General features: G+C 73.7%; 111 protein-coding genes and 1 pseudogene (1 of these 112 only partly in view). 64 read left to right on the top strand and 48 right to left on the bottom strand.

Translation table 11 applies throughout. From position 1 onward, the window contains the following. Positions 1–223: 223 nt before the first annotated feature. From ACIPSC_RS17870 to ACIPSC_RS17790, 17 genes and pseudogenes are all read right to left on the bottom strand, one after another. The gene (locus tag ACIPSC_RS17870; protein ID WP_238863651.1) at positions 224–2,743 is read right to left on the bottom strand and encodes an ATP-dependent Clp protease ATP-binding subunit; all 2,520 of its coding nucleotides are present in this window, start codon (positions 2,741–2,743) and stop codon (positions 224–226) included. A 719-nt stretch (positions 2,744–3,462) separates the two neighbouring features. After that, positions 3,463–3,813, bottom strand: coding sequence for an Lsr2 family protein (locus tag ACIPSC_RS17865; RefSeq protein WP_400826652.1), 351 nt, complete (start codon positions 3,811–3,813; stop codon positions 3,463–3,465). Between the two features lie 92 nt (positions 3,814–3,905). Continuing rightward, positions 3,906–4,442 (bottom strand): amino-acid N-acetyltransferase, encoded by a 537-nt coding sequence (locus ACIPSC_RS17860; protein WP_400826650.1) that lies wholly within the window; start codon positions 4,440–4,442, stop codon positions 3,906–3,908. Between the two features lie 9 nt (positions 4,443–4,451). Beyond that, on the bottom strand, positions 4,452–4,889 hold the full coding sequence (locus tag ACIPSC_RS17855) for a BlaI/MecI/CopY family transcriptional regulator (protein WP_313764359.1): 438 nt from the start codon (positions 4,887–4,889) through the stop codon (positions 4,452–4,454). A 120-nt stretch (positions 4,890–5,009) separates the two neighbouring features. Continuing rightward, entirely contained in the window at positions 5,010–5,132 is a 123-nt protein-coding gene (locus ACIPSC_RS17850) for a hypothetical protein (RefSeq protein ID WP_400826648.1), read from the bottom strand. A 4-nt stretch (positions 5,133–5,136) separates the two neighbouring features. After that, the gene (gene lysX, locus ACIPSC_RS17845; RefSeq protein WP_400826647.1) at positions 5,137–6,693 is read right to left on the bottom strand and encodes a bifunctional lysylphosphatidylglycerol synthetase/lysine--tRNA ligase LysX; all 1,557 of its coding nucleotides are present in this window, start codon (positions 6,691–6,693) and stop codon (positions 5,137–5,139) included. A 166-nt stretch (positions 6,694–6,859) separates the two neighbouring features. Then, complete coding sequence (locus tag ACIPSC_RS17840; RefSeq protein WP_400826646.1) at positions 6,860–7,600, bottom strand: hypothetical protein; 741 nt, start codon at positions 7,598–7,600, stop codon at positions 6,860–6,862. 115 nt (positions 7,601–7,715) lie between these two features. Further along, positions 7,716–8,582, bottom strand: a pseudogene (locus tag ACIPSC_RS17835) (ABC transporter permease); the annotation flags it as partial. 96 nt (positions 8,583–8,678) lie between these two features. Then, positions 8,679–9,215, bottom strand: coding sequence for a hypothetical protein (locus ACIPSC_RS17830; RefSeq protein ID WP_400826645.1), 537 nt, complete (start codon positions 9,213–9,215; stop codon positions 8,679–8,681). A 144-nt stretch (positions 9,216–9,359) separates the two neighbouring features. Then, positions 9,360–10,145: a type III pantothenate kinase gene (locus ACIPSC_RS17825; protein WP_238863656.1), complete on the bottom strand. Its 786-nt coding sequence runs from the start codon at positions 10,143–10,145 to the stop codon at positions 9,360–9,362. Positions 10,146–10,180: 35 nt separating this feature from the next. Continuing rightward, positions 10,181–11,140: a carboxylating nicotinate-nucleotide diphosphorylase gene (gene nadC / locus ACIPSC_RS17820; protein WP_400826644.1), complete on the bottom strand. Its 960-nt coding sequence runs from the start codon at positions 11,138–11,140 to the stop codon at positions 10,181–10,183. Positions 11,141–11,144: 4 nt separating this feature from the next. After that, entirely contained in the window at positions 11,145–12,818 is a 1,674-nt protein-coding gene (locus tag ACIPSC_RS17815) for an L-aspartate oxidase (protein ID WP_400826642.1), read from the bottom strand. 17 nt (positions 12,819–12,835) lie between these two features. Further along, positions 12,836–13,282 (bottom strand): aspartate 1-decarboxylase, encoded by a 447-nt coding sequence (panD, locus tag ACIPSC_RS17810; protein WP_400826640.1) that lies wholly within the window; start codon positions 13,280–13,282, stop codon positions 12,836–12,838. A gap of 121 nt (positions 13,283–13,403) precedes the next feature. Then, positions 13,404–14,309 carry a pantoate--beta-alanine ligase gene (gene panC / locus ACIPSC_RS17805; protein ID WP_400826639.1) on the bottom strand — a complete coding sequence of 302 codons (906 nt, stop codon included), beginning with the start codon at positions 14,307–14,309 and terminating at the stop codon, positions 13,404–13,406. Next, positions 14,309–15,259, bottom strand: a complete 951-nt coding sequence (locus ACIPSC_RS17800; protein WP_400826637.1) for a Rossmann-like and DUF2520 domain-containing protein — start codon at positions 15,257–15,259, stop codon at positions 14,309–14,311. The genes panC and ACIPSC_RS17800 overlap by 1 nt, the downstream gene beginning before the upstream one ends. A gap of 140 nt (positions 15,260–15,399) precedes the next feature. After that, complete coding sequence (locus tag ACIPSC_RS17795; RefSeq protein ID WP_400826636.1) at positions 15,400–16,089, bottom strand: response regulator; 690 nt, start codon at positions 16,087–16,089, stop codon at positions 15,400–15,402. 44 nt (positions 16,090–16,133) lie between these two features. Then, entirely contained in the window at positions 16,134–17,321 is a 1,188-nt protein-coding gene (locus tag ACIPSC_RS17790; protein ID WP_400826837.1) for a sensor histidine kinase, read from the bottom strand. A gap of 192 nt (positions 17,322–17,513) precedes the next feature. On the opposite strand from ACIPSC_RS17790, the gene ACIPSC_RS17785 reads away from it, so the two are divergent. Together ACIPSC_RS17785 and ACIPSC_RS17780 are read left to right on the top strand one after the other, a co-directional pair. Next, entirely contained in the window at positions 17,514–18,503 is a 990-nt protein-coding gene (locus ACIPSC_RS17785; RefSeq protein WP_400826634.1) for an SAM-dependent methyltransferase, read from the top strand. Continuing rightward, complete coding sequence (locus ACIPSC_RS17780) at positions 18,500–19,669, top strand: NADH-quinone oxidoreductase subunit D (protein ID WP_400826633.1); 1,170 nt, start codon at positions 18,500–18,502, stop codon at positions 19,667–19,669. The genes ACIPSC_RS17785 and ACIPSC_RS17780 overlap by 4 nt, the downstream gene beginning before the upstream one ends. Positions 19,670–19,703: 34 nt before the next feature. Here the strand turns inward: ACIPSC_RS17780 and ACIPSC_RS17775 are convergent, their stop codons facing one another. Next, positions 19,704–20,516: a hypothetical protein gene (locus ACIPSC_RS17775; RefSeq protein WP_400826835.1), complete on the bottom strand. Its 813-nt coding sequence runs from the start codon at positions 20,514–20,516 to the stop codon at positions 19,704–19,706. A 257-nt stretch (positions 20,517–20,773) separates the two neighbouring features. On the opposite strand from ACIPSC_RS17775, the gene ACIPSC_RS17770 reads away from it, so the two are divergent. From ACIPSC_RS17770 to ACIPSC_RS17730, 9 genes are all read left to right on the top strand, one after another. Further along, positions 20,774–21,187 (top strand): hypothetical protein, encoded by a 414-nt coding sequence (locus tag ACIPSC_RS17770; protein WP_400826631.1) that lies wholly within the window; start codon positions 20,774–20,776, stop codon positions 21,185–21,187. 160 nt (positions 21,188–21,347) lie between these two features. Continuing rightward, positions 21,348–24,350, top strand: a complete 3,003-nt coding sequence (locus tag ACIPSC_RS17765; protein WP_400826630.1) for a toxin glutamine deamidase domain-containing protein — start codon at positions 21,348–21,350, stop codon at positions 24,348–24,350. A 226-nt stretch (positions 24,351–24,576) separates the two neighbouring features. Further along, the gene (locus ACIPSC_RS17760) at positions 24,577–25,911 is read left to right on the top strand and encodes an SUKH-4 family immunity protein (RefSeq protein WP_400826629.1); all 1,335 of its coding nucleotides are present in this window, start codon (positions 24,577–24,579) and stop codon (positions 25,909–25,911) included. A 221-nt stretch (positions 25,912–26,132) separates the two neighbouring features. After that, the gene (locus ACIPSC_RS17755; RefSeq protein ID WP_400826628.1) at positions 26,133–26,999 is read left to right on the top strand and encodes a glycerophosphodiester phosphodiesterase; all 867 of its coding nucleotides are present in this window, start codon (positions 26,133–26,135) and stop codon (positions 26,997–26,999) included. Between the two features lie 137 nt (positions 27,000–27,136). Next, complete coding sequence (locus ACIPSC_RS17750; RefSeq protein ID WP_400826627.1) at positions 27,137–28,099, top strand: Ppx/GppA family phosphatase; 963 nt, start codon at positions 27,137–27,139, stop codon at positions 28,097–28,099. Between the two features lie 857 nt (positions 28,100–28,956). Beyond that, complete coding sequence (locus tag ACIPSC_RS17745; RefSeq protein ID WP_400826833.1) at positions 28,957–29,760, top strand: sugar phosphate isomerase/epimerase family protein; 804 nt, start codon at positions 28,957–28,959, stop codon at positions 29,758–29,760. A gap of 28 nt (positions 29,761–29,788) precedes the next feature. Continuing rightward, positions 29,789–30,568: a class I SAM-dependent methyltransferase gene (locus tag ACIPSC_RS17740; RefSeq protein ID WP_400826626.1), complete on the top strand. Its 780-nt coding sequence runs from the start codon at positions 29,789–29,791 to the stop codon at positions 30,566–30,568. 119 nt (positions 30,569–30,687) lie between these two features. Further along, a complete protein-coding gene (gene ilvD, locus ACIPSC_RS17735) occupies positions 30,688–32,532 on the top strand; it encodes a dihydroxy-acid dehydratase (RefSeq protein ID WP_400826625.1) in 1,845 nt (614 codons plus the stop codon). A 169-nt stretch (positions 32,533–32,701) separates the two neighbouring features. Next, the gene (locus ACIPSC_RS17730; protein ID WP_400826624.1) at positions 32,702–33,229 is read left to right on the top strand and encodes a hypothetical protein; all 528 of its coding nucleotides are present in this window, start codon (positions 32,702–32,704) and stop codon (positions 33,227–33,229) included. A 1-nt stretch (position 33,230) separates the two neighbouring features. Here the strand turns inward: ACIPSC_RS17730 and ACIPSC_RS17725 are convergent, their stop codons facing one another. Together ACIPSC_RS17725 and ACIPSC_RS17720 are read right to left on the bottom strand one after the other, a co-directional pair. Beyond that, complete coding sequence (locus ACIPSC_RS17725; protein ID WP_400826622.1) at positions 33,231–34,562, bottom strand: hypothetical protein; 1,332 nt, start codon at positions 34,560–34,562, stop codon at positions 33,231–33,233. A 124-nt stretch (positions 34,563–34,686) separates the two neighbouring features. Then, a complete protein-coding gene (locus ACIPSC_RS17720; protein WP_400826621.1) occupies positions 34,687–35,121 on the bottom strand; it encodes a hypothetical protein in 435 nt (144 codons plus the stop codon). Between the two features lie 234 nt (positions 35,122–35,355). Between ACIPSC_RS17720 and proC the strand changes: the two genes are divergently transcribed. The 3 genes from proC (at position 35,356) to ACIPSC_RS17705 (ending at position 38,245) form a co-directional block, all read left to right on the top strand. Continuing rightward, positions 35,356–36,183 (top strand): pyrroline-5-carboxylate reductase, encoded by an 828-nt coding sequence (proC, locus tag ACIPSC_RS17715; protein ID WP_313764335.1) that lies wholly within the window; start codon positions 35,356–35,358, stop codon positions 36,181–36,183. Positions 36,184–36,192: 9 nt separating this feature from the next. Further along, on the top strand, positions 36,193–36,846 hold the full coding sequence (locus ACIPSC_RS17710) for an HAD family hydrolase (RefSeq protein WP_400826619.1): 654 nt from the start codon (positions 36,193–36,195) through the stop codon (positions 36,844–36,846). Positions 36,847–37,015: 169 nt separating this feature from the next. Further along, the gene (locus ACIPSC_RS17705) at positions 37,016–38,245 is read left to right on the top strand and encodes an MFS transporter (protein WP_400826617.1); all 1,230 of its coding nucleotides are present in this window, start codon (positions 37,016–37,018) and stop codon (positions 38,243–38,245) included. 75 nt (positions 38,246–38,320) lie between these two features. Here ACIPSC_RS17705 and ACIPSC_RS17700 read toward each other — a convergent pair whose 3' ends face one another. Further along, complete coding sequence (locus tag ACIPSC_RS17700) at positions 38,321–38,800, bottom strand: MarR family transcriptional regulator (protein WP_400826615.1); 480 nt, start codon at positions 38,798–38,800, stop codon at positions 38,321–38,323. Between the two features lie 101 nt (positions 38,801–38,901). Between ACIPSC_RS17700 and ACIPSC_RS17695 the strand changes: the two genes are divergently transcribed. The 6 genes from ACIPSC_RS17695 to ACIPSC_RS17670 all read left to right on the top strand — a co-directional run bounded on the left by ACIPSC_RS17695 (position 38,902) and on the right by ACIPSC_RS17670 (position 43,689). Next, positions 38,902–39,267 (top strand): HGxxPAAW family protein, encoded by a 366-nt coding sequence (locus tag ACIPSC_RS17695; RefSeq protein ID WP_400826614.1) that lies wholly within the window; start codon positions 38,902–38,904, stop codon positions 39,265–39,267. 113 nt (positions 39,268–39,380) lie between these two features. Continuing rightward, positions 39,381–40,577: an acetoin utilization protein AcuC gene (locus ACIPSC_RS17690; protein ID WP_400826613.1), complete on the top strand. Its 1,197-nt coding sequence runs from the start codon at positions 39,381–39,383 to the stop codon at positions 40,575–40,577. Positions 40,578–40,826: 249 nt separating this feature from the next. Beyond that, the gene (locus ACIPSC_RS17685) at positions 40,827–41,036 is read left to right on the top strand and encodes a helix-turn-helix domain-containing protein (protein WP_148644250.1); all 210 of its coding nucleotides are present in this window, start codon (positions 40,827–40,829) and stop codon (positions 41,034–41,036) included. A 188-nt stretch (positions 41,037–41,224) separates the two neighbouring features. Continuing rightward, complete coding sequence (locus ACIPSC_RS17680; protein WP_003948845.1) at positions 41,225–41,323, top strand: 30S ribosomal protein bS22; 99 nt, start codon at positions 41,225–41,227, stop codon at positions 41,321–41,323. A 232-nt stretch (positions 41,324–41,555) separates the two neighbouring features. After that, positions 41,556–42,671: an NAD-dependent epimerase/dehydratase family protein gene (locus ACIPSC_RS17675; protein ID WP_400826612.1), complete on the top strand. Its 1,116-nt coding sequence runs from the start codon at positions 41,556–41,558 to the stop codon at positions 42,669–42,671. A gap of 7 nt (positions 42,672–42,678) precedes the next feature. Then, positions 42,679–43,689, top strand: coding sequence for a lysophospholipid acyltransferase family protein (locus ACIPSC_RS17670; RefSeq protein WP_400826611.1), 1,011 nt, complete (start codon positions 42,679–42,681; stop codon positions 43,687–43,689). A gap of 114 nt (positions 43,690–43,803) precedes the next feature. Here ACIPSC_RS17670 and ACIPSC_RS17665 read toward each other — a convergent pair whose 3' ends face one another. The 3 genes from ACIPSC_RS17665 to ACIPSC_RS17655 form a co-directional block, all read right to left on the bottom strand. Then, positions 43,804–45,126: a DUF5667 domain-containing protein gene (locus ACIPSC_RS17665; protein WP_400826609.1), complete on the bottom strand. Its 1,323-nt coding sequence runs from the start codon at positions 45,124–45,126 to the stop codon at positions 43,804–43,806. Positions 45,127–45,427: 301 nt separating this feature from the next. After that, positions 45,428–46,210 (bottom strand): ECF subfamily RNA polymerase sigma factor, BldN family, encoded by a 783-nt coding sequence (locus ACIPSC_RS17660; protein ID WP_400826832.1) that lies wholly within the window; start codon positions 46,208–46,210, stop codon positions 45,428–45,430. 644 nt (positions 46,211–46,854) lie between these two features. After that, on the bottom strand, positions 46,855–47,883 hold the full coding sequence (locus ACIPSC_RS17655) for an HAD family hydrolase (RefSeq protein ID WP_400826608.1): 1,029 nt from the start codon (positions 47,881–47,883) through the stop codon (positions 46,855–46,857). Positions 47,884–48,024: 141 nt separating this feature from the next. Here ACIPSC_RS17655 and ACIPSC_RS17650 point away from each other — a divergent pair, with 141 nt between their 5' ends. The 7 genes from ACIPSC_RS17650 (at position 48,025) to hemB (ending at position 55,613) form a co-directional block, all read left to right on the top strand. Further along, entirely contained in the window at positions 48,025–48,309 is a 285-nt protein-coding gene (locus tag ACIPSC_RS17650; RefSeq protein ID WP_238863686.1) for a glutaredoxin family protein, read from the top strand. A gap of 209 nt (positions 48,310–48,518) precedes the next feature. Further along, complete coding sequence (locus tag ACIPSC_RS17645; RefSeq protein WP_400826606.1) at positions 48,519–49,466, top strand: exonuclease domain-containing protein; 948 nt, start codon at positions 48,519–48,521, stop codon at positions 49,464–49,466. Between the two features lie 101 nt (positions 49,467–49,567). After that, positions 49,568–50,464, top strand: a complete 897-nt coding sequence (locus ACIPSC_RS17640) for a redox-sensing transcriptional repressor Rex (RefSeq protein ID WP_400826605.1) — start codon at positions 49,568–49,570, stop codon at positions 50,462–50,464. 31 nt (positions 50,465–50,495) lie between these two features. After that, positions 50,496–51,830, top strand: coding sequence for a glutamyl-tRNA reductase (locus ACIPSC_RS17635; RefSeq protein ID WP_400826604.1), 1,335 nt, complete (start codon positions 50,496–50,498; stop codon positions 51,828–51,830). Positions 51,831–51,871: 41 nt separating this feature from the next. Beyond that, positions 51,872–52,882 carry a hydroxymethylbilane synthase gene (gene hemC / locus ACIPSC_RS17630; RefSeq protein ID WP_400826602.1) on the top strand — a complete coding sequence of 337 codons (1,011 nt, stop codon included), beginning with the start codon at positions 51,872–51,874 and terminating at the stop codon, positions 52,880–52,882. Next, positions 52,879–54,546, top strand: a complete 1,668-nt coding sequence (locus ACIPSC_RS17625; protein WP_400826601.1) for a uroporphyrinogen-III synthase — start codon at positions 52,879–52,881, stop codon at positions 54,544–54,546. The genes hemC and ACIPSC_RS17625 overlap by 4 nt, the downstream gene beginning before the upstream one ends. Positions 54,547–54,632: 86 nt before the next feature. Next, complete coding sequence (hemB, locus tag ACIPSC_RS17620) at positions 54,633–55,613, top strand: porphobilinogen synthase (protein ID WP_400826599.1); 981 nt, start codon at positions 54,633–54,635, stop codon at positions 55,611–55,613. Between the two features lie 268 nt (positions 55,614–55,881). On the opposite strand, the gene ACIPSC_RS17615 is transcribed toward hemB, so the two are convergent. The 3 genes from ACIPSC_RS17615 to ACIPSC_RS17605 form a co-directional block, all read right to left on the bottom strand. Beyond that, entirely contained in the window at positions 55,882–56,139 is a 258-nt protein-coding gene (locus ACIPSC_RS17615; protein ID WP_238863692.1) for a hypothetical protein, read from the bottom strand. Between the two features lie 221 nt (positions 56,140–56,360). Then, positions 56,361–56,705, bottom strand: coding sequence for a rodlet layer protein (locus ACIPSC_RS17610; protein WP_400826597.1), 345 nt, complete (start codon positions 56,703–56,705; stop codon positions 56,361–56,363). A gap of 76 nt (positions 56,706–56,781) precedes the next feature. Further along, the gene (locus ACIPSC_RS17605; protein ID WP_313764319.1) at positions 56,782–57,126 is read right to left on the bottom strand and encodes a rodlet layer protein; all 345 of its coding nucleotides are present in this window, start codon (positions 57,124–57,126) and stop codon (positions 56,782–56,784) included. A gap of 300 nt (positions 57,127–57,426) precedes the next feature. Between ACIPSC_RS17605 and ACIPSC_RS17600 the strand changes: the two genes are divergently transcribed. Beyond that, complete coding sequence (locus ACIPSC_RS17600) at positions 57,427–58,083, top strand: hypothetical protein (protein ID WP_400826596.1); 657 nt, start codon at positions 57,427–57,429, stop codon at positions 58,081–58,083. A 96-nt stretch (positions 58,084–58,179) separates the two neighbouring features. Here ACIPSC_RS17600 and ACIPSC_RS17595 read toward each other — a convergent pair whose 3' ends face one another. The 4 genes from ACIPSC_RS17595 to ACIPSC_RS17580 form a co-directional block, all read right to left on the bottom strand. After that, positions 58,180–58,551 (bottom strand): hypothetical protein, encoded by a 372-nt coding sequence (locus ACIPSC_RS17595; RefSeq protein ID WP_400826595.1) that lies wholly within the window; start codon positions 58,549–58,551, stop codon positions 58,180–58,182. A 131-nt stretch (positions 58,552–58,682) separates the two neighbouring features. Continuing rightward, on the bottom strand, positions 58,683–58,955 hold the full coding sequence (locus ACIPSC_RS17590) for a chaplin (RefSeq protein WP_400826594.1): 273 nt from the start codon (positions 58,953–58,955) through the stop codon (positions 58,683–58,685). Positions 58,956–59,065: 110 nt separating this feature from the next. Further along, positions 59,066–59,308, bottom strand: a complete 243-nt coding sequence (locus ACIPSC_RS17585; protein WP_313764315.1) for a chaplin — start codon at positions 59,306–59,308, stop codon at positions 59,066–59,068. A 313-nt stretch (positions 59,309–59,621) separates the two neighbouring features. Further along, the gene (locus ACIPSC_RS17580) at positions 59,622–59,873 is read right to left on the bottom strand and encodes a chaplin (RefSeq protein ID WP_238863699.1); all 252 of its coding nucleotides are present in this window, start codon (positions 59,871–59,873) and stop codon (positions 59,622–59,624) included. Positions 59,874–60,152: 279 nt separating this feature from the next. Between ACIPSC_RS17580 and ACIPSC_RS17575 the strand changes: the two genes are divergently transcribed. The 5 genes from ACIPSC_RS17575 (at position 60,153) to ACIPSC_RS17555 (ending at position 64,412) form a co-directional block, all read left to right on the top strand. Further along, a complete protein-coding gene (locus ACIPSC_RS17575) occupies positions 60,153–60,392 on the top strand; it encodes a chaplin (RefSeq protein WP_313764313.1) in 240 nt (79 codons plus the stop codon). Between the two features lie 333 nt (positions 60,393–60,725). Next, on the top strand, positions 60,726–60,875 hold the full coding sequence (locus tag ACIPSC_RS17570; protein ID WP_400826592.1) for a hypothetical protein: 150 nt from the start codon (positions 60,726–60,728) through the stop codon (positions 60,873–60,875). Positions 60,876–61,043: 168 nt separating this feature from the next. Further along, positions 61,044–62,417, top strand: a complete 1,374-nt coding sequence (locus tag ACIPSC_RS17565) for an ATP-grasp domain-containing protein (RefSeq protein WP_400826590.1) — start codon at positions 61,044–61,046, stop codon at positions 62,415–62,417. A 93-nt stretch (positions 62,418–62,510) separates the two neighbouring features. Further along, positions 62,511–63,782: a hypothetical protein gene (locus ACIPSC_RS17560; RefSeq protein ID WP_400826588.1), complete on the top strand. Its 1,272-nt coding sequence runs from the start codon at positions 62,511–62,513 to the stop codon at positions 63,780–63,782. Positions 63,783–63,923: 141 nt separating this feature from the next. Then, a complete protein-coding gene (locus ACIPSC_RS17555) occupies positions 63,924–64,412 on the top strand; it encodes a MarR family winged helix-turn-helix transcriptional regulator (protein WP_400826587.1) in 489 nt (162 codons plus the stop codon). A 100-nt stretch (positions 64,413–64,512) separates the two neighbouring features. Here the strand turns inward: ACIPSC_RS17555 and ACIPSC_RS17550 are convergent, their stop codons facing one another. Further along, complete coding sequence (locus tag ACIPSC_RS17550; RefSeq protein WP_238863704.1) at positions 64,513–65,142, bottom strand: hypothetical protein; 630 nt, start codon at positions 65,140–65,142, stop codon at positions 64,513–64,515. Positions 65,143–65,445: 303 nt separating this feature from the next. Here ACIPSC_RS17550 and hemL point away from each other — a divergent pair, with 303 nt between their 5' ends. From hemL to ACIPSC_RS17515, 7 genes are all read left to right on the top strand, one after another. Then, positions 65,446–66,774 (top strand): glutamate-1-semialdehyde 2,1-aminomutase, encoded by a 1,329-nt coding sequence (gene hemL / locus ACIPSC_RS17545; protein WP_400826586.1) that lies wholly within the window; start codon positions 65,446–65,448, stop codon positions 66,772–66,774. A 90-nt stretch (positions 66,775–66,864) separates the two neighbouring features. After that, positions 66,865–67,512, top strand: coding sequence for a histidine phosphatase family protein (locus tag ACIPSC_RS17540; protein WP_400826831.1), 648 nt, complete (start codon positions 66,865–66,867; stop codon positions 67,510–67,512). Between the two features lie 215 nt (positions 67,513–67,727). After that, positions 67,728–68,345 (top strand): TlpA family protein disulfide reductase, encoded by a 618-nt coding sequence (locus ACIPSC_RS17535; protein WP_400826585.1) that lies wholly within the window; start codon positions 67,728–67,730, stop codon positions 68,343–68,345. Continuing rightward, positions 68,342–69,115 (top strand): cytochrome c biogenesis CcdA family protein, encoded by a 774-nt coding sequence (locus tag ACIPSC_RS17530; protein ID WP_400826584.1) that lies wholly within the window; start codon positions 68,342–68,344, stop codon positions 69,113–69,115. Before ACIPSC_RS17535 ends, ACIPSC_RS17530 begins: the two co-directional genes overlap by 4 nt. A gap of 3 nt (positions 69,116–69,118) precedes the next feature. Beyond that, on the top strand, positions 69,119–70,876 hold the full coding sequence (locus tag ACIPSC_RS17525; protein WP_400826582.1) for a cytochrome c biogenesis protein ResB: 1,758 nt from the start codon (positions 69,119–69,121) through the stop codon (positions 70,874–70,876). A gap of 3 nt (positions 70,877–70,879) precedes the next feature. Next, positions 70,880–72,016: a c-type cytochrome biogenesis protein CcsB gene (ccsB, locus tag ACIPSC_RS17520; protein WP_400826581.1), complete on the top strand. Its 1,137-nt coding sequence runs from the start codon at positions 70,880–70,882 to the stop codon at positions 72,014–72,016. Positions 72,017–72,163: 147 nt separating this feature from the next. Then, complete coding sequence (locus ACIPSC_RS17515) at positions 72,164–72,550, top strand: hypothetical protein (RefSeq protein ID WP_395295688.1); 387 nt, start codon at positions 72,164–72,166, stop codon at positions 72,548–72,550. 22 nt (positions 72,551–72,572) lie between these two features. Here the strand turns inward: ACIPSC_RS17515 and ACIPSC_RS17510 are convergent, their stop codons facing one another. Next, positions 72,573–73,613: a ScbA/BarX family gamma-butyrolactone biosynthesis protein gene (locus ACIPSC_RS17510; protein WP_400826580.1), complete on the bottom strand. Its 1,041-nt coding sequence runs from the start codon at positions 73,611–73,613 to the stop codon at positions 72,573–72,575. Between the two features lie 349 nt (positions 73,614–73,962). Between ACIPSC_RS17510 and ACIPSC_RS17505 the strand changes: the two genes are divergently transcribed. Beyond that, positions 73,963–74,562, top strand: coding sequence for a ScbR family autoregulator-binding transcription factor (locus tag ACIPSC_RS17505; RefSeq protein WP_400826578.1), 600 nt, complete (start codon positions 73,963–73,965; stop codon positions 74,560–74,562). A gap of 110 nt (positions 74,563–74,672) precedes the next feature. On the opposite strand, the gene ACIPSC_RS17500 is transcribed toward ACIPSC_RS17505, so the two are convergent. The 4 genes from ACIPSC_RS17500 to ACIPSC_RS17485 form a co-directional block, all read right to left on the bottom strand. After that, positions 74,673–75,341: a ScbR family autoregulator-binding transcription factor gene (locus ACIPSC_RS17500; protein WP_400826576.1), complete on the bottom strand. Its 669-nt coding sequence runs from the start codon at positions 75,339–75,341 to the stop codon at positions 74,673–74,675. A 205-nt stretch (positions 75,342–75,546) separates the two neighbouring features. Continuing rightward, complete coding sequence (locus tag ACIPSC_RS17495) at positions 75,547–75,759, bottom strand: acyl-CoA carboxylase subunit epsilon (RefSeq protein ID WP_238863713.1); 213 nt, start codon at positions 75,757–75,759, stop codon at positions 75,547–75,549. Between the two features lie 55 nt (positions 75,760–75,814). Continuing rightward, entirely contained in the window at positions 75,815–77,416 is a 1,602-nt protein-coding gene (locus ACIPSC_RS17490; RefSeq protein WP_400826574.1) for an acyl-CoA carboxylase subunit beta, read from the bottom strand. Between the two features lie 437 nt (positions 77,417–77,853). Next, positions 77,854–78,258 carry a PLD nuclease N-terminal domain-containing protein gene (locus tag ACIPSC_RS17485; RefSeq protein ID WP_400826572.1) on the bottom strand — a complete coding sequence of 135 codons (405 nt, stop codon included), beginning with the start codon at positions 78,256–78,258 and terminating at the stop codon, positions 77,854–77,856. Between the two features lie 109 nt (positions 78,259–78,367). On the opposite strand from ACIPSC_RS17485, the gene ACIPSC_RS17480 reads away from it, so the two are divergent. After that, complete coding sequence (locus ACIPSC_RS17480) at positions 78,368–79,825, top strand: menaquinone biosynthesis decarboxylase (protein ID WP_400826570.1); 1,458 nt, start codon at positions 78,368–78,370, stop codon at positions 79,823–79,825. Then, the gene (mqnP, locus tag ACIPSC_RS17475; protein WP_400826829.1) at positions 79,822–80,730 is read left to right on the top strand and encodes a menaquinone biosynthesis prenyltransferase MqnP; all 909 of its coding nucleotides are present in this window, start codon (positions 79,822–79,824) and stop codon (positions 80,728–80,730) included. The genes ACIPSC_RS17480 and mqnP overlap by 4 nt, the downstream gene beginning before the upstream one ends. Positions 80,731–80,744: 14 nt before the next feature. Here mqnP and ACIPSC_RS17470 read toward each other — a convergent pair whose 3' ends face one another. Both ACIPSC_RS17470 and ACIPSC_RS17465 read right to left on the bottom strand, forming a co-directional pair. After that, positions 80,745–80,960 (bottom strand): DUF4287 domain-containing protein, encoded by a 216-nt coding sequence (locus ACIPSC_RS17470; protein ID WP_400826569.1) that lies wholly within the window; start codon positions 80,958–80,960, stop codon positions 80,745–80,747. Positions 80,961–81,011: 51 nt separating this feature from the next. Then, positions 81,012–81,653 carry a DUF998 domain-containing protein gene (locus ACIPSC_RS17465; protein ID WP_400826567.1) on the bottom strand — a complete coding sequence of 214 codons (642 nt, stop codon included), beginning with the start codon at positions 81,651–81,653 and terminating at the stop codon, positions 81,012–81,014. Between the two features lie 169 nt (positions 81,654–81,822). Between ACIPSC_RS17465 and ACIPSC_RS17460 the strand changes: the two genes are divergently transcribed. Both ACIPSC_RS17460 and ACIPSC_RS17455 read left to right on the top strand, forming a co-directional pair. Then, positions 81,823–82,668, top strand: coding sequence for a Scr1 family TA system antitoxin-like transcriptional regulator (locus ACIPSC_RS17460; RefSeq protein WP_400826566.1), 846 nt, complete (start codon positions 81,823–81,825; stop codon positions 82,666–82,668). After that, the gene (locus tag ACIPSC_RS17455) at positions 82,643–82,840 is read left to right on the top strand and encodes a DUF397 domain-containing protein (RefSeq protein ID WP_400826564.1); all 198 of its coding nucleotides are present in this window, start codon (positions 82,643–82,645) and stop codon (positions 82,838–82,840) included. Before ACIPSC_RS17460 ends, ACIPSC_RS17455 begins: the two co-directional genes overlap by 26 nt. Before the next feature lie 7 nt (positions 82,841–82,847). Here ACIPSC_RS17455 and cpt read toward each other — a convergent pair whose 3' ends face one another. Next, positions 82,848–83,381 (bottom strand): chloramphenicol phosphotransferase CPT, encoded by a 534-nt coding sequence (gene cpt, locus ACIPSC_RS17450; RefSeq protein ID WP_400826563.1) that lies wholly within the window; start codon positions 83,379–83,381, stop codon positions 82,848–82,850. Positions 83,382–83,456: 75 nt separating this feature from the next. On the opposite strand from cpt, the gene ACIPSC_RS17445 reads away from it, so the two are divergent. The 3 genes from ACIPSC_RS17445 to ACIPSC_RS17435 all read left to right on the top strand — a co-directional run bounded on the left by ACIPSC_RS17445 (position 83,457) and on the right by ACIPSC_RS17435 (position 85,698). Beyond that, positions 83,457–83,936 (top strand): diadenosine tetraphosphate hydrolase, encoded by a 480-nt coding sequence (locus ACIPSC_RS17445; protein WP_400826561.1) that lies wholly within the window; start codon positions 83,457–83,459, stop codon positions 83,934–83,936. Between the two features lie 181 nt (positions 83,937–84,117). Next, positions 84,118–84,969, top strand: coding sequence for a hypothetical protein (locus ACIPSC_RS17440; RefSeq protein WP_400826560.1), 852 nt, complete (start codon positions 84,118–84,120; stop codon positions 84,967–84,969). 99 nt (positions 84,970–85,068) lie between these two features. After that, positions 85,069–85,698, top strand: coding sequence for a DJ-1/PfpI family protein (locus tag ACIPSC_RS17435; RefSeq protein ID WP_400826558.1), 630 nt, complete (start codon positions 85,069–85,071; stop codon positions 85,696–85,698). 6 nt (positions 85,699–85,704) lie between these two features. Here the strand turns inward: ACIPSC_RS17435 and ACIPSC_RS17430 are convergent, their stop codons facing one another. Both ACIPSC_RS17430 and gcvH read right to left on the bottom strand, forming a co-directional pair. After that, entirely contained in the window at positions 85,705–86,196 is a 492-nt protein-coding gene (locus tag ACIPSC_RS17430; protein ID WP_400826556.1) for a GNAT family N-acetyltransferase, read from the bottom strand. 81 nt (positions 86,197–86,277) lie between these two features. Further along, a complete protein-coding gene (gene gcvH / locus ACIPSC_RS17425) occupies positions 86,278–86,664 on the bottom strand; it encodes a glycine cleavage system protein GcvH (protein ID WP_400826554.1) in 387 nt (128 codons plus the stop codon). Between the two features lie 189 nt (positions 86,665–86,853). Here gcvH and ACIPSC_RS17420 point away from each other — a divergent pair, with 189 nt between their 5' ends. Together ACIPSC_RS17420 and ACIPSC_RS17415 are read left to right on the top strand one after the other, a co-directional pair. Then, positions 86,854–87,738, top strand: a complete 885-nt coding sequence (locus ACIPSC_RS17420; RefSeq protein ID WP_400826552.1) for a RimK family alpha-L-glutamate ligase — start codon at positions 86,854–86,856, stop codon at positions 87,736–87,738. Between the two features lie 48 nt (positions 87,739–87,786). Further along, positions 87,787–88,155, top strand: coding sequence for a VOC family protein (locus ACIPSC_RS17415; RefSeq protein ID WP_400826551.1), 369 nt, complete (start codon positions 87,787–87,789; stop codon positions 88,153–88,155). Between the two features lie 108 nt (positions 88,156–88,263). Here ACIPSC_RS17415 and ACIPSC_RS17410 read toward each other — a convergent pair whose 3' ends face one another. The 3 genes from ACIPSC_RS17410 to ACIPSC_RS17400 form a co-directional block, all read right to left on the bottom strand. After that, on the bottom strand, positions 88,264–90,390 hold the full coding sequence (locus tag ACIPSC_RS17410) for an LPXTG cell wall anchor domain-containing protein (RefSeq protein ID WP_400826549.1): 2,127 nt from the start codon (positions 90,388–90,390) through the stop codon (positions 88,264–88,266). A 244-nt stretch (positions 90,391–90,634) separates the two neighbouring features. After that, a complete protein-coding gene (locus tag ACIPSC_RS17405) occupies positions 90,635–91,345 on the bottom strand; it encodes an MOSC domain-containing protein (protein ID WP_400826547.1) in 711 nt (236 codons plus the stop codon). A gap of 146 nt (positions 91,346–91,491) precedes the next feature. Beyond that, the gene (locus tag ACIPSC_RS17400; RefSeq protein WP_400826546.1) at positions 91,492–92,235 is read right to left on the bottom strand and encodes a cyclase family protein; all 744 of its coding nucleotides are present in this window, start codon (positions 92,233–92,235) and stop codon (positions 91,492–91,494) included. Between the two features lie 88 nt (positions 92,236–92,323). Between ACIPSC_RS17400 and ACIPSC_RS17395 the strand changes: the two genes are divergently transcribed. The 6 genes from ACIPSC_RS17395 (at position 92,324) to ACIPSC_RS17370 (ending at position 98,382) form a co-directional block, all read left to right on the top strand. After that, positions 92,324–92,980, top strand: a complete 657-nt coding sequence (locus tag ACIPSC_RS17395) for a UbiX family flavin prenyltransferase (RefSeq protein ID WP_400826544.1) — start codon at positions 92,324–92,326, stop codon at positions 92,978–92,980. Positions 92,981–93,109: 129 nt separating this feature from the next. Continuing rightward, positions 93,110–93,571 carry an Lrp/AsnC family transcriptional regulator gene (locus ACIPSC_RS17390; protein WP_238863735.1) on the top strand — a complete coding sequence of 154 codons (462 nt, stop codon included), beginning with the start codon at positions 93,110–93,112 and terminating at the stop codon, positions 93,569–93,571. A 5-nt stretch (positions 93,572–93,576) separates the two neighbouring features. After that, positions 93,577–94,539, top strand: a complete 963-nt coding sequence (locus tag ACIPSC_RS17385) for a threonine/serine dehydratase (RefSeq protein ID WP_400826542.1) — start codon at positions 93,577–93,579, stop codon at positions 94,537–94,539. A gap of 62 nt (positions 94,540–94,601) precedes the next feature. Continuing rightward, positions 94,602–95,765 (top strand): aminofutalosine synthase MqnE, encoded by a 1,164-nt coding sequence (mqnE, locus tag ACIPSC_RS17380; protein WP_400826541.1) that lies wholly within the window; start codon positions 94,602–94,604, stop codon positions 95,763–95,765. A gap of 147 nt (positions 95,766–95,912) precedes the next feature. Beyond that, entirely contained in the window at positions 95,913–97,229 is a 1,317-nt protein-coding gene (locus ACIPSC_RS17375) for a L,D-transpeptidase family protein (protein ID WP_400826539.1), read from the top strand. 208 nt (positions 97,230–97,437) lie between these two features. After that, on the top strand, positions 97,438–98,382 hold the full coding sequence (locus ACIPSC_RS17370; protein WP_400826538.1) for a beta-ketoacyl-ACP synthase III: 945 nt from the start codon (positions 97,438–97,440) through the stop codon (positions 98,380–98,382). Positions 98,383–98,654: 272 nt separating this feature from the next. Here ACIPSC_RS17370 and ACIPSC_RS17365 read toward each other — a convergent pair whose 3' ends face one another. Next, positions 98,655–99,302: a TetR family transcriptional regulator gene (locus ACIPSC_RS17365; RefSeq protein WP_313764275.1), complete on the bottom strand. Its 648-nt coding sequence runs from the start codon at positions 99,300–99,302 to the stop codon at positions 98,655–98,657. Between the two features lie 431 nt (positions 99,303–99,733). Between ACIPSC_RS17365 and ACIPSC_RS17360 the strand changes: the two genes are divergently transcribed. Beyond that, positions 99,734–102,130 carry a PQQ-binding-like beta-propeller repeat protein gene (locus ACIPSC_RS17360; RefSeq protein ID WP_400826536.1) on the top strand — a complete coding sequence of 799 codons (2,397 nt, stop codon included), beginning with the start codon at positions 99,734–99,736 and terminating at the stop codon, positions 102,128–102,130. A gap of 125 nt (positions 102,131–102,255) precedes the next feature. Here the strand turns inward: ACIPSC_RS17360 and galE are convergent, their stop codons facing one another. Then, a complete protein-coding gene (gene galE, locus ACIPSC_RS17355; protein ID WP_400826535.1) occupies positions 102,256–103,242 on the bottom strand; it encodes a UDP-glucose 4-epimerase GalE in 987 nt (328 codons plus the stop codon). Between the two features lie 192 nt (positions 103,243–103,434). Here galE and ACIPSC_RS17350 point away from each other — a divergent pair, with 192 nt between their 5' ends. Beyond that, positions 103,435–104,514, top strand: coding sequence for a S1C family serine protease (locus tag ACIPSC_RS17350; protein ID WP_400826828.1), 1,080 nt, complete (start codon positions 103,435–103,437; stop codon positions 104,512–104,514). A gap of 188 nt (positions 104,515–104,702) precedes the next feature. Here ACIPSC_RS17350 and ACIPSC_RS17345 read toward each other — a convergent pair whose 3' ends face one another. Next, a complete protein-coding gene (locus ACIPSC_RS17345; RefSeq protein WP_400826827.1) occupies positions 104,703–105,842 on the bottom strand; it encodes a sensor histidine kinase in 1,140 nt (379 codons plus the stop codon). 416 nt (positions 105,843–106,258) lie between these two features. Here ACIPSC_RS17345 and ACIPSC_RS17340 point away from each other — a divergent pair, with 416 nt between their 5' ends. The 6 genes in view from ACIPSC_RS17340 to ACIPSC_RS17315 are tightly spaced (at most 2 nt apart) and all read left to right on the top strand, a layout consistent with a single transcriptional unit that may run on beyond the window. Beyond that, a complete protein-coding gene (locus ACIPSC_RS17340; RefSeq protein WP_400826534.1) occupies positions 106,259–106,675 on the top strand; it encodes an NADH-quinone oxidoreductase subunit A in 417 nt (138 codons plus the stop codon). Then, positions 106,666–107,307 (top strand): NADH-quinone oxidoreductase subunit B, encoded by a 642-nt coding sequence (locus ACIPSC_RS17335; RefSeq protein ID WP_238863743.1) that lies wholly within the window; start codon positions 106,666–106,668, stop codon positions 107,305–107,307. Before ACIPSC_RS17340 ends, ACIPSC_RS17335 begins: the two co-directional genes overlap by 10 nt. After that, a complete protein-coding gene (locus tag ACIPSC_RS17330; RefSeq protein WP_400826532.1) occupies positions 107,304–108,545 on the top strand; it encodes an NADH-quinone oxidoreductase subunit C in 1,242 nt (413 codons plus the stop codon). The genes ACIPSC_RS17335 and ACIPSC_RS17330 overlap by 4 nt, the downstream gene beginning before the upstream one ends. 2 nt (positions 108,546–108,547) lie before the next feature. Next, entirely contained in the window at positions 108,548–109,501 is a 954-nt protein-coding gene (gene nuoH, locus ACIPSC_RS17325; protein WP_400826826.1) for an NADH-quinone oxidoreductase subunit NuoH, read from the top strand. Further along, positions 109,498–110,067 carry a NuoI/complex I 23 kDa subunit family protein gene (locus tag ACIPSC_RS17320; RefSeq protein WP_400826531.1) on the top strand — a complete coding sequence of 190 codons (570 nt, stop codon included), beginning with the start codon at positions 109,498–109,500 and terminating at the stop codon, positions 110,065–110,067. The genes nuoH and ACIPSC_RS17320 overlap by 4 nt, the downstream gene beginning before the upstream one ends. Beyond that, positions 110,064–110,845, top strand: the 5' portion of a protein-coding gene (locus tag ACIPSC_RS17315; protein WP_400826530.1) for an NADH-quinone oxidoreductase subunit J. Its footprint extends 13 nt past the window's final position; the window shows 782 of its 795 coding nt (coding positions 1–782); its start codon is at positions 110,064–110,066; its stop codon lies beyond the right edge, outside the window. The genes ACIPSC_RS17320 and ACIPSC_RS17315 overlap by 4 nt, the downstream gene beginning before the upstream one ends.

Genomic DNA, 110,845 nt, shown 5'->3' with positions numbered 1-110,845 from the left:
CAGCGCTATGCTCCGCGACCCTCTATCAGATGATGAGTCGTCAACAACATTGTCATTAATGATGACAGTTGAGTCGATCGTGTTCGCACGAGCCCCTGAGGGGGCCTCCGACCTGCGGCTTCGTGGGCAGGATCACAGGTTTTGCGACGTCACGTAAAACGTTCTGAGCCCCCGGCGCGAACGCCGGGGGCTCAGAACGTTTGCTGTTGTCTGTTAAATGTTGCTACTTCGTCAGGTCCGGACCGGACGAGGCGACAGCAGCCGGAGTGTCCGCGACCGCGGACTTCTCCTCGCCGCGGAAGGTGAAGGTGGCCTCCTTGCCCTCACCCTCGACATCGACGACCACGATGTGGCCGGCCCGCAGCTCGCCGAAGAGGATCTTCTCGGAGAGGTGGTCCTCGATCTCGCGCTGGATGGTGCGGCGCAGCGGACGGGCACCCAGGATCGGGTCGTAGCCGCGCTTGGCCAGCAGCTTCTTGGCCTCGACGCTGAGCTCCAGGCCCATGTCCTTGTCCTTGAGCCGCTCGTCCACCTTGGCGATCATCAGGTCGACGATCTGGATGATGTCGTCCTCGGACAGCTGGTGGAAGACCACGATGTCGTCGACGCGGTTCAGGAACTCGGGGCGGAAGTGCTGCTTGAGCTCCTCGCCGACCTTCGCCTTCATCCGCTCGTACCCGGTCTGGGTGTCGCCCTGGGCCGCGAAGCCCAGGTTGAAGCCCTTGGAGATGTCCCGGGTGCCGAGGTTGGTCGTCATGATGATGACGGTGTTCTTGAAGTCGACCACGCGGCCCTGGGAGTCGGTCAGGCGACCGTCCTCCAGGATCTGCAGCAGCGAGTTGAAGATGTCCGGGTGGGCCTTCTCGACCTCGTCGAAGAGGACGACCGAGAACGGCTTGCGGCGGACCTTCTCGGTCAGCTGGCCGCCCTCCTCGTAGCCCACGTAGCCGGGGGGCGAACCGAAGAGCCGGGAGACGGTGTGCTTCTCGGAGAACTCGGACATGTCGAGCGCGATCAGCGCGTCCTCGTCGCCGAAGAGGAACTCGGCCAGCGTCTTGGACAGCTCGGTCTTACCGACACCGGACGGGCCGGCGAAGATGAACGAGCCGCCGGGGCGCTTCGGGTCCTTGAGGCCCGCACGGGTGCGCCGGATGGCCTGGGAGAGCGCCTTGATGGCGTCCTTCTGGCCGATGACGCGCTTGTGCAGCTCGTCCTCCATGCGCAGCAGGCGGGAGGTCTCCTCCTCGGTCAGCTTGAAGACCGGGATGCCGGTGGCGGTGGCCAGGACCTCGGCGATGAGCTCCTCGTTGACCTCCGCGACGACGTCCATGTCGCCGGCCTTCCACTCCTTCTCGCGCTTGGCCTTGGCCTGCAGGAGCTGCTTCTCGTCGTCGCGCAGGGACGCGGCCTTCTCGAAGTCCTGCGCGTCGATCGCGCTCTCCTTCTCGCGGCGCACGTCGGCGATCTTCTCGTCGAACTCGCGCAGGTCCGGCGGCGCGGTCATCCGGCGGATGCGCATCCGGGAGCCGGCCTCGTCGATCAGGTCGATCGCCTTGTCCGGGAGGAAGCGGTCGGAGATGTACCGGTCGGCCAGGGTGGCGGCGGCGACCAGGGCGGAGTCCGTGATGGAGACCCGGTGGTGGGCCTCGTAGCGGTCGCGCAGGCCCTTGAGGATCTCGATGGTGTGCGGCAGCGAGGGCTCCGCGACCTGGATCGGCTGGAAGCGGCGCTCCAGCGCGGCGTCCTTCTCCAGGTGCTTGCGGTACTCGTCCAGGGTGGTGGCACCGATGGTCTGCAGCTCGCCGCGGGCCAGCATCGGCTTCAGGATGCTGGCGGCGTCGATGGCGCCCTCGGCGGCGCCCGCGCCGACCAGGGTGTGCAGCTCGTCGATGAACAGGATGATGTCGCCGCGGGTGCGGATCTCCTTGAGCACCTTCTTCAGGCGCTCCTCGAAGTCACCGCGGTAGCGCGAGCCGGCCACCAGGGCGCCGAGGTCCAGCGTGTAGAGCTGCTTGTCCTTGAGCGTCTCCGGGACCTCGCCCTTGACGATCGCCTGGGCCAGGCCCTCGACCACGGCGGTCTTGCCGACGCCGGGCTCACCGATCAGCACGGGGTTGTTCTTGGTGCGGCGGGACAGCACCTGCATGACCCGCTCGATCTCCTTCTCGCGCCCGATCACCGGGTCGAGCTTCGCCTCGCGGGCGGCCTGCGTGAGGTTGCGGCCGAACTGGTCCAGGACCAGCGAGGTGGACGGGGTGCCCTCGGCGGGCCCGCCGGCCGTGGCCGACTCCTTGCCGCCACCGGTCTGGTAGCCGGAGAGCAGCTGGATGACCTGCTGGCGCACCCGGTTGAGGTCGGCGCCCAGCTTCACCAGGACCTGGGCGGCGACGCCCTCGCCCTCGCGGATCAGGCCGAGCAGGATGTGCTCGGTGCCGATGTAGTTGTGGCCGAGCTGCAGGGCCTCCCGGAGCGACAGCTCCAGGACCTTCTTCGCCCGGGGGGTGAAGGGAATGTGACCGGACGGGGCCTGCTGGCCCTGGCCGATGATCTCCTCGACCTGCTGGCGAACGGCCTCAAGAGAAATCCCGAGGCTCTCCAGGGCCTTAGCGGCGACACCCTCACCCTCGTGGATCAGACCCAGGAGGATGTGCTCGGTGCCGATGTAGTTGTGGTTGAGCATCCGGGCTTCTTCCTGAGCCAGGACGACAACCCGCCGCGCGCGGTCGGTGAACCTCTCGAACATCGTTTATCGCTCCTCAGAGCGGTCGGGCAGTTCGGGGTCGGTCCCCGCCCTGTCCTTCCGCATGCTAGTCCCGCTCAGCGGCGCGGCCCACGGATTCACTCCCCGGTACGGGAGCGAGATGCTGCGCGACCAGCCGACACCAATCCCAACCTGATGCTGGGAGACGGTGTTCCCACAGGTGGGCCGGATGCACCAGATACCGCTACGCCATCGGCGAACAACGCCGGCCTCGGCGGATCCGGGCGGCCTGCGGTCGGTCGCACGTACTGCCCCGGTCGGGGTGGTCCGACCCCGTCCACCTGCATTCATACCCGGTATCGGGGCGGTTCTCGCGCAGTTTCCGCGGTGGCGGTGTTCGCCTGGCGAGAAGTCGGCCGGCGGTGACGGCGGTTCAGCTGCGGCCGTTGCGGCCGTTGCGGTCGGTAGGCCGTACCGGTGGTGTCGGCGTTACCGCTCCGCCCCTACAGCGTTGCACAGCTCGTGATTGTTCCGCCGCCCGAGCCGCTGCCCCGGCCGCTGCCCCGTCCGACGGCCGAGCCGCTGCCCGGGCCGACGGCCGCAGCCGCGCCCGGCGGGGCACCCCCGCCCGGGCCGGCGGCCGCCCGGCCGTGTGCCGCGGGGCGCGGAGGAAGTTCCTCCGCGCCCCGTGCGTGTGGCCGGAAGGCCGCGGGTTCCCACCGGGGCCCCGCACCCGCTCCGGCGGTCCGGCGGCGCCGGGATCAGGACGCGTTGGCCTTCTCGTAGGCCTCGCGGACGTTGCTCGGCACCCGGCCGCGGTCGTTGACCTCCAGGCCCTGCTCCTTGGCCCACGCGCGGATCTTGGCGGTGTCCGGAGCGCTGCCGGACGGCCGCGGAGCCGCGCTGCGGCCCGGGCGGCGGGGGCCGGCCAGGCGGCCGCTCTGCTTGCGGCCCTTCTCCACGTACGGCGCCAGCAGACCGCGCAGCTTGTCCGCGTTGGCGCTCTTCAGGTCGATCTCGTAGGCAACGCCGTCGAGCGCGAACGTCACCGTCTCGTCCGCCGAACCACCGTCGAGATCGTCTTCAAGAATGACCTGCACCCTCTGTGCCACGGGCTTCCCTTTCCGCTAAACGACCCATTGCCTAAGGAAAGGAAAGCGCCTTTCCGCGGAAAACACAAACCCCTGCCCGGTCCCGGGGGCGGTCACAGGTGCAGCAGCATGCGCGAGTTGCCCAGTGTGTTGGGCTTCACGCGCTCCAGGTCGAGGAACTCCGCGACACCTTCATCGTACGAGCGGAGAAGTTCTTCATAGACATCCGTAGCGATCGCCGCCGGGTCTGTCGTACCATCATCGGTTTCCTGGAGCTCGCCGATCTCGACGAAACCGTGTTTCGCGAAGAAGGGCACCTCGAACGTCAAGCAGAAAATCCGACGGACGCCCAGCCAGCGCGCGGTCTGCAGCAGCTTCTCCAGCAGGAGGTGCCCGACCCCGTGCCCGCGGCAGGACGGGTCGACCGCGAGCGTGCGGACCTCGGCGAGGTCCTCCCACATGACGTGCAGTGCTCCGCAGGCCACGACCGCGCCGTTGTCGTCGCGTTCCGCGACCCAGAACTCCTGGACGGACTCGAACAGTGTGACCGTCGGCTTGTCGAGCAGAATGCCGTCGCGCGAGTACGCGTCGATGAGCCCGCGTACTGCCCGCACGTCCGTGGTCCGCGCCCGGCGGATGGTGACCTCCATGGCGGGACGTTATCGCGCCGGCCCCTCCCCGGTCTCCCCGGTATCCGGCGGGGGCCCGGCGGAATCCGCCGGCGCCGGATCGGCCGGGAACAGAGCGGCCACCCGCAACGCGTCGCGCAGTGCCTCCCGTTGCTCGGGCGACATCAGGCCGAAGAAGTGCACCAGGGCGGCGGCGGGATTGTCACTGGTCGCCCACGCGTCGTTCATCAGGGCCGCGGTGTAGGCCTCGCGGGACGAGACCGGTTCATATCGATAGGCCCGCCCGGCGCGCTCCCGGCGCAGCCAGCCCTTTCTGTGGAGCTTGTCCAGGACGGTCATCACCGTGGTGTACGCGATATCGCGTTCCGACTGCAGATCCAGGAGAACCTCGCGAACCGTGACCGGTCGGTTCCACTGCCACACCCGGGTCATGATGGCGTTCTCAAGTTCGCCGAGTTGCCGGACCATAGTGCGGCCAGGATAGGGAGTGAATGGGGCAAATCTTGTGAAGTGCCGCCAAACCGGCGCGCCGCCACCCCCGGGAATCGGGAATGGCGGCGCGCGGCTGCTCGCGGGCGGCTGACGGCGTCAGTCGGCCAGGTCCTCCTTGGCCTTCTGGGCTCCGCCCTGGGTGCGGACGATGGCCCGCACCAGGAAGCCGAAGAAGACCGCCATGACCAGCGGCGGGACGATCGCGCTGACGTAGTCCATCAGGTCACTCCTCCTCTGTCTTCTCCGCCGTGGCGGCGGACGCCTTGGGCTCCGGCTTCACCAGCGGGAAGAGCACGGTCTCCCGGATGTTCTTGCCGGTCAGCAGCATGATCAGGCGGTCCACCCCGAGGCCGAGGCCGCCGGTGGGCGGCATGGCGTACTCCAGGGCCCGCAGGAAGTCCTCGTCGACCTGCATCGCCTCGACGTCGCCGCCGGCCGCCAGCAGGGACTGCGCGGTCAGACGGGCGCGCTGCTCGACCGGGTCGATCAGCTCGGAGTAGGCGGTGCCGATCTCGGTGCCGAAGATCACCAGGTCCCACTTCTCGGCCACGCCCGGGACCGAGCGGTGCTGGCGGGTCAGCGGGGAGACCTCGGTCGGGTAGTCCTTGATGAAGGTCGGCCGGACGGCGTTCTCCTCCAGCAGGCGCTCGACCATCTCCAGCACGATCTGGCCGTGGCCCCACTCCTTCTCGAAGGGGATGCCGTGCTCGGTGGCCAGCTTGCGCAGCTCCTCGACGCCGGTCTCCGGGGTGACCTCGGTGCCCAGGTGCGCGGAGATGCCCGGGTAGACGCTGACCTCGGCCCACGGCTCGGCCAGGTCGATCTCGTGCTCCACGCCGTGCGGGTCCAGGCCCTTGATCACCGTGGTGCCCAGCGCGTCCCGGGCGGCGTTGATGATGGTGGCCCGGATCAGCTCGGCCTGGGTGTCGTAGTCGCCGTAGGCCTCGTACGACTCCAGCGAGGTGAACTCCGGGTTGTGGGTGGAGTCCGCGCCCTCGTTGCGGAAGTTGCGGTTGATCTCGAAGACCTTCTCCGCGCCGCCGACCACGAGCCGCTTGAGGTAGAGCTCGGGGGCGATCCGCATGAAGAGGTCGATGTCGTACGCGTTGATGTGCGTCTTGAACGGGCGGGCGTTGGCGCCGCCGTGCACCGGCTGCAGCATCGGGGTCTCGACCTCGATGTAGCCGCGCTCCTCGTAGGTGCGGCGGATCGAGCGGACCACCTTGGAGCGCAGGTGCAGGATCTCGCGGGCCTCGGGGTTGACGATCAGGTCGACGTACCGCTGGCGGACCCGGGCCTCCGGGTCGGTCAGGCCCTTGTGCTTGTCCGGCAGCGGGCGCAGGCACTTGGCGGTGAGCGCCCAGGCGTCCACCATCACCGACAGCTCGCCGCGGCGGGAGGTGATCACCTCGCCCTCGACGCCGACCTGGTCGCCGAGGTCGATGTCGGACTTCCAGGCCGCCAGCCGCTCCTCGCCCAGCTTGTCCAGGGAGAGCATCACCTGGAGGTCGGCGGTGCCGTCGCGCAGGGTGGCGAAGCAGAGCTTGCCGCCGGTGCGGGAGAGGATCACCCGGCCGGTGATGCCGACCCGCTCGCCGGTCGCGGTGTCCGGCGCCAGGTCCGGGTGCTTGGCACGGAGGTCCGCGATGGTGCTGGTCCGGGGGAATCCGACCGGGTACGGGTCGACACCGGCCGCCCGCAGCCGGTCCAGCTTCTCGCGCCGGACGCGCATCTGCTCGGGAAGGTCGTCGGTCGCGGGGAGGGGGCTCTGATCGCTCACCCCACCAGGGTAGCCAGCCCGCGGTGGTGCTCCGCCACGGGATATCCGTGCCGCGCGCCGGGGCCGGTCAGAGGCGGTGGCCGGGCCGGCCGCGGCAGCGGCGCCGGGGAACGCCGGAGGGGGAGGCCGCGGTGCGGTCTCCCCCTCCGGGTGCGGGCGGGCGCGGTCAGCCGGTGCCGGTGGCCAGCTCCAGCTCCAGCTCCTCGCCGGCGGCGGGCGGCGCGGGCCGGGCCGGGGGCTTGGGCCGGCGGCCGAACAGCTCGGCCGGGGTGGGCATCCGGTGCGGCCGGGGCGTCGTCGTGGGAGCGGTCTGCTTCGCGGCGGCGGTGGGCTCGGTGCTGCTCATCGGGATCCGTCCTCCAACAGGGATGGGGAGACTGCTCGGGGGTGCGGCGGGGCTCGGTACGGCGACGAGGTGGCGCTGGCCGGTGGTGAGGGCGAGCCGCTCGCGGACGGCCGCCTCGGCGAGCGCGTGGCAGCGCCCGGCCAGCCGCGAGCGGCGGGACCGCTCGTGCTGGCCGCACGGCTGGCGGGTCAGCCCGCGCAGCGCGGTGAGGTCCTCGGGCCCGGGGAGGTAGCCGTCGGTCACGGCCTCCTCCAGCCGTTCCAGGTAGCCGGCGGCGCTGCCGGGCAGTGCCGCCCGGTAGCGGGCGAGGTCGGCGAGCAGGAAGGCGCGGAGTCGGCCGCCCTCCTGGACGGCCTCGTCGATCGCCTCGGTCAGGCGCAGGGCGTCCTGCACGTCCTCGGCCCACAGCTCGGCGCCGGTGCCGTTGAACGGCAGCCGGTCGGAGCCCTGGAGGTGGAGGGGGACGGCGGGGTGGAGGGCTTGGGCGAGGGCGCGGCGCAGCACGCGGACTTCGTCGGCGCTGAAGGCCATGCCGCCGCGCGATCCGTGTGGCGTAGGCATGCGCTGACACTACGTGAGGAATATCCGATTTGTCGGTAACGTCGCGCCGATGCCCCACGTTTGGCCCGGTGAATGTCCCGTGGACGAAGCGTCCGCCGCTGCGAGGGCGGCGGTGTCAGTGGCGGAGGGCTTCGGCCGGCTGGATCCGGGCCGCTCGCCAGGCCGGGTAGGCGCCGGCCAGCAGGCCGGTGGCGAGGCCGGCGGCCGGCGCGGCGGCCACCGTCAGCGGGTCCAGGACCGGGGTCCAGTCGCGGGCCACGGCCACCCCCGGCACGGTGAGCACCCCGAGCGAGGTGCCGACCAGCCCGCCGAGCAGCCCGAGCGAGGCCGACTCGGCGAGGAACTGGCCGGTGATGTGGCGGCCGCGGGCGCCCAGGGCCCGGCGCAGCCCGATCTCGGCGGTCCGCTCCAGGACGGCGACCAGGGTGGTGTTGGCGATCCCGACGGCGCCGATGATCAGGCAGACCCCGGCGAGCAGCAGGAAGAGGCGGTCGAGGTCGGAGCCGACGCCGGCGCGCAGGGTGCGAGGGTCCGGGGGCGGCACCGGGGTGAAGTTCTCCGGGTGGGCCGGGTCCAGTGCGAGCGGGGCCTCCTCGGCGACCTGTCGGGCGGCGCCGATCCGGGTCGCGACGAGCATCCTGGCCCGATCCCGGTCGGGCCCGCCCCAGAGGCGCTCGGCGGCCCCGCGCGGCACGGTGACGGAGAGCAACAGGTCCGCCTTGCGCCGCACCTCGTCGACGATCCCGATCACGGTGAACGGCCTGCCGTCCAGGAAGACCGCCGGCTGGGTGTCCAGCGTGGTGATGCCGAGCCTTGCGGCCAGCGCGGAGCCGACCACCGCGACCTGTCGGCCGGTGGCGTCGTGCCAGGAGTCGAAGGTGCGGCCCTGCACCAGGTGCGGCTCGGCGGCGGCGAGGACGCCGGCCGAGGCGGCGATCACGGGGGCCTGTTCGCAGCCGGCCTGCCGGCCCACCGGCGCGGCCTCATGCCGCGACCACCCCCGCGGGGCACGGTCGGACGGTTCGCGGGCTCACATGCGGGGCGGTGCGGGCGCCCCCGGGCCGGGCGGTGCGGGCGCTCACCGGATGCCCGCCCGGGGGCCGGCGTCCCGGACGCCGACGATCACTTGGTCGCCGGGCCTGACCGCGTCCTCGACCAGCGGCCGGATCTCCGCGCTGCCGCCGCCGACCGTGCCCGGCGCCACCTCGACCCGGCGGCGCTGCCCGTTCTCGTAGACCGTCACGACGGTCCTGCCGTCGGCCGTGGCGGAGACCGCCGAGAGCGGGACGGCCAGCACGGGGCCGGCCGAGGAGGCGGCCCGGACGGTGAGGCGGACGTCCTGGCCGGCCAGCCTCGGGTCGAGCGGGGCGTCCGGCTGGACCACCAGCTGGTAGCCGCCCCGCCGCCCGGGGCCGTCCCGCCCGGGGCCGCCCCACCGCTGCCGGCGCCGCCGGAGAGGACCGTCGCGGTCGCCACGACCGCCGCCAGCAGCCGCCGGCGCCGCCGCAGCGGCTGGCCGCCCGGCACCGTCGTCCGGCGGCTCCCGCCCGTCGGCCGGGCCGCCCGCTGCCGTGCCGTCCGCCGCCGGGCCGTCCGCCCCCTCGACCTCCGCCACGCGCCACCCTCGATCCGGTCCGCCGGCCGCCGGGCGGCGGCCCACCGTGCTTGGCCGCGACCATCATTGACCGTGCGTCAGCTCTTGGGGGGGTGGGGCGCCCGGCCGCCGGAGGGCGGCCCGGGGGAGGTGTGCCGCGGCGCGTCAGCTCGGGCGGTTGCGCTCGTAGACCAGGCGCAGGCCGATCAGGGTCAGCCAGGGTTCGTGGACGTCGATGCTGCCGGCCTCGCCGAGCACCAGCGGCGCCAGGCCGCCGGTGGCGATGACCTGGACGTCGTCCGGGTCCTTGGCGAGCTCGCGGGCCATCCGGTCGACCAGGCCGTCGACCTGCCCGGCGAAGCCGTAGAGGATGCCGGACTGCATGCCCTCGACGGTGTTCTTGCCGATCACGTTGCGCGGCCGGGCCAGCTCGATCTTGCGCAGCTGGGCGCCGCGGGCGCCGAGCGCCTCCACCGAGATCTCGATGCCGGGGGAGATCGCCCCGCCGACGTAGTCGCCGCGGGCGTTGATCGCGTCGAAGGTGGTCGCGGTGCCGAAGTCGACCACGATGCACGGGCCGCCGTAGAGGTGGTTGGCGGCCAGCGCGTTGACGATCCGGTCCGCGCCGACCTCCTTGGGGTTGTCCATCAGGACGTGCACCCCCGTCTTCACCCCGGGCTCCACGATCACCGCGGGGACGTCGCCGTAGTAGCGGCGGGTCACCTCGCGGAACTCGTGGAGCACCGAGGGGACGGACGAGCAGATCGCCAGGCCCTCCACCGCGGCCTCGTTGACCGCGGTGTGCGAGCCCATCAGCCCCTGCAGGAGCACCGCCAGCTCGTCGGCCGTGCGGCGCGGATCGGTGGAGATCCGCCAGTGCTCGACCACGTCCTCGCCGTCGAACAGGCCGAGCGTGGTCTGGGTGTTGCCGACGTCGATGGTGAGAAGCATGGGGTGCTTTCTGCGTGAGGGGTGATCAGTAGTGATCAGGCGCGCAGATCCAGGCCGATGTCCAGGATCGGCGAGGAGTGCGTGAGCGCGCCCACGGCCAGGTAGTCGACACCAGTCTGGGCGACCTCGCGCGCGGTGGCCAGGGTCAGGCCGCCGGACGCCTCCAGCCTGGCCCGGCCGGCCACCAGGTCGACGGCCTCCTTCAGCCCGGGGACGGTGAAGTTGTCCAGCAGGATGAGGTCCGCACCGGCCTCCAGCACCGGCGGGATCTGCTCCAGGGTGTCCACCTCGACCTCGACCGGCAGGTCGGGGTAGGCCGCCCGGACGGCGCGGAACGCCTCGGCGACGCCGCCGGCCGCGACCACGTGGTTGTCCTTGACCAGGGCCGCGTCGGAGAGCGCCATCCGGTGGTTGGCGCCGCCGCCGCAGCGGACCGCGTACTTCTGCAGCGCCCGCAGGCCCGGGGTGGTCTTGCGGGTGTCGCGGACCACCGCGCCGGTGCCGGCCAGGGCGTCGGCCCAGGCCCGGGTGGCGGTGGCGATGCCGGAGAGGTGGCAGAGCAGGTTGAGCGCGCTGCGCTCGGCGGTGAGCAGGTCGCGGGTGCGGCCGCGGACCGAGAGCAGCACCTGGCCGGCCTCGACCCGGTCGCCGTCCTGGACGTGGCGCTCGACCTCGAACTCCTCCTCGCAGACCAGCGAGACGACGGCCTCGGCGATCCGCAGGCCGGCCACCACGCCGCCCTCGCGGGCGGTGAAGTCGGCGGTGGCGACCGCGTCGGCCGGCACGGTGGCGACGGAGGTGACGTCCTCGCCGCCGGCGAGGTCCTCGGCCAGCGCCAGGGTGGCGACGTCCTCGACCTCGACCGGGTCGAGCCCGGCCTCCTCCAGGAGCTCGGCGAGCTGCGGGTCCAGGCCGGTCTCGTAGCCCTCGCCGTCGCCGCAGGCGCAGCCGTCGCCGCAGCCGGCCATCGGGAGTTCCTCGTGGGAGTGGGTCATGGTTCTACTGCTCCTCAGGGGTGCTGACAAGATCGCCGGAGGCGGTGAGGGTGGTGATCAGGTGGCGCTGCCAGCGGGTGTCGTCCCGCTCGGGGAAGTCCTCGCGCCAGTGGCAGCCGCGGGTCTCGTCGCGCTGGGCGGCGGCGGCGACCAGGGCGGCGGCGACCAGCAGGAGGTTGGCGGCCTCCCAGGTCTCCACCCGGGGGTCGGCCGGCTTCTCCTCCGCCACGTGGGTGTAGGCCGACTCGGCGAGCAGCGCGAGCCCGGCGGCGGTGTCGGCCATCGAGGCGGCCGAGCGCAGCACGCCGGCGCCGCGCGACATCAGCCGCTGGATCTCGGCCCGCGCCTCGGGGGCGGGCAGCGGCACGGGGTGGGCGGCGCGCGCCGCGGCCACGTCCACCGCCCGCTCGGGCAGGTCGCCCGCCCGGTGCCGGGCGGCCAGGTCGTCGGCGATCCGCTCGGCGAAGACCAGGCCCTCCAGGAGCGAGTTGGACGCCAGTCGGTTGGCACCGTGCACGCCGGTGCAGGCGACCTCGCCGCAGGCGTACAGGCCGGGGACGGTGGTGCGGCCGGACAGGTCGGTGCGGATGCCGCCGGAGGCGTAGTGCGCCGCCGGGGCGACCGGGATCGGCTCGGTGACCGGGTCGATGCCGTGCGCGCGGCAGGAGGCGAGGATGGTCGGGAACCGGTGCGCCCACATCTCGGCGCCGAAGTGCCGCCCGTCCAGGTACATGTGCTCGGTGCCCCGGAGCTGCATCTGCCGGGTGATGGCCTTGGCGACGATGTCGCGCGGGGCCAGCTCGGCCAGCTCGTGCTGCCCGAGCATGAAGCGGGTGCCGGTCGCGTCGACCAGGTGCGCGCCCTCGCCGCGGACCGCCTCGGAGACCAGCGGCTGCTGGCCCTCGGCGTCCGGGCCGAGCCAGAGCACGGTCGGGTGGAACTGGACGAACTCCAGGTCGGTGACCTCGGCGCCGGCCCGCAGCGCGAGCGCCACGCCGTCGCCGGTGGAGACCGCCGGGTTGGTGGTGGCGGAGAAGACCTGGCCCATGCCGCCGGTGGCGAGCACCACCGCGCGGGCGCGGATGGCGCCGACGCCGTCGCGCTGGCCCTCGCCCATCACGTGCAGGGTGAGGCCGGCGGCGTTCCCGTCGGCGTCGGTGAGCAGGTCGAGCACGAGGGCGTGCTCGATCAGCTCGATGCCCGGGTCCGAGCGGACCGCCGAGACCAGGGCGCGGGAGATCTCGGCGCCGGTGGCGTCGCCGCCGGCGTGCGCTATCCGGCGGCGGTGGTGGCCGCCCTCGCGGGTGAGCATGATCTCGCCCCCGGCGTCGCGGTCGAACGCGGCGCCGGTGGCGATCAGCCGGCGGACGGCGTCCGGGCCCTCGGTGACGAGGGTGCGCACGGCGTCCTCGTCGCAGAGGCCGGCGCCGGCCACCAGGGTGTCGTCCAGGTGCTGCTCGGGGGTGTCGCCCTCGCCCAGGGCGGCGGCGATGCCGCCCTGGGCCCAGCGGGTGGACCCGTCGTCCAGCATCGCCTTGGTGACCACCATGACCCGCAGGCCGGCCCGGCGGGCGTTGAGGGCGACGGTGAGACCGGCCACCCCGGAGCCGACCACGACGACGTCGGTGGCGGTCGTCCAGCCGGGGGCGGGGGCGGTGAGGCGGTGGGTGACGGGCATGTCGGTCAGTGGCTCCTTCAGCGCGCGGCGGTCGGGGCCGCGTCGTGGCCACCGTACGCTCGGTCGCCGCGGAGCAGTCCAGTGCCCTCCCCGGCCTCGGCCGGGTCGCCGCCCGTGCCGGTGATCCGGTTCTGCTCGTCCACGAAGACGACCTTCGGCTCGTAGCCCTTGGCCTCGGCGGTGTCCATCTGCCCGTAGGCGATGAGTATGACGAGGTCGCCGGGGTGGACCAGGCGGGCGGCGGCGCCGTTGATGCCGATCACGCCGGTGCCGCGCGGGCCGGCGATGGTGTAGGTCTCCAGCCGGGCGCCGTTGTTGATGTCGACGATGTGGACCAGCTCGCCGGGGAGCAGGTCCGCGGCGTCGAGCAGGTCCTCGTCCACCGTGACGGAGCCGACGTAGTGCAGGTCGGCCTGGGTCACGGTGGCCCGGTGGATCTTGGACTTGAGCATGGTGCGGAGCATGGGGTCACGCCTCCTGTGAGTGCATGCCTGGAAGGGGAGCTACCGAACGTGGGCTTGAGCTGTGGACGGGCACCTGCCGGCCGCCGCCCGGCGGACGGTCCGCTGCCCGTCCCTCCTCCGCCTAGCGGCAGATGAGGTGGACGTTGTCGATCAGGCGGGTGGTGCCCACCTTCGCGGCGACGGCCAGCACCGCCTCGCCCTGGAAGTCGTCCGGGACCTCGGTGAAGTCGTGCGGATCGATCAGGGCGAGGTAGTCAAGGGTGACACCCTCGGCGCCGTCCAGGACCGCCGTGGCGGCCTCGCGCACGGCCTCGGGGCCCTGCGCGGCCACGTCGCGGCCGGCGAACAGCGCCTTCGACAGGGCGAGCGCGTGCGCGCGGTCCTCGGCCGAGAGGTAGCGGTTGCGCGAGGACAGCGCGAGGCCGTCCTCCTCACGGACGGTCGGCACGCCGACCACCTCGACGTCGAAGTCCAGGTCGGCCACCATCCGGCGGATGATCGCCAGCTGCTGGGCGTCCTTCTCGCCGAAGAAGGCGAAATCGGGGTCGGTGATGTGCAGCAGCTTGGCGACGACGGTCAGCACGCCGTCGAAGTGGCCCGGCCGGGTGGTGCCCTCGAACCGCTCGCCCATCGGGCCGGCCGCCAGGCGGACCTGGGGCCGCCCGTTCGGGTAGACCTCGTCGACCGACGGCGCGAAGACCACGTCGGCGCCGCTCTCCTCGGCCAGCTTCACGTCCTCGTCCAGGCTGCGCGGGTAGCGCTCCAGGTCCTCGCCGGCGCCGAACTGCAGCGGGTTGACGAAGACGGTGACGGCGACCCGGCCGTCGCGGCCGACCTGGCGGCGGGCGGCCCGGATCAGCGCGGCGTGGCCCTCGTGGAGCGCGCCCATCGTCATCACGACCGCGTTGTCCACCGGCTGCTCGTCCGGCCAGAACGCGGCCTCGAAGTCGTCGACGGTGTGCGTGACCACGGCCCGGTGGACCTTCGGGGCGCGCTGGGCCTTGCCCGGCTGCTTGCCGCGTGCCATCAGTGGTTCTCCTCGTTCAGTACGTCCAGCAGTGCCGCCGCCGACGCTTCGTCGATCGTCCCGTGCGCGAGCGCCCGCTGGGCGGTGGCGCGGGCCATCGCCCGGTAGGCGGCCGGGATGTCGGGGGACACCGTACTGAGCTGCGCCAGGTGGCGCCGCACGGTTCCCGCGTCGCCCCGGGCGACCGGGCCGGTGAGGGCCGCGTCGCCGGAGCGCAGGCTGTTGTCCAGGGCGGCGCCGAGCAGCGGGCCGAGCAGCCGGCCGGGCTCGGCGACCCCGGCGGTGCGCAGCAGCTCCAGCGCCTGCGCGACCAGGGTGACCAGGTGGTTCGCGCCGTGGGCGAGGGCCGTGTGGTAGAGCGGCCGGACGTCCTCCGGGACCCACTCGGGCTCGCCGCCCATCTCCACCACGAGCGCCTCGGCGACCGGGCGCAGCTCCTCCGGTGCGGTCACCCCGAACGGGCAGCCGGCCAGCCGGGCCAGGTCGACGGAGGTGCCGGTGAAGGTCATCGCGGGGTGCAGGGCCAGCGGCAGCGCCCCGGCCCGGGTGGCGGGCTCCAGGACGGCGACGCCGTGCGCGCCGGAGGTGTGCACGACCAGCTGGCCGGGGCGGACGGCCCCGGTCGCGGCCAGGCCGGCCACCAGGTCGGCCAGCGCGTCGTCCGGGACGGTCAGCAGGACCAGGTCGGCGGCGGCCAGCACCTGGGGCGGGGTGACGATCCGTACGCCGGGCAGCAGCGCGTCGGCGCGCCGGCGGGACGTGGCGGAGACCCCGGAGGCGGCGACCACCCGGTGCCCGGCGAGCTGCAGCGCGGCGCCCAGCGCCGGGCCGACCCGGCCGGTGCCGACCACGCCCACGGCGAGCCGCGCCGGGCGGTTGCCGGGGTCGGCGGGGTCGCCGAAGCCGTCGGCGAGCGGGGTGAAGTCGGCGCTGTCGCTTCGCTCGGTCACGGCTCGGCCCTGGTCCTCACTCTCCGTTCCGGTCCTCTTCGGGTACCGGACGTACCGGCCCATTCTACGGCCGGGCCGAGGGGCCCCCGGGCGCCCCCGTCGCGGGGCCCGGCCGGTCCGGGGGAACGTTCGAAGGAGCGTCAGTCCGAGGCGCCGGCCCGGATGAGTCCCGCCTCGTAGGCCAGGACGACGGCCTGGACCCGGTCGCGCAGGCCGAGCTTGGCCAGGATCCGGCCGACGTGGGTCTTCACGGTGGCCTCGGAGAGCACCAGCCGGGCGGCGATCTCGCTGTTCGACAGGCCCTGGGCGACCAGCAGGAAGACCTCGCGCTCGCGCTCGGTGAGCGGGCCCAGCGGGTCCGGGCCGGGCAGGTGGTGCGGGGTGGGCAGCACCTCGGCGAAGCGGTCGATCATGCGCCGGGTGGTGGTCGGCGCGACCACCGCGTCCCCGCCGTGCACCGCGCGGATCGCGGCCACCAGCTCGGTCGGCGGCACGTCCTTGAGCAGGAAGCCGCTGGCGCCGGCCTTGAGCGCGGCGAAGGCGTACTCGTCCAGGTCGAAGGTGGTGAGGATGAGCACGTGCGGGGCGTTCGGCAGCGGGCTGCCGTCCTCGGCGAGGCAGATCCGGCGGGTGGCCTGCACGCCGTCCAGCCGGGGCATCCGGACGTCCATCAGGATCACGTCCACGGCCGTGTGCTGCAGCTTCTCCAGGGCCTGCGCGCCGTCGCCGGCCTCGGCGGCGATCTCGATGTCACCCTGCGACTGCAGGATCATCCGGAAGCCGGTGCGCAGCAGCTCCTGGTCGTCGACGAGCATCACGCGGATGGTCAAGGGGGTCTCCTGGTGGGTGGGGAGCGGCGCGGTTCGGGCGCGGTTCAGTGGGCCGCCTTGAGCGGCAGGACGGCACGGATCCGGAAGCCGCCGCCGGGGCGGGGCCCGATGTCCAGGCTCCCGCTGACCATGCCGACCCGCTCGCGCATGCCGATCAGACCGTGGCCCAGGCCGTCGGTGCCGCCGGTGGCCAGCTGCTCGTCGGTGGTGCCGCGGCCGTCGTCCTCGATCAGGACGGCCAGCTCGCGCTCGCCGAAGTCGACCGCGACCCGGGCGTGCACGTCCGGGCCGCCGTGCTTGCGGACGTTGGTCAGCGCCTCCTGGACGATCCGGTAGACGGTCAGCTCGACGCCGCGGGGCAGCTCGCGCGGGCTCCCGGAGGTGGCGAAGTCCACCGGGAGGCCGGCCGTGCGGACCTGCTCCAGCAGCTCGGGAAGCTCCTCGACGCCCGGCTGCGGCACGTACTCCTCGGCGTTGGTGTCGGAGGTGCGCAGCACGCCGAGCAGGCGGCGCATCTCGACCAGCGCCTGGCGGCCGGTGGAGGCGATGGTGCCGAGCGCCTCCTTGGCCTGCTGCGGCGAGTTCTCCAGCACGTAGGCGGCGCCGTCGGCCTGGACGATCATGACCGAGACGTTGTGCGCGACCACGTCGTGCAGCTCGCGGGCGATCCGGGCGCGCTCGGCGGCCACCGCCACCTTGGCCTGGGCGTCGCGCTCGCGCTCCAGCCGGGCGGCGCGGTCCTCCAGCTCGACCAGGTAGGCGCGGCGCACCCGGGTGAGCCGGCCCCACGCCCAGCAGAGGATGAACGGGGTCGACATCAGGGCGGAGATCAGCAGGAACTCCGCCGTGCTGCGGTGCTGCCCGTGCCAGATGCCCTCGTCGTCGGTGTACCCGGACGGGAAGCGCGCCAGGGTCAGCGGCCCCGCCAGCAGGCTGCCGGCCAGGCAGAGCCGCGAGGTCCAGGCCGTGCCGAAGGCGGCGCCGGTGTAGGCGAAGACCAGGTAGCCGATGCTGGACGCGGCGACCGGGACGCCGAGCGCGACCTGCAGCAGCCCGACCCCGCCGGCCAGGTAGACGGTGAGGTCCGGCAGCTTGCGGCGGAACACCATCAGCAGCGGGATGACCAGGGCGATGACGTAGTGGACGCCGAGCCGCCAGCCCTCCGCGGAGGTGCTGTCGGGAAGGACGCTGAAGAAGAGCACCAGCGACGCCCAGGCGGAGTCGACCACCATGGGGTGACGGCGGAGCCAGGCGTTGAGTCGATGCACGTCTCAAGCCTAGGCAGTCGCGCAGCGTGTCCAGGTCCGCCGGGAGGGCGATCCGTTCTACTCCCTAGGTCGGAGATCACCGATTGCCGGTTGGGAGGGCCGCCCCCGGTGCCGGTAGCGTCGCGCTCCGTGGATTGGATGCGGTGGCGGCCCGCCATGGAACAGGCCCTGTACGACCCGGACGGCGGCTTCTACCGCAGGCCGGAGGGGCCGGCCGGGCACTTCCGGACCTCGGTGCACGCCTCCCCGCTGTTCGCCCGCGCGGTGGCCCGGCTCCTGCGCGAGGTCGATGCGGCCCTCGGCCGTCCGGAGGAGCTGGCCTTCGTGGACGTCGGGGCCGGCCGCGGCGAGCTGACGGCCGGCGTCCTGGCCGAGCTGCCGGCGGACGTGCGGGACCGGCTGCACCCGTACGCGGTGGAGCTGGCCGACCGGCCGGACGCGCTGCCGGCCGAGGTCCTGTGGACGGACGAGGTGCCGCGCGGCGTCACCGGGCTGCTGTTCGCCAACGAGTGGCTGGACAACGTGCCGCTGGACGCCGGCGAGGTCGACGGCGACGGGGTGCTGCGCTACGTCGAGGTGGACACCGCGACCGGTGCGGAGCGCCTCGGCGACCGGGTCACCGCCGCGGACGCGGCCTGGGCCGCCCGCTGGTGGCCGGCCGAACATCCCTGCGACACCGTGGAGTTCGGCGGCCCCCGGGACGCCGCCTGGGCGCACGCGGTGGCCGGGCTGGAGCGCGGGCTGGCTGTCGCCGTCGACTACGGGCACACCGCCGGGCGCCGCCCGCCGCTCGCCACCCGGGCCGGATTCCGGCACGGCCGCGAGGTGGCCCCGGTGCCGGACGGTTCCTGCGACGTCACCGCGCACGTGGCGCTGGACTCGATCGCGGCCCCCGCTCTCCACAGCCTGTGGACAACGCAGCGGGACGCGCTGCGCGCCCTCGGGGTGAGCGGCGCGCGCCCGTCGCTGGCGCTGGCCTCCACCGACCCGGTGGCCTACCTGCGGGCGCTCGGCGGCGCCGGGGAGGGCGCCGAGCTGACCGATCCGGCAGGTCTGGGCGCCTTCGGCTGGCTCGCGCAGACCGTCCGCATGCCGGTACCGGCGAGCTTGGAACCCCTGCCGGGATGGCAGACTCTGGGGTCATGAGGGAGACCACGGTCGGCATCGGGGCGGGAGCCGAGAACTTCACGGGCACGGCGGGCAGCACCGACATGGTGCTCAACATCGGCCCGCAGCACCCCGCCACCCACGGCGTCCTGCGCCTGCGGCTGGTGCTGGACGGCGAGCGCATCGTGACCGCGGAGCCGGTGATCGGCTACATGCACCGGGGCGCGGAGAAGCTCTTCGAGGCCCGCGACTACCGGCAGATCATCATGCTGGCCAACCGGCACGACTGGCTCTCGGCCTTCTCCAACGAGCTCGGCGTGGTGCTGGGCGTCGAGCGGATGCTCGGCATGGAGGTGCCGGAGCGGGCGGTCTGGATCCGCACCCTGCTCGCCGAGCTGAACCGGGTGCTCAACCACCTGATGTTCCTCGGCTCCTACCCGCTGGAGCTGGGCGGGATCACCCCGATCTTCCATGCCTTCTCCGGCCGCGAGGACCTCCAGCACGTGCTGGAGGAGGCCTCCGGCGGCCGGATGCACTACATGTTCAACCGGGTCGGCGGCCTCAAGGAGGACCTGCCGGCCGGCTGGCTCGGCCGGGTCCGCGCGGCGGTCGCCGTCGTCCGCTCCCAGCTGCCGGTCTTCGAGGAGCTCGTCCTCGGCAACGAGATCTTCCGCGCCCGCACCGCCGGCGTCGGCGTGCTCACCAAGGAGCATGCCGAGGCGTACGGCGTCAGCGGCCCGATCGCGCGCGCCAGCGGGCTCGACTTCGACCTGCGCCGCGACGAGCCCTACCTGGCCTACGGCTCGGACGAGCTGCGCTCGGTGCTGACCGTGGTCACCCGCGAGGAGGGCGACTGCCTGGCCCGGTTCGAGTGCCTGCTGGAGCAGACGGTCAACGCGCTGGACCTGGCCGACGCCTGCCTGGACAAGCTGGCCGCGCTCGCGCCCGGGCCGGTCAACCTGCGGCTGCCCAAGGTGCTCAAGGCCCCCGAGGGCAGCACCTACGCCTGGACCGAGAACCCGCTCGGGGTCAACGGCTACTACCTGGTGTCGCGCGGGGACAAGACGCCGTGGCGGCTCAAGCTCCGCTCGGCGTCCTTCAACAACATCCAGGCGCTGACCGAGCTGCTGCCCGGCACCCTGGTCGCCGACATGGTGGCGATCCTGGGCTCGATGTTCTTCGTCGTCGGGGACATCGACAAGTAGCGGGCGGTGCGGGCCGGGCCCGCACCGCCGGGGGCTACTTCGCCTTCTTGGCGGCCTTCTTCGCCGGGTCGGCCGGGTGCGGGGCGAGCCTGCGGTCGTCCTTGGCGGCGATCCGCTGCTCGCACAGGCCCACCAGCACCCCGTACGCCGCCGCGCCCATCAGCTCGGTGAGCTCGGGGCGGTAGCTGACGTAGACCGGGTCGGCGCCCTGGTGCGCCTCCGGGCTGCCGGTGCACCACCAGTGCAGGTCGTGGCCGCCCGGGCCCCAGCCCCGGCGGTCGTACTCGCCGATGGTGACCTGGAGGTAGCGGGTGTCGTCCGGGCGGTCGATCCAGTCGTAGGTGCGGCGGATCGGCAGCTGCCAGCAGACGTCCGGTTTGGTCTCCAGCGGCTCCCGGCCCTCCTTGAGCGCCAGTGCGTGCAGCGCGCAGCCGGCGCCGCCGGCGAAGCCGGGGCTGTTCACGAAGATGCAGGCGCCGCCGACCCGGCGGGTCTGCCGGTCCCCGTCCTCGTCGAGCATGGTGATGCCGCCGTCGGTCCTGATCCGGCCCCCGGCGTCGGTGCCGTGCGCGAAGTTCTCCCAGAGCTCGGGGGTGAGCCGGGCGGCGTGGCCGGTCACCCGCTGCTCGTCCTCCTCGTCCGAGTAGTGCGCGCCGAGCGTGCAGCAGCCGTCCGACTCGCCCCGGCCCTCACGGATGCCGTGGCAGCCCTGGCCGAAGATGCACGACCACCGGGAGGTCAGCCAGGTGAGGTCGCAGCGGAAGACCTGCTCCTCGTCGTCGGGGTCGGTGAACTCGACCCAGGCGCGCGGGAAGTCGAGCGGGACCTCGGCACGCAGGGTGGGCATGGCGAGGTCGACCGCGGTGGTACCGGTCTTGGACTTCTTCTTGGACGTGTCTGCTGCTGCCACCCGGCAAGGGTAGAGCCTCGGCGGGGGTGCGAACCGCCCGTGGCGTGGGCATTTACGGCGATTTCACCGGGTGGTGGCCGGGCTGCACGGACGGTGACGGAGTGAAGGCGGGGTGAAGAGGTCGCCCGTGCGCTGCGGGCCGCCCCGGGGGTCGTCCTAGGATGGCCGCCAGTCCGCTACGGGGAGGTACGGGGATGGCCGGCGGCAGCAGCAGCGGGGGCGACGGAGGCGGCTCGTTCGTCCTCAAGCCATGGGAACTGCACGGTGAGGGTCGGGAGTTCGAGAAGATCTCGACGGACTTCGGCAAGGCGGCCGGTGCCCTGGAACAGGGCCTCGCCGCGCTCGGCACGCCCTGGGGGCAGGACCGGCCGGGCAGCGGGTTCGCCGCCGCCTACCGGGAGGCGCACGGCGGGCTGATCGGCGGCCTGCGCGGGCTGGCCGGCGGGCTCGGCCGGGTCGGGACCGGACTGCACACCATGGCCGAGCGGACCGCCGACGCCGAGACCTCGGCCGCGGCCGGATTCGGTGGAGCGGCGCGCCCGGGCGCAACCCCGGGACCCGCCCGGACCGTCCCCCACAAGGACGTGTCGGCTCAGGGCGTGTCCTGAGCCACGAGTCAGGCCCTGACGCCGGAACCGTCCGGCCTTTCCACGCCGGCGGCCCGCCGAGGGAGCCGCACGGCGAAGTCCGCATCACGGACGTCCGCGCGCCCGCTCTCCGCACCCCGGGGGCCCGCGCCGGAGGTCCGCACGTCGAAGGGGGAAGCGCGTGTCCCGGAAGCTGCCCGAGGAGCTGGCGCCGGTCCTGGCCCGGACCGGTCACCAGTGGCCGCAGGCCGACGAGGACGGCCTGCGCAAGGCGGCCGGGCTCTGGCGCGAGTTCGGGACGGAGGCGGAACGCCTCGGCAAGCGCGGCGGGGACTCCGCCAAGCGCGTCACCGCGGAGAACTCCGGCCGCGCGGTCGATGCCTTCGAGGCCTACTGGTGGGCGTTCAGCGGCAGCGGCAAGGGCCACCTGGACGACGCCCACTCCGCCGCCGGCCTGGTCGCCGGCGCCTTCGACCAGGCCGCCCGGGCCGTCGACTCCTGCAAGGCCGACATCGTCGCCGCCCTCAACGAGCTGGCCGCCGAGCTGAAGCAGGCCGAGGAGCAGGCCGCCCGGGCCAAGGCCGCCGCCGCCCAGGTCGCCGCCGCCACCGGGGGCGGGGACGCCGGGGGCGGGATCTTCGGCGGGCTGCGGCGCAGCGCCAACGCCGTCGCGGAGGGGCTGCGGCAGACCGCCACCGAGACGGTCGCCGAGGCCACGGCGGCGCTGGCGGTCGAGGGCGCCCGGCTGAAGATCGGCGGGCTGCTGGACGAGCTCGGCCGCGCCATGAAGGACGGTCTCAGCGGCGCGCTCAAGGAGCCCGCGGTGGTCGCGGTGCTGCGCCTCGGCCCCGGCGGCGGCCCCGGCGCGGTGCGCCCCGCGTCGTTCACCGGCCCCGGCGGGGCCTTCGACCCGGTGGCCGCCGGGCTGCCCGCAGTGCTCGGCGAGCCGGGTGTGCTGGGGGCCGGCGGCGGAGCCGGCCTGGCAGTGGTGCTCGGCAAGGACGGCAAGCCGCTGGTCGGCGAGGACGGCCGGCCCGTGGTCGGGGTGCCCGGCCTCGCGGTCAAGCTCGACGAGACCGGCCGCCCGGTGCTGGACGAGCACGGCGACCCGGTCATCCTCCGGCCCGACGGCACCCCGGTGACGGACGCCGACGGGCTGCTCGTGGTCAAGGGCGCGGACGGCCGGCCCGTGGTCGGCGTGGAGAGCCTCACGGTCAAGCTGGACGAGCACGGGCAGCCGCTGCTCGGCAAGGACGGCCGCCCGGTGGTGCTGGGCAAGGACGGCAAGGAGGTCGCCGGCCTCCCGCTGGCCGATCCAGCGGGCGGCGGCCGCGGCGGGCACCCGCTGGACGGCCGGCCCGGCGGCCCGCTCGCCGACGGCCCGGGCGCCGTGCTGCCGGGCACGCCCGGAGCCCCCGTCGCACCCGGCTCGGTGGTGCGCGGGGCCGGACCGGACGACGTGGTGATCATGTCGGCGCCGGACGGCGACGGGCGCGGACGGCCCGGCGGCCCCGGCAGCCCGCCCGGCGGCGGGCCGGAGCAGGCCGACGACGGCGGGCGGGGCCCGGTGCGGACCGGGCCGGTGAACGGCGGCGGCGACTGGTCGCCGCCCGGCCACCCCGATGCACCCTCCCGCCCCGCCGGACCGGCGCACCAGGGCGGGGACGGCGGTTCCGGCTCGGGCGGCAGCGGCTCGGTGGCGGCCGGCTGGTCGGGCCCGACCGACGGCGACTACCACCTGACGCCGGCCGCCCCCGCCCCGCACGGCGGCGGTGGCGGCGGCCCGGTGACGGTCCGGACGGACTCCGTCCTCGCGCCGCCCGCGCCCCCGGCGGCACCGGCCTGGTCCCCGTCCGGGCCGGACGCGCCGGCCGGCGGCGGGCACGGCGGCCAGAGCTCCGGCGGCTCCTCGTACAACGGTCCCTCGTACGGCGGCTCCTTCAACGTGCCGGGCGGCGGGTCCGGGCCGGTGGCCACCGGCCCGGTCGGCCCCGGCCCGCTGGTCGGCGGGCACCCCGCCGCCGGCCCCGCGGCCGCCGGCCACGGACCGGCCCCGTTCGGCAGCGGCACCGGCCCCGGCGGAGCCGCCGGCGCGGCGGGCCCGGCCGGCCCGGTCGCCGTCCCGGGCGGCCCGGTCACCGGATCGGCCCCGGCCCCCGGGGCCGCGGGAACGCCCGGCGCGCCCGGTGCGGCGGCCCCGGGCCAGCACGCGCAGACCGAGCCCCGGCCGGGTGCCGGCGCGGGCGGCCCCCGCGCGACCACCGGAGCCCCGCACCCCGTCCCGGCCCCCGGCCCGCCGGTCGTGCCTCCGCCGGCGGCCCCGCCGGTGGCCGGCCCCGGTTTCGGCACCGCCCGCCCGGAGCTCCACCCCGGCGACCACCGGCGCCGCCCCGACGGCTCCCCGGCCGAGGGCGAGACCGGGCTCGCCTGGGCGGCCGTCCCGGTCGCCACCGCCCACGCGATGGCCCTGCAGCTCGCGCTGCGCGCCCGCCGCGGCACCACCGCCGACGAGCCGGCCGCCCGGCTGCGGACCATCGCCGACAGCCGCCCGTACGGCCTGCCCGGCGGGCTCGGCCCGGTCGACCCGGAGCACCAGCGCGAGATCGAGCGCCGGGCGCCCCGGGACGGCGAGGGCCTGGCCCTGCGCCACCCCGACCCGGCGGCCGGCGGCTGGGCCGAGGTGGTCAACGACGGCGGCCACCGCGGGCCCGGCCGGGCCAACAACAGCCTGGAGATCGCGCTCTCCGCGGTCGAGACCTTCACCGGCCGGCCGACCTGCGCCGCCCCGCGCATCCCCACCGAGGGCGACGCCGGCGAGCGCGGCGGCCGCGACCGCGCCGAGCGCGAACTCGGCGCGCCGTTCCGCGACCTCGGCGACGGCGGGCCGGCCTTCGGCCGCCTGGCCGAGGAGCTCAAGCGGGCCGGCCACGGCTCCCAGGCGGTGCTGCTCACGCTGGACGGCTTCGGCCGTCCGCACGCCTGGAACGCGGTGAACCACAAGGACGCCGTCACCTATCTGGACCACCAGGTCGGCCGCCAGGGCGGCGCGCCGCTGCACGACGCCGTCGGCGGGCTCTGGGCCATCGCCCTGGACCCCGACGGCCGCCCGCTCGACCTGACCGGGCGCCGGGCCGGGGCCGCCCCGGCCCCGGCCCCAGAGCCCGTCGCGAGCACCGCCCCGTGACGACCCGTCCGACCGGCGCCCGGGCCGCCGGGCGGGAACGGCTCACGCCCCCCGCCCGCCGCCCGGTGACGCCGCGTCCGGCGGCCCCGGCCCGGCGCGGGCGGGCCGTCGCCCGCGTGGCATCCTGTCTGCCGGTCCGCGGGGCCCCCGGGCACCGCCCGGCGCCCGCCGGCCCGCCGCCCGTCCGCTTCCTCCCCCCTCGCGCCGATGCAAGGAGCACCACCTCGTGACCACCCGCGCGCAGGCGATCGAGGCCGCGCACCGCTGGATCAACGGCGAGCTGCCCAGCGCCTCGGCCGACGGCTCGACCGGGGCGAGGCGGGTGCACTCCCACGAGTTCGACCTCGGCTGGGTGCTCTGGGCGGAGCCCTCGCCGGCGCGCGTGGACCCGCTGACCGGCGAGCGGCGCGCCCCCGACGAGGTGGGCGCGGCCTGCGCGGTGGTGGACCGCGCGACCGGCCGCTTCACCGTCTGGCCCTCGGTACCGGTGGACGAGGTGGTCACCCTCTACCGGGACTTCCTGGGCGCGGGCGCCCACGACCCCGGCCTGCCGCCGGCCACCGGCCGGGGCACCCGGGCCGAGCTGACCTACCGCGACGCCCTCGGCGAGCCGCGCTCGCTCGCGCTGCGCTCGGCGCCCGGCCTGCCGCACCCGGCGCTGCGCGGCTGGTGGTGGCTGCGCGAGCAGGGCGTGCGGGCCGAGGACGTGCTCGCCGTCCACACCGACCTGCGGCTGTCCGCGCTCCCCGGCGGCTACTGGGCCCATGCGCTGGCCGCCGAACTGCCGGGTGTCCGGGTCGGGTTCGACCTGCCCTACGGACCGCGCTTCGACCACCGGGCGGCGGCGGTCCGCGCCCTGCCCGCGGACCCGGACGGCCCGGCCCGCAACCGGGTGCCGTTCCCGCGCGGAGCCGCGCCGAGCCCGGCCCGCCCGCACGGGGTGCAGCCGGCCGGGGAGCTGACGGACCGGGCGCTGGCGGACCGCTTGGTGGAGCTGTTCGGCGCCGGCGGCGTCCGGCGGTTCGACCCGGCGGACCTCGCCCGCGCCGACCTCCCCGAGGCCACCGCCCGGGTGCTGCGGGACATCGGTGTGCCGGTGGCGGTCGAGGGCTTCTTCGGACTGCACCACCCGGGGCCGGACGCGATAGCCGACGGCACCCGGGCCGGCAGCGTGCTCCCGCCGCTGGCCGCCCACCTGGCGGAGGCCGGGCGCGGCACCCGGGTGGCCGAGCGGGAGCGCCTGGCGCTGGCGCCGCAGCTGCTGCTCGGCACCGACGGCTGGGCGCTGATCACCGTGGACACCGCCTGCGGCGCCGTCCGCGCGGTCGACCCCGACTACGCCACCGCCCGGTACTGCAACGACGGCGCGGCGTCCTTCGTCCGCTGCCTGGCGCTGTTCGACGAGCGGCTGTCCGGCCTGCGCGGGCTCGACCCGCGGGCGGCCGGCGCCGCCGTGGACGCGCTGCAGCGCGAGCTGGCGGCGATCGACCCGACCGTCTTCGACGACCCGGAGAACTGGTGGGCCGTCATCGTCGAGCAGCTCTGGGACGGCCTCCTGTGAGCGCGGCCCCGGCCGGCCGGGTCACCGGCGGCACCCGGCGGCGCGTCCGGGTGACCTGCGGTGCGTCGCGGCCGTGGCACGCCGAGCGACGGGCGCACGCTGAGGGGAACCGACCGTACTGTCGGGTTGTCAGATCATATTGACGAGACTTCGCTGACCCGTCGACCGTTCCCCGAGTGCCGCACCCGCGGCCGCCCGAACCAGAGCTGGAGCCCCGCGCCGTGACCGCCTCGCCCCGCGCCGCCACCCGCACGGCCGCGCTCGCCGCCGCCCTCGCGGTGCTGGCCGCGGGCTGCGCGGCCACCCCCGGCCTGCGCGCCCGCCCGGCCGCCGCCCAGCCGGTCTGCGCCGGACCGGCGGTGATCGGCCACCGCGGCTCGCCGCTCGACGCCCCCGAGAACACCATGGCCTCCTTCGAGACGGCCCTGCGGCAGGGCGCCGACTGGCTGGAGACCGACGTCCAGACCACCAAGGACGGCGTCCCGGTGCTGATGCACGACGCGACCGTGGACCGCACCACCAACGGCAAGGGCGCGGTCGCCGACCTCACCGCCGCCGAGGTGGCCGCCCTGCGGGTGACCGTCGGCCCCGGGCCGGACGAGCCGGTGCCGACCCTGGACCAGCTGCTCGAGCGGCTCTCCGGCAGCAGCGTGACGCTGCTGATGGAGATCAAGTGGCAGCGGGCCGAGGACGTCACCCGGATCGCCCGGCTCGCCGCCGGCAGCGGCGCCCGGGTCTTCCTCTACTCCTTCTCCTCGGAGCACCTGCGGCAGGCCCACGCGGCCGCCCCCGACTTGCCGGTGGTGCTGATCCAGGGGGCCTCGTTCGCCGAGGACCCGGGCGACCTGCCGCTGCACGGCATCGCCCTGGACGCCACCCTGGCCACCGCCGCCCGGATCGCCGCCGAGCGCCGGGCCGGCCGCGAGGTCTACGTCTGGACGCTGGACGACGAGGACTCCTGGCAGCTGATGACCGAGCGCTCCGCCGACGGCCTGATCACCGACGCGCCCGGCCGGGCCCGCCACTGGGCCGACGCCAACTGCCGCACCGAGCCCCCGGTCGCCCCGCGCGGCGCCCGCGCGCACTGAGGCCCCGTCCGGCGGGAGCGGCCCCGGCCCCGGGCCCGGGGCCGCCGGACGGGGCCGTGCGGCCGACCGGGGCGGACCAGCGCGAATACCGGAGTAGTCGATTTTCCGCCGGGGCGGATCGCGTAGCGTGGAGAGTTATGCGACTCGGTGTGCTCGACGTAGGTTCCAACACGGTCCACTTCCTCGTGGTGGACGCCCATCCCGGGGCCGCCCCGCTGCCCGCGTACTCGCACAAGGCCGAGCTGCGGCTGGCCGAACTCCTCGACGAGGGGGGCGGCATAAGCGAGCCGGGCGTGGCGAAGCTGATCGACATGGTCTCCTCCTCGCTGCGGGTCGCCGAGGACAAGGGCGTCGTCGACATACTGCCGTTCGCCACCTCCGCGGTCCGCGAGGCCGTCAACGGCGAGGAGGTGCTCGGCCGGGTCGCCACCGAGACCGGCGTCGAGCTCCAGGTGCTCTCCGGTCAGGACGAGGCCCGGCTCACCTTCCTCGCCGTCCGCCGCTGGTTCGGCTGGTCCTCCGGACGGCTGCTCAACCTCGACATCGGCGGCGGCTCGCTGGAGATCGCCTGCGGGCTGGACGAGCAGCCCGACGTCGCCTGCTCGCTGCCGCTCGGCGCGGGCCGGCTCACCGGCCGCTGGCTGCCCGGCGACGTCGCCGACCCGGAGCACCTGCGCGAGCTCAGACGCCACATCCGCGCCGAGATGGCCACCGTCGTCGGCGAGATCTCCCGGCTCGGCCCGCCGGACCACGCCGTCGCCACCTCCAAGACCTTCAAGCAGCTGGCCCGGATGACCGGTGCGGCCCCCGCCGACGCCGGCCCGTACGCCGACCGGCGGCTCACCCGCAGCGGCCTCTCCGCCTGGCTGCCCCGGCTCTCCGGGATGACCGTCGCCGAACGGGCGCAGATCCCGGGCGTCTCCGAGGGCCGGGCCAAGCAGCTGCTGGCCGGCGCCCTGGTCGCCGACGCGGCGATGGACCTCTTCGGCCTGGAGGAGCTGGACATCTGCCCCTGGGCGCTGCGCGAGGGCATCATCCTGCGCCGCCTGGACGCCATGGACAGCCCCGCCGACCGCCGCAGTCCGGCCCTCACCACCTGAGGGCGGGCCCGAGGGCCGCTCCCCGTTCCGGGCGCGGTCCGCTTACGCTGTCTCCCGTGGCGCAACCAGCGGACGAGGACGGGACGCAGGAGAGCCGGGCTCCCGGGGACGGGCAGCCGCGGCCGGACGGCCCGCGCCGCGCACGCCGCACCGGCGGCCAGGACCGGGACGGCGGGGCGGCCGGCCGCCCCCGTGCGCTGGGCAAGGCCGTGCAGGCGGTCCAGGGCGTCCGGGCGGCCAGGAGCGCGGCCGCCGGCAAGGGCGAGCCCGCCCGGGACGGTGCCGCGGGGCCCGACCCGGAGCAGGGGGCCACCGGGAAGCCCGCCGGGGCCGCGAAGCCGGCCAGGACCGCGAAGGCGGCGAAGGCGGCGAAGCCCGCCAAGCCCGCCAAGGGCACCGCGAAGACCGCTGCGAAGACCGCCGCCAAGGCCGCGGCCCGGGCCGCCACCGCGAAGACCGCCGCCGCCGTGAAGCGCACCGCCCGTCCGGCCGGCCCGGAGCCGGAGACGGGGGCCGAGTCCGCCCCGAAGTCCACCCCGAAGTCCACCGCGCGGACCAGGACGACGGCCGCCCCGGAGGCCGCCCCGGAGCCCGACCCCAAGGCCGAGGCGAAGGCCGCCCGCAAGGCGGCCCGGCAGGCCCCGGCCGACACGTCCGCCGCCGCGCCCACCGCCACCCCGGCCGTCGCGCCCACCGCCGACCGGCCCCCTCGCGAGAAGCGGACCGCCCGCGCGGCCGGCGCCGCCAAGGCCGCCGTCCAGTCCGTGCGGTCCGTCAAGGCCGCCCGCCAGGCCGCCGCCCGGACCGCCCCGCTGCTGCGCACCACCGACCGCCTGGTGCTGCCGTCGCACCCGTCCCTGCACATCCCCGACACCAAGGTCGCCCTCTCCACCGCCTCGGTCTACCCGGCCAACACCGCGGTCGGCTTCGAGCTGGCCGCCAAGCTCGGGTACGACGGCGTCGAGGTGATGGTCTGGAACGACCCGGTCAGCCAGGACATCGAGGCGCTGCGCCGGCTCTCCGACGCCCACGGGATGCCGATCCTGGCCGTGCACGCGCCCTGCCTGCTGATCACCCAGCGGGTCTGGAGCACCGACCCGTGGACCAAGCTGGTCCGTGCCCGGGCCGCCGCCGAGAAGCTCGGCGCGAGCGCCGTCGTCGTGCACCCGCCGTTCCGCTGGCAGCGCCAGTACGCCCGCGAGTTCGTCGAGGGCATCGAGCGCATGGCGGGCGAGACCGACGTCCGCTTCGCCGTCGAGAACATGTACCCGTGGCGCTACCGCGACCGCGAGATGCTGGCCTACGCCCCCGGCTGGGACGTCACGGACGAGGAGTACCGGCACTTCACCATCGACCTCTCGCACGCCGCCACCTCCCGGATCGACGCGCTCGCCATGGTCGAGCGGATGGGCTACCGGCTCGCCCACATCCACCTCGCCGACGGCAGCGGCTCCGGCAAGGACGAGCACCTGATCCCCGGGCGCGGCAAGCAGCCCTGCGCCGAGCTGCTGGAACACCTCGCCCGGACCGGCTTCGACGGCCACGTGGTGCTGGAGGTCAACACCCGCCGCTCCGCGTCCCCCGCCGAACGCGAGGCCGACCTGGCCGAGGCGCTCGCCTTCACCCGGCTCCACCTGGCCACCCCGGCGCGCGTACGCTGAGTACGAACTGCCGTACCGAGGGGGAGACATGACGGACGAGTCGGACTTCCGTGCCATCGCGACATCCTTCGGCGGGGTCGCCGCCGAGTACGAGCAGGGCCGCCCCGGCTACCCGGACGAGCTGTTCGACGAGCTGGAGCGCCTGGCCGGCCGGACCCTCAAGGGCGCCCGCGTCCTGGACGTCGGCGCCGGCACCGGCATCGCCACCCGGCGGCTCGCCGCCCGCGGCGCCGAAGTGGTCGCCGTCGAGCCCAGCCCGGGCATGGGCGCCCAGTTCCTGGCCGGCAGCCCCGGCATCCCGCTGGTCAAGGGCACCGGCGACGAGCTGCCCTTCCACGACCACAGCGCCGACTTCATCACCTACGCCCAGGCCTTCCACTGGACCCGCCCCGAGCTGGCCGTCCCGGAGGCGATCCGGGTGCTGCGGCCCGGCGGCGCCCTCGCCACCTGGTGGAACGTGAAGGACGAGTCCGTCCCCTGGGTGCGCGCCCTGGGCGAGCGGATGGCCGCCGCGCTGCCCGGCCGCTACCACGGCTACGGTCAGATCGACCACCACACCAGCCACTTCGCCCCGGCCGGCCTGGCGGTCGCCGACGTGACGCTGCGCTGGGAGCGCGAGGTCACCGTCGACCGGCTGCTCAAGGACCTCACCTCCCGCTCCTACCTGGCCTCCCTGGATCCGGAGCGGCGTGCCCGCGTCCTCGCCGACGAGCGCGCCGCACTGCTCGCCGAGTTCCCCGACGGCCGGCTGACCGAGCCCTACGTCCTGCGCCTCACCGTGGCGGTCACCCCGGGCGGCGCGGCCTGACCGCATCGCGGACGGACCGTCCGGCGCTCGGACCGCGGGCGTAGGCTCGTTAGACACAGCGGTGCCGCGCCCTCCCTACCGGCGGTGCCGCGAGGTACCCCCCGAAGGAGTGGAGCACAGTGCCCGAGCTGAGGTCCCGTACGGTCACCCACGGTCGCAACATGGCAGGCGCCCGGGCGCTTCTCCGGGCCGCCGGCGTAGCCCGCGAGGACTTCGGCAAGCCGATCATCGCGGTCGCCAACTCCTTCACCGAGTTCGTCCCCGGCCACACCCACCTCCAGCCGGTCGGCCGGATCGTCTCCGAGGCGATCAAGCAGGCGGGCGGCATCCCGCGGGAGTTCAACACCATCGCGGTCGACGACGGCATCGCGATGGGCCACGGCGGCATGCTCTACTCGCTGCCCTCGCGCGACCTGATCGCCGACTCCGTGGAGTACATGGTCAACGCGCACTGCGCCGACGCCCTGATCTGCATCTCCAACTGCGACAAGATCACCCCCGGCATGCTGATGGCCGCGCTGCGGCTGAACATCCCGACCGTCTTCGTCTCCGGCGGCCCGATGGAGGCCGGCAAGGCCACCCTGGTCGACGGCACCGTCCGCAAGCTCGACCTGGTCGACGCGATCTCCCAGGCGGTGAACGAGAACGTCTCCGACGAGGACATCGCGATCATCGAGGAGAACGCCTGTCCGACCTGCGGCTCCTGCTCGGGGATGTTCACCGCCAACTCGATGAACTGCCTGACCGAGGCGATCGGCCTCTCTCTGCCCGGCAACGGCTCGGTGCTCGCCACCCACACCGCCCGCCGGGCGCTGTACGAGCGGGCCGGGCAGAACGTGGTCGAGATCGCGAACCGCCACTACGGCCAGGACGACCACTCGGTCCTGCCGCGCTCGATCGCCACCCGCGCCGCCTTCGAGAACGCCATGGCGCTGGACATCGCGATGGGCGGCTCCACCAACACGATCCTGCACCTGCTCGCCGCCGCCCAGGAGGCCGAGCTGGACTTCGACATGCGGGCCATCGACGCCGTCTCCCGCAAGGTGCCCTGCCTCTCCAAGGTCGCGCCGAACGGCTCGTACTACATGGAGGACGTGCACCGGGCCGGCGGCATCCCGGCCATCCTCGGCGAGCTCTACCGCGGCGGACTGCTCAACGAGGACGTGCACACCGTCCACTCCGACTCGCTCGCCGAGTGGCTCAAGACCTGGGACGTCCGCGGCGGCTCGCCGTCCGCCGAGGCCGTCGAGCTCTGGCACGCGGCCCCCGGCTGCGTCCGCTCCGCCGAGGCCTTCTCGCAGTCCGAGCGCTGGGAGTCCCTGGACACCGACGCCGCGAGGGGCTGCATCCGCAGCGTCGAGCACGCCTACTCGGTCGAGGGCGGCCTGGCCGTGCTCTACGGCAACCTCGCCGAGGACGGCTGCATCGTGAAGACCGCCGGCGTGGACGAGTCGATCTGGACCTTCAGCGGTCCGGCCGTCGTGGTCGAGTCGCAGGAGGACGCCGTCGACGCGATCCTCACCAAGCGGGTCAAGGAGGGCGACGTCGTCGTCATCCGCTACGAGGGCCCCAAGGGCGGCCCGGGCATGCAGGAGATGCTCTACCCGACGTCCTTCCTCAAGGGCCGCGGCCTCGGCAAGGCCTGCGCGCTGGTCACCGACGGCCGCTTCTCCGGCGGCACCTCGGGCCTGTCGATCGGCCACGCCTCGCCGGAGGCAGCCTCCGGCGGCATCATCGCCCTGGTGGAGGACGGCGACATCATCGCCATCGACATCCCCGGCCGGAAGATCTCCCTGGAGGTCTCCTTCGAGGAGCTGCACGAGCGCCGGCTGAAGCTGGAGGCCGAGGGCGGCTACCGGCCGAAGAAGCGCGAGCGCCAGGTCAGCCAGGCCCTGCGCGCGTACGCCGCGATGGCCACCTCCGCAGACAAGGGCGCCGTCCGGGACGTCAGCAAGCTCGGCTGACACCCGGGCGCCCGCAAGCCCCGAGGAGGAGCCGTCCCGCCCGCCGGGACGGCTCCTCCGGCGTTTCCGGCGTTTCCGGTGGTTCCGGCGGCTCTGCCCGCCGCCCGCCGCCTGCCGGTGGCCGCGGCCGTTCGCCGGTGTCGCGGGGCGTCGGGTGATAATCGGCCGTGTGACCGAGCACCCCGCCCCCGCCCCCACGCCCGCCGGCGCCCCCGAGCCGGAGCCGATCCGCTGGTTCGGCACCAGCTGGGTCGAGCGCGGCACCGACTACCGGCTGCGCCGGATCGCCGTGCCGATCGGCGCCCTGCTGGCCGCCGCGGCCGCCGCGCTCGTGCTGCGCTTCGGCGTCGAGGGCATCCGGCTCTCCGACAACGGCGGCTTCCTCAACGGCCTGCTGGTCGCCGCCATCGCGATCTGCTCGCTGCTCGCCGCGCTGCGCACCTGGAAGCAGCTCACCGAGGGCAAGGACCGGCTGACCGGCTGGATGGCCGAGGACAAGTCGCTCGGCGCGGTCTGGATCATCGGCGGGGTCGGCGCGCTGCTCGCCTACTTCGTCCGCAGCCTGGTCGAGGCCCCCGGCGAGGCGGTCAGGCGTGCCGACTACGAGCGGGCCGCCGCCGCCCACCGGCGCCGGCAGTCCGCCCGCAGCGGCCGGCCCGACGCCAAGGCGCCGGGCCGGGCCAAGCGCCGGCGCTGACTCAGGAGCGGCTGACCGTGCCGCAGGCGCCGTCGTCCTGAAGCTGCCGGTTCCGGTCGTACGGGTCGGTGGCCGGACCGGTCTGCCCGGGGTTCGGCCGGGCGAACTGCGCGAACTGCGGGTGGAAGTAGCCGTCGTGGACGTTGCAGGCCGAGTTGCCGGACTCCGACCTGGACGGACCGAAGTTGATCTTCTTCGGGTTGTTCCGGTACCTGGCCGGGTCGTAGAACCGGTAGTCGTCCACCCGGCGCACGATGGTCCGCGCCGTCCAGGTGTCCCCGGCGACGTCGGCGGCCGGCACCACCAGGCCCACCGGCTTCGCCGTCCCGTCCTTGGGCGCGGGCAGCGGCGACCCGGGCCCGCTGCTCGCGGTCGGGCGCGGCGAGGCCGCCCGCTGCCCGGCCTCCGGGCCGGGGCGCAGCGCGTAGACGAAGGTGAAGTCGGTGTGCACCACGACGCCCCCGTCGCCGTCGCCGTCCACGGTGATCCGGCCCTGGACCTTGACGGTGTCGTTCACCGGGATCGCCTCGCGCGGGTCGAAGCGGCTGAACCGGGTGGTGGGGTCGGTCTCCTCGGTCGGGTGCGCGAGACCGGCCTCCAGCCTGTCCCGGGTCTCCCGCTCGATCATGGCGAGCGCGGCCTCCGGCCGGCCGCCCGCGACCGCCTTCGGGTCCAGGTTGGCCGCGGCCAGGTAGTCCTTGACCAGCTTCACCTGGGCGGCGACCTGCTCGGCGGTGAACGCCCCGACCGGGCCGGGGGCCTGCGGCAGCTCGAAGGCGTCCATCGAGGTCGGCCAGGGCTCGGCCGGGGAGCCGGCCCACGGGTGGTCGACGGTCGGCTGCTGCTCGGCGGTCTTCGGCGGGGCGGCCGTCGGCCGCGCGGTCTCCGGGGCTGCTGTCGGCACCGGGCCGCGGTGGGAGGCGCCCTCCGAGCCGTGCGTGAACCAGCTCGTCACGGCGTCGAGGTTCAGGGCTGCGAGCAGCACCGCGACGGCCAGCAGCACGTAGAGCGCCGTCCGCCCCTCGAACCGGCGGCGGGGGCGCGGGTCGCCCCAGGCGTCGACCGGCTGCGGCTTGCGCCCGAACCGGCCGGCCTTCCGCGGGCCGTCGTTCACCGAGCGCCGGCCGCCCGGGTCCACCGGGGGAGTGTGCTTCCACCGCGCGGCGAGCATCCGGGTGCGGCCGGACTGCTCCTTGACGGTGGCACCTCTGACGAACTCCTCGTCCAGGACGAGGTCGGCGAACGGGTCCTTCCCGCCCGTACCGGACGGGTCGGCCCCGTCCGGGTCACGGCCCTCCGTCGGGCGCGGCTCTGGATCTTCGGCGATCGGCATCGCGCCAGTATGCCGACGCGGTGTGACGGCGCGTCGATCGGGGGCACACCATGTGGTGAACGCGTGTGCGATGTGCGCGAATCACCCCCTTATGCACCGCCCCTGACGCACGCTCACCCCGCGCTCAATCCTTGCCGCGGGCCTGCTTCACCGATCCGACCACTCCCGCGACCGCCAGCAGCACGCCGGCCGGCAGCAATGAGAGGAAGAACGCACCGATCAGGCTCGCGTCGCCGAGGATCGTCTGCGCCAGTGTGTTCAGTACCAGCAGGGCACCGGCCGCCGGCACCGCCGACTGCCACGGGTGCTCGGCCGCCCACCTGCGCAGCCGCCGGTCCGCGGTGTCGCGGCGCAACTGGCCGCCCACCGTGCCGACCAGGAAGAAGAAGAACAGCGCCCAGCCGGCCGGGCCGGCCAGCATGCTCAGCGACCAGTCCCCGGTGACCAGCTCGATCCCCAGGGCCGTCGCCCCCACCACCGCACCGACACCCGCGGCCGTCTTCCACGGGCCCACCGTCGCAGCGGCGACGGCGGCCTGCCGGTTCTCACGTCGGGACATCTCTCCGTGTGACATACCTCCACGGTGCGCCCGGGAGCCCCCGGGGGCCATAGGGGAGAACCCGGAGTTTGGCCCTTACGGGACCGGCCACCTCCGTTCGCTGCCCGCCGCCGGGGCCGGCTGCCGCCGCCGTGGCGCCGGCGCCGGTCCGGGGCCTTCCGCAGGGTGGACGGTCCCGCTGCGGGCGGGCGCGCGGTGCGAGGATGGCGGCAGGTACGGACGCGAGGAGCGGGCATGGGCAGCGCAGCGGCGCACGGGCAGAAGATCGCCTTCCTGGGCACGGGCAAGATCGGGGAGGCGCTGCTCTCGGGCCTGCTCCGGGCCGGCAAGAACCCGGCGGACGTCCTGGTGACCGCCCGCCGGCCCGAGCGGGCCGCCGAGCTGGCCGAGAAGTACGGCGTCGGCGTGGTGGGCAACACCGAGGCCGCCAAGCTCGCCGACACCCTGATCCTCGCGGTCAAGCCGCAGGACATGGGCACCCTGCTGGACGAGCTGGCGCCGCACGTCGGCTCCGACCGGCTGGTGATCTCCGCGGCGGCCGGCATCCCCACCGCCTGGTTCGAGGCCCGGCTGGCGGCCGGCACCCCGGTGGTCCGGGTGATGCCCAACACGCCCGTCCTGGTGGACGAGGGGATGAGCGTCATCTCCGGCGGCTCGCACGCCACCGAGGCGCACCTGGAGCGGGCCGAGGAGATCTTCCGCTCGGTCGGCAAGGCGCTGCGGCTGCCCGAGTCCCAGCAGGACGCCGCCACCGCGCTCTCCGGCTCCGGCCCGGCCTACTTCTACTTCCTGGTGGAGGCGATGACCGACGCCGGCATCCTGCTCGGCCTGCCCCGGCACGTCGCGCACGACCTGATCGTGCAGTCGGCGATCGGTGCCTCGGTCATGCTGCGGGACTCCGGCGAGCACCCGGTGAAGCTGCGCGAGGCGGTCACCTCGCCGGCCGGCACCACCATCGCCGCCATCCGCGAGCTGGAGAACCACGGCGTCCGGGCCGCGCTGCTGGGCGCCCTGGAGGCGGCCCGCGACCGCTCCCGGGAGCTGGCCTCCGGCGGCAAGTAGGCTCCTCCGGTGTCCTACGAACTGGTGATCTTCGACAACGACGGCGTCCTGGTGGACAGCGAGCCGCTCTCCAACCGGGTGCTCGCCGAGTACCTGACCGAGCTCGGGTACCCGACGACCGTCGAGGACTCCTACCGGGACTTCATGGGGAGCGCCGCCCACCGGATCCACGACCTGATCGCCGAGCGGTACGACGGAGCGAAGCTGCCGGACGGCTTCGACGAGCTGTTCCACGCCCGGGTGTTCGCCGCCTTCGCCGAGGAGCTCACCGCCGTGCGCGGCGCGGATACGCTGCTGAAGGAGCTCCGGCAGCGCTCCGTGCCGTACTGCCTGGCCTCCTCGGCGCACCACACGTGGATCCGCACCGCGCTCGACCTGACCGGTCTGCGCGGGCACCTCGCCGAGGAGCGGATCTTCAGCGCCCAGGACGTCGGCATCGGCAAGCCCGCGCCCGACCTCTTCCTGCACGCCGCCCGCACCCTCGGCGCCGACCCGGCCCGCTGCCTGGTGCTGGAGGACAGCGTCAACGGCGTGCTGGCCGCCCGGGCCGCCGGGATGGACGTGTACGGCTACACGGCGCTCACCGATCCGGCGAAGCTGCTGGCGGCCGGCGCCACCGGGCTGATCGCCGACCTCGCCGAGGTGCCCGCGTTGCTCGGCTGACCGGTCGCGGGGGCGGGGCCCGTCCTCGCGTGCGTCGCCGGCCCCCGCGGGCGCCGCGCGCCCGCCCGGGCGCGCCGTCCGCCCTCGCGTTGCGCGACCCCTCCCCAAAAGCGGCGGCACCGCCTACGCTCTCGCCAACATCGTCGTACCGGCCGGTAGCGAGGTCCGCATGAGTGCCGCGAGTACCGTGATCACGCCCCGCCTGCGCCAGGGCCGGGCGGCGCTCGCCGCGGGCTTCCTGCTCCAGGGCACCACCTTCGCGCTGCTGGTCACCTGCATCCCCGAACTGCAGGACCGGTACGGGCTCAGCGACGCGCTGCTGCCGGTCTTCCTGGCCGCCGTGCCGATCCTGGCCGGGGTCGGGTCGATCGCCTCCGAGCAGCTGGTGCGGCGGACCGGTGCCCGGTCGGTGCTGCGGGTCGTCCAGCCCGCGGTCTGCCTCACCCTGGCCGGCGTCGGCTTCGGTGACGAGCTCTGGCAACTCGCCATCGCCCTGGGTGCGTTCGGCCTGCTGGTCGGCGCGCTGGATGCCAGTATGAACATGCTCGGGGTGGGCCTGCAGCACCGCTACGGCCGCTCGATCATGATCGGCTTCCATGCCGCGTTCAGCCTCGGCGGCATCCTCGGCGCGGCGCTGGCCGGCCTCGGCTCGCACTACGACGCCGGCCTGCCGGTGCTGTTCGGCACCGCGGCCGCCGTGATCGCCCCGCTGGCCGTGCTGGCCGGCACCCTCCCCCGGTCTTCGGCCGGGGGGACCTCCGGCGCCGGACCGGGCGAACTCGGCGACGCCGTCCGGGAGGCGGCCGAGGCCGCCGCCCGGACGATCCCGTGGCGCCCGCTGCTGCCGCTCTGCCTGGCGATGGCCTTCGCGTACATCGCGGACGCCTCCGTCTCCAACTACAGCGTCAAGTACCTCACCGACGGTCTGCACAGCCCCGACGACGTCGCCAAGCTCTCCTACCTCGGGTACATGGTGGCGATGCTGCTCGGCCGGGCGGTCGGCGACCGCGCGGTGCAGCACTGGGGCGCCGTCCCGGTGGTGCGGGCCGGGGCCGCGCTGGCCGCGCTGGGCTTCGCGGTGGCCGCCGCCGCGCCCGGGGCCTGGGCCGGGATCGCCGGGTTCACCGTCCTCGGCCTCGGCATCTGCGCGATCATCCCGCAGGTGTTCGCGGCCGGCGGGCGGCTCTTCCCGGCCGATTCGGACGCCGCCGTGGCGCGGCTCAACCTGTTCAACTACGCGGGTTTCCTGGTCGGTTCGCCGCTGGTCGGCGCGATCGCGGACGCGAGCTCGTACCGCTGGGCGCTGCTCGCGCCGATGCTGCTGGTCCTGGCGGTGCTGCCGCTGGCCGGCCGGTTCGTCCCGGCCCCCGCGCCCGTCCCGGCGCCGGCGGTGGCCTGACGCCCGGTCCGGGGCGGTCGGGGGCGGTGGCCTGACGCCCGGTCCGGGGCGGTCGGGGGCGGTCCGGGGCGCGGCTCAGTGCTCCCGGATCTCCTCCAGTGACACCTGCATCAGCGCCTTGGCCCGGGTGAACCAGTCCGCCAGGACGGCGATCTCGTCCGGCGTGTAGTCGGCGAACAGCCCCGCGAGGCGGGCGTAGAACGGGCCGTAGACCGCCAGGATGCGCTCCTGGGCGGAGTCGGCCATCACCACCCGCACCCGTCGCCGGTCCGCCGGGTCCGCCTCCCGGTGGGCGAAGCCGGCCTTGTCCAGGCGATTGAGCACACCCGTCACCGCGCCGGTGGTCAGCTGGGCCCGCTCGGCGAGGTCGCCGGCGGCCAGCGGCGTGCCGGCGAGGGCCGCCTCGATGACGAAGCCGAGGCAGGTCAGGTCGGTGACGTTGAGCCCGAGCCGAGCGGCGATGTCCTGCTGTCCGAACTGCGCGAGCGCGATCATCCGGTCCATCGCGTACTGCGCCTGCTCGGGCGTCGCCTCCGGGCGCGGCTTGCCCTCCACGGAATATCTCCTTAGCATCTAAGTTACTTAGCTCGTGAGATAAGACATCTCCAGCGACGCCCCAGGGGCGGTCGCGGCTCCATCACACCAAATGAGGGGACATGGGCGCACACGACGAGCACGACATGGGGCACACCGTCGCCGGCTGGACCGGTACGGCCATCGCCGTCGCCGGTACGGCCGTCGCGGGCGTGGCCCTGATCGCCGGCTCGGCGGCCGGCCTCTGGCTCGGCGGGGCCGTCACCGCCCTGGCGGCGGTCACCACCTGGGTGCTGCACCTCGCCGGCTGGGGCAAGGCCACCGGGCCGCGGCCGGCCGACCGCCGGCACTGGCGCACCCGGGACGCCGCGGCCCGGCACGGCCACCCCGACTGCCTCGGCTGCCGCCTGGCGGGCCGCCCGACCCCCGCCACCACCCCCGCACAGGCCCCCGCGCCGGCACCCGCCCGCGCCGTCGCCCGCGACTAGGCAAGCAGGGGCTCAGCGAGCCTGTGGCGCCCCTCCGCGACGGCGGCGGGGCGCGCCGTCGGCGGTGCGCCCCTGGCGGCCTTCCCGCGGCCGCGACGCACTACGGTGGGGCCATGCCCGAAGCCGAGCGTGACACCCCCTGCGGCCTGCACCTCTTCTGGGACGAGGCGGTCACCGCCTACGACTTCGGTCCCGGCCACCCGATGGACCCGACCCGCCTGGCGCTCACCATGCGCCTGGTGGAGTCGCTCGGACTGGACACCGGCCCGGGAGTGACCGTCCGGGCCGCACCGCCGGCCGGCGAGTCCACCCTCCACCTGGTGCACACCCGCGCCTACGTGGAGGCGGTCAAATACGCCGCCGACCACCCCGACCAGCCGGACCGGCGGCACGGCCTCGGCACCGACGACAACTGGGGCTTCCCGGCCGTCCACTCCGCCTCCGCACTGATCGCCGGCCAGTCGGTGGCCGCCGCCGAGGCCGTCTGGCGCGGCGAGACCCCGCACGCCGTCAACTTCGCCGGCGGCCTGCACCACGCCATGCCCGGCCGGGCCTCCGGCTTCTGCATCTACAACGACCCCGCGCTCGCCATCGCCCGGCTGCTCGAACTCGGCGCCGAGCGGGTCGCCTACGTCGACGTCGACGTCCACCACGGCGACGGTGTGCAGGAGGCGTTCTGGGACGACCCCCGGGTGCTCACCGTCTCGTTGCACGAGCACCCCGCCACGCTCTTCCCGCAGACCGGCTGGGCCACCGAGACCGGCGGGCCGAACGCCCCCGGCTCGGCGGCCAACCTGCCGCTGCCGGCCGGCACCGGCGACGCCGGCTGGCTGCGCGCCTTCCACGCCCTCGTCCCCGAGCTGCTGGCGGCCTTCCGCCCGCAGGTCCTGGTCACCCAGCACGGCGCGGACACCCACCTGGAGGACCCGCTCGCCCACCTCGCCGTCACCGTGGACGCCCAGCGGCTGATCGCCGAGGAGCTGCACGGCCTCGCCCACCGGCACGCCGACGGCCGCTGGATCGCCCTCGGCGGGGGTGGCTACGCCGTGGTCGACGTCGTCCCGCGGAGCTGGACCCACCTGGTCGCCACCGCGGCCGGCAGGCCCGTCGACCCGGCGGCCGAGACCCCCGAGTCCTGGCGCGCCGAGGTCCTCCGGCGCACCGGCCGCCCGGCCCCGCCGCGGATGACCGACGGCGCCCGGCCGTCCTGGCGGGACTTCGACGCGGGTTACGATCCGGCCGACCGCCTCGACCAGGCGATCCTGGCCGCCCGCCGCGCCGTACTGCCGCACCACGGCCTGCTGCCCTGACCAGCACCGGTGCGGCCGGGCCGAACGCCGACCCCCGGTTGTGAAGATGCCGGTCGGTGCGCACGCCCACTACTGCAGACCGCCTAGCGACTACGTAATGCAACAGTCCTATCTCTCACCGTACGAGGACTGCGCTTCCCCCTCTTCCCACTGGTACCACCCATAACTACTCTGGGGATACACGTGTGCCGGTGGAGTCACCGGAGGGGAAGCCGGTGCCTTGCACACGGGTAAGGGTCGGTGATGGTCATGAGTTCCGGCGAACGCCCCCTGCAGGAAGTCGTCTTCCTGACCGTGGCCGAGGTGGCCGCGGTCATGCGGGTGTCCAAGATGACGGTGTACCGGTTGGTGCACAGCGGAGAGCTGCCGGCCATCCGGGTCGGGCGGTCCTTCCGGGTGCCCCAGCAGGCGGTGCACGAGTACCTGAAGGAGTCCTACGTGCGGCTCGAAAGCGCGTAGACCGGTTGGCGGGGCGGGGGTCACAGCCGGTGGCCCCCGCGCTCGTTCGCCCCGGATTTCCCCCGAGTTCGCCGTTCCGGGGGAGCACGATTACGGCCCTGGCCGGACGGGCGGTAGGCTAGGCCCTCCGTCAGTCGTATGGACTCCGTCTCTCACGGGCGCGAGTCTTAGTGAGCGAGGGTTGTTCCGTGGGCTCTGTCATCAAGAAGCGTCGCAAGCGTATGGCCAAGAAGAAGCACCGCAAGCTTCTGAAGAGGACCCGCGTTCAGCGTCGCAACAAGAAGTAAGCGCCCCCGGCCGCGCGCCTCGCGCGCCCGGCGCTTCCACCGCCCGTCCAGGCCTGCCGGCCTGGGCGGGCGGTGTCACATCCCGACAGGGTCCGGGCGGTGTCACTTCCCGGCAGGGTCCGGGCGGTGTCACTTCCCGGCAGGGTCCGGGCGGTGTCACTTCCCGGCAGGGCCGGGCGGCGCGGTACGGTGCACGCAGGGCCGTGGCGGCCGAGGAATGGGGTGCAGCGCTGTGGGGATGGTCGTGCTCGTCACCGGCGTGTCCCGCCGGCTCGGCGCCCGCTTCGTCGCCGAGCTCCGGCGCCGGCCCGGTGTCGACCTGGTGGTCGGCGTGGACGTGCAGCCGCCCCGGCTGCCGGTCGAGGAGCCGGCGGAGCCCGCCGCCCCGTACCGGTTCCAGCAGCTCGACCTGCGCCGGCCCGCGGTGGCCCGGGTGATCGCCGAGCACCGGGTCGACACCGTCGTCCACCTCGCGGTGAGCGCCACCGGCCTGGGCTCCACCAACCGCGCCGCGGTCAAGGAGTCCAACGTCATCGGCACCATGCAGCTGCTCGGTGCCTGCCAGAAGGCCCCGGGGGTGCGCCGCCTGGTGGTGAAGTCGACCACCGGCGTGTACGGCTCGGCGCCGCGCGACCCCGCGGTGTTCACCGAGCGGACCCAGCCCAAGAACCTCCCGAGCGGCGGCTTCGCCAAGGACGCGGTCGAGGTCGAGGGCTACGTCCGCGGCTTCGCCCGGCGCCGCCCGGACGTCGCGGTCACCGTGCTGCGGTTCGCCAACATCGTCGGCCCCGGCGCGGATACCCCGCTCAGCGAGTACTTCGCGCTGCCGGTGCTGCCCACCGTCCTCGGCTACGACCCGCGGCTGCAGTTCGTCCACGAGGACGACGCGCTCGCGGTGCTCGCCCGGGCGGCGGCCGAGCCGGAGCCCGGCACCGTCAACACCGGCACCTTCAACGTGGCGGGGGAGGGCGTGCTGCTGCTCTCCCAGTGCGCCCGCCGGCTCGGCCGGCCGACCCTGCCGCTGCTGCTGCCCGCGATCAGCTGGATGGCCGGGGTGGCCCGGCAGACCAGGATGGTCGACTTCTCCCCCGAGCAGCTGCGGCTGCTCACCCACGGCCGGGTGGTGGACACCACCGCGCTGCGCGACACCTTCGGCTACCGGCCGCGCTTCACCACCCCGGAGGCGTTCGCCGACTTCGCCGCCGCGCAGCGCACGGGGCTGCTGCCGCCCGAGCGGCTGACCGCCGTCACCGACCGGCTGGGCGCGCTGCTGGGGCCGGAGCACGCCCCGGCCGCCCACCCGGCGCACCCGGCCCCCCCGAACCGTCCCCGCCGACCCAGGAGCTGAACCCGCGATGAGTGCCGCAGCCAAGAACGCGCCGGGCGAGGCCAAGGTCATCCCGATCGAGTCCGCACCGAGCTGGAGCGAGCCCGAGCCGCCCGCCGGCCTGGCCGACCGGATCGCCGGGGCCGTCGGCGGGGCACTGGCCGGGCCGCTCGGCCCGACCGCGACCCGGCTGTTCGGCAAGGGCTGGGAGGGCCGGGCCGCCGACGGTCTCTCCTTCCTGCGCCGCCGGATCACCGGCGACTACGAGGTGGACGAGTTCGGCTTCGACCGCGAGCTCACCGAGGAGGTGCTGCTCGGGCTGGTGCGGCCGCTCGCCGAGAAGTACTTCCGGGTCGAGGTGCGCGGGATCGAAAACATCCCGGCCGAGGGCGGCGCACTGCTCGTGGCCAACCACTCGGGGACGATCCCGCTGGACGCCCTGATGACGCAGGTGGTCATCCACGACCACCACCCCGCGCGTCGGTACCTGCGGATGCTCGCCGCCGACCTGGTGTTCGTGCTGCCCGGCGTCAACGAGCTGGCCCGCAAGGCCGGCCACACGCTCGCCTGCAACGAGGACGCCCAGGCGCTGCTGGAGCGCGGCGAGCTGGTCGGGGTCTGGCCGGAGGGCTTCAAGGGCATCGGCAAGCCGTTCTCCGAGCGGTACAAGCTGCAGCGGTTCGGGCGCGGGGGCTTCGTCTCCTCGGCGCTGCGGGCCCGGGTGCCGATCGTGCCCTGCTCGATCGTCGGGGCCGAGGAGACCTACCCGATGATCGGCAACTTCAAGACGCTGGCCCGGCTGCTCGGCCTGCCCTACGTGCCGATCACGCCGACCTTCCCGTGGCTCGGGCCGCTCGGTGCGGTGCCGCTGCCGACCAAGTGGATCATCCAGTTCGGCGAGCCGATCGCCACCGACCGGCACCCGGCGGAGGCTGCGGACGACCCGATGCTGGTCTTCGACCTGGCCGACGAGGTGAGGGAGACCATCCAGCACACGCTCTACAAGCTGCTGGTGCAGCGGCGGTCGGTCTTCTTCTGACGGCCGGCCCGGCTCACGCCGCCCGCCTGCCCGGCCGGCCCGCTGCGCAGGCGGGGCGGCAACGGCGGAGGGGCCCGGCGAGATTCGCCGGGCCCCTCCGCCTGTGCGGGCCCGTCAGCCGCCGAGGATCCGCAGCCCGGGCAGCAGCCCGGGGACCAGCGGAGGCACGTCGACGCCCTGCTGAGTGCCGCTGCCACCGCCGGTGGCCGCACTCGGCGTGCCGGACGGCTGCGGGGCCTGCGCGGGCGCCGGGTCGGCGCTCGGCGAGGGCTTGGTGCCGGGGAGGCCGCTGGTGAGGTTGTCCACCAGCCCGCCGACCGCGTCGGAGGCGCTGCTGGGCAGGCTGTTCGGCGCCGCTCCGCCGCCGGCCGCCGCACCGGCGCCGGGCGTGCTGGCCCCGGCGGACGGTGCCTGCTCGGTGCTGCCGGCCTTGCCGCTGCCGCCCGTGCCGCCGGATCCGCCGTTGCGGTCCGGGCCGGTGCCCGCGGCCGGGGCGCCGCCGACGGCCGGGGCCTCGGCCGGGGTGCCGCCGCCCGCCGGGCTGCCCGTCGCGCCGCCCGCCCCGGAGCCGGCCGGGCTGCCGCTCTTGGCGGGCGGCTGGGCCAGACGCAGGGGCGCGACGTCCTCGCTTATGTCGTCGAAGAGCTGGTCGACGAGGTGGGCCTGCGAGATCAGCTGGACCGGGAGCTTGCTCTGCAGCTCGGCCCAGTGGCCGTCCTCGTCCTGGGCGAAGCCGGCCAGCGTGCGCATCGGGTCGAGTGAGCCGTTGCTCCGGTAGACCGAACGCAGCAGGTCGCGGCCCTTGAGGGCGTCGGCGTGCATGTCGTCCAGCGCCTTGCGGACCCGCTCGACGGTGCCCGGACTGAGAGCGTCCGCGTCCGACCGGCCGACCAGGCTCTTGGCCTCGCCGAGCCGGGTGGCGGCGTTGTCGAGCAGCAGCTCGCCGCGCTCGGTGTCCGAGTCGGCGAGGTCGAGCCGGAGCCCTTCGAGGCCGCGCTTCATGCCGTACAGCGTGTCCCCGGGAAGGGCGTTGGAGCTCGCGGCCGCCGCGCCGGCGAAGCTGCCGACGGCCAGGCCGGCGACCAGGCCGCCGATCGCGAACCGGCGGCTCCAACGGCCGCGCGGAGCGCCGCGGAGCGCCCGGTGCCTGCGCTGCCGGGGCACCACGGCGCCCGTCCCACCGGCGAAGACCTGCTCGAACGCGGCCATCAGCTGGGCGCGTTGGACGGTCCGGACCTCCGCGTCCAGCTCCGGTCCCGGCAGTGCCCCGAGTACGCCGGCCAGACCGACCAGTTCGGCCGTCGCGGTCGAACCGGCGCCGATGGCGGCGGCGTTGGCCGATCCGGCCGCGGTGGCGCCGCGTTGCTCTGCCTGGTGGGCCTCCAGCGCCTCGGCGAAGGCCTTCGCCCGCCGGTGCTCCAGCACGTTTGCCGTCACGGGCCACACCTCCCTTCGTCGTTGTCGACACCCCGGCCTGCCGGACGGTTGCCTCGGCGGGCCAAAGCCACTCCATCGGGTGAGAGGTCGCAATTCGACTTGACCGTACGCCTGGTGGGGGCTTGCACGCTGGCCAACGAGCGGTGCGGGCGGTCGGTTACGCACGGCTGATCATCGGACCGACCGTTCACCCGGACGTGTCGGACCGGCACCGACGGTGACGGCCCTCCGGTTGTTCCGGCTATTCCGTAGGGGGCGCCACCGGCACTTCCGCCGGCACCGTCCCCGGTCCTGGTACCGCTCACCGCGCGTCGGGCGGCAGGAGGCGGGCCAGCGTCCGCACCGCGCGGTACTGGAGGGTCTTGATGGCGCCCTCGTTCTTGCCCATGATCCGGGCCGTCTCGGCGACCGAGAGGCCCTGCAGGAAGCGGAGGGTGACGCACTCCTGCTGCTGCGGGTTGAGCCGCCGGACGGCCTCCAGCAGGGCGGCGTTGGAGAGCGACTCCAGCACCGACTCCTCGGGGCTGCGCTCGCACTCGTTGGAGTCGAGCATCTCGCCGGTGGTGACCTCCAGCCGGAACCGGCTGGACTTGAAGTGGTCGGCCACCAGGTTGCGGGCGATGGTGACCAGCCAGGCGCCGAAGTCCCGGCCCTGCCAGGTGAAGGTGCCGATCCGGCGCAGCGCGCGCAGGAAGGTCTCGCTGGTGAGGTCCTCGGCGGTGGCCCGGCTGCCGACCCGGTAGTAGATGTAGCGGTAGACGGTGTCCGCGTAGTGGTCGTACAGGCGGCCGAAGGCCTCGCTCTCGCCGGCCTGGGCCCGCTCGACCAGCTCCATGATCGGGTTGTGCTCGGTCTCGTAGCCGGGGCTCGGGGCGGTCCGGGTGCGGCTGCGGCCGCCCGTCCCGGTCCCGGCCCGGCCGCGCGCGCCGGCGCCGGCGGAGCCGGCCGCGGTGGTGCGCAGCGCCAGACCGGGGGGGTGGGCCGGCCCGTAGCCGAACGAGGCGCCGGCGGGGGCCAGTTGGGGCGTGGCGGCGGTGAGCTGGCTGCGCAGCAGGGTGCGCAGCAGCTCCAGGCCGGTGGAGATCTGCCGGGCGGACGCCGGCCGGCCGCGGAGGCTGGTGCGGGAGCGCAGGGGCGCGGGCGACGGGCGGGAGGGTGCAGGCGCGTCGTTCCGGACGGGTGGGTACACGGGACTCCCAGAGGCAGAACTGTGGACGGATCACCTCCGCCTGCGCGGAGAGCACGCCGACGCCGCCCGGTCGCGAGGGGCGGGTGGGTGACGTGCATCCAGGAGAGAATAACGCTTTGTGCAATGACAGCTACACCGTGTGGTCGAAGTGGTCGTTTGGGATCCGCATCGCATGCATATTCGGCCGACACTGACCGAAGATGTCGTCGTTCATCCGGCTCAACGTGATCGAACGGGTGCGCAGGGTGACCAATTCGGTGGCCCGGCGGGCGGTTTCCCCGTGGTTGGCCTCGGTAACCCCTGACTTTCCCGGTCTGGCGAACGATCAGAACCGGTCGCCGGCTTGCAGGTTCGGTCGGGGGGGTCGGGCGGGCCCGTGGAAGGCACGGGTTCGCCCGTACGAGCGGGCTGGTCAGCGTGCGGATTGACGGGCAGTCACCCGGGCAGGGGAACGCCGGCCGCCGCGGTCGGGCGGTGGCGGCCGGCGGTCCGGGAGCGGCTTGCGGCGGTCCGGTGAGGGACGGTGAGGGTCCGCGGCGTCAGGCGCGGTGCCGGCGGTGCAGCGCAACCCCGGCCGCCGCCGCGCCCGCGGCCACGCCGAGCGCGGCCGCCGCCGGCAGGCCCACCCGGGCCGCCTTGCGCCCGGTCCGGAAGTCCCGCACCCGCCAGCCCTGCGCCCGGGCGTGCCGGCGCAGCGCGCCGTCCGGGTTCACCACGTACGGGTGGCCGACCAGCGAGAGCATCGGGATGTCGTTGGCCGAGTCGCTGTAGGCGGCGCAGCGGTCCAGGTCGAGCCGCTCGCGGCGGGCCAGCGACCGGACGGCGGCGGCCTTGGCCGGCCCGTGCAGCAGGTCGCCGACCAGCCGGCCGGTGTAGGCGCCGTCGCGGGCCTCGGCGACGGTGCCGAGCGCGCCGGTCATGCCGAGCCGCCGGGCGATGATCCGGGCCACCTCCAGCGGGGCGGCCGTCACCAGCCAGACCCGCTGGCCGGCGTCCAGGTGCATCTGGACCAGGGCGCGGGTGCCGGGCCAGATCTTGTCCGCGACGACCTGCTCGAAGACCTCCTCGCAGAGCGCTTCGAGGTCGGCGGTCCGCTTGCCGGCGACCAGGCCGAGCGCGGTGTGCTGGGCGTCTGCCATGTGGTCCGGGTCCTCGGCGCCGTGCAGCCGGAACCAGGCCTGCTGCCAGGCGAACCGGGCGATGTCGCGGCGGGTGAGGAAGCCGTGGCGGTAGAGGCCGACGCCGAGGTAGAAGATCGCGGCGCCGCGCAGGATGGTGTTGTCGCAGTCGAAGAAGGCGGCGGCGCGCGGGTCGTCCGGCTCGGGCGTGTGGTTCCCGGCGGGCGCCTTGGGGGCCTTGCCGGCCCGCTCGGTCGCGCCGGCCCGTCCGGTCGCGGCGTCCTGGGGCGGGGTGCTCTGCTCGGCGGGTGCGGTCCGCCGGCCGACGGGCGGGGCGCCCGGGTCGGCCTTCAGCGCGGCCTCCGCGGCCTCGGCCGCGGCCTCGCCCGCCAGGGCGGTCTGCGCGCTGGTGGGGCGCCTTGCCTGGGTGAGCCTTCGGAGCACGGCCATGGCACCGAGCATAGCCAGCCGGGCGCGGAGGGGCCGTGACGGCGGCGTGCCCGAGGAGTGAACAGCGCACTGCCCGTCCGTGGCCGCCGGGAGCCGCCCGGGCGGCTCCGGCACGGGTGTAAACAGGCGCACAATGGCCGGGTGAGTCCTCTGCTGCGACGTGACAAGAACCCGAGCCCGAAGCCGTCCGACCGGACCGTGACCCTGGTCGGCAAGCCGGGCTGCCACCTGTGCGACGACGCCCGGGAGGTGATCGTCCGGGTGACCGGGGAGCTGGGCGCGGCCTTCGAGGAGAAGGACATCACGCAGGACGAGGAGCTGTACCGCAAGTACTGGGAGCAGATCCCGGTGACCCTGGTCGACGGCCGCCAGCACGACTTCTGGCGGGTCGACGAGCGCCGGCTGCGGTCCGCCCTCGGCGCGTAGGGCCTGCCTCCCCTGGCGCGTAGGGCCTGCCCCGGCCCCGCCCGGGCCGAGCGGGCGCGCGGCACCGGCGACCCCCGCCGACCGGCGGGGGCGGTTCGCCGAATCGTTGTGAAGAATCGCGTGCACGGTCTGGGGCGCCCGGTGTTCGTCGGCTTACGATCGAACGCGTTTGCGCCCATGGGGGGGCTGAGCACACGAGGAGTGCCGCCATGCTTCCCGGCCCGACACCAGGGACGCCCCTCACCCCGCCCGGGGCCGGGGGCTTCGCGGTGGTGGACGTGGAGGCGACCGGCCGCAGCCCGTGGCGGCACCGGGTGGTCGAGGTGGCCGTCGTGCTGCTGGACGGGCAACTGCGCCCGGAGGCCGAGTTCTGCACCCTGCTGGACCCGCTGGGTCCGGTCGGCCCGACCCATGTGCACCGGATAGCCCAGGCGGACGTCGAGGGCGCGCCCCGGTTCCGCGAGATAGCCCCGCGGCTGCTGGAGCTGCTGGCCGGACGGGTGCTGGTGGGGCACCACGTCACCTGTGACCACGCCTTCCTCGACCGCGAGTTCGCCCGGATCGGCGTGCCGCTGCCGCCGGTCCCGCTGCTCTGCACCATGCGGCTGGCCCGCGACCACCTGCCGGAGGCCCGCGGTTTCGGGCTGGCGGCGTGCGTCGAGGCGGCCGGGCTCGGCCGGTTCCCGGCGCACACCGCCCTGGGTGACGCCCGGGCCACCGCCGACCTGCTCCGGCACTGCCTGGGGGCGGCGTCCTGCCCGCCGGACGACTGGGTGGTGCCGCTGCGCGAGGCGGCGCGGGTGCCGTGGCCGCAGCTGGGCCGGGCGCGCTCGCGCCCGTCCGGAGAGCCGGTGCTGCTGGTGCGGCGCGACCCGCTGCCCGGTCTGCACCCCGGTGTGCCGTCCGTGCCGGCCGCCGAGTCGGCCGGCGACCCGCTGCCCGGCTTCCCGGTGCAGTCCTCCGGGCCCGCCTCCGACCGGCCCTCCGACCGGCCCGTCGAGCACCCCGCCGAGCACCCCTTCGGGCAGCCGCGCGAGGCGCCGGAGGGGCCCCCGCACGGCCCGGCACACGGCCCTGCGCACGGCCTTCGGCCGCCCCGTGCGCGGCCCCCGGCGGAGGCCCGGAAGGAGACCGGTGCTATGGGGTCGTCGGCGTGATGCGCATCACTGTGCGGGGACAAATCGGACACCATCTTTGTGCACACGTTCACAAACGCATAGCCTGGCTGCCAAAGCCCAGCTTCACCCACAGGAGCACCGTGGCAATCGGCCGATCACCACAGAGCAGTTCGCAGACGCCCGACCAGGGCGCCGCGCGCCGACCCTCGCGTGCCCGGGGCATCCCGGAGGCGACCGTCGCCCGCCTGCCCCTCTACCTGCGGGCCCTCACCGCGCTCTCCGAGCGCTCGGTGCCGACCGTCTCCTCGGAGGAGCTGGCGGCCGCCGCGGGCGTGAACTCCGCGAAGCTGCGCAAGGACTTCTCCTACCTCGGCTCCTACGGCACCCGCGGTGTCGGCTACGACGTCGAGTACCTCGTCTACCAGATCTCCCGTGAGCTGGGCCTGACCCAGGACTGGCCGGTCGTCATCGTCGGCATCGGGAACCTCGGCCACGCGCTCGCCAACTACGGCGGGTTCGCCTCCCGCGGGTTCCGGGTAGCCGCCCTGCTGGACGCCGACCCGGCGGTGGTCGGCACCAGCGCAGCGGGCCTCCCGGTGCGCCACATGGACGAACTGGAGTCCATCGTGGAGAGCCAGCACGTCTCGATCGGCGTGATCACCACCCCGCCGGGCGCCGCCCAGCAGGTCTGCGACCGGCTGGTCGAGGCCGGCGTCACCAGCATCCTGAACTTCGCCCCGACCGTGCTGACCGTCCCGGACGGCGTGGACGTGCGCAAGGTGGACCTCTCCATCGAGCTGCAGATCCTTGCCTTCCACGAGCAGCGCAAGGCCGGCGACGAGCCGGACCGCACCGAGTCCGTGCTCGACCGCGCCCCCGGCCCGGTCCGCGCGGCCGCGGCCAAGCTGCGCCGGGCGGCCGGCGGCGGCAACGGCAAGGCCCGCGCGGCCGAGCCCGCGGCCAAGGACGCCGACCCGGGGACGACCAAGCCCGGCAAGGGCGGCGAGGGCGAGCTCTCCGCGGTGATGCCGGCATGAGCACCGAGACCTGTGGCACCTGGGGGCGGGCGTGAGTCTTCTCGTCGTTGGACTGAGCCATCGCACCGCCCCGGTCGGCGTGCTGGAGCGCGCCGCCCTGACCGGTGAGGCCCCGACCCTGCTGCTGCACGACGCCGCGGCCACCGCGACCGTCGCCGAGGCGGCGCTGCTGAACACCTGCAACCGGATCGAGCTCTACGCGGACGTGGACAAGTTCCACGCCGGCGTCGCCGAGCTGTCGCTGCTGCTGGCCCACCACAGCGGGGTGGACCTGGAGGAGCTGACCTCCCACCTCTACGTGCACTACGAGGACCGCGCCGTCCACCACCTCTTCTCGGTGGCCTGCGGCCTGGACTCGATGGTGGTCGGCGAGGGCCAGATCCTCGGCCAGCTGCGCGACGCGCTGGCCACCGCGCAGGACGAGCACACCGCGGGCCGCGGCCTGAACGAGCTGTTCCAGCAGGCCCTGCGGGTCGGCAAGCGCGCGCACAGCGAGACCGGCATCGACAAGGCCGGCCAGTCGCTGGTGACCTTCGGCCTGGAGCAGGTCGCGGACGGCGCGGGCGAGATCGCGGGCAAGCGGGCCCTGGTGGTCGGCGCCGGCTCGATGAGCTCGCTGGCCGCCGCCACCCTGGTCCGCTCCGGCGTGACCGACCTGCTGATCGCCAACCGGACCCCGGAGCGCGCCGAGCGCCTGGTCGAGATCCTCGGCGCCGACGTCGCGCGCACCGTCGAGCTCGCCAAGGTGCCCGAGGCCATGGCCGACGTCGACCTGGTGATCTCCTGCACCGGCGCGGCCGGCGTGGTGATCCGGGCCGAGGACGTGGCGGCCGCCGTCGCCGGCCGCACGGCCGCCACCCCGCTCGCCCTGCTCGACCTCGCCATGCCGCGCGACGTCGACCACGCGGTGCACGAGCTGCCGGGCGCGCTCCTGGTCGACCTGGAGAGCCTCTCGCACGCCCACGCCGCCAGCCCCGGCGCCGGGGACGTCGACGCGGTCACCGGCATCGTGGCCGACGAGGTCGCCGCCTTCGGCGCCGCCCAGCGGGCCGCCCGGATCGCGCCGACCGTGGTCGCCCTGCGGGCGATGGCCTCCGAGGTGGTCGCCGCCGAGCTGGGACGCCTCGACTCCCGGCTGCCCGGCCTGGACGACCGCTCCCGCGCCGAGATCACCCAGACCGTCCGCCGGGTCGTCGACAAGCTGCTGCACGCGCCGACCGTGCGGGTGAAGCAGCTCGCCGCCGAGCCGGGCGGGGCCTCCTACGCGGACGCCCTGCGCGAGCTGTTCGACCTCGACCCGGCGGCCGTGCACGCGGTCTCCGGCACCCCGATCGGCACCCAGCCCTCGGGCGGGGGCGCCAGATGAACCGTCAGCCATCCCACGAGTACCACCGGGACGATCACCTCATGAATGGTCAACCGCTCACCGACCAGGCTCCGGCCGACACCGCTCCGCTGCGGCTCGGCACCCGGCGCAGCGCGCTCGCCATGGCCCAGTCGGGCATGGTCGCCCGCGAGGTGACCCGGCTCACCGGGCGCCCCGTCGAGCTGGTGGAGATCACCACCTACGGCGACACCTCCCGGGAGGCGCTGGCGCAGATCGGCGGCACCGGCGTGTTCGTCTCCGCCCTGCGCGACGCGCTCCTGGAGGGCCGGATCGACTTCGCCGTGCACTCGCTGAAGGACCTGCCCACCGCCGAGCCCGCGGGCCTGGTGCTGGCCGCCGTGCCCGAGCGCGAGGACGTCCGCGACGCCCTGGTGGCGTGCGAGGGCCTGACCCTGGAGGAGCTGGCCGAGAAGCTGGCCGGCGCCGGCCGCGCCGCCCGGATCGGCACCGGCTCGCCGCGCCGGATGGCGCAGCTGAACGCCTGGGCCCGCGCCCGGGGCGCCCAGATCGAGACGGTCGCGATCCGCGGCAACGTGGACACCCGGATCGGCTTCGTCGCCTCCGGCGAGCTGGACGCCGTGGTGCTGGCCACCGCCGGCCTGAACCGGCTCGGCCGCGCGGCCGAGGTCACCGAGCACCTCGACCCGGAACTGATGATCCCGGCCCCCGGCCAGGGCGCGCTCGCCATCGAGTGCACCACCGCCGACCCGGCGCTGGCCGCCGCGCTCGCCGCCCTCGACCACGCCCCCACCCGGGTCGCGGTGGCCGCCGAGCGTGCCCTGCTGGCCGCCCTGGAGGCCGGCTGCTCCGCACCGGTCGCCGGCCTGGCCACCTGGGGCCACCAGCACGAACTGCGGCTGGAGGGCGTGGTCGGCACCGCCGACGGCGCCACCCTGCTGAAGATGTCCGCCAACGGTCCGATCGTCCTCGACGAGACCGCCGAGCAGCAGGCGGCGGCCCTCGGCCACGCCCTCGCCGCCCGGCTGCTCGACGCGGGCGCGGCCGCCCTCATGGGGGAGCGAGCCCGATGAGCCCCACGACCGCCACCGACACCCCCTACCCGGCGGACAGCCCGTTCCCGGGTGCACCGGCCGCCGCCGGCCGGTGCACCTTCCTGGGCGCGGGCCCCGGGGACCCGGGCCTGCTGACCCTGCGTGCGGTCGAGGTGCTGGCCTCGGCCGACGTCCTGATCGCCGACCCGCTGACCGCGGCCGCCGTGCGCAGCCACTGTCCGGCCGGCGTGCAGGTGCACACCCCCACCGCCGACGGTGCCGACTTCGATCTGACCAAGCTGGTCGCCGAGGCCGTCCGCAACGGCAAGCACGTGGTCCGCACCGTCGACGGCGACCCCGGCCTGGACGGCTGCGCCGCCGAGGAGATGCTCGGCTGCGCCGGCGACGGCATCGCCTTCGAGGTGATCCCGGGCGTCGCCCAGTCGGTCGGCGTACCGGCCTACGCGGGTGTGCCGCTGCGCGGCACCGGCGGCGCCGACGTCCGGTTCGTGGACGGCGGCGCGCTGCTCGCCGGCAGCCCGGTCGACCTGGGCGCGCCGGAGACCACCCTGGTGGTCCGCACCACGCTGGGCCAGCTGCCGGCCACCGCCAACGCGCTGGTCTCCAACGGCCGCAAGCCGGACGCCGCGCTCAGCGCCACGCTCTCCGGCACCACCACCCGGCAGCGGACCTTCACCGCCACCCTGGCCACCATCGCGGCCGACCTGAAGGCGGCCCGGGTGCTGCCCTCCCCGGTCTCCGCCCCGGTGGACCCGGCGACCTCGGTGATAGCCGTGGTCGGTGAGCAGGTCGCCCACCGCGCCTCGCACTCCTGGTTCGAGACCAAGCCGCTGTTCGGCTGGAACGTGCTGGTGCCGCGGACCAAGGAGCAGGCCACCGGCCTGTCCGAGCAGCTCCGCTCGTACGGCGCGGTGCCGCAGGAGGTGCCGACCATCGCGGTCGAGCCGCCGCGCACCCCGCAGCAGATGGAGCGGGCGATCAAGGGCCTGGTCACCGGCCGCTACGAGTGGATCGCCTTCACCTCGGTGAACGCGGTGCGGGCCGTCCGGGAGAAGTTCGAGGAGTACGGCCTGGACGCCCGGGCGTTCGCCGGGATCAAGGTCGCCGCGGTCGGCGAGACCACCGCGCAGGCGTTGGTCGACTTCGGCGTGAAGCCGGACCTGGTGCCGTCCGGCGAGCAGTCCGCCGCCGGCCTGCTGGAGGACTGGCCGCCGTACGACCCGGTGTTCGACCCGATCGACCGGGTGCTGCTGCCGCGCGCCGACATCGCCACCGAGACCCTGGTGGCCGGCCTGGTCGAGCTGGGCTGGGAGGTCGACGACGTGACGGCGTACCGGACGGTGCGCGCCTCGCCGCCGCCGGCCGAGACCCGTGAGGCGATCAAGGGCGGCGGCTTCGACGCCGTGCTCTTCACCTCGTCCTCGACCGTGCGGAACCTGGTCGGCATCGCGGGCAAGCCGCACAACGTGACCGTGATCGCCTGCATCGGCCCGGCCACCGCCAAGACCGCCGAGGAGCACGGCCTGCGGGTCGACGTGATGGCCCCGGCCCCGTCGGCGGCCGCGCTGGCCCAGGCGCTGGCAGACTTCGGGGCCAAGCGCCGCGACACCGCCACCGCGGCCGGCGAGCCGGTCTACCGGCCCAGCGAGCGCCGTCCCGGCTCGCGCCGCAAGGCCCGCTGAGGCTCCGGCCGGCCGAGAAGCACCCAGACCGGGGGCGGCCCACCCGCCGCCCCCGGGGACTGCAAAACCGTTCGGAGAGAGAAGCCGTGTCCGCTGAATTCCCGTACGTTCGCCCCCGCCGGCTGCGCCGGAGCCCGGCGATGCGCCGCCTGGTCGCCGAGACCCGGCTGCACCCGGCCGAGCTGATCCTGCCGCTGTTCGTCCGCGAGGGCGTCAGCGAGCCGGTGCCGGTGACGTCGATGCCCGGCGTGGTCCAGCACACCCGCGACACCCTGCGCAAGGCCGTGGTCGAGGCCGCCGAGGCGGGCCTGGGCGGGGTCATGCTGTTCGGCGTCCCGGCGGTGCAGGACGCGGTGGGCAGCGAGGGCACCAACCCGGACGGCATCCTGCAGCAGGCGATCCGCGACGTGGTCTCCGAGGTCGGCGACGCCCTGGTGGTGATGTCCGACCTCTGCCTGGACGAGTACACCGACCACGGCCACTGCGGTGTGCTGGCCGCCGACGGCAGCGTGGACAACGACGCGACGCTGGAGCGCTATGCCGAGATGGCCCGGGTGCAGGCCGACGCCGGCGTCCACCTGGTCGGCCCGTCCGGGATGATGGACGGCCAGATCGCCGTCGTCCGCCGGGCGCTGGACGAGGCCGGGCACCAGGACGTGGGCATCCTCGCCTACACCGCCAAGTACGCCTCGGCGTTCTACGGTCCGTTCCGGGAGGCGGTCGGCTCCTCGCTGAAGGGCGACCGCAAGACCTACCAGCAGGACCCGGCCAACGCCCGGGAGGCGCTGCGCGAGCTGGAGCAGGACCTCGCCGAGGGCGCGGACCTGGTCATGGTGAAGCCGGCCATGGCCTACCTGGACATCCTGCGCCAGGTGGCCGACGCCTCGCCGGTGCCGGTGGCGGCGTACCAGGTCTCCGGCGAGTACGCGATGGTCGAGGCCGCCGCGGCCAACGGCTGGATCGACCGCGAGCGGATGATCCTGGAGACGCTCACCTCGATCCGCCGCGCGGGCGCCCAGCAGATCCTCACCTACTGGGCCCTGGAGGCCGCCGGGATGCTCGACTAGGCCCTGTCCGGCCGATCTTGCCGGGCGCACGACGCCGGGCATCCCGCCTGGACGCACGCCCGAATCGCCCAAGTACGTCCAGTACGAGGACGATCCGGTCGCACGCCCAGCCGGGCGCCCAACGTCGCGCGCTGATCCGACAAGATCGACCGGACAGGACCTAGCAGTTCTCGCCCCGCTCGCCTCCTGCTGTCGAGCTCGGGGCGGGAGAGACACGTACGGAGGCCGGGTCCCGCCACGGGACCCGGCCTCCGTCGTTCGCCCGGCGTCAGCCGACGTGGGCGAAGCCCTCCTCGCCGCCGACCGCGTCGGTGGAGGTGGCGGCGCCCCAGCCGTGGGCACCGGTGTGGATGTTCGAGGTGTGGGCGAGGCCCCACCACTCGCCGGCCGCGAAGACCGGGTCGGCCGAGGCGACGAACTCGCCGCCGCCGACCAGGCCGACGTGCGCGAACGCCGGGGTGGCGACGCCCGCCAGCGCCAGCGCGCCGAAGGCGGTCAGCGCGACCTTGCCCAGCTTGCTCTTCATGGATCTGCCCTCTCGTTCGGAGCGCTCGGTCGGAGCACTCTCACTGATCACGTGAACACACGCTGCCGTCGGCCGCGGCACCCCACGCGCCGCTCCCGACGGCCTGTCACCCGGCCGGTCCGCGCCCGTTCGGGACGGTCCGGCCGGACAGTTGATCGCACCAAAGCCCGGAGGGCCCGGGGACACGTCCCCGGGCCCTCCGACCGCGCCATGCCCCTGGATCAGCCGATCAGGTGCGAGACACCCGCGTCGCCCGAGGACTGGGTGTTCTGGCCGACGTTGCAGATCTGCTTCGGGGTGCTGTTGAGAACCGGAACCTCGATCGGGACCGCGACACCGAGGACGCCGGCCGCGATGTTGTGGATCTCGGGCAGGCAGATGTTCGGGTTGTCCAGGGTGTGGAAGTTCGGGCTGCCGTTGCCGTGGGTGCCGGTCTGGTTGGTTCCGCCGTTGCCCTGGGCGGAGACGGCCGAGCCGTCCGAGTCGGCGATGGCGGCGGCCGAGCCGGCGGACATCGCGATGGCGGCGACGGCCAGGCCGGCGGCGGCGAAGGACTTCTTGATCATTTCGGGGTTTCCTCTCGAGGGGTGAATCGGGGAGCGATTCGAAGGGTGGTTCGGGGGGTGGCGCAGCTGGTGGGGGTCAGCCGATCAGGTGGGAGACGCCGGAGTCGCCCTTGCTCTGGGTGCCCTGACCCTGGGTGCAGTACTGCTTGCCACCGCTGTTGGCGATCGGGACCTCGACCGGGACGGCCACGCCGAGCACGCCGACGGCGATGTTGTGGATCTCCGGGAGGCAGACGTTCGCGTTGTCCAGGAAGTGGAAGTTCGGGCTGTTGTCACCGACGGTGCCGGTGAAGTTGGTGCCGCCGTTGCCCTGGAGGGACGCGGCGGAGCCGTCCGAGTCCGCGATGGCCGAGGCCGGCGCCGCGGCGGCGGCCAGCGCGGCGACGGCCAGGCCGGCGGCGGCGAAGGACTTCTGGATCATGGGGAGATCCCTCTCTGAAAAGCTCTTGGTTTCCGTGCGTACAACGCGTACAACGCTCAGACCCGGTCTGCGGTCACTGACGTTCAGATCAAAGAATGACGGCACGGAAGGTTACGCGGAATTTTGAAAACACTCCGGGAGGCGCGACGGCAGGGGGTTTCCGGTCGGATTATTAGGCCGAACCGGTTAACGCCCGCAATCCGGGCTCCGGGTGGATCGTTGAGGCAGATTGCTTTCCGGCTGCGCCCGCGCAGCCGACCCCCCAGGACTCCAGTACGGACAGGCAGAACGGTGAAAAGCATGAAGTTCTCCAAGAGGGCCGGCGCGATGCTGCTGGCGGTCGGTGCGGGCGTGCTCGCGTCCCCCGGGGCGGCCTCCGCCGCCGCGGTCGGCCCCGACCAGGTCGGGGCTCTGGAGGACCGGCTGGGCACCCAGCAGGTCCCGCTCGACGTGCCGCTCGCCCCGCTGGACAGCCGGATCTCCGGGGGCATCCCGACCTCCCTGGTGATGCCGCCGGTGCCGGGCCGCACCACCGGCGACGCGCTGCTGCCGGACCGGCTGGTGCCCGCGCTCGGCACCGGCAAGGTGGGCCCGAGCGCCAAGGCGGAGCTGCCGCTGCCGCTGGTCGACCAGGGCGCCGACCTCGGCGAGCTGCTGCTGGACGCCCCCGCCGCGCCGCTGCACGCCGACACCCCCGGCGTCGGCCTCGGCAAGCCGCTCGCGCTGGCCCAGGACGGCACCGGCCAGCTGGCCGCCGGCGCGCTCAAGGTGGACGAGGTGGACCCGCGGCTGATCACCGGCGCGGTGCAGGCGGTGCCGGGCGCCAAGGCGACCCTGGGCAACGAGGACGAGCGGATCTCCGTCACCGACTCGGTGGGGAACCTCGCCGGGACCACCACGGCGACCACCACCGGCGTGGTGCAGCAGACCGGCCTGGCCGGGCTCGCCCAGCTCTGAGCCCGCCGCCGCGCCCGGTGCCGGCGCAGCAGCGCGGGAGCCCGGCACCCCCTCCGCCGGAGGGGGTGCCGGGCTCCCGCGCGTGCGCCCGCCGGCTCAGCCCGGCAGCGCACCGAGCAGCTGCCCGACGACCGGGAGGTCCCGCGGCCCGCCGCCGGCGCTCAGCGGCCCGGTCAGCGTCCCGGTGGAGACCGGCGCCAGGCCGGAGTTGTCCGGCTGGACGGTGGCGCCGTTGTTGAGCACGTCGGCCGAGGAGTTGGCCCACGGGTCCAGGCGCAGGTCCTTGACCGGCGCGATGCCGTAGCCGAGGCCGGCGGTCGTGCCGCCGAGCGCCTGGGCGACGTCGGTCTTGGCCAGGCTGGCGCCGCCCTCGGCCGGCGCCGCGTGCGCCGTGCCCGCGCCGGCGCCGAGCAGCACCGCGGCGCCCAGGGCGGCGGCGAGGCCGGCGCCGCTCTTCTTCGAAACCATCTTCGAAACCATGCGGAATCACCCTTCGGGGTTCGGGTCGCCGGGCGTCCGGACTGCGCCCGGGGATGCCGAACTGCCCCCCGGCCGGCTGGTCGGGGGGCAGTTCGGCCGAAACGCGTGCCGACCGGGGATCAGCAGTCGTCCGCGTCGTGGTGCGGGTGCGCCTCCACGTTGGCGCAGCTGTTGCCGAACGCCGGGTTCAGGGCGCCGATCACGTCGACGGAGTTGCCGCACAGGTTGAGGGGGATGTGCACCGGAACCTGGACCTGGTTGCCGGAGAGCACACCGGGGGAGCCGGCGGCGACGCCCTCGGCGCCGGAGCTGGCGGCGGCGGAACCCGCAGCGCCCAGCACCAGGCCGGCAGCGGCGGCGGAGAGGACGGCGGCCTTCTTCACGTTCTGCATGGGGGTTGATCTCCTCGATCACACACGGGTTGAGCGGGCCGCACCCCGCCGGCGGCGGGGTGCGGCACGGACTCGGTGAGTCGGCTGTCGCCGGTGCGGCGACCGCCGGATCAGCCGATGTTGGTGCAGTGGTTGCCGAACGCCGGGTTCAGGATGCTGACGATCCCGATGGAGTTGCCGCAGACGTTGACCGGGATGTGCACCGGGATCTGGATCTGGTTGCCGGAGAGCACACCGGGGGAGCCGGCGGCGACGCCCTCGGCGCCGGAGCTGGCGAACGCGCCGCCGGCCGCACCGACGACCAGGCCGGCGGTGGCGAGGGACAGGGCGGCGGCCTTCTTGAGGTTACGCATGTTGGGTTCTTCCTCCGTTTTCTGCCCGACCGAAATTGGAATTAGTCGGGAGCCGGGCGAAAGGAAATCATCGCCCGCTGGCTTCTGGAAATGCCGTGATTGTCACTCTGGCGGCCCAAGTGGCGCGTGTCGCCCGTGGCTTGGACGACGGACGCGGCCGTGGCACCCGCGCGTCGCGAATTGTTCCCGCACGGCCGGGGCAATTGGTGCAGACGCACGACCGGGAGCAATTCCGGACGGGCTCGGACCGGCGGCGGATCTCCCGGGTTCGAGGGCGGACCGGCGGTGGGGCCGGGTCGCCGGTCGAGCCGGGTCAGGCGCTGGTGCAGTGGTTGCCGAACGCCGGGTTCAGGGCGCCGACCACGTCGATCGAGTTGCCGCACAGGTTCACCGGGATGTGCAGCGGCACCTGGACCTCGTTGCCCGAGGCCACGCCGGGCGAGCCGGCCGCGACACCCTCGGCCGAGGCGCCGTGGGCGTGGTGGGCGGAGGCGGCGCCGGCGCCGGCGACCAGCAGGGCGGCGGAGGCCGCGGTGCCGAGGACGCCGTGGGCGAGCTTGCGCATGTGCGGTACTCGATTCGTCTAGGGAGCCCGAGTGGGGCTCGGTGGAGCCTGGTTGAGCGGGGTGGAGCTCGGTGGAGCGGGGTGGAGCGTGTTCCGACAGGGAGAACGAGGGCGGGCTCGGGGGGAAACGGTCGGACCCTGTGATCACCCGAATGCCCGGCGGGCCCCGCGTTGGGCCAGTTGGGTGACAAAGGGCGGGTCGTCGCAACCGGGCCGGGCGGGTGTCGTTCTAGATGTCGCACTCCCCGTGCATATCTGTCGATGAGTCAGGAGGCTCCTATGAGCATCAAGAAGACGGCCGCCGTCGGTGCCGCCGTGGTAGGCATCGTGGCGGCCGGTGCCGGCACCGCGATGGCCAGCTCGGGCGCCGAGGGTGTCGCCGCGGGTTCCCCCGGTGTCATCTCCGGCAACCAGATCCAGGTTCCGGTGCACGTCCCGGTCAACCTGTGCGGCAACACCATCAACGTGATCGGTCTGCTGAACCCCGCGTTCGGCAACCACTGCCTCAACGCGGGCTGATCTGCGCCCGGTTCGGCCGGCGCGAGCCGCCGCCCCGCGCTTCCCTCCTGGGGTGCGGGGCGGCGGCTCTCCGTTTTGTGCCCGGCGTCAGCGACACCCTGCGGGCCGCCGCCGAGCAGGTGCCCGGCGTGCGGTACCTGGACCAGCGGCGGGTCGCCTTCGGTCACGAGGCCTGCGCCGAGTGGACCAGCTCGCCGTACGAGTACACCAACGGGGACGTCATCAACCTCTCCGAGCGGGTCCGCAACGGCTGCGACTCCCGGATCGGGATCCCCGGCCTGTGCATGAACATGGTCCGCCAGTCGTACCACCTGCGGGTCGCCGGCTACCGCGGTGAGGGCGTCGGACCGGAGCAAGGTCGTCACCGCGAGCGGCCACCTCGACGCCAAGGGCAACCCGCTGGTCGAGCTGGCCGTCGACACCGGCGCCCCCGGCCGGCTCTGGCAGCTGACCAAGCTCGGAATCGTCCACCTGCACGGCTGACCGCCGGCCGCCGCGACCGCCCGCGGCACCCCGCCGCCGACACCCGCGCAGGCCGGACCCTCGGCCCGGCGGGCTATCGGCGGCGGATTCTAAGGCATCGTCAGATCTCCTGTGGTGCAGATGCCTTGGTGGAAATCCCGGGTCGCGTCCGGGTGCATAATCCATCGGGTGATCGCCACTCTGGAGGACGCCGGGCCGGTGCTTCGCCCGGGCGCACACCTCGGGATCGTCTCCCGGCCGCTCTACCTGCTGCCACTGCTCCGCACCGGTGCCCTGGCCGCGCTGCTCTCCAGCGAGGCGGCGGACGCCGGCTGGGGTGCGCGGTTCGGGGTGGAGCTGCACGCGCAGGAGGAGTGGTCCGGCAGTCGCGACGGCGGACCGGGCGGGCCGGGGCTGGACGGCGTGGCCGGCCGGCTGCCCGGCCTGGTCGGCACGCGCTGGCGCGGCCGCGAGCTGCGGCTGGCCGCCTACGGCAGCCAGCGCGAGCAGTGGACCGCCGCCGTGGCGGCCACCGGCGCCCGGCTGCTGGTGCCGCCGCCCACCGCCGACTCCGACGTCCTGGTGGACAAGATCGCCATGCGCGCCTGGTTCGAGCAGCTCGGCGTACCGGCCCCGGCCAGCACCGTGGTGTCCGGCCGGCCCGACCACCGGGCGCTCCGCGGCCGCTTCGGTCCGCTCTACGTCGCCCAGTCGCCGCGCGGCTCGGCGGGCAACGGCACCCACCTCGTCCGGGCCGCCGACGACGCCGCCGTCCTGCCCGAGCGCGAGCGCTGGCTGGTCAGCGAGTACGTCGGCGACACCGCGCTCAACGTGCACGGCTTCGTCGGGCTGGACGGCCTGCCGCAGGTGCTGCGGCCCTCGCTCCAGCTGATCGGGGTCGCCGAGGCGGGCGCCGGCTTCGGCCAGTACGCCGGCTGCGACTTCGAGGCCCCGGAACGGCTCTCCCCGCGCGCCCTGAACCGGTGTCTGGAGGCCACCGAGCGGATCGGCTGGGGCCTGGCCGGCCTCGGTTACCGGGGCGTCTTCGGCGCCGACTTCGTCCTCGACGGCGACCGCGCGCTCGCCCTGGAGATCAACTGCCGGATGCAGGGCTCCACCTGGCTGCTCGGCGAGATCGAGCTGGAGCGGCCGGACGGCCGGCTGCCGACCCAGGTGCGGCACGTGCTGGAGCGGCACGGCGTGCCCACCGTCGGCAAGCCCGACCCGGACCCCGCGTCCGGCGTGCAGCTGACCGTCCGCCACACCGGCGGCCCGGCCCGCGCCGTCCGGGCGCCACGGGCGGGGGCGTACGCGCTGCACGAGGGCGTGCTGGTCCGCCGGGGCGACGCGGCCGGGCTGCTGGAGTGCGGCCCGGAGGAGACCGTGCTGGTCAACCTGCCTCCGGACGGCACCGTGCTGCACCCGGGCGCGGTGCTGGCCCGGCTGGTCGCCCGCCGCTCGCTCACCGCCCCGGACGGCCGCGCCCTCACGGCGGAGGGCCGCGCCCTGGTCGAGGCCCTGCACCGGCTCTACTCCTTCGGGGAGCCCGGCACGGAAGGTTGACGCGTACCGCCGGACCCCCGTGCCGTAGGCTCGGCCGGCGGCCGCCCGTTCGTGGTCGCGCCGATCACGAGCGGGGGCGGGGAGTCCAGAGCGATGACCACGGCATCGAGCACATCGAGTACGGAGCCGTCGAGCGCGGAGCCGGACGACCACGCCGAGCGGTCCGGGGGTGCCGAGCGGCAGGGCCGGTTCTCCGCCGCAGTGGACCGCTTCGCGCCCGCGCTCGGCGCGTACGCGGTCGTGAAGGCGACCGGCCTGACCGTCTTCATGCTGCTGCTCTCGCACACCGGGGACTTCCTGAAGAAGGACGTCGGCCGCGGCGGCGGTGCCCAGCCGTGGGACGTGCTCGGCACCTGGGACGGCATCTGGTACCAGCGGATCGCCGAGAACGGCTACGACCCGCAGCTGATCCCGCTGCACGGCTACCCGCTGGCCAGCTACTACGAGAACTCGGCCGCCTTCTTCCCGCTCTACCCGTGGCTGATGCGCCTGGTCGGCGCCGTCACCGGCCTCGGGCCGTACGGCTCCGGGATCCTGGTCTCGGTGCTGGCCTCCTTCGTCGCGGCGGCCGGCATCTTCGCGATCGCCGAGCGGCTCGGCGGCTTCCGGGCCGGGGTGATCGCCGCGGTGATCTGGGGCCTGTTCCCCGGCTCCGGCGTGGAGTGGGCGGTCTACTCGGACTCGCTCTTCGTGGCGATCTCCGCCTGGGCCTGCTACTGCGTGATGACGCACCGGTGGGTGGCGGCCGGGGTGCTCGCCCTCGCGGCCGGCCTCAACCGGCCGACCGCCGCGGTCGTGATAGCGGCCGTCTCGATCTCCGCGCTGGTGGCGCTGGTCCGGCGGACCGACGGCATCGCCCGCCCGCTGACCGCGATGCTGATCACCCCGTGGGGCCTGCTCTGGTACGTCGCCTGGGTCGGCTACCGGATGGGCGACTGGGGCGGCTACTTCAAGCTGCAGCGCGGCGCCTGGAACCGCTACTTCGACTGGGGCGCCTCCACCTCCCGCAACTTCCTGGACGTGATCACCGGGCACTGGGACTTCTGGCAGTCCAACCCGGTGCCGGACCTCATCGCGGTGGCGCTGCTGATCCTCCTGCCCGGCCTGCTGGTCCTGCTGCTGCGCACCCGGCCGCCGCTGGTGCTGGTGGTCTACACGCTGCTGACCGTCTTCACCGCGCTCAGCAGCAACCAGATCTTCGGCAACATCTCGCGCTACCTGCTGCCGGCCTTCCCGCTCTTCGTCGGCCTCGCGATCGCGCTGCGCCGGCTGCGGCCGGCCACCCTGGCGGGCCTGTTCGCGGTGCCGGCGGTGGCGGCCGGCTGGTACGCCGGGTACGCACTGTTCGAGCTGGGCATCCCGTAACCGCACCCCGCAGCCCGAACCCCGCAGCCCGAACCCCGCGCCCCGCAGCCGCACCCCGCAGCCGCACCCTCGGACCGGACCGGCGGAGATGGTTGATCACGGGATCATCTGCCGGCAGACGGTGTTGCTACGCTCGTGCGTATGACGACCAGTCGCCCCGCGCGCCAGTTCCGCGACATCTCCGGTCTGCTGGACCACGCCAGCCACGTGCTGGCGACCCGGATGGCGGCCGCGTTCACCGGGCTCGGGATCACCCCGCGCGCGTACTCCGTGCTGTTCCACGCGATGGAGGCCGAGCGCACCCAGATCCAGCTGGCCGAGCTGGCCGACCTGGACAAGACCACCATGGTCGTCACCGTCGACGAGCTGGAGCGGGCCGGCCTGGCCGAGCGCCGGCCGTCCGCCACCGACCGCCGGGCGCGGATCGTCTCGGTGACCGAGGCCGGGGAGCGGGCCGTCGAGCGCGGCACCGAGATCGCCGACCGGGTCCACCGGGAGGTGCTGGAGTCGCTGCCGGACGCGGAGCGGGCGGCCTTCGTCACGGCGCTGTCGCGGCTGGTGGAGGGGCCGCTGGCGGAGCCGGTGGAGGGCGAGCGGACGATCCGGCGGGCGCGCCGCTCCCGGAGCTGAGCACCGGCGGTCCAGGGCCCGGCCCCGGGGGCCCGCCCGGCCGGCCCGCGACCGCATCACCCGGCCGGTGCCACGACCGGGACGGTCGGAGCCGGACCGGTCAGGGCCAGACCAGGCAGTACAGCTGGTGGCCGGCGTCGTGCAGGCGGTTGGCGAAGTCCTGCCACTCGTGCAGCATGCTGTAGATCACGAAGGCGTCCCGGGGGCCGCGCCGGTCCGGGACGGTGGACCAGATGAACGCGGCCGCGCCGAGCTCGGTCTCGTCGGCCTTGCGCAGCGGTTCGACGACGTTGTGCGGGAGCTGCACGACGGCGTAGTCGGGGTGCAGCACGACCAGCTCCAGCGGCGGGACCTGGTGCAGCGGCACGCCCTGGATGCCGGTGAGGACCATGGCGCTCATGGTCTCCGGCTTGATCTTGGTGGAGAGGTGGCCGTTCGGGGAGCCGCTGGTCTCCATCAGGTCGCCGAGCCGCCCGAGCGAGCCGAGCTCGCCCGCGTCCAGGCCGAGCCCGCCGGGGCCGAGGGCGGTGGGGACTCTGGCGGCGGTGGCGCGGTCGGGTGCCCCGAAGTACTTGTAGGTCACCCCCACGCGTCCCTCACCCCGCCTCTCGCCACCACGACCGCCACGACCCGTACCCGCTCCCGTACCCCCGCGTGCGGCCTCGGCGGGCCTGCGGGAGCCACCCGCCGCCTCGTCGTAGCCGTCCTGCGCCTCGGACACTCGGACCATCCTCACCGGAATTCGCCGGAATCGACAGACCCCCGCACGTCCGGCGTCCCTCCGGACGTGCTCCTTACCCGTCATGCGCCGCCGTACCCAGTCCGGGCACGCGGCAGTCCTCTCAACACCCCTGCACCCGCAGGAGGCCGGAAACTCCCCGCGGTGCAAGCCGAGTACATAGTCTGACTGGTCCGGGCAGCCGGAGCAGTCAGGGGCTCCGTTGTACGGATAACCGTACAGAATTCCTCGCCCGGATCATCGTTCCAGATGATGAGGTCCGACATGCAGAGGTGAAGGACACGATTTGAGACCATGTCTCCCGTGAGCTACCCCTACGAAGCACCCCAGTCCCAGTCGCTCTTCGAGCGGGCCTCGGTCGTCACGCCCGGCGGCGTCAACTCCCCGGTGCGCGCCTTCCGCGCGGTCGGCGGCACGCCGCGCTTCATGGTGTCCGGCACCGGCCCCTACCTCACCGACGCCGACGGCCGCGAGTACGTCGACCTGGTGTGCTCGTGGGGTCCGATGATCCTCGGCCACGCGCACCCGGCCGTGATCGAGGCCGTCCAGCAGGCCGTCTCCCGCGGCACCTCCTTCGGTACGCCCGGCCAGGGCGAGGTCGAGCTGGCGGAGGAGATCGTCGCCCGGGTCGCCCCGGTCGAGCAGGTCCGCCTGGTCTCCTCCGGCACCGAGGCGACCATGTCCGCGATCCGGCTGGCCCGCGGCTTCACCGGCCGGGCGAAGGTCGTGAAGTTCGCCGGCTGCTACCACGGTCATGTGGACGCACTGCTGGCCGCCGCCGGTTCCGGCGTGGCGACCTTCGGTCTGCCGGACACCCCGGGCGTCACCGGCGCCCAGGCCGGCGACACCATCGTGCTGCCCTACAACGACCTGGCCGCCGTCGAGCAGGCCTTCCGGGCCCACCCGGGCGAGATCGCCTGCGTGATCACCGAGGCCTCGCCCGGCAACATGGGCGTCGTCCCGCCGCTGCCCGGCTTCAACGGCGGCCTGGCCCGGCTCTGCCGGGAGAACGGCGCGCTGTTCATCTCCGACGAGGTGATGACCGGCTTCCGCGTCTCCAAGGCCGGCTGGTACGGCCTGGAGGCGGCGAACGAGGGCTGGGCGCCGGACCTCCTGACCTTCGGCAAGGTCATGGGCGGCGGCTTCCCCGCGGCGGCCTTCGGCGGCCGCGCCGACGTGATGGGCCACCTGGCCCCGGCCGGCCCGGTCTACCAGGCGGGCACCCTCTCCGGGAACCCGATCGCCACCGCGGCCGGCCTGGCCCAGCTGCGCGGCTGCACCGACGAGGCGTACGCCACGGTGGACAAGGTGGCCGCCGAGGTCGGCACCCTGGTGTCGGACGCGCTGGCCAAGGAGGGCGTGGCGCACCGGCTGCAGACCGCCGGGAACATGTTCTCGGTGTTCTTCACCGAGGCCGCGGTCACCAACTACGACGAGGCCAAGACCCAGGAGGCGTTCCGGTTCAACGCCTTCTTCCACTCGATGCTCAGCCAGGGCGTCTACCTGCCCCCGTCCGCCTACGAGTCGTGGTTCGTCTCGGCGTCCCACGACGACCGGGCGGTCGAGCGGATCGCCGCCGCCCTGCCGGCCGCCGCCCGCGCCGCCGCCGAGGCCACGGCCTAGGCCCTGTCCGGTAGCCGGACAGGCCCAGACCCTACGAAGTCCCAGGAGAACTGAGAAGTGAGCGCCAAGGACATCACCGTCGTGCACCTGATGCGGCACGGCGAGGTGCACAACCCCGAGGGCATCCTCTACGGCCGCCTGCCCGGCTACCGGCTCTCCGAGCTGGGCCGGCGGATGGCCGACCGGGTGGCCGAGGACCTCGCCGACCGGGACATCACCCACGTGGTGGCGTCCCCGCTGGAGCGGGCGCAGGAGACCGCCGAGCCGATCGCCAAGTCGCACGGCCTGGACCTGGCGGTGGACGAGCGGCTGATCGAGGCGGACAACATCTTCCAGGGCAAGACCTTCGGGGTCGGCGACGGCTCCCTGAAGAACCCGGGCTACTGGAAGTACCTCACCAACCCGTTCAAGCCCTCCTGGGGCGAGCCGTACGTCGAGCAGGCGGTGCGGATGATGGGCGCGCTGGCCGCCGCCCGGGACGCCGCGCGCGGGCACGAGGCGGTCTGCGTCAGCCACCAGCTGCCGATCTGGACCGTCCGCTCCTTCGTCGAGCGCCGCCGGCTCTGGCACGACCCGCGCAACCGGCAGTGCTCGCTGGCCTCGCTGACCAGCTTCACGTTCGAGGGCGACCGGATCGTCTCCGTCGGCTACCGCGAGCCGGCCCGCGATCTGCTGCCCGCGCACCTGGTCGGCAAGGGCGGCAAGAGCAAGCCGGTGGGCAAGAGCTTCGGCGCCTGAGCGACGCCCGGAGCCGCGACCGGGACCGCGCCCGGAGCCGGGTGCGGACCTGTGTGCGAACCACGCGCCCACCGGGGCGTAAGCCGTGGGTAAGTATGGGCCGGATCACTCGGACCGCCACCGGGTGGTCCGGCCCAGCCGCAGGTCAGAGGGGGTGCGACGCGCAAGGCAGGACCCCCCCGAACCTGCCCGGGACTCCATGCGAAACTTTTCACATGTCTGCCATGGCGCGCCCCCGTCCCCGTGTCGCCGCAGCCGCCGCCGCCACAGCCGCCGCCGCTGCGCTCGCCCTCACCGGTTGCTCCTCCTCGGGCTCGTCGGGCAGCGGTGACGGCCAGATCGGCTTCGTCAGCGCCAAGGGCAGCAACATCTCCAAGGCCGAGGTGGGCCACCGCCAGGACGCGCCGGACCTCTCCGGCAACACCCTGGAAGGCACCCCGGTCAAGCTCGCCGACTACCGCGGCAAGGTCGTCGTCCTGAACGTCTGGGGCTCCTGGTGCGGTCCGTGCCGGGCCGAGGCGGACGACCTGCAGCGCGTCTGGGAGAAGTACAAGGACCAGGGCGTCCAGTTCCTCGGCATCAACACCCGGGACCCGGAGATCGTCAACGCCGTCCGCTTCGAGCAGGAGAAGGGCGTCACCTTCCCCAGCCTCTACGACCCGGCCGGCACCCAGCTGCTGAAGTTCCCCAAGGGCAGCCTCAACCCGCAGTCCGTCCCGACCACCATCGTGGTCGACCGCGAGGGCAAGCTCGCCGCCCGGGCCGTCGGCGGCCAGACCGACGACGCCCTGGAGTCGGTGCTCCAGCCGGTGCTCGCGGAGCAGAAGCAGTGAGTGCCGCGCTGCAGCTGGCCGACACCACCGGGACCATCCAGGGCGGGGCGCTGCTGATCGCCGCGCCGATCGCCCTGGTGGCCGGCCTGGCCTCGTTCTTCTCGCCCTGCGTGCTGCCGCTGGTCCCGGGCTACCTCTCGTACGTCACCGGCTTCTCCGCCGCCGACCTCGCCGACGCGCGCGGCGCGCGGCGCGGCCGGATGCTGGCCGGCGCGCTGCTCTTCATCCTCGGCTTCACCGCCGTCTTCGTCTCCGGCGGCGCGCTGTTCGGCTACTTCGGCTCGACGCTGCAGGAGCACAAGCGGGTCATCTCGATCGTGCTCGGCACGCTGACCGTCGTGATGGGCCTCGCCTTCATGGGGCTGGTGCCCGGCCTGAGCATGCGCGAGCTGCGCTCGCACCGCCGCCCGGCGGTCGGCCTGCTGGGCGCGCCGATGCTGGGCGTGGTCTTCGGCGTCGGCTGGACGCCCTGCCTCGGCCCGACCCTGTCCGCCGTCCAGAACCTCGCCCTCAACGAGGCCGACGCGGGCCGTGCGGCGCTGCTGATGACCGCCTACTGCCTGGGCCTGGGCGTACCGTTCGTCGTGGCCGCACTGGCCTTCCGCCGGGCGCTGGGCGCCTTCGGCTGGGTCAAGCGACACTACCCGCTCGTCATGCGGATCGGCGGCGGCATGCTCGTCGCGGTCGGTCTGCTGCTGGTCACCGGGGCCTGGGACTCCATGGTGAACGAGCTGCAGTCCTGGACCGCCGACTTCCAGATCGGAATCTGACCCGTGAGCAAGACCCCGACCGATACCGAGCTGCCCCCGGCGGCGGTCGAGGACGCGGCCGAGCGGCTGACCACCGCGCCGACCGAGTCGGACGGCCCCGTCGGCATCGGCGTGCTCGGCTGGCTGCGCTGGGTGTGGCGCCAGCTGACCTCGATGCGGGTCGCGCTGATCCTGCTCTTCCTGCTCTCGCTGGCCGCCATCCCCGGGTCGCTGATCCCGCAGAACGGCCAGAACCAGTTCAAGGTCGAGACCTGGAAGGCGCAGCACACCACCGTCGCGCCGGTCTACGAGAAGCTCCAGCTGTTCGACGTCTACAGCTCGGTCTGGTTCTCGGCGATCTACATCCTGCTCTTCGTCTCGCTGGCGGGCTGCATCGTCCCGCGGACCTGGCAGTTCGTCGGCGTGCTGCGGGCCCAGCCGCCGGCCGCGCCGAGCAACCTGACCCGGATGCCGGTCCACGCGGCCTGGCGCACCGACGCCGACGCCGAGACGGTCAACGCCGCCGCGTACCGGCTGCTGCGCAAGCGCCGGTTCCGCGCGAACCTCGCCGGCGGTTCGGTGGCCGCCGAGAAGGGCTACCTGCGCGAGGTCGGCAACCTGGTCTTCCACCTGTCGCTGTTCGCGCTGCTGGGCGGTTTCGCCTGGGCGAGCCTCGCCGCCGGCACCGGCGGCAAGCTGATGGTCGCGGGCGAGGGCTACTCCAACACCATCACCCAGCTGGACGACTTCACCGGCTCGCGGTTCTACGCCAGCCAGGACCTCGACCCCTTCTACCTGAAGCTGAACGGCTTCACGGCGCGCTTCCAGAGCAAGGGCGACCAGATCGGCGCGGCCCGGCAGTTCACCGCGAACGTCGAGTACTACTCCGGCAGCGACGCGGAGAAGCTCAAGCGGGGCACGATCGAGGTCAACCACCCGCTGGAGATCGGCAGCAGCAAGGTCTACCTGATCGGCCACGGCTACGCCCCGGTGATCACCGTGCGCAACGCCGCCGGCGAGGTCGTCTACTCCGGTGCGACGCCGTTCCTGCCGCAGGACGGCAACCTCACCTCCACCGGCGTCGTCAAGGTCTCCGACTACGGTGACAAGGACGGCAAGAAGACCCAGATGGGCTTCTCCGGCTTCTTCCTGCCGACCGCCCCGGTGGCGTTCGACGCGAACACCGGCCCGCGCTCGCTCTTCCCCGGCGACGCCGACCCGGCGCTGGTGCTGAACGCCTTCGCGGGCGACCTCGGCACCGACTCCGGCCTGCCGCAGAACGTCTACCAGCTCAACACCAAGAACCTCACCCAGCTCCAGCAGGACGGCCAGCCCGCCAAGGTCCGGCTGAAGGTGGGCCAGGGCTGGACCCTGCCGGACGGCTACGGCACCGTCACCTTCGACGGCTACAAGCAGTGGGCCAGCTTCAACATCTCGCACCGCCCGGGCAACGAGATCGCCCTGGTCGGCGGTGTGCTGGCGATCCTCGGCCTGATCGGCTCGTTGTTCGTGCAGCGCCGCCGGATCTGGGTGCGGGCCGTGGCCCTGCCGGGCGGCGGCACCCAGGTGGAGCTGGCCGGCCTGGCCCGCAGCGAGTCGGCGAAGATCGCCGAGGAGCTGGCCGAGCTGGCGGTGGACCTCCAGGACGACGCGCCCGCGACCGACGACCCGGACGAGCCGGCCGCCGAGGGCGAGCCGGCAACACCAGAGCCCTCGCAGCCCGCAGAGCCCGCAGAGCCCGCACAGCCCGCAGTCCCCGCCGACCAGAAGTCCAAGGAGTAGACGGTGCAACTCGCCTCGGCGGTCGACCCCCAGCTGGCCGACCTCTCCAACAAGCTGATCTATTCGGCCATGGCCGTCTACCTGATCGCCATGTTCGCCCACATGTTCGAGTGGACGTTCGGCAGCAAGGGCGCCGTCGCCGTCCGCTCGACCGAGCAGGCCGGCCTGGCCGAGACGGTCGCCGCGGCCGGGGCCGCGAACGCCAAGAGCGCCAAGAAGGTCACCGTCACGGTCGCCTCGGCGGGCGGGGGCACCACCACGCTCACCCGCACCGCCCTGGCGGGCGAGGGCGCGATGGTGGTCACCAGCGGCCGCGGCGAGGACGAGACGGACGGCCCGGGCGCCGCCGGCACCAGCGAGCGGGCCGACCTGGCGGGCCGGATCGCGGTCTCGCTGACCGTGCTCGCGGCCATGCTGCACGCGGGCGGCGTGCTCACCCGCGGCCTCTCGGTCTCCCGCTGGCCGTGGGGCAACATGTACGAGTTCTCCTGCGCCTTCGCGCTGGCGATGGCCACCGCCTACCTCGGCCTGCTGGCCTCCCGGAAGAAGGTCCGCTGGCTCGGCCTGCCGGTCACCCTGGCCGTCCTGCTGACCCTCGGCGTCGCGGTCTCGGTGCTGTACACCGAGTCCGAGCAGCTCGTCCCGGCGCTGCACTCGTACTGGCTGGCGATCCACGTCTCCACCGCGATCGTCTGCGGCGGCGCCTTCTACGCGGCGTTCATCGCCACGCTGCTCTACCTGGGCAAGGACTCCTTCGACAAGCGGATGGCGGCCGGCCTGGCCACCGGCCCGCTCGGCACCTCGCCGTCCATCTGGCGGCGCCTGCCGGCCGCGTCCACCCTGGACAAGCTGTCCTACCGGATCAACGCGCTGGTCTTCCCGCTCTGGACCTTCACCATCATCGCGGGCGCGATCTGGGCCGAGGCGGCCTGGGGCAAGTACTGGGAGTGGGACCCGAAGGAGACCTGGTCGTTCATCACCTGGGTCGCCTACGCCTGCTACCTGCACGCCCGCGCCACCGCCGGCTGGAAGGGACGCAAGGCCGCCTACCTGGCCCTGGCCGCGTTCGCCTGCTGGCTCTTCAACTACTACGGCGTGAACATCTTCGTCACGGGAAAGCACTCCTACGCGGGGATCTGACCCGGGCACAGCACGAAGCACGCTCGGCCCGGCGCTCCGCAGATCGGAAGCCGGGCCGAGGTGTGACAGGGGTAGTTCGTGCCGGCCAACCCGAGCCGGCACGGGGAGGAACGAGGAGGAAATCGCGCAATGGAGTGCGACGAGGTCATGCTGACCGTCCGAATCACCGCCGCCGAGCGCATGCTGCTCCGCCGGCTCGCCCAGGGACACCGGAGCGACGTCTCCGAGGTCGTGGCGGACGGCCTGCTGGACATCATCCCCACACTCAGTACGCAGGCGGACGCCTTCCGCCTGCTGGGCGCGCTCGCGGCCCCCGCGCCGTGCGCCCTGACGGTCTGGCTGCCGACGCCGCTGGCCGACCTGCTCGTCCCGGGCGCGGCCCGGATCGCCCAGGTCACCCAGGTCCGGGTCGGGTCGGCCAGCGCCATGCTCGGCGCCGCCCTGCGGCTCTGGCTGGCCCAGGACCCGAGCCGACTGGCCGCCAACCTCAGCGTGATGCACGCCGGCCGGCCGGCCGCGCTGGTCGCGGCCTGATCCGGGCGGGGCGCCGCCGGTCTCAGCAGGCGAGCGGCAGGCCCGGATCGCGGTCCGGGCCTGCCGGGCGCCGGTCGGCGGCCCCGCCGTCGGCCGGGGCGGTCAGCAGCCGGCACTCGGCCACCGTCCGGCCTTCCTGCGTCAGCAGCACCCGGACCGGTACGGACGGGCCGTCCGCTCCGGCCCCGGCGGCGATCCGGGGCTCCCGGACGGCCCGCACCAGGCACGGCCGGTCGAGCTCGATGAAGCCGCTGAACGAGGACACCAGCTCCACCGGCACCACCGGATCGGGGTGGCGCAGCCGCTGGGCGGCCTGGCGGGCGGCCTCCAGGACGACCATGCCGGGCACGTGGTCCAGGGCCGGCTCGGAGAGCACCGGGTGGCGGACGTCGGCGCGCAGCAGCCAGCTGCCCGGCACCGGCGACGGCCCGAGCACGACGTCGGCGGCCTGCTCGCGGCCGGCCATCTGGGGCTTGGTGCAGGCGGGGGGAAGCCAGGGCGCCGCCGCGCGCCGGGCAGGCTCGCGCAGCCGGGCGTACGCGGCGGGGGAGAGCGCCCGCAACTGGACGGCGGCGCGGCCGACCGGGCGGCCGTCCCGCTCGACCTCGACGTGCACCCGCAGCGAGGCCAGCCGCCCGTGCCGGATCCGGACGTCCTGGCAGTTCGCCCGGAGCATCAGGGCGGCGGGGGCGCCGGTGATGGCGAGCCCGTCCAGACCGTCCGGGCCGAGGGAGTAGCAGAGCTCGTCCAGCGCGAAGTGGTGCCCGCGGGGTACGCCGAAGCCGACGTGGCCGATCAGCAGTGCGGCCTGCCGGACGGTCTCGGCCATCAGCACCGGGTCGTGGTGGCGGTCGCCGGGCAGCCGGTAGAAGCCGTGCAGCCGGGGCCACTGGGCACCGAGCAGGAAGTCGTAGGGGCCGGTGGACTGCCAGCCGGTGATCAGGACCTCGGAGACGGAGGAGCGGTGGACCAGGTGGCGGGAGACGGTCCGGTCGTGGAAGTCGTAGTCGGCGCCGGTGCGGAAATACGGACCGTCGGCATCCGGTTCTACGATCGCTGGCATGGCTGGCCCCACTCCCGGGTCTCGGTCGACCGGCCGCGCCGGCGGCCCCCTCACAAAACATACAAACCAACCGGTTTGCCTGCTGTGACTGGGGTCCCCGCTGCCGGGACCTCGGCGTGATCACGTTACCCGCGCACCGGCCTGCGGGAACGTCCGGGCGGGCGATGCCGGACCTTGGGCGGGGGTCGATCCCCGCTGGACGGCGGGGGAGAGCGAGGAGCTAGATTAGATACCAACCATGCGGTTTCGGGCGGGCCGTCCGCATGCGAGGCGTCGCACCACCGACGGCGGCGCCCTGACAGCAGCCGGGCGAGCCGGGATCTCGCCGAGGCCGAGGCCGGAGGGGCCAGTGGTCAAGCAGGAACGTGCGGGGAGGACGAGGCAGGCCGTGCTGCTCGCCGCGGCGGACGCGTTCGCGGAGGCCGGCTTCGAAGCGGCCAACCTGGTGGACATCAGCCGCCGGGCGGGCGTCAGCAAGGGCGCGCTCTACTTCCACTTCGTCTCCAAGCAGGCGCTGGCCGACGGCGTCCGTGCGGCTGCCGCCCGCGAGATCGGCTCGGCCGCCCTGCGCGCCCGGCGGGCCGGCGGACCGGCCCTCCAGGGCCTGATCGACTTCTCGCACGAGCTGGCCCGGCTGCTGCGCGAGGACGTGCTGGTGCGGGCCGGCGTCCAGCTCGGCCAGGGCACCCGGTCCGGGGCCGGGGCCGCCTGGCGGAGCCTCACCGAGGTCTTCCGCCGCCTGCTGGACCGCGCCGCCGACGCCGGCGAGCTGCACCCAGGGGTGGACCTTCGGCAGGCCGCCGACCTGCTCACCACCCTGGCGGCCGGCCTGGTGCTGTTCGCCCCCGAGGACGCCGGCCGGCTGCGGCCGGAGGCGGTGCGCGGCCTTTGGGCCGCGGCCCTGCCCGCACTGGTGCCGGCCGACCGCTGCTCGGCCTACCGGACCTGAGACGGCGGCACCACCCGAGGCCGCGCCGGCCGCACCTGAGGCTCGTGCCGCCCGCGCCCGAGAACGGGCCGGCGCCACCTGCGGGCGCTTCGAACGCCCCTGAGGCTGCCTCAGTCGTCGGTGCTCGTGACCGGGCCGGGGACGGGTGAGGGCTCGGGCTCGCCGCCCGGCGCCCGGTCCGCCACGCTGATCCGGGCCAGCGCGTGCGGCTGGACCAGCCCCGGCAGCAGCATCGTCCAGAGGTCGGCCATCCGCTGCAGCAGGTCGCGGCGTCCGGTCAGCACCTGCGAGCTGAGCTGGATCCCGGTGACCGCGCCGGTGATCACCCCGGCCGCCGCCGCCGGGTCCAGGCCTGGGTGCAGGTCGCCCGCGTCGCGGGCCTGCTCCAGCAGTGCGCGCGCCGCGTCCGACCAGCGCTGGTAGGCGGCGATCTGCGGCTGGGTGAAGCTGCCGTGCTCGATGGTCAGCCGGATGCTGCCGCGCACCATCGGGTCGTCCACCAGCGCGTGGGCGAAGGCGTAGCCGAGGTCGATCAGGGTCTGCACCGGGCTGTCCGAGGTCGGCCGCCAGGTGGCGAGCCAGGCGCCCTGCCCCTCGATCACCGCGAGCGCGAGCTCCTCCTTGGAGCCGAAGTGGAAGTACAGCGCGCCCTTGGTGACGCCGGCCCGCTCCAGGATCTCCGACATGGTGGCGGCGGCGTAGCCGCGCTCGTCGAACACCTCGGCCGCGGCGAGGAGTACCGTCTGGCGCGTTGCCAGTGCCCGGGCCTGCCTGGCCATCGCAGCCTCCCTGGAATGCTCTCGTACTCGGCGGCGGCCGATCCTACGGGGGCCGACGGGGCGGGGAATCGCATACCGTCCAGTAGGTATTCTACCGAGCCGCCCGTCGCCGGACCGGTGTGCGAGGACGCCCCCGGGGCCGGGAACGGCGAAGGCCGGCCACCCGGAGGGGGTGGCCGGCCGTCGGTCGGATGCTGCGGGGCCGTCAGGCGGCCTGCTGCCAGCTGACCGGCGAGAAGTACGCCGGACGGCGCTCCAGGCGGTGCCAGTTGGCGATCGGCTCGACCGGCGCCACGGCGGCGGCGGCCTGCTGGGCGGCCGCGGCGCGGGCCATCAGCACGGCGGTCAGGGCGGCGAGCTCCTCGTCGGAGAGCGAGCCACGGACGACGCGGACGAGAGGTTCGGCGGAAGCGGTCATGGTGTTGGTTTCTCCCCCGGCACGTTTCTGGTGAATGGTCAGCAGAACTGCGGTGCTACATGGGCGGGTTGCCGTGCTTGCGGCTCGGCAGGTCGGCGTGCTTGGTGCGGAGCATGGCGAGCGAGGAGGCCAGGACCTGGCGGGTCTCGGCGGGGTCGATGACGTCGTCCACGAGGCCGCGCTCGGCCGCGTAGTACGGGTGCATCAGCTCGGTCTTGTACTCCTTGATCTTCTGGGCGCGCATCGCCTCGGGGTCCTCGGCGCCGTTGATGTCGCGGCGGAAGATCACGTTGGCGGCGCCCTCGGCGCCCATGACGGCGATCTCGTTGGTCGGCCAGGCGAACGAGAGGTCCGCGCCGATCGAACGGGAGTCCATCACGATGTACGCGCCGCCGTAGGCCTTGCGCAGGATCAGCTGGATCCGCGGCACGGTGGCGTTGCAGTACGCGTACAGCAGCTTGGCGCCGTGCCGGATGATGCCGTCGTGCTCCTGGTCGACGCCGGGCAGGAAGCCGGGGACGTCGAGCATGGTGACCAGCGGGATGTTGAAGGCGTCGCACATCTGGACGAAGCGCGCGGCCTTCTCGCTCGCGTTGATGTCGAGCACGCCGGCCAGCGACTGCGGCTGGTTGGCGATGATGCCGGTGACGTGCCCGTCGATCCGCGCCAGCACGCAGAGCACGTTGGTGGCCCAGCGCTCGTGGACCTCCAGGTACTCGCCGTGGTCGACGATCTCCTCGATCACCTTGCGCATGTCGTACGGGCGGTTGCCGTCGACCGGCACCAGGTCGAGCAGCGCGTCGTTGCGGCGGTCCACCGGGTCGTCGTTGACGGCGGTCGGCGGCATCTCGCGGTTGTTCTGCGGCAGCAGCGAGAGGAGGTAGCGGACCTCCTCGATGCAGGACTGCTCGTCGTCGTAGGCGAAGTGCGAGACGCCGGAGACCCCGGAGTGGACGTCGGCGCCGCCCAGGCCGTTCTGGCTGATCTTCTCGCCGGTCACGGCCTGGACCACGTCCGGGCCGGTGATGAACATCTGCGAGGTCTCGCGGACCATGAAGACGAAGTCGGTCAGGGCCGGGGAGTACGCGGCGCCGCCGGCGCACGGGCCGAGCATCACCGAGATCTGCGGGATGACGCCCGACGCCCGGGTGTTGCGCTGGAAGATGCCGCCGTAGCCGGCGAGGGCGGTGACGCCCTCCTGGATGCGGGCGCCGGCGCCGTCGTTCAGCGACACCAGCGGCGCACCGGCCGCGATGGCCATGTCCATGATCTTGTGGATCTTCTGCGCGTGGGCCTCGCCCAGCGCACCGCCGAAGATCCGGAAGTCGTGGGCGTAGGTGAAGACGGTCCGGCCGTGCACCGTGCCCCAGCCGACGATCACGCCGTCGGTGTGCGGCTTCTTCGCCTCCAGGCCGAAGCCGGTGGCGCGGTGCCGGCGCAGCGGCTCCACCTCACGGAACGAGCCCTCGTCGAGCAGCAGCTCGATGCGCTCACGGGCGGTCAGCTTGCCCTTGGCGTGCTGGGCCTCGGTGGCCTTCTCGCTCGGGCCTCGGCGGACCTGGTCGCGCAGTTCGTGCAGCTCGGCGACCCGCCCGTGGGCGTCGGCCGGGATCTCGGGGATCTCGTCGCCGACCGGCGCCTCATGCACAACCGTCATCTCGAACCACTCCAAGGGTGAGGGAACTGTCCGACAGCCAACGTCTGCATTGCCCCCGGCTGCGAATCACTTCTTCACTTATGACTGTACGAGGGGCGCGGCGCTGGTTTCGGCGTCGATTCCGTACAAGGTCGCGTCCGTTTAGATGTCAGGGCTGTACAGAAACCGCGGGCGGGCACTGTGATCGGACGGTGTCCGTTCGATTACCCGCAGCTGTCGCCCGAGTGGCGGTCCGATGATCTGAGCGGACGGAAACGTGCAGGTCAGGCCAGGCGGGCGAGGGCCCGGGCGGGGGGCCTCAAGGGGGTCGATAGCCGGACTTCAGCGGAGTGTGCTGGGCGGCCCGAGGCGGCTCCGGGCGCCGATCAGTCGTAGGGAAGCGCCAAAAACAGCGAGGCCCACCCGGGAGCCTCCGGGTGGGCCGTCCGAGGGAGCGCTCAGCTCTTGCGGCCGTCCTCCGGCTCGTCCTTGCCCCGCAGCTCCTCCTCGCGGCGGCGCAGGTCGGCCTCCCACTGCTTGAGCATGTCCTCGTGCCTCTTGTTGTCCTTCTTCAATGACGCGAGGAATTCGGGGTCGTCGTCCGGCGCGAGCGGCCGGCCGCCGCGCGGGCGCTCGTACTCGGGGTAGCCGGCGGTGCGGCCCGCCGGGTGGGGCTGCAGGGCGCCGCGCTGCTTGCCGGCCACCAGCCAGGCGATCGAGCCGACCAGCGGGAAGAGCAGCACGATGATCACCCAGACCACCTTGGGGAGGTGCTTCACCTCTTCCTCGGGCGTGGTCAGGCAGTCGATGAACGCCCAGACCCAGAGGGCGAGCGGGAGTACGAAGGTCAGGATCCTCAGCACGGCGGCGATCTCCCCCGGCGGCGGTGGCGGCGGGCGCCGCGAACCGGTGGACGGCTTCGACGGGGGCCCTTGACCGAGCCAGGCTATCGGGTGGCGGATACTGACTGACATGGCATACGACGATCTCCGTTCGTTTCTGCGGGCCCTCGACCGCGAGGGCGATCTCAAGCGCATCAAGGCCGAGGTGGACCCCCATCTGGAGATCGGCGAGATCGTCGACCGGGTGCAGAAGGCCAAGGGCCCGGCGCTGCTCTTCGAGAACGTCAAGGGCTCCTCGATGCCGCTGGCGATGAACGTCTTCGGCACCGAGCGCCGGCTCGCCAAGGCGCTCGGGCTCAAGGGCCCCGACGACATCGCCGACAAGATCGCCGGTCTGCTCAAGCCCGAGCTGCCGCAGGGTTTCACCGGCTTCCGGGACGCCTTCGGCAAGCTCGCCTCGATGGCCCACGTGCCGCCGAAGCACGTGAAGACCGCCGACGCCCCGGTGCACGAGGTCGTGCTCACCGGCGAGGACGTCAACCTGGACGAGCTGCCGGCCCTCTTCACCTGGCCGCTGGACGGCGGCTCCTTCTTCAACCTCGGCCTCACCCACACCAAGGACCCGGACACCGGCGTCCGCAACCTCGGCCTGTACCGGCTCCAGCGGCACGACCGCCGGACCATCGGCATGCACTGGCAGATCCATAAGGACAGCCGCAACCACTACGCGGTCGCCGCGAAGCGCGGCGAGCGGCTGCCGGTCGCGATCGCCTTCGGCTGCCCGCCGGCCGTCACCTACGCCGCCACCGCCCCGCTGCCCGGCGACATCGACGAGTACCTCTTCGCCGGCTTCGTCGCGGGCGAGCGGGTCAAGATGGTCGACTGCAAGACGGTGCCGCTGCAGGTCCCGGCCGACGCCGAGGTGGTCCTGGAGGGCTGGCTGGAGCCCGGCGAGATGCTGCCGGAGGGCCCGTTCGGCGACCACACCGGCTTCTACACGCCGCAGGAGCCGTTCCCGGCACTGAAGATCGACTGCGTGACGATGCGCCGCCGCCCGATCCTGCAGTCCATCGTGGTCGGCCGCCCGCCGACGGAGGACGGCCCGCTGGGCAAGTTCACCGAGCGGTTCTTCCTGCCGCTGCTGAAGGTGATCATCCCGGACATCGTCGACTACGACCTGCCCGAGGCCGGCGGCTTCCACAACTGCGTGATCGTCTCGATCGACAAGAAGTATCCCAAGCACGCCCAGAAGACGATGCACGCGATCTGGGGCGCGCACATGATGTCGCTGACCAAGCTGATCATCGTGGTGGACTCCGACTGCGACGTCCACGACTACCAGGAAGTGGCCTGGCGGGCCTTCGGCAACGTCGACTACAGCCGCGACCTCACCGTCGTCGAGGGCCCGGTCGACCACCTGGACCACGCCTCGTACCAGCAGTTCTGGGGCGGCAAGGCGGGCATCGACGCCACCCGCAAGCTGCCCGAGGAGGGCTACACCCGGGACGGCGGCTGGCCCGAGATGGTCTCCTCCGACCCGGCCACGGCCGCCCTGGTCGACCGCCGCTGGAAGGAGTACGGGCTCTGATGAGCACCGCTGCCGCCCTCCCCGAGGCGCCGCAGGGCAAGGTCAAGGCCTTCCTGCGGCTGGTGATGATCGAGCACTCGATCTTCGCCCTGCCCTTCGCCTACATCGCCGCCCTCACCGCGATGTTCCTTGCCGACAAGCGGGTGCACTGGGGCGAGCTGTTCATCGTCACCGTCTGCATGGTCGGCCTGCGGACCTTCGCGATGGCCGCCAACCGGATCATCGACCGCGAGATCGACGCCCGGAACCCGCGCACCGCGGGGCGGGAGCTGGTCACCGGCGCCGTCGCGGTGAGGACCGCGTACATCGGCTCGGCGATCGCGCTGGTGGTCTTCCTGGGCGCGGCCGCCCTGCTGAACCCGCTCTGCCTGGCGCTCGCGCCGGTCGCCGTGGTGCCGATGGTGGTCTACCCCTACGGCAAGCGGTTCACCGACTTCCCGCAGGCGATCCTCGGCCTGGCCCAGGCGATGGGCCCGGTCGGCGCCTGGCTGGCCGTCACCGGCTCGTGGTCCTGGGACGCGGTCGTGCTCGGCGCGGCGGTCGGGATCTGGATCGGCGGCTTCGACCTGATCTACGCCTGCCAGGACGTCGAGTCGGACCGCGAGGGCGGCGTACGCTCGGTGCCGGCCCGCTTCGGCATCCCGGCGGCGGTGTGGGGAGCACGCGTCTGCCACGTGCTCACCACGCTGCTGCTCGGCTGGTACGCGGTGCTGACCGGTGCCGGCGTCGCGTTCTGGATCGGCCTCGCCGTCGTGGCCGGCGCCTTCGTCTACGAGCACACCATCGTGAAGCCGAACGACCTGTCGAAGCTGAACCGGGCGTTCTTCCAGACGAACGGGTTCGTCGGGATCTCGCTGTTCTTCTTCGCGCTGGTCGACCTGGTCGTGCGCGGTCTGGGGATCTGAGCCTTCCCGCGCGGCTACTTGGCGCCCTCGTCGAGCGTGTGCTTGACGAGGGCGTTCGCGTGTCCGTGGCCGAGGCCGTGCTCGGCCTTGAGCCAGGCGACGAGCTCCATGTGCTTGGTGAGCGGGGAGGAGTGGATCAGCTCCTTCCAGTGCGCGATCGGCTGACCGTACTTCTTCTCGATGGAGGGGAAGTAGCTGCCGGGACCCTTGGCGGCGGCCTCGGTGCTCATGGTGATGGTGGCTCCTGTCGGTTCGTCAGTTCGATCTTGCTGGGGTGATTCTCACGCAGAGAGCCGGACGGCGACAGTGCTCAGCCAGGCGAGCCCGAGCGCGGCGCCGGCGGTGAAGGCCGTGACGGTGGCGCCGGAGCCGGCGAAGCCGGCCAGCACGCCGAGGGGCACCAGGCGGGAGGCGGTCGCCCAGCCGCGGCGGCCGGTGGCGGCGAAGTGCCGGGCGAGGACGAGGAACGCGGCGCAGAGCGCGAGGTAGCCGACCGCGCCGCCGATCATGTGGACGGTGCCGTGGGCGCTCAGCTCGGTCACCCGGCCCTCGGGGGCGCCGACCGGGAAGCCGGCCCCGGGGTCGGCCTCGAAGGCCGAGCTGAGGAGGAAGGACGCCCCGAACACCGCGATCAGGCGGGGTGCCCAGGTGCCGCCGGGGCGGTTGCGCAGAGCGTGGCGGAGGCCGGCGGCGCCGGCGAGGATCAGGGCGCCGGCGAGGAGGAAGTTCGCGGTCTGGATCCAGCCGGTGTCGCCGAGGGCGAGCTGGCTGATGGCGTTGCGGGAGAAGTCGAAGCCCTCGCGGGTGAGGCCCTGGACGAGGCCGGCGGTGAGGAAGAGCGGACCGGCGAGGGCCCCTGCGGTGAGGAGCGTCCGGGTCGCGGGGGCGGCGGCGAGCGGGGCGGCGGTGAGCGTGTCGGTCATGCCAGTAAGACCGGGCGAGTGGGCGGAACTCATCGGTGCCGCGGATGTGATCTGGGTCACGGCGTGGTGTGACAAGCCCACTATCCCCGTTCGTGCTCCGAGGCCCGTGGCGGCTGGCTAGTGTGAGCCGCCTGGACGCCCAAACACCGGTTCCTTGAAGGGACATGGCATGGCTATGGAACACGACCCCTCCCACTCGCCGCGGGTCTACTACGGCACGGAGCTCCGGCGGTTGCGAGAGCTCGCCGGACTGAGCCAGGAGGCCCTGGGGAAGCTGGTCTTCTGCTCGGGCGGCTACATCGGACAGATGGAAGTCGCGGTGCGGAAGCCGCAGGAGGAGCTGTCGAAGCGCCTCGACACGGTGCTGATGACCGACGGGCACCTGCTGAGGGTGTACGAGATGGTGAAGCGGTCGTCGCGGTACGAGGAGTACTTCGCTGCCGCGGCCGAACTGCAGGAAATGGCTGAGGCCATCAGCCAGTTCTCCCCGCTCCTGGTGCCCGGCCTCCTGCAGACACCTGCCTATGCGCGGGCACTGTTCGAAGCGGCTCAGCCGCTCAAGAAGGCCGCAGACATCGAGGCGATGGTCGCCCTCCGAGTGGGGCGCTCCGAGATCCTTGATCGGCCGACGCCTCCGCTGTACTGGGCCGTCCTGGATGAAGCCGCCTTGCGTCGGTCGGTTGGCGGCGCTGACGTGATGAGTGAGCAGATGACCTTCCTGGCCGGACTGGTTCGGGCGAGGAAGGCCATTGTCCAGGTAGTTCCGTTCTCGGCCGGAGCTCACGCGTTGATGGATGGCTCACTGTGCCTGATGACCTTCGAGGATGCGCCGCCGACGGCCTACGTCGAGGGTTCGCACACAGGGACCCTGATCGACGATCCGGCGCTGGTCGCCAGGTACTCGCTGGCCTACGATCTCGTCAGGGCCGCTGCGTTGTCGCCGGAGGCGTCCCTGGCCCTGATCGAATCGGCGGCGGAGGACTACGCAAATGCACCGAGTCGAGCAGTGGCGTAAGAGCAGTTACAGCGGGGGCAGCGGCAACAACGACTGCATCGAGGTTGATGACGCCCGCCCGGGTTCGGTTCGCGACTCGAAGGACCCCGAGGGCCCGCGTCTCCGCTTCACCCCGGCCGCCTGGCAGGCCTTCGTGACCGCCACCGCCAACGGCGAGTTCGGCACCGCCTGACGGCTGTTCACCTCACCTGGGTGGCGATGGATCGGGCGCAGTCCAGGGACTCGGTGTGGGTGGTGTCCACCTCCAGGTCGTAGACCACGCCACGGTGGACGATCGGCGCCTGCTGGGCGGCCATGCCCGGGGTCCGGTCACCGCGGGCGATCTCGCGGCCTGCGGCCACCGTGCTCTCGCACCGGACGCCGACCCACAGCACCTCCAGGCCGTCGAGGACGTCCCGCCAGCGCGCCTGGGACTCCGCTCCGCCGAGGAAGACGTCGTCGACGATGATCCGGGCGCCTGCCCGGGCCATCGCGGCGACCCCTGCCATCCAGGCGGCCTCCAGCTCCCGGAACGTCGATCCGATGCTCACCGCGCCGTCGTCGGTGATGTCGATCCCGAGGTCCGATTCCTGCATGGAGGCCGGCATCATCTCGATCAGCGAGTCGATCGCCGCTGCGAGCCACGGATCCGGCAGAACTGCCTGGAGACACCGGACGATTCCGGACTTGCCCGAGCTGGACCCGCCGTTCAGCACGATCACTTGAGTCTTCACCAGATCACCGTAGAGGCGCACGCCGGTCCGTTCGAAGCGCTTTTCGGCAATCCCCGGCCCGCTAGCATCGGCCGCATGATCGACAAGACTGTGGACTTCCGTTCGGACCGGATCGGCAGCGCCCTTCGTGGCGAAAACCCGACCGTCATGCGCCGCCTCGACGCCGGGTTCGCCGTGATCGGGGACGTGCAGTTCCTGCCCGGGTACTCGATCCTGCTCACCGACGAGCCCGGCGTCGACCGGCTCTCCGACCTGCCGCGCCCGCGCCGGATGGCCTACCTCGCGGACCTGGACCGGCTCGGCGAGGCCGTCGAGCGGGCCTGCCGGGCCGCCGATCCGGCCTTCCGGCGGGTGAACCTGGAGATCCTCGGCAACAAGGACGCCTTCCTGCACGCCCATGTCTGGCCTCGCTTCGACTGGGAGCCGGAGCACCTGGTGCAGATGCCGGTCTGGCTCTACCCGCCGGACCACTGGCGCGACGAGCAGTACGCCCTCGCCCCGCGACACGACGCCATCCGCACCGCCATCACCGCCGAGCTCGACGCCCTCCGCTGACGCGGCCCGCTGGACCGTTCTTGGCCACAATCTGCCGCCTTCGGCGAGGAGTTGACTGTTTCGCAGACCGACTACCGCGCTGCGTTATGACCGTGTTACGGTCCGCGACGTAAGTGAAAAGAAGAAGACCCCAGCGGTGCGCCAACACCCCGGGGTCTGACACCAGGAGCTAGACCTCCCAATGCAGATTCATCGTAGCGCGCACGCGCGCAACTTCACCGTCCTTCCGAATGTCCTGTTGCAGGACCGCCGGCTCAGCTTCACCGCCCGCGGCCTGCTCGCCGACCTGCTCTCGCGGCCCGACGGCTGGCGCGAGGACGGGCGCCAGATGGCCGACACCAGCCCGCACGGCCGCGGAGCCGTCCGACGGACCCTCAGGGAGCTCACGGATGCCGGCTACTACCGCGTCGAGCGGGTCCGGATGCCTGACGGCACGCTCCGCTCGGAGGCGCACGTCTACGACACACCGCAGCTTCGCCGCCCGCCGGGTGACGACCCCCCGGACCCCGGTGGGCCGGGGGGCTGTGGCCCTGTCACTCCTTCCGTAAAGAACCCGGAAGAAGTACCCACCCTCCCGGCCGAATTGCCCGACGCGCAGACCGGCGCCGCGGTCGCCCTGCTGTTCCGGGTGCTCCGCCCCGAGCCGCGCCTGCGGCTCGGGGCGCGCGAGGCGGCCGCACTGGCGCCGCTCGTCGCCGAGTGGCTGCAACGGGGCGCCACCGAAGCGGACTTGGCCCAGGCCCTGCTGGCCGGCCTGCCATCGCCCGTGAGCTCCCCGATCGGCCTGCTCCGCAACCGCCTGGAGCGGAAGATGCCGCCCGAACGGGCGACGTCCGAGCCGCAGCCGGCCGGGTACGCCGAATGCGCCGGGTGCCACGATCCGGTGCCCCGTCCCGGCATCTGCCGGGCCTGTGCGGGCCTGGCGCCGAGACCGCTCGCCGTCGGCCGCGGCTTTGCCGTGGCCGCCGCCGGGGCCGCCAGGGCCCGCTTCGCCCTGCGCGGTCCCCGGCCGGCCGTGGGAGTGCCGGGGTGAGGCGGCCCGGCACCCGTTCTCGTGAACTTGCCGCGCGTGCCCGGGCGTGTCCGCAGATGCGTCCGCAGGCTCCGCAGATGCCTGCCTAGGCTCCCCGGCATGGACATTGTGATCCCGCTTTTCAAGCTCTACGAGCCGCTCGACGCCGTCGGTCCCTACGAGCTCCTGGCGAACGTGCCCGGCGCCCGGGTGCACTTCGTCGCGCCCGAACCGGGGCGGATCGCCGACGTGCTGGGCGCCATGAAGGTGGACGTGCGCACCCGGTACTCGGAGATCGAGTCCTGCGACGTGCTGCTCGTCCCGGGTGGTGCAGGGGCTCGACTGATGCTGAACGACACGGAGTTCATCGACTGGGTGCGCCGGATCCACGAGACGACCCGCTTCACCACCTCGGTCTGCACCGGGGCGCTCATCCTCGGGCAGGCGGGGCTGCTCAAGGGTCTCACCGTGACCACCCACTGGATGGCGATGGACGACCTGGAGACGTTCGGTGCCACCTACACCGCGGAGCGCGTCGTTCGGAACGGCAAGATCCTCACCTCGGCCGGGGTCTCCGCCGGGATCGACCTGGCCCTGGAGCTGTGCGCGTTGCTGAGCGACGAGGTCACCGCCAGGGCCATTCAGCTCTTCACCGAGTACGACCCCCAGCCGCCGTTCGACAGCGGATCCCTGGCCAAGGCGACGCCCGAGGTCGTGGCCCGGGCCCGGGAGCTCGCCGCCGGCGGCTGAGCCGGCTCAGCCGATCAGGCCGCGCCGGTACCGGACGCCCGGGCGGTCGTCGATCGTGATGCTCCCGACAGTGGTGAAGCCGGTGCGGCGGAGCACGGCCATGGAGGCCGGGTTGTCCAGGGTGGTCACGGCGGTGAGCGCGGAGAGCCCGTACTCGCCGGCCGCCAGCCGGCAGACGTCCAGGACGGCGGCCGTGGCCACGCCCCGGCCGGCGGCCCGTTCACCGATCCGGTAGCCGAGTTCGGCCGCGCCGTCCTCGACGTCCACCAGGTTCACCCGGCCGAGCAGCAGCCCGGCCTCGTCCAGGACGAGATGGAAGTGGCACGTCCCGGCGTCCTGCTCGGCCAGCAGGGCGCGGTGCCGGTCGGCGAAGTACGTGAAGTACCCGTCCCCCCGGTCGGGCACCGACCGCGCGAAGTACGCCCGGTTCGTGCGCTCGAACTCCAGCAGGGCGTCCGCATGGTCGGCCCGCAGCCGCTCCAGCCTGATCGCGATCATCCCGCCAGCATAAGCAGCCGACCCCCCGGCCCGGCAGCCTCTTTTGGGGCAGCCGGGCCGGGGCGTGTGCCGCGGGGCGGCTCACTCGGAGAGGAAGGCCTTGTAGTCGGCGGGGCTGAGCAGGTCGTTCAGCTCGGCCGGCTTGGTGATCGTGAGCTCGACGATCCAGCCGTCCATGTACGGATCGTCGTTGATCGTCTCGGGCTCGTCGCTGAGGAGGTCATTCCTGCCGCTGACCTTGCCGGTCAGGGGCGTGAAGATGTCGCTGGCCGACTTCACCGACTCCACGACCCCGAACGGATCGCCGAGTTCGAGCTGGCGGCCCACGTCGGGCAGCTCCACGAAGACGAGGTCGCCGAGCTGGCGCTGCGCATGGTCCGTGATGCCCACGCGGGCCTTGTCCTTCCCCACCAGCAGCACCCACTCGTGCTCCCTGGTGTACTTGCGGTCGTCCGGGATGTTCGCCATGGAGGTCTCCCTCGGTTGTGGCGGCAGGGTGTGCCGCGGCCCCCCGGCTGACGGTGTGTCAGCTGCGGAAAAGAGCCTGCCGCAGATTCCCGTCACCAGGCAGGATGTTCACCCGGACGTGTGAGCCCCCTGCTCACCATGGTCGTCCCCACACCGAGGATCCCCCGGATCCGGACCCAGGAGAGTCGCGTGAGCACTGCCAGGATCGCCGTCGTGACCAGCCTCGCCCACGCGGAGTACGACCCCGATCTCGGGCTGGTCGTCGAGGCGCTGCGTGCCGAGGGGCTGGCAGCCGAGCCGGTGGCCTGGGACGCGGACCGCCCGGGGTGGGAGGCGTTCGACCTGGCGGTCATCCGCTCGACCTGGGACTACTCGGAACGGCTCGCCGAGTTCCTGGCCTGGGCCGACGCGACGGCCCGCGCCACCCGGCTGTTCAACCCGGCGCCGGTGGTGCGCTGGAACAGCGACAAGCGCTACCTGCTGGAGCTGGCCGAGCGGGGCGTCCCCGTGGTGCCGACGCGGATCCTCGAACCGGGCGCGCCGACCGCCGAGGCAGACTTCGACCGGCCCGCGGGCGTCGTGGTCAAGCCCGCGGTCTCCGCGGGAGCCCGCGACACCGCGTGGTACGAGCCCGGCCGGTCCTCGGACGCCCTGCGCCACGCCCGGAAGCTGCTGGACGAGGGCCGCACGGTGATGGTGCAGCCGTACCTCCCGCTGGTGGCGGAGGGCGAGCGCGCCCTGGTCTTCGTCGCCGGCGCGTTCAGCCACGCGATCCGCAAGGGGCCGGTGCTGACCGAGCCGGGCGTCATCGACAACGACCGGGTCGCCCACCCGGGCCTCACGGCGTACGAGCCGACCGAGGCGGAGCTGCGCACCGCCCGGGCCGCCCTGGCGGCGGCCCCCGCCGCGGACGGCCTGCTCTTCGCCCGGGTCGACCTGGCCCTGGACGAGGCCCGGGAGCCGGTGGTGATGGAACTGGAGCTGATCGAGCCGAACCTCTTCCTCGGCCACACCCCGCAGGGCCTCCGGCGGCTCGCCGCAGCCGTCGCCGCCCGCGCTGCCACCGCCCGCTGACCGCCGGCCGACGGGAGAATCGGCCCACCCGACTTCTGGAGGAGACGCGTGATCGGCAAGCTGCAGTGCATCGTGCTCGACTGCCCGGACCCGGCCGGGCTGGCCCGGTTCTACGCGGCGCTGCTGGGCGGTGAGGTGGACCGGCCGGACCGGCGCTGGTCGCTGGACGCGGACTGGTCGACCCTGCACACGGAGGACGGGGCGGTGGTCTGCTTCCAGCGGGTGGCCGACCACCGGCCGCCGCAGTGGCCGGACCCGGCCCACCCGCAGCAGCTGCACCTGGACATCGACGTGGCCGACCTCGACGCGGCCGAGCGCGAGGTGCTCGCGCTCGGCGCCACCCGGTTGAGCGACGCCGGAGGCTGGCGGGTCTATGCGGACATCGCCGGCCACCCGTTCTGCCTGATCCGGGGCTGAGCGGGCCGGCGCGTGGGCCGTGCCGGCCCGCGCCCGGAAAGGGCCGAGCCCCGGCTTCCCGGTTGGGGGCCGGGGAAGCCGGGGCTCGGAGTTGGGGGGGATGGATCGTCAGGCGGAGCGACGGCGGCGCGACGCGAACAGCGCGCCGATGCCGGCCAGGAGGAGCGCGCCGGCGCCCATCGCGGCCTTCTCCATGCCGTCGGAGCCGGTGTGGGCCAGCTCGCCGCCCGCCGCCACCGAGGTGGTGCCGGTGGTGATGCCGCCGGTGGTGCTGGTCGAGAAGCCGGCGTTCCGGACGGTGGTGCCGGTGGTGGTGCCGGTCGTGGCCGGAGCGGCGGTGAGCTCGATCTCGACGTTCTGCGGGCCGCGGACGGCGGGCGCGAAGCCCGGGGTCTGCTGCACGGCGCGCGGGTGGATGTAGGACTTGCCGAGCGGGGCGTCGGCGGTGAAGGCGAGGCGGACGTGCCGGGTGTCGTTGCCGTTGGGGGCGATGGTCTTGTCGGCGGTGAGGTGGTAGGTCACCCGGTCGGCGCCGCTCGCGACGCCGGCGATGTTCTCCCAGCTGCCGTCGGCCTTGCGGACCTGGAGCGTGCTGCGACTGTCGGCCTCCACGATCTTGTCGACGTCGGTGTAGCGCGAGCCGCTGTCGTTCGTGAAGGCGATGTCGAACTCGGCCGGGGCGCCGCCGGCGACGGCGGTGGTCGGCGCGCCCTTGACCTGCACGGTCAGGGCCTTGGCGACGATCTCCTTGGTGCTCTCGGCGAGGATGGTCTTCGAGGCCGGGTCGAGCACGGCGGAGCTGAGCTTGATGGGCGAGTCCGAGCCGCCCCAGTCGTTGTTCAGCGGGGTGGCCATGCGCAGGTGGATGGTCCGGGTGGCGCCGGCGCCGACGGCCAGGTCGGTGATCTCGCCGGTGAAGTGGAAGCCGTTGCCCTGGCTGAAGGCCAGCTCGACGGGCTTCCAGGTGCCGTCCCCGGCGCGGTACTCGATCGCGATGCGGTCCTTCGAGCGGGCGAAGCCGTTGCTCGCGTCGAGCTTCAGGGTGAACGGCGCCTCGGCGGTGCCGGGGTTGGTGACGGTCTCGGTGAACTCGACCGCCTGGCCGCCGTGGCCGATCGCCGCCGGCGCGTTGACGGTCAGCTCCGGCTTGGCGGCGACCGGGGCGGCGGTGAGGTTGATCAGCTTGTACTGGGGCCCCCGGGCGGCGGGCGCGGCGCCCGGGCCGCTGTCCTGCACGGCCCAGGGGTGGATGTAGTTCTGGCCGACCGGCGCGTCGGCGGTGAAGGCGAGGCGGACGTGCCGGGTGTCGTTGCTGTTGGGGGCGATGGTCTGGTCGGCGGTGAGGTGGTAGGTCACCCGGTCGCGAAGGCTGTCGCTGCCGGGGACACCGGTGATGTTCTCCCAGCTGCCGTCGGCCTTGCGCACCTGGAGCGTGCTGTGCTTGTCGGCCTCCACGACCTTGTCGACGTCGGTGTAGCGGGAGGCGCTGTCGTTCGTGAAGGTGACGTCGAACTCGGCCGGGGCGCCGCCGACGACCATGCTCGTCGGCGCGTCGGCCTGGACCGTGAGGGCCTTGGCCTTGAACTCCTTGGTGCTCTCGGCGAGGACGGTCTTCGAGGCCGGGTCGAGCACGGCGGAGTTGAGCTTGACGGCGGTGTCCCCGTTGCCCCAGTCGTTGTGGGTCGGGGTGGCGATGCGCAGCTGGACGGTCTTGGTGGCGCCGGCGCCGACGGTCACGTCGGTGATCTCGCCGGTGAAGTGGAAGCCGTTGACCATGCTGAAGGCCAGCGCGACGGGCTTCCAGGTGCCGTCCGCGGCACGCTGCTCGATGGTGACGCGGTCCTTCGAGCGGGCGAAGTCGGCGTTCGCGTCGAGCTTCAGGGTGAAGGACGCCTCGGCGGTGCCGGGGTTGGTGATGGTCTCGGTGAACTCGACCGCCTGGCCGCCGTGGCCGATCGAGGCCGGCGGGTTGACCGTCAGCTGCGGCTTGCCGGCCTCGTCCGCACCCTTGGCGGCCTTGGCGGCCGGGGCAGTGGTTGCCGGCGCCGTGGTGGCCGGGGCGGCCGGCGCAGCGGCAGCCGGGGCGGTCGGGGCCGGGGCGGTGGCGGCCGGCGGGACGTCGGCGGCGAACGCGGCGGGGGCGGAGACGACCGCTCCGGTGGCCAGCAGCACGCCGAGGGTGGCGGCGGTCAGGACAGCGGAGCGGGAACGGCGGGTGCGCGTGGTGACAGACATTTCTGAATACCCCCGAGGGTGTTTCCGGCTGCGGACGTCGGTCGGCAGCCGTGGTGCGGATGCGGTGGCCGGACTCGCGGAGTAAGCGCTGTCTCGGCGCCGCTTGCGATCCCCGTCGGCGGGCTTCCCCGCCGCTCACTTACACAGACGTGTGGGGGCCACGGGGGTTGCAGGTGGGTTCCAAACTTTTTCGAGAATCTTTTGCGACCGCTCTGACCTGCGGTTTTCCTTCCGGGAGGGCGGATCAGTCGAGCGAGAGGCCGTCGCCGACGCTGAGCCGCCCGGGTGTGGCCACCTCGGCCAGGGCGTCGAGCCGGCCGTCGTGGGCGTGGACGACGGCCTTGAGGATCTCGGGCGCGTGCGGCAGTCCGGGCTGGGCGGCGGCGGTCATCGCGCAGCGCTCGCTGGCCCGGACGAAGGCGAGCCGGACCCCGGTGCCGCCACGCCCCTCCCGGCCGAACCAGGTGTCCTCGACGAACGGCGGAGTGCCGGGCGGGGTGCGGAGCAGGATGTTGGGGCGGAACCGGCGCTCGTCCACCACGGCGGACGGCGCGGCCTCGCGGACCCAGTCCAGGGTGGCGGTGGTGAGCACGCTGACCGGCAGCTGGTCGAAGTGGGAGACGGCGTCCTCGCGGGCGAGCGCGACGTCCGGGCGCTGGAGGTAGGCGCGCAGGAAAGCGGTGGGGTCGGCGACCGGCCGGCCGAGCGGGTCGAGGAGCTCGGGGCGGTCGAGCCGGTGGCCGAGCCGGGAGGAGAGGCGGAGCAGGCCGTCCATCCGCCGGAAGCGCCGGGTGTTCTTCCCGGAGCCGAGCTTGCCGGCCCCGTCGCGCACGGCGTAGAGACGGTCGCCGGCCAGGCCGCGGTCGTCGACCTCGACGGAGTCGAGCCGCTCGCCGCCGGTGGACTTCACGGGGTAGCGCCAGAGCTGCTCGATCACTCCGATGATCTCTGCCATGGGCTGACAGCGTAGCGGCGCCCGCCGGGGATGGTCTAGACCAAGTGTCGACGGGCCTTCAGCCGGGCGCGCCTTCAAGCCAAGCGCCCCCGCAACCCCCCGGCCCGCAACCCCCCGGCCCGTACGCCCCCAGCCCGCACGCCCTCTCAGCCCAGCCGTGCCACCGCCCGGACCGGCGCGCCGTCGGCCGCCACCAGCCGCAGCGGGAAGAGCGAGACCTCCACCGGCCGTCCGGCCTGCTGGGCGTCCAGCAGCTCCCGCAGGTCGGTCAGGTTCTCCGCGATCACCCCGCCGCCGGGTGCACCGAGCAGCACCCGGTGCGCGGCCAGCGTGGGCTCCGCGGCGCCCGGCTGGTCGTGCTCGTCGGTCAGGTCGGCCAGCAGTGCGGCCACCGCCGGATCGCCCGGACCCGGGTCGGGGGTGGGGTCGACGCTGAGCGCGTCCACCCCCACCGTCCGCACCCCGGCCGCGACGATCGCCTCGGCCGCCTCGGCGGTCAGGCTGGGGTGGGCGAGGTAGGCGTCGGTGCCCCAGTGCCGGGCCCAGCCGGTGGCCAGCAGCAGGACGGTGCCGGCCCCGGCCCGCTCCAGCGCGGGGGCGAGCAGCTCCGGCGTCAGCTCGGCGCGCGGCTCCAGGCCGCGCAGGTCGGCCACGACCGCCGGGCCGGTGAACCGCTCCAGCGGCAGGCCGTCCAGGGTGGGCCAGGTGACGTCCACGTGGTACGGCGCGTCCACATGGGTGCCGGACTGCGAGCCGAGGTGCAGGGCCAGCACGTTCACCCCGGCCGTGGCGGTGGTCAGGGCCGGTTCCAGGACGACGGCCGGGTCGCCGGGGTAGACCGGCATCGCGGTGGTCACCTGGTGGGTGAGGTCGACGAGGGTCGCTGCCATGCCGCCCATCCTCCCAGGGGTGACGCCGGACGGAGCCGCCGCGGGGGCCGTCGTACGGAACCGCTGCCCGCCGTATAGAAAGGGGGGCATGGGAACAGCGAAGCGTCAGCCGTGGGTGGTCGGGGTCTCGGGCGCGTCCGGAACGCCGTACGCCGCCTCCGTGATCCGGGCGCTGCTCGCCGCGGGAGAGGCGGTGGACCTGGTGGTCAGCCGGGCGGCCCGGCTCACGATCCTGGACGAGACCGGCATCTCCTTCCGCGACGCGCACTGGCGCACCGACCTGGCCGCCTGGCTGGGCACCGGCCCCGGTGAGCTCGACGACGTGCGCTACTGGCCGGCCGGGGACTTCGCGGCCGGGCCGTCCAGCGGCTCGTACCCGGCCAAGGGCATGCTGGTCGTGCCCGCCACCACCGGCGCGGTGGCCGGGATCGCGCTCGGGCTGAGCAAGGACCTGCTGCAGCGGGTCGCCAGCGTCACCCTCAAGGAGCGCCGGCCGCTGGTGGTCTGCGTCCGTGAGGCGCCGCTCAACGGGGTCACCCTGAAGCACCTGGTCGAGTTGGACGCGCAGGGCGCCGTCGTACTCCCCGCCTCGCCCGGCTTCTACGCCGGCGGCTCCACCGTCCGCGAACTGGTCGATTTCGTGGCCGGCCGGGTGCTGGACGCCGTCGGCGTACCGCACGCGCTGTACCGGCGCTGGGAGGGCGAGTTGGGCGCGGCCGCGCGCGACGCCGCGCCACCGGAGTGAGGGGGCGTGAGCAAGCGGAAACCGGGAGAGTATGTTCTCTGCGATATCCGGGTTGTTCCGCGCATGGCGCCTTTGAATCCGGATAATGATCTGTGGGTCTGGTGAGGTTCGGAAGGACGCGGACGGTATATGGACACGGTGGACAGACAGCTCATCCAGGCGCTCCGGGAGAACGGCCGTGCGTCCTACGCCGAGCTGGGCCGACTGGTGGGCCTCTCCGGGCCGAGCGTCACGGACCGGATCAACCGGCTGGAGCAGGCCGGGGTCATCACCGGCTACCGGGCGACGGTCAACCCGGCCTCGCTCGGCTTCGGTGTCACGGCCCTGATCGGCCTTCAGCTGACCGACGCGGCCGACCACGAGGACGTCGCGTTCCGGCTGAAGGACCTCAGCGAGGTCGAGGACTGCTGGTTCATCGCCGGTGACGACTCGTACATGCTCAAGGTCCGGGTGGCCGACGTGGCCGGCCTGGAGTCGGTGGTGAAGCGGATCTCGGGCACGAAGGGCGTGGCCCGGACCCGCACCACCGTCGTACTCTCCACGAAGTGGGAGAACCGGGTCAGCGAACTCCCGCTCGCCGAAGGGGAGTGAACGTGATGGCACTGGTCGGACTGGAGGAGCTGCGGGCGGCTCGGCAGCGGATCGCCGGGGTCGCGGTACGGACCCCGCTGGTCCCCGCCCCATGGGCGGATTCCGGGGAGCGCCGGCTCTGGCTCAAGCCGGAGAACCTCCAGCCGACCGGTGCCTTCAAGACCCGCGGCGCCTACAACCGGCTCGCCGCGCTCACCGAGCAGGAGCGGGCCCGCGGTGTGGTCGCCCAGTCCAGCGGCAACCACGCGCAGGCGGTGGCGTACGCGGCCGGGCTGCTCGGCATCAAGGCCGTCATCGTCATGCCGGACACCTCACCGGGGGTGAAGATCGACGCGACCCGCGCGTTCGGCGCCGAGGTGGTCGTCGTCGCGCCGGAGGAGCGGGACACGCTGCCGGTCGAGCTGGCCGAGCGGCACGGCTACGTCTGGGTGCCGCCCTACGACGACCCGTACATCATCGCGGGCCAGGGCACGGTCGGTCTGGAGATCGCCGAGGACGCCCCGGCCGAGCTGGACACCGTGCTGGTGCCGGTCAGCGGCGGCGGCCTGATCTCCGGGACGGCGGCCGCGCTCAAGCTCACCCGTCCGGGCGTCCGGGTGGTCGGCGTCGAGCCCGAGCTGGCCGCCGACGCGCAGGCCAGCCTGCGGGCCGGCGAGCGGATCGGCTGGCCGGTCGCCGACACCTACCGGACCATCGCGGACGGCCTGCGCACGCCGTCCGTCGGCGAGCTGCCCTTCCAGCACCTCACCGCCTACGTGGACGACATCGTGACGGTCTCCGAGGAGGAGATCCGGGCCACGGTGGCGCTGCTGGCCCGGCGCGGCCGGCTGGTCGCGGAGCCCTCCGGCGCGGTGGCGCCGGCCGCGTACTTCCACCGTTCGGCCGAGGCCGGCGGTCAGGTCGTGGCGGCGGTGGTCAGCGGCGGCAACATCGACCCGGCCCTGCTCTCGGAGCTGCTCGCAGTCTGAGCGCGGCATAGGCGTACGCTCGTTCCGGCATTGATTCGAAGTCGGAGGAGGCGGGGCACCGCATGGACGCAGGGCTCAAGCGCGAGCTGGAGGCGAAGGTCTACGCGGGTGAGCGGCTGACCCGTGAGGACGGGATCGCGCTCTACGAGAGCGACGACCTGGCGTGGCTGGGCGGCCTCGCCCACCACGTGCGGACGCAGAAGAACGGCGACGTCGTCCACTTCAACGTCAACCGCCACCTCAACATGACCAACGTGTGCAGCGCGTCCTGCGCGTACTGCTCGTTCCAGCGCAAGCCGGGCGAGAAGGACGCCTACACGATGCGCATCGAGGAGGCCGTCCGCCTGGCCAAGGCCATGGAGGTGGACTCGCTCACCGAGCTGCACATCGTCAACGGGCTGCACCCGACCCTGCCGTGGCGCTACTACCCCCGCTCGCTGCGGGAGCTGAAGGCGGCGCTGCCGAACGTCTCGCTGAAGGCCTTCACCGCCACCGAGATCCACTGGTTCGAGAAGATCAGCGGCCTGTCGGCCGACGAGATCCTGGACGAGCTGATCGACGCCGGCCTGGAGTCGCTGACCGGCGGCGGCGCCGAGATCTTCGACTGGGAGGTCCGCCAGCACATCGTCGACCACGACACCCACTGGGAGGACTGGTCGCGGATCCACCGGCTCGCCCACAGCAAGGGCCTCAAGACGCCGTCGACGATGCTCTACGGCCACATCGAGGAGCCGCGCCACCGGGTCGACCACGTGCTGCGGCTGCGCGAGCTGCAGGACGAGACCGGCGGCTTCCAGGTCTTCATCCCGCTGCGCTACCAGCACGACTTCCACGACTCCAAGGACGGCGTCGTGCGCAACAAGCTGATGGCCCGCACGGAGATGGCCACCGGCGCCGAGGCACTGAAGACCTTCGCGGTCTCCCGGCTGCTCTTCGACAACGTGCCGCACGTCAAGGTCTTCTGGGTGATGCACGGCGTCACCACCGCTCAGCTGGCGCTCAGCCACGGCGCGGACGACATGGACGGCTCGGTGGTCGAGTACAAGATCACCCACGACGCGGACAACTTCGGCACCCCGAACAAGCTCGGCCGCGACGACCTGCTCGGCCTGATCCGGGACGCGGGCTTCCGCCCGGTCGAGCGGAACACCCGTTACGAGGTCATCCGTGAGTACGACGGCCCGGATCTGACGCGTCGGGAGACCCCGCAGGCCATGCGCCTCTGACCGCTCCCACCAGCGCGTTCCACCGCCCCCCGGGCCCGCTCCGCGGCCCGGGGGGCGGTGCGTCTCCACGGGGTCGGCACAGCCTTCACCGCCCCCGCACAGGACCCGGGTTTCCCTACGGGCCGTTGGTTTGGCAGGATCGGCCACATGTCCGGTTCCCATCGCGCCACCACGTACCCGCCGTACGAGCCGATGCACGAGCCGGGATACGAGGTGCCGCAGCCGTCCTACGGGGTGTACGAGCAGGCGCCGTACCCGGCGTACGACGCGTCGGAGCAGTACGGGACCGACGGGAACCAGTCGTACGGCGCGTACCAGGCCTACGAGGGCCGGCAGGGCCGTCAGGGCTACGGCGGCTACGAGAGCCACGACGGCTTCGACGCGGGATCCGACGCAGGCTTCGACGCCTACGACCAGCCGTTCCGGCCGTACCCCGGCCACGAGCAGGGCCTCGCCCACGAGCAGGGCCTCGCCTACGAGCAGGGCCTCGCCTACGACCCGGACTCCGTCTTCGCGCCGGCCCCCGCCCCGGTGCCCGAGCCGTCCACGGCCCCCGCCGTGCCGGACGCCCCGGCCCCGGTCGGCTCCCGGACGGCCGCCCGCGGCCACCGGCGCAAGCCCAAGAAGAAGCGTCACGGCAAGGCCATCACCGCCGGCACCGCGCTGCTGCTCGCGGCCGCCGCCGGCTGGTACACCGTCGGCCAGGACGGCGCCAAGCCCGGCGTCACGGCCGCCGACGGCCCCGGCCCCGAGGGCGTCTCCACCCCGGACCAGCCCGCCCCGCAGGCCGCGGCACCCGCCGCCCAGGCCGCCGCCGACCGGCAGGCCGAGACCCCCGCCGCCGCCCGCAGCGAGGCCCGGCCGGACGCCTCGGTGGCCGCGATACCCGGGCTCGGCGCCGCCTTCACCGCCCGGATACCCGCCGAGACCACCCAGGTGGTGCTGGCCTCCGGTCAGGACAAGAACGGCAACAAGAACACCGTCACCCTCTGGACCCGCACCCCCGAGGGCCGCTGGCTGGCCGGCGAGACCTGGCAGGGCCACAACGGGAACAGCGGCTGGACGACCGATCACAAGGAGGGCGACCTGCGCAGCCCGATCGGTGTCTTCAGCCTCACCGACGCGGGCGGCCGCAAGGCCGACCCGGGGGGCAAGCTCCCGTACGACAAGGACCCGAGCTTCGTGGTCTCCGGGACGGGCTTCTTCGGCGACCAGCTGGAGGGCTCCTTCGACTACGTGATCGCGATCAACTACAACCGCGTCCCCGGGAACTCGCCGCTGGACCCGCGCCGTCCGATGGGTTCGAAGAAGGGCGGCGGGATCTGGATCCACGTCGACCACGACGGCCCCACCCACGGCTGCGTCTCGATACCCGAGGACAAGATGGCCGAGCTGATCCGGACCCTCGACCCGGCCGCCCACCCGGTGATCGTGATGGGCGACGCGGCCTCGCTGGCCGCCTGAGCGACCCGCCCGAGCGACCCGCCGGACGACCGTCGACCACTGCTCGGCGACCGTCGGACCACCGCCGGACGCCCGTCCGAGGCAAGTCGCGCCCGGCCCACGACCCGGGCGCCGCAACGGCTCTTGTGGGCCTCCTACAGCTTCCCGGGCCGGATCCTGTAGCCGGTCGCGCCCCGCTGACCAGCGGGTAACCCGGTTGAGTGGCTTTATGAGCGGTTCGCGCATTGTGGCACTCGGGCACTACCAGCCCCCCAAGGTCCTCACCAACGACGATCTGGCGGTGCTGGTCGACACCGACGACGAGTGGATCCGCAGTCGGGTCGGGATCCGGACCCGCCACATCGCCGAGGGCGAGACGCTGGTCGACCTCGCGACCGAGGCGGCCCAGAAGGCGCTGGCGAACAGCGGCCGCACCGCCGCCGACGTGGACCTCGTCGTGGTCGCCACCTGCACCGCGATCGAGCGCAGCCCCAACACGGCCGCCGCCGTGGCCGCCCGCCTGGGCGTGCGCGCGCCGGCCGCCTACGACATCAACACGGTCTGCTCGGGCTTCTCGTACGCGCTGGCCACCGCCGACCACGCGATCCGGGCCGGCGCGGCCCGCGTCGCGCTGGTGATCGGCGCCGAGCGGATGTCGGACACCATCGACTGGACCGACCGCTCGACCTGCGTGATCTTCGGCGACGGCGCCGGCGCCGCGGTGGTGGAGGCCCAGGAGGAGGGCGCCGAGCCCGGCATCGGCCCGGTGGTCTGGGGCTCGGAGCCCGAGCGGGGCGACGCCGTGGTGATCACCGGCTGGGACCCGGTCATCAGCCAGCAGGGCCAGTCGGTCTTCCGCTGGGCGACCACCCAGATCGCCCCGCTGGCCCGGCAGGCCTGCGAGAAGGCCGGGATCGACCCCGCCGAGCTCAAGGGCTTCGTGCCGCACCAGGCCAATCTGCGGATCATCGACGCCATCGCGTCCAGGCTGGGCGTCACCGACGCGGTGGTGGCCCGGGACGTCGTGGACTCCGGCAACACCTCGGCCGCGTCGATCCCGCTGGCGTTCTCCAAGCTGGTCGAGCGCGGCGAGCTGTCGCCCGGCGACCCGGTGCTGCTGTTCGGCTTCGGCGGCGGCCTGGCGTACGCCGGCCAGGTCGTCCGCTGCCCCTGAGAGCCGCTGGAGCCCCCACAGGGCTTCCGGTGCCCCTTCGCGCCCCTTCGGGGCCGCGGTGGGGCCCCACAGGGCCGGGAAAGCGGCCGCACGCCTCGAAACACGAACATGCCGGTGGGCGGGCACCCCGTGAAGGGTGCCCGCCCACCGGCATGTCGGGCGCGCTGCGGACCGCCGGCGGACCTCCCCCGAGGACACGGCCGCCGTCCGTCGTTCCCCGGACAGGAGGCCGGGGCTGCGCGCGGAGCGGATGGGTGGGTAGGCGGATAGGTCTACTTGGGCGGCTTCTTGCCGGTGACGCCCAGGTACACCAGGGGAGCGAGGTTGGGCTTGAGGTCCTTGACCTTGACGCCCCAGGAGGTGAAGGCCTTCTGGTGCTCGGCCGCCGAGGCGAGCAGCGAGACCAGAGACCCGGCGACGGCGGCCGCGTCGAGTGACTTGTCGGCCTGTCCCTTCGCCTGGAGTTCCTTGACGGCATCCGTGAGCGGCTTGGCGACCGCGTTGAGGACCGTCATGCGGATCTTGAAGAACCGCTTGTCCCCTTCGGCGGCACCGAGCGTGACCACTCGGAGAATGGCGTCGTTCTTGCGCCAGAAGGCGAGGAATCCGTCGACCAGTTCTTCCGAAGTGGCCGTGCCGGACTTCCCTGCCCAGGACTTTCCGGCCACCAGCTCTTTGAGGGTGTCGGCGTCCTTGGCCATTTCCTCGGCGATTTCGAGGACAGCGCCCTCGACATCCGGGAAGTACTGGTAGAAGGTCGCGGGGGAGGTACCCGCCATACGGGCGACGTCGATGACCTTGACGTCCCGATAGGGCGACGTGCTGAGCATCTCGCGGAGGCAGTCGAGCAGCTTCTGCCGCGTCTCCTGTCCGCGTCGCCCGGCGACGCGACCGTCGACGGTGCGAACTTGTCCTGTCATGCCGTCAGCTTACCGCGGCACGATCTTGGCGCGATTCGGTGATGTGACAATTACTCCGCCCGGGGGTTCGTCCAGGGGGCTCGAAGCAGTTCGGACGGATATTCACACGGATCCGGCAGCCCGGTATGAAGCCCCCCCGTGTGCTTTTGACCCCACAGCGTGACGGACCCTTCGCTGAGGGGCGGTCCGGTGACAGGGTGTGACGATTTCGCGGGTCGATCCGCCCGTGGCGCGTGAGAGTGCCGGAGCCGCCGGGCGCAAGCCGCCGACGGAGCGGACGTCAGAATCCGGCCGTTCTGCCGCCACTGGCCGGACGGTGACCAGGCTGTGCAGGGCTCTGGGCGGGGGAGGTTGGAGATGGGCCCGGCGGCATTGGAGAATCAGGGTCCGGCACCACGCGGCGGGTGCGGAAACGGGGAGGTGGCAGCGGAGTGGACCAGCTGACGGCGCACGATCCGAGGCGGATCGGGCCCTTCGAGGTGCTGGGGCGACTCGGCGCGGGTGGGATGGGGCTGGTCTACCTGGCGCGGTCGCCCGCCGGTCGGCGGGTGGCCATCAAGACCGTCCGGGGGGAGCTGGCGGAGGACGAGCTGTTCCGGGTCCGTTTCGCCCGGGAGATCGCGGCCGCCAAGACGGTCGGCGGCTTCTACACCGCGGCGGTGGTCGACGCCGACGCCGACGCGCGGGTGCCCTGGCTGGCCACCGCGTACGTCCCGGCGCCGTCCCTGGAGGACCTGGTCGGCGAGTGCGGGCCGCTGCCGGTGGACGCGGTGCGCTGGCTGGTCGCCGGCATCGCGGAGGCGCTGCAGTCGATCCACGCGGCCGGACTCGTCCACCGCGACCTCAAGCCCTCGAACGTGCTCGTGGTCGAGGACGGCCCGCGGGTGATCGACTTCGGCATCGCGGCCGGCGTCTCCAGCACCCGGCTCACCATGACCAACGTCGCGGTCGGCACCCCGGCGTACATGTCGCCCGAGCAGGCCCGGGACAGCCGCGGCGTGACCGGCGCCAGCGACGTCTTCTCGCTCGGCTCGCTGCTGGTCTTCTGCGCCACCGGCCACCCGCCCTACCGCGGCGCCAACCCGGTCGAGACGGTGTTCCAGCTGCTGCGCGAGCAGCCCGACCTCTCCGGCCTGCCGGCCGAGCTGGTGGACCTCGTCCGCGCCTGCATGCGGCCGTCCCCCGAGCACCGGCCGACCCCGGCGCAGATCCAGGCCGAGCTGGCCCCGCACCTCTTCTCCCGGGACGACGCCTCCGGCGAGGCGGGCGACTGGCTGCCGGTCAATGCGCTGGAGCTGATCGAGCGCAAGCGCGGCCGCCGCCAGACCCCGGTCGCCCCGCCGACCCCGCCCGTGCCGGTGCAGCCCCAGCCGGTGCAGCCCCAGCCGGTTCCGCCCCGCCCGGAGCAGCAGCTGTCGCAGCCCGCGCCGCCGCGCGTCCCGGTCCAGGAGGACCCGCGGACCAGGCACCCCGTCGGCCGGCACGCCCCGCCCGGGACCGGGCCGGTGCACGCCGCGCCGGCCCTGCCGGGGCCGGAGACCGAGGCCGCCACCGAGAAGATCGCCGCGCCCCGCAGCCACCGGGCCCCGGTCGCCGGGGGGAGCGCGGCCGAGGTCAAGCTGCCGGGCGCCTCCGTACGGATAGGCCCGGGGCCGCGGGCCGAGCAGGCCGGGCCGGGGGCCGCGCCCGCCGAGACCGACTGGGTCCGCCGGGCCACCCCGCCACCGGTGCGGGCCGCCCGCTGGCGCCCGTGGCGGTTCCGGATGTCGAACGACGTCTGGGGCACCCCCGTCGTCGCCGACGGCACGCTGTTCGTCTCCAGCTTCGAGGTGCACGCCCTCGACATCGCCTCCGGCCAGCGCCGCTACAAGACCCGGGACGTCGCCTGGGCGCTCGCGGTGGACGCCGGCCGGGTGCACGCCGCCGACGGCCCGCACCTGTACACGGTGGACGTCGCGGACGGCACCGAGCGCTGGCGCCACTCGCTGGACGGCTGGGTCTACACGCTGGACGCGGCCGACGGCGTGCTCTGCTGCGGCGTCCGGGGCGGCGGGGTGCAGCTGCGCTCGGCGGCGAACGGCGCGGAGCTCTGGCGCGCCGACGACGCCCAGCAGGACTACGAGAACCCGCAGTCCGGCCCGGCCCTGGTGGGCGGCGCCGCGTACTACTACGGCGGGGGGCGGCTGCGCTGCGTGGACCCGCGGGGCGGCGGCCTGCGCTGGTCCTTCCCGGTGGGCGAGGACGTGCCGTCCCGCCCGGTCGAGCGGGCCGGGGTGCTGTACGTGACGGCCGGCACCCGGGTGTACGCGCTGGACGCGGCGAGCGGCACCGAGCGCTGGCGCTTCGACGCCCCGGTGGTGCTCTTCACCCCGCCCGCCCTGGACGCGGACGCGGTGTACGTCGCCGACTACCTCGGCACGGTGTACGCGCTCGACGCGGCCACCGGCCGGGACCGCTGGCGCGGCGTCACCGGCAACCGGCAGGGCGCCGAGCCGGTGGTGGTCGGCGACGGCATGGTGCTGGTCGGCAGCGGCGAGGTGCTGTACGCCTTCGAGGCGGCCGGCGGCCGGGAGCGGTGGCGGTACACCGTGCGGGGCGAGATCGTCGGCTCGCCGGCGGTGGCCGACGGCCTGGTGCACCTGGGCAGCCGGGACCACTCGCTGCACACCCTGGACCTGGCGACCGGTCAGCTGCGCTGGGAGCTCGGCACCAAGGGCGAGCTGACCGGCTCGCCGGTGGCCGTCGGCGGGAAGGTCTTCGTCGGCAGCAAGGACCGCTGCGTCTACGCGCTCGACGCCTTCTACGGCACGGCGGTGCCCTCGCACTGACCGCACCGGCTCGGGGCGGTGGGTGAGCCCCCGCCCCGGCCCGGAGGCGAGTGGGTGAGTAACCGAGAGGGGCGGGAGCCGTCGTGCGGCTCCCGCCCCTCTCGGTGTGGCCCATCGCCCCCGGGCTACTTCTTCCGGGCCTCGGGGTGGCGGCTGCACCAGCCCTCCCACGCCGAGGCCACCATCTCCTCGACGCCGTAGCGGGCGGTCCAGTCCAGCTCGCGGCGGATCAGGTCGGCGGAGGCGACCACCCGGGCCGGGTCGCCGGGGCGGCGCGGGGTGACCTCGCCGGTGGCGTCGTAGCCGGTGACCTTGCCGATCACGTCCAGCATCTCCTTGACGCTGACGCCCTCGCCGCGGCCGATGTTGAGGACCAGCGAGGTCTCGCCGGCCGGGTCGGACGCGAGCCGCTTCGCGGCCGCCACGTGGGCGGAGGCGATGTCGGAGACGTGGATGAAGTCGCGCACGCAGGTGCCGTCGGGCGTCGGGTAGTCGGCGCCGAAGATGCGCGGGGCCTGACCGGCGGTGAGCCGCTCGAAGACCATCGGGATCAGGTTGAAGACCCCGGCGTCGGAGAGCTCCGGAGAGGCGGCGCCGGCCACGTTGAAGTAGCGCAGCGCCACGGTGGAGATGCCGTAGGCCTGGCCGGCGGCGGCGACCAGCCACTCGCCGGCGAGCTTGGTCTCGCCGTACGGGCTCATCGGCGCGCACGGGGTGGACTCGGTGACCAGGTCGACGTCCGGCATGCCGTAGACGGCGGCGGAGGAGGAGAAGAGGAAGCGCTTGACGCCGCCCTCGGCCGCGGCCTCCAGCACGGTCTGGAGGCCGGTGACGTTCTCGCGGTAGTAGAAGAAGGGCTTCTCGACCGACTCGCCGACCTGCTTCTTCGCCGCGAAGTGCAGGATGCCCTTCACCGCGTGCTCGCGGATGGCCGCGTCGAGGACGGCGCGGTCCAGGGTCGAGCCCTCGATCAGGGCGACCCCCTCCGGCAGCCGGGTGCGGTCGCCGGTGCTGAAGTCGTCGAGGACGGCGACGCGCTCGCCGGCCTCGATGAGCTGCTGTACCACGTGCCCGCCGATGTATCCGGCGCCGCCGGTGATCAACCAAGTCATGGCCGCATCTTACGGGCCCCTGTGGTCGCGAAGGTGGCCGGGCGAGTCGGTGCGCGGCATTCGGACATTTCGGTGAAATGCTGACAAAGATCTCTGTGCAGGGACTCGGAGGGAGCCAAGGTGAACCGTAAGAAGGAGCCCACCCGCCCGATCCCGGCCGGGCCGCGGCCGACCGGCCCCAAGGCCTTCGGCGTGAGCACGGCCGTCCTGGCGGCCGCCGCCGTGCTCACCGCGCCGGTCGTGGCGGGCTGCAGCAGCGGCTCGTCGTCCGCGTCGTCCCCGGCCGCCGCCACCACGGGCGCCACCGCCACCGCGCCCGCCCAGCCGACCGGCCCCGCCAACCAGCTGGAGGAGGTCTACCGGAAGGTGATCACCGACGTGCTGCCCTCGGTGGTGCAGATCACCACCGGCAGCGGGCTCGGTTCCGGGATCGTCTACAACGACAAGGGCGACATCGTCACCAACGCCCACGTGGTCGGCAACGCGACCAACTTCACGGTCACGCTGGCCAACAGCACCAAGCCGCTGGACGCCACCCTGGTCGCCGGCTACCCGGACTCCGACCTCGCGGTGATCAGGCTGACCAACCCGCCGAGCGGTCTCAAGCCGGCCGCGTTCGCCGACTCCGGCAAGGTCCAGCTCGGGCAGATCACGCTGGCCATGGGCAGTCCGCTGGGGCTCTCCAGCAGTGTCACGGACGGGATCGTCTCGGCCACCGGCCGGACCGTCTCCGAGCCCGACACCCCCGGATCGCCGGGCGCCACCATCGGCAACATGGTGCAGACCTCGGCCGCGATCAACCCCGGCAACAGCGGCGGCGCGCTGGTCAACCTGAACGGGCAGGTGATCGGGATCAACACGCTGGCCGCCACCGAGCCCGAGAGCAACGGGACCGCCGCCGCTCCCGGGATCGGCTTCGCCATCCCGGCGTCCACCGTCACCCGCATCGCCGATCAGCTGATCAAGGACGGCAAGGTCACCAACTCCGGGCGGGCCGCGCTCGGCATCACCGCCCGGACCTTCTTCGACCAGGAGTTCCGCCCGGCGGGCGCGGTCATCGTGGCGGTCTCCGCGGGCGGCGCGGCCGAGGCGGCGGGCCTCCAGGTCGGCGACGTGATCACCAAGGTCGGCGACACCCCGGTCGACTCGCTGAACGCGCTCACCACCGCGCTGGCCTCGCTCTCCCCAGGCGACAAGACCACCGTCACCTACACCCGGGACGGTCAGTCCAGGACCGCCGAGGTCACCCTCGGCACCCTGGCGACCCCCTAGACCCCGCCGGAGGCCGCCCGCCCGCCGCGCAAGGGTCCGCGGGCGGCTCCGGACGGGTCGCGGCCGGGATCCCGCCCACTGCCTCGGCGGGATCCCGGCCGCTTCGGCCGTCGGAGGCCCGTCCCCGGGCCGGTGTCCTGCTCCCCGGGCCGGTGTCCTCGTCCCGGCCGGTGTCGTCGCCCCCGGGGTCAGCGGCGGGCCGCCCGGGTGCGCCAGGGGAGCTCGACGGTCACCGTGGTCGGGCCGCCGTGCGGGCTCTCCACCAGGAAGACCCCGTCCACGGCCCGGATCCGCTCGGCCAGCCCGCCCAGGCCGCTGCCCGGGTACGGGGCCGCGCCGCCCTTGCCGTCGTCCTGGACCAGCAGCATCAGCTGCTCGCCGGCCCGCCAGACGTCCACGGTGGCGGACTTGGCGCCGGAGTGCTTGGAGATGTTGGTCAGCAGCTCGCTCACGGTGAAGTAGGCGATGCCCTCGACCGCGGAGTCCGGGCGCTCCACCGCGCCGTTCCCGTCCTTCAGCTCGACGTGCACCTTGACTCCACCCGGCACGGTGCAGCGGGCGGCCACCGAGGAGAGCGCCGCGTCCAGGCCGCGGTCGGTGAGTACGGCCGGGTGGATGCCGCGGGCCAGGTCGCGCAGCTCCTGGAGGGCCAGCTTCACCTCGCCGTGCGCGTTGTCGACCATCCGCGCGGCGGCCTGCACGTCCTCCGGCGTCTCGGTCTCCCGCAGCCGCTCCTTGGCCATGCCGAGGTCCATCGCCAGCGCCACCAGCCGGGCCTGGGCGCCGTCGTGCAGGTCCCGCTCGATCCGGCGCAGGTCGGCGGCGGCGGTGTCGACCACCGTGCCGCGGTCGTCCTCCAGCTCGCGCACCCGCTCGGAGAGCGCCCCGGGGAAGAGCAGGATCTCCACCAGCATCCGGTCGACCGCCGACTCGAAGCGGATCACCCAGGGCAGCGCCGGCCAGCCGACGATCACGCAGACCAGCGTCAGGGCGAAGCTCAGCACGCCCCAGGGCAGCAGGAGCACGCAGTAGAGGGCCGAGCGCCAGCTCAGCGCGTCCGTCAGGTGGGCGATCGCGTAGCCGGTGGCCCCCGGACGGGTCCGGCGCACCGGCGGTGGCTCGCTCACCCCGGAACCGTGCACCGACCGGGCCCGGCGGCGGGCGACGCCGCCGAGCGCCCGGCACCCGGCCAGCCCGGCGGCGAGCAACGGCAGCCCGACCACGGTGACCGACAGCGCCAGGCCGATCGAGAGCAGCGCGACGGCGAAGACGAACCCCGCGATGCCGATCGGCAGGTTGAGCATCAGCTGCCCGGCCTGCCGCCACATCCGCGCGCCGTACAGCGGGGTGCGCTCCGTGCGTGCGCCCTGCTCGTCGCTGGCGTCCGCGGTGCCGCGGTGCTCTGGCTTCATCTGGATCTACCGTCCCTCTCGGTCGAGCTGGTGATCCAAGCTTCCCGGGTCGGCGGCGGTGGGGGCCATGGGGGTGCTCCGTCTTCCCGGGCGGGGGTTATCCCCACCCCCGCGTCCGTCCCGGTGCCCACCCCGCATCCGTCCCGGTGCCCGCTCCTCGTCGGCCGGGCGTCCTCCGGCTGTCCACGGGTTGTCTTGCGGATCGGGCAGGGTGCGGTGGTCCACGGCCGTGCACTTAGACTCACGCATTGGCGATGGTTATGACCGTGTAAAGAAATGTCGTAGAACTGCCCCGAGGGGCGGTTTCCACGGCCGATGTGGAGGCGAGTGGCATGGAGGGGCAGCAGGCGGCTGCCGTCGCTGCCGACCCGGCGGTCGGCAGCGGCTACTTCGACGCGTACGCCGCGATGGGTCTGCTCGCGGTGGTCGGCGTGCTGTTCGTCGCCGTGGCGTTCACCGCGAACCGGCTGCTGAGGCCGGTGGTGTACTCGCCGGAGAAGCTCCTCGCCTACGAGTGCGGCGTGGACCCGGTCGGGGGGGACTGGGCGCACACCCAGATCCGGTACTACGTCTACGCCTTCCTGTACGTGATCTTCGCAGTCGACGCGATCTACCTGTTCCCGTGGGCGACCGTCTTCGCCGCCCCCGGGTACGGCGCCGGGACGCTGGTCGAGATGTTCGTCTTCATCGGCTTCCTCGCGGTCGGGCTGCTCTACGCCTGGAAGAAGGGCGTTCTGGAATGGACGTGACCCACAACCACTCGCACGGCGCCGCAGGCCCCGTCCCGCTCGGCCTGCCCGACCCGTCCCGCCCCGGCGCGGCCGTCGAGCGCCGCGGCATCGGCCCGCTGGCCCGGCTCGCGCCGGACCCGGTCAAGGTCGTCCTCAACTGGGGGCGCCGCTACAGCCTCTGGTGCTTCAACTTCGGCCTGGCCTGCTGCGCGATCGAGTTCATCGCCGCGTCCATGGCCAAGCACGACTTCATCCGGATGGGTGTCATCCCGTTCGCGCCCGGCCCCCGCCAGGCCGATCTGATGATCGTCTCGGGGACCGTCACCGACAAGATGGCCCCGGCCGTGAAGCGCCTGTACGAGCAGATGCCCGAGCCGAAGTACGTCATCTCCTTCGGCGCCTGCTCCAACTCCGGAGGCCCGTACTGGGACTCCTACTCGGTCACCAAGGGCGTGGACCAGATCATCCCGGTCGACGTCTACGTGCCGGGCTGCCCGCCGCGGCCGGAGGCGCTGCTCCAGGGCATCCTCAAGCTCCAGGAGAAGATCGCCGCCGAGTCCCTGCCGGGCCGGTACACCGCGCCCGCCGCCGCACTGCGCCGTCCGCTGGTGGCCGGGCCGGACACCGCTTCGGAAGGAGGAGGCGCATGAGCACCGCAGAGGAGTACGCGGCGTCGGTCGGCGAGTGGGCCACCGGCGCCGAGGCGTACGGGCTGATCACCGTCGACGTGCCCGCCGAGCACTGGATCGAGGCCCTCACCGCGGCCCGCGACGTCCTCGGGCTCTCCTTCTTCGACTGGCTGAGCGCCGTGGACGAGCTCGCCGAGGGCTTCTCGGTGGTCGCCCACCTCGCCTCCGCCGACGCGCCGGGCGTGCGCCACCTCGCGGTGCGCACCCGCGTGCCGCGCGACAGGGCCGCGCTGCCGACGGCCGTCCCGGTGTACGCGGGGGCCGGCTGGCACGAGCGCGAGACGCACGAGATGTTCGGCATCGACTTCCCCGGGCACCCCTACCTGGCCACCCTGCTACTGCCGGACGGCTTCGAGGGGTACCCGCTGCGCAAGGAGTTCGTGCTCGCGGCCCGGGTCGCCAAGGCCTGGCCGGGCGCCAAGGAGCCGGGCGAGTCCGACGGCGACGGGCCGGCGCGGCGCAAGATGCAGCCGGCCGGCGTGCCGGACCCGAACGAGTGGGGGCCGCTCAAGGGCACCCTGCCTCCGGTCGCCGAGCGGCCCGCGCGCGGTGCGCGGGCGGCGGGCGCGGCCCGGGTGCCGCGGGCCGGCGCCGGTGCTGCCGGTGCTGCTGCGGGTGCCGCTGCCGGTGCCGGGGCGGCCGAGGGTGCTGCCGCGGTGCGGGTGGACCGGCCGCGGCGGACCAGGTCGGTCTCCGAGGGCTCCGCGAGCCAGGCCGCCGAGGCGGTCGGGGGCACGGCCACCGAGGGCGCTGCCGAGGGCGTGGCCGTCGAGGCGACAGCCGTCGAGGGCACGCCGGGCGTGGGTGCGGCGGAGACCGCCGCACCGCCGGTGCGGGCCGACCGGCCCCGCCGGACCAGGACGGCCTCGGACGGCTCGGCGAGCCGGACGGCGGGTGCCGAGGCCGACTCCGGCGCCGCCGGGGCGAAGCCCGAGCGCCCGGCGCCGGCCCGGCCGCAGTCCGCGGACGCGCCGTGGCACAACCCCGTGCCCGCGCACGACGAGCCCGGGGCGGCGACCGGGGCGAAGCCGGAAGCGGCGGCCGGGGCGGAACCCGGGGCGGCGACCGGAGCGGAGCCCGAAGGGGCGCCCGGGCCGAAGCCCGCGCCCAAGGCGGAGCCCACGGCGGACGGGACGACCGACGGGACGACCGACGAGACGCCGGCCGATCAGGCCGGCCAGGACGGAGACAGCACGTGAACCTGCTCGACACGTTGCTGCGCTGCGCCGCCACGCTCGTCGTCTTCCTCACCTTCCCCCTGATCATCGGCCAGACCGAGCACAAGGTGATGGCGCACATGCAGGGCCGGCTCGGCCCGATGTACGCCGGCGGCTTCCACGGCTGGGCCCAGCTGGTCGCGGACGGGGTGAAGTTCGCGCAGAAGGAGGACATCGTCCCGGACGGCGCGGACCGCCGGATCTTCCAGGTCGCCCCGGCCGTCTCGCTGCTGCCGTACCTGTTCGTCCTGCTGGCGATCCCGGTCGGCCCGGACGGCTTCGTCGGCCAGGCGGTCGACGCCGGCCTGTTCTTCGTGCTGGCCGTGATGGGCATCGGCGTGATCGGCAAGCTGATGGCCGGCTGGGCCTCGGCGAACAAGTTCTCGCTGCTCGGCGGTCTGCGCACGGCCGCGCAGCTGATGTCCTACGAGCTGCCGATGGTGCTCGCCGCCGCCTCCGTGGCGATGGCCGCGGGCACTCTCTCGCTGCCCGGGATCATGGACGCCTGGGAGTGGTACTGGCTCCCGTGGCAGCTCATCGGCGCGTTCGTCTTCTTCACCGCCGGCCTGGCCGAGCTGCAGCGCCCGCCGTTCGACATGCCGGTGGCCGACTCCGAGATCATCTTCGGCGCGTACACCGAGTACACCGGCCTGCGCTTCGCGTTCTTCCTGCTCTCCGAGTACGTGGGCATCCTGGTGGTGTCCGGGCTGACCGCGGTGCTGTTCCTGGGCGGCTGGCACGGCCCGCTGCCGGACCAGCTCGGCTGGCTCTGGACCATCCTGAAGACCTTCGCGCTGGCCTTCGTCGTCATCTGGCTGCGGGTCACCTATCCGCGTCTTCGCGAGGACCAGCTGATGAAGTTCGCCTGGACCGTGCTGATCCCGCTCGCCCTCGTCCAGCTCGCCCTCACCGGCGTCATCAAGGTGGCGATCTCATGACCTTCCCCGGCTCCGGCCTGGCCAAGGGCCTGGCCGTCACCCTGCGGACGATGACGAAGAAGAGCGTCACCGCGCAGTACCCCGACGTGCAGCCGGTGCTGCCGCCGCGCTCGCGCGGCGTCATCGCGCTGCTGGAGGAGAACTGCACGGTCTGCATGCTCTGCGCCCGTGAGTGCCCGGACTGGTGCATCTACATCGACTCCCACAAGGAGACGCTGCCGGCCGCCGACCCGAACGCCCGCGCCCGCACCCGCAACGTGCTGGACCGGTTCGCCATCGACTTCTCGCTCTGCATGTACTGCGGGATCTGCATCGAGGTGTGCCCGTTCGACGCGCTGTTCTGGTCGCCGGAGTTCGAGTACGCCGAGACGGACATCCTGGAGCTGACCCACGAGCGGGAGAAGCTCCGCGAGTGGATGTGGACGGTGCCGGCGCCGCCGGCGCTGGACCCGGGGGCCGAGGAGCCCAAGGAGATCGCCATCGCGCGCAAGGCGGCGGACAAGCTGGCGGCGGCCGCCGCTGCCGCCGCGTCGGAGGAGCCGGACGGGAAGGAGGACGCCGAGTGAGTGCCGCCCTGATCGCTGCGACCGGGTCGCTGGACCCGGCCGCCCGTTCGTTCCTCTCCCCGACCGGGGTCGAGATCGTCTTCCTGCTGGTCGGCATCGCGGTGCTCGGCTCGGCCGTGGTCGCCGTCACCACCAAGCAGCTGGTGCACGCCGCGCTCTGGCTGGTCGCCGCGCTCGGCGGGCTGGCGGTGGAGTTCCTGCTGCTCACCGCCGAATTCATCGCCTGGGTGCAGGTGCTGATCTACCTCGGCTCGGTGGTCGTGCTGGTGCTGTTCGGGCTGATGCTGACCAAGGCACCGATCGGGCGCTCGCCGGACGCCGACTCGAAGAACCGCTGGGTCGCCCTGGTGGTCGCGCTGGCCTCGGCCGGCACGCTGGTGACCCTGGTCGTGGACGCCTTCCGGAAGTCCTGGATCGACCTCGGCGCCGGCGGCGGCTCGGCCGCGGTGACCGGGGCCAGCCTGTTCCGGACCTGGGTGCTGCCGTTCGAGGCGCTCTCGGTGCTGCTGCTGGCGGCGCTGATCGGCGCGATCGTGCTGTCGCGCGGGGCCAAGCGGCGGGTGCCGCCGCCCCGGGCGGGCCGGATCAGGGCCGGCCGGCCGGTGGGCGGCAACGGCACGGTCGCCGCCACCGCGCCGCGGGCCGCTGCGGAGCCCCCGACCGGCGCCGCCGCCGAGCCGACCGGCGCCGCCGCCGAGCCGACCGGCGCCGCCGCCGAGCCGACCGCCGCTGCCGCCGAGCCGACCGCCGCTGCCGCCGCGTCCGGGACCACCCCGGC

Source organism: Kitasatospora sp. NPDC090091, from assembly GCF_044747365.1.
Lineage (GTDB): Bacteria > Actinomycetota > Actinomycetes > Streptomycetales > Streptomycetaceae > Kitasatospora.
Note: the sequence above shows the minus strand (reverse complement) of the source record. Positions and strands in the feature narration are given on the sequence as shown.

Excerpts from the sequence above, each read along its gene's own strand:
- ACIPSC_RS17870 (WP_238863651.1), bottom strand. The coding sequence starts at position 2,743 with ATGTTCGAGAGGTTCACCGACCGCGCGCGGCGGGTTGTCGTCCTGGCT.
- ACIPSC_RS17860 (WP_400826650.1), bottom strand. The coding sequence starts at position 4,442 with ATGGAGGTCACCATCCGCCGGGCGCGGACCACGGACGTGCGGGCAGTA.
- ACIPSC_RS17855 (WP_313764359.1), bottom strand. The coding sequence starts at position 4,889 with ATGGTCCGGCAACTCGGCGAACTTGAGAACGCCATCATGACCCGGGTG.
- ACIPSC_RS17850 (WP_400826648.1), bottom strand. The coding sequence starts at position 5,132 with ATGGACTACGTCAGCGCGATCGTCCCGCCGCTGGTCATGGCGGTCTTC.
- ACIPSC_RS17840 (WP_400826646.1), bottom strand. The coding sequence starts at position 7,600 with ATGCCTACGCCACACGGATCGCGCGGCGGCATGGCCTTCAGCGCCGAC.
- ACIPSC_RS17825 (WP_238863656.1), bottom strand. The coding sequence starts at position 10,145 with ATGCTTCTCACCATCGACGTCGGCAACACCCAGACCACGCTCGGCCTG.
- nadC (WP_400826644.1), bottom strand. The coding sequence starts at position 11,140 with ATGACCCACTCCCACGAGGAACTCCCGATGGCCGGCTGCGGCGACGGC.
- ACIPSC_RS17815 (WP_400826642.1), bottom strand. The coding sequence starts at position 12,818 with ATGCCCGTCACCCACCGCCTCACCGCCCCCGCCCCCGGCTGGACGACC.
- panD (WP_400826640.1), bottom strand. The coding sequence starts at position 13,282 with ATGCTCCGCACCATGCTCAAGTCCAAGATCCACCGGGCCACCGTGACC.
- panC (WP_400826639.1), bottom strand. The coding sequence starts at position 14,309 with ATGGCACGCGGCAAGCAGCCGGGCAAGGCCCAGCGCGCCCCGAAGGTC.
- ACIPSC_RS17790 (WP_400826837.1), bottom strand. The coding sequence starts at position 17,321 with ATGGTGGTCGACTCCGCCTGGGCGTCGCTGGTGCTCTTCTTCAGCGTC.
- ACIPSC_RS17785 (WP_400826634.1), top strand. The coding sequence starts at position 17,514 with ATGGAACAGGCCCTGTACGACCCGGACGGCGGCTTCTACCGCAGGCCG.
- ACIPSC_RS17780 (WP_400826633.1), top strand. The coding sequence starts at position 18,500 with ATGAGGGAGACCACGGTCGGCATCGGGGCGGGAGCCGAGAACTTCACG.
- ACIPSC_RS17775 (WP_400826835.1), bottom strand. The coding sequence starts at position 20,516 with ATGCCCACCCTGCGTGCCGAGGTCCCGCTCGACTTCCCGCGCGCCTGG.
- ACIPSC_RS17770 (WP_400826631.1), top strand. The coding sequence starts at position 20,774 with ATGGCCGGCGGCAGCAGCAGCGGGGGCGACGGAGGCGGCTCGTTCGTC.
- ACIPSC_RS17750 (WP_400826627.1), top strand. The coding sequence starts at position 27,137 with ATGCGACTCGGTGTGCTCGACGTAGGTTCCAACACGGTCCACTTCCTC.
- ACIPSC_RS17740 (WP_400826626.1), top strand. The coding sequence starts at position 29,789 with ATGACGGACGAGTCGGACTTCCGTGCCATCGCGACATCCTTCGGCGGG.
- ACIPSC_RS17725 (WP_400826622.1), bottom strand. The coding sequence starts at position 34,562 with ATGCCGATCGCCGAAGATCCAGAGCCGCGCCCGACGGAGGGCCGTGAC.
- ACIPSC_RS17720 (WP_400826621.1), bottom strand. The coding sequence starts at position 35,121 with ATGTCCCGACGTGAGAACCGGCAGGCCGCCGTCGCCGCTGCGACGGTG.
- proC (WP_313764335.1), top strand. The coding sequence starts at position 35,356 with ATGGGCAGCGCAGCGGCGCACGGGCAGAAGATCGCCTTCCTGGGCACG.
- ACIPSC_RS17705 (WP_400826617.1), top strand. The coding sequence starts at position 37,016 with ATGAGTGCCGCGAGTACCGTGATCACGCCCCGCCTGCGCCAGGGCCGG.
- ACIPSC_RS17695 (WP_400826614.1), top strand. The coding sequence starts at position 38,902 with ATGGGCGCACACGACGAGCACGACATGGGGCACACCGTCGCCGGCTGG.
- ACIPSC_RS17690 (WP_400826613.1), top strand. The coding sequence starts at position 39,381 with ATGCCCGAAGCCGAGCGTGACACCCCCTGCGGCCTGCACCTCTTCTGG.
- ACIPSC_RS17685 (WP_148644250.1), top strand. The coding sequence starts at position 40,827 with ATGAGTTCCGGCGAACGCCCCCTGCAGGAAGTCGTCTTCCTGACCGTG.
- ACIPSC_RS17670 (WP_400826611.1), top strand. The coding sequence starts at position 42,679 with ATGAGTGCCGCAGCCAAGAACGCGCCGGGCGAGGCCAAGGTCATCCCG.
- ACIPSC_RS17655 (WP_400826608.1), bottom strand. The coding sequence starts at position 47,883 with ATGGCCGTGCTCCGAAGGCTCACCCAGGCAAGGCGCCCCACCAGCGCG.
- ACIPSC_RS17645 (WP_400826606.1), top strand. The coding sequence starts at position 48,519 with ATGCTTCCCGGCCCGACACCAGGGACGCCCCTCACCCCGCCCGGGGCC.
- hemC (WP_400826602.1), top strand. The coding sequence starts at position 51,872 with ATGAATGGTCAACCGCTCACCGACCAGGCTCCGGCCGACACCGCTCCG.
- ACIPSC_RS17625 (WP_400826601.1), top strand. The coding sequence starts at position 52,879 with ATGAGCCCCACGACCGCCACCGACACCCCCTACCCGGCGGACAGCCCG.
- ACIPSC_RS17615 (WP_238863692.1), bottom strand. The coding sequence starts at position 56,139 with ATGAAGAGCAAGCTGGGCAAGGTCGCGCTGACCGCCTTCGGCGCGCTG.
- ACIPSC_RS17610 (WP_400826597.1), bottom strand. The coding sequence starts at position 56,705 with ATGATCAAGAAGTCCTTCGCCGCCGCCGGCCTGGCCGTCGCCGCCATC.
- ACIPSC_RS17605 (WP_313764319.1), bottom strand. The coding sequence starts at position 57,126 with ATGATCCAGAAGTCCTTCGCCGCCGCCGGCCTGGCCGTCGCCGCGCTG.
- ACIPSC_RS17600 (WP_400826596.1), top strand. The coding sequence starts at position 57,427 with ATGAAGTTCTCCAAGAGGGCCGGCGCGATGCTGCTGGCGGTCGGTGCG.
- ACIPSC_RS17595 (WP_400826595.1), bottom strand. The coding sequence starts at position 58,551 with ATGGTTTCGAAGAAGAGCGGCGCCGGCCTCGCCGCCGCCCTGGGCGCC.
- ACIPSC_RS17590 (WP_400826594.1), bottom strand. The coding sequence starts at position 58,955 with ATGCAGAACGTGAAGAAGGCCGCCGTCCTCTCCGCCGCCGCTGCCGGC.
- ACIPSC_RS17585 (WP_313764315.1), bottom strand. The coding sequence starts at position 59,308 with ATGCGTAACCTCAAGAAGGCCGCCGCCCTGTCCCTCGCCACCGCCGGC.
- ACIPSC_RS17580 (WP_238863699.1), bottom strand. The coding sequence starts at position 59,873 with ATGCGCAAGCTCGCCCACGGCGTCCTCGGCACCGCGGCCTCCGCCGCC.
- ACIPSC_RS17575 (WP_313764313.1), top strand. The coding sequence starts at position 60,153 with ATGAGCATCAAGAAGACGGCCGCCGTCGGTGCCGCCGTGGTAGGCATC.
- ACIPSC_RS17560 (WP_400826588.1), top strand. The coding sequence starts at position 62,511 with ATGACCACGGCATCGAGCACATCGAGTACGGAGCCGTCGAGCGCGGAG.
- ACIPSC_RS17555 (WP_400826587.1), top strand. The coding sequence starts at position 63,924 with ATGACGACCAGTCGCCCCGCGCGCCAGTTCCGCGACATCTCCGGTCTG.
- ACIPSC_RS17550 (WP_238863704.1), bottom strand. The coding sequence starts at position 65,142 with ATGGTCCGAGTGTCCGAGGCGCAGGACGGCTACGACGAGGCGGCGGGT.
- hemL (WP_400826586.1), top strand. The coding sequence starts at position 65,446 with ATGTCTCCCGTGAGCTACCCCTACGAAGCACCCCAGTCCCAGTCGCTC.
- ACIPSC_RS17540 (WP_400826831.1), top strand. The coding sequence starts at position 66,865 with ATGCGGCACGGCGAGGTGCACAACCCCGAGGGCATCCTCTACGGCCGC.
- ACIPSC_RS17535 (WP_400826585.1), top strand. The coding sequence starts at position 67,728 with ATGTCTGCCATGGCGCGCCCCCGTCCCCGTGTCGCCGCAGCCGCCGCC.
- ACIPSC_RS17515 (WP_395295688.1), top strand. The coding sequence starts at position 72,164 with ATGCTGACCGTCCGAATCACCGCCGCCGAGCGCATGCTGCTCCGCCGG.
- ACIPSC_RS17510 (WP_400826580.1), bottom strand. The coding sequence starts at position 73,613 with ATGCCAGCGATCGTAGAACCGGATGCCGACGGTCCGTATTTCCGCACC.
- ACIPSC_RS17500 (WP_400826576.1), bottom strand. The coding sequence starts at position 75,341 with ATGGCCAGGCAGGCCCGGGCACTGGCAACGCGCCAGACGGTACTCCTC.
- ACIPSC_RS17495 (WP_238863713.1), bottom strand. The coding sequence starts at position 75,759 with ATGACCGCTTCCGCCGAACCTCTCGTCCGCGTCGTCCGTGGCTCGCTC.
- ACIPSC_RS17490 (WP_400826574.1), bottom strand. The coding sequence starts at position 77,416 with ATGACGGTTGTGCATGAGGCGCCGGTCGGCGACGAGATCCCCGAGATC.
- ACIPSC_RS17480 (WP_400826570.1), top strand. The coding sequence starts at position 78,368 with ATGGCATACGACGATCTCCGTTCGTTTCTGCGGGCCCTCGACCGCGAG.
- ACIPSC_RS17470 (WP_400826569.1), bottom strand. The coding sequence starts at position 80,960 with ATGAGCACCGAGGCCGCCGCCAAGGGTCCCGGCAGCTACTTCCCCTCC.
- ACIPSC_RS17465 (WP_400826567.1), bottom strand. The coding sequence starts at position 81,653 with ATGACCGACACGCTCACCGCCGCCCCGCTCGCCGCCGCCCCCGCGACC.
- ACIPSC_RS17460 (WP_400826566.1), top strand. The coding sequence starts at position 81,823 with ATGGCTATGGAACACGACCCCTCCCACTCGCCGCGGGTCTACTACGGC.
- ACIPSC_RS17455 (WP_400826564.1), top strand. The coding sequence starts at position 82,643 with ATGCACCGAGTCGAGCAGTGGCGTAAGAGCAGTTACAGCGGGGGCAGC.
- ACIPSC_RS17445 (WP_400826561.1), top strand. The coding sequence starts at position 83,457 with ATGATCGACAAGACTGTGGACTTCCGTTCGGACCGGATCGGCAGCGCC.
- ACIPSC_RS17440 (WP_400826560.1), top strand. The coding sequence starts at position 84,118 with ATGCAGATTCATCGTAGCGCGCACGCGCGCAACTTCACCGTCCTTCCG.
- ACIPSC_RS17435 (WP_400826558.1), top strand. The coding sequence starts at position 85,069 with ATGGACATTGTGATCCCGCTTTTCAAGCTCTACGAGCCGCTCGACGCC.
- ACIPSC_RS17430 (WP_400826556.1), bottom strand. The coding sequence starts at position 86,196 with ATGATCGCGATCAGGCTGGAGCGGCTGCGGGCCGACCATGCGGACGCC.
- gcvH (WP_400826554.1), bottom strand. The coding sequence starts at position 86,664 with ATGGCGAACATCCCGGACGACCGCAAGTACACCAGGGAGCACGAGTGG.
- ACIPSC_RS17410 (WP_400826549.1), bottom strand. The coding sequence starts at position 90,390 with ATGTCTGTCACCACGCGCACCCGCCGTTCCCGCTCCGCTGTCCTGACC.
- ACIPSC_RS17405 (WP_400826547.1), bottom strand. The coding sequence starts at position 91,345 with ATGGCAGAGATCATCGGAGTGATCGAGCAGCTCTGGCGCTACCCCGTG.
- ACIPSC_RS17400 (WP_400826546.1), bottom strand. The coding sequence starts at position 92,235 with ATGGCAGCGACCCTCGTCGACCTCACCCACCAGGTGACCACCGCGATG.
- ACIPSC_RS17395 (WP_400826544.1), top strand. The coding sequence starts at position 92,324 with ATGGGAACAGCGAAGCGTCAGCCGTGGGTGGTCGGGGTCTCGGGCGCG.
- ACIPSC_RS17390 (WP_238863735.1), top strand. The coding sequence starts at position 93,110 with ATGGACACGGTGGACAGACAGCTCATCCAGGCGCTCCGGGAGAACGGC.
- ACIPSC_RS17385 (WP_400826542.1), top strand. The coding sequence starts at position 93,577 with ATGGCACTGGTCGGACTGGAGGAGCTGCGGGCGGCTCGGCAGCGGATC.
- mqnE (WP_400826541.1), top strand. The coding sequence starts at position 94,602 with ATGGACGCAGGGCTCAAGCGCGAGCTGGAGGCGAAGGTCTACGCGGGT.
- ACIPSC_RS17375 (WP_400826539.1), top strand. The coding sequence starts at position 95,913 with ATGTCCGGTTCCCATCGCGCCACCACGTACCCGCCGTACGAGCCGATG.
- ACIPSC_RS17370 (WP_400826538.1), top strand. The coding sequence starts at position 97,438 with ATGAGCGGTTCGCGCATTGTGGCACTCGGGCACTACCAGCCCCCCAAG.
- ACIPSC_RS17365 (WP_313764275.1), bottom strand. The coding sequence starts at position 99,302 with ATGACAGGACAAGTTCGCACCGTCGACGGTCGCGTCGCCGGGCGACGC.
- galE (WP_400826535.1), bottom strand. The coding sequence starts at position 103,242 with ATGACTTGGTTGATCACCGGCGGCGCCGGATACATCGGCGGGCACGTG.
- ACIPSC_RS17345 (WP_400826827.1), bottom strand. The coding sequence starts at position 105,842 with ATGTGGCGGCAGGCCGGGCAGCTGATGCTCAACCTGCCGATCGGCATC.
- ACIPSC_RS17340 (WP_400826534.1), top strand. The coding sequence starts at position 106,259 with ATGGAGGGGCAGCAGGCGGCTGCCGTCGCTGCCGACCCGGCGGTCGGC.
- ACIPSC_RS17335 (WP_238863743.1), top strand. The coding sequence starts at position 106,666 with ATGGACGTGACCCACAACCACTCGCACGGCGCCGCAGGCCCCGTCCCG.
- ACIPSC_RS17330 (WP_400826532.1), top strand. The coding sequence starts at position 107,304 with ATGAGCACCGCAGAGGAGTACGCGGCGTCGGTCGGCGAGTGGGCCACC.
- ACIPSC_RS17320 (WP_400826531.1), top strand. The coding sequence starts at position 109,498 with ATGACCTTCCCCGGCTCCGGCCTGGCCAAGGGCCTGGCCGTCACCCTG.